This window comes from Klebsiella sp. V115_8, assembly GCF_029967715.1.
Classification (GTDB): domain Bacteria; phylum Pseudomonadota; class Gammaproteobacteria; order Enterobacterales; family Enterobacteriaceae; genus Klebsiella; species Klebsiella quasipneumoniae.
On record NZ_JASCAR010000043.1, the window covers coordinates 227,528 to 341,041 of the forward strand.

111 protein-coding genes, 1 other RNA gene and 1 pseudogene (2 of these 113 only partly in view) are annotated in these 113,514 nt (G+C 57.8%); 50 read left to right on the forward strand and 63 right to left on the reverse strand.

What is annotated here, in order from left to right; genetic code table 11:
• Positions 1-93, forward strand: partial view of a maltose O-acetyltransferase gene (gene maa / locus QLG03_RS20605; RefSeq protein ID WP_255988405.1) — the 3' portion only. The gene continues 474 nt to the left of window position 1, outside the view; 93 of the gene's 567 nt are visible here — the last part of the coding sequence; the start codon falls outside the window, past its left edge; the stop codon is at positions 91-93.
• Here maa and QLG03_RS20610 read toward each other — a convergent pair.
• The gene (locus QLG03_RS20610; RefSeq protein ID WP_032428629.1) at positions 65-196 is read right to left on the reverse strand and encodes a hypothetical protein; all 132 of its coding nucleotides are present in this window, start codon (positions 194-196) and stop codon (positions 65-67) included. The genes maa and QLG03_RS20610 overlap by 29 nt on opposite strands.
• A 33-nt stretch (positions 197-229) precedes the next feature.
• On the opposite strand from QLG03_RS20610, the gene QLG03_RS20615 reads away from it, so the two are divergent.
• Positions 230-700: a YlaC family protein gene (locus tag QLG03_RS20615; protein ID WP_023288642.1), complete on the forward strand. Its 471-nt coding sequence runs from the start codon at positions 230-232 to the stop codon at positions 698-700.
• Here QLG03_RS20615 and QLG03_RS20620 read toward each other — a convergent pair.
• Positions 669-2,126, reverse strand: coding sequence for a PLP-dependent aminotransferase family protein (locus QLG03_RS20620; RefSeq protein WP_255988407.1), 1,458 nt, complete (start codon positions 2,124-2,126; stop codon positions 669-671). The two genes, QLG03_RS20615 and QLG03_RS20620, sit on opposite strands and share 32 nt — an antisense overlap.
• A gap of 100 nt (positions 2,127-2,226) precedes the next feature.
• On the opposite strand from QLG03_RS20620, the gene QLG03_RS20625 reads away from it, so the two are divergent.
• Positions 2,227-2,925: a GNAT family protein gene (locus QLG03_RS20625; RefSeq protein WP_232711930.1), complete on the forward strand. Its 699-nt coding sequence runs from the start codon at positions 2,227-2,229 to the stop codon at positions 2,923-2,925.
• Here QLG03_RS20625 and ykgO read toward each other — a convergent pair.
• The 3 genes from ykgO to QLG03_RS20640 all read right to left on the reverse strand — a co-directional run bounded on the left by ykgO (position 2,922) and on the right by QLG03_RS20640 (position 4,512).
• Positions 2,922-3,062: a type B 50S ribosomal protein L36 gene (ykgO, locus tag QLG03_RS20630; RefSeq protein ID WP_002892018.1), complete on the reverse strand. Its 141-nt coding sequence runs from the start codon at positions 3,060-3,062 to the stop codon at positions 2,922-2,924. The two genes, QLG03_RS20625 and ykgO, sit on opposite strands and share 4 nt — an antisense overlap.
• Positions 3,062-3,325, reverse strand: coding sequence for a type B 50S ribosomal protein L31 (locus tag QLG03_RS20635; protein WP_004204754.1), 264 nt, complete (start codon positions 3,323-3,325; stop codon positions 3,062-3,064). Before QLG03_RS20635 ends, ykgO begins: the two co-directional genes overlap by 1 nt.
• Before the next feature lie 116 nt (positions 3,326-3,441).
• Positions 3,442-4,512 (reverse strand): LacI family DNA-binding transcriptional regulator, encoded by a 1,071-nt coding sequence (locus tag QLG03_RS20640; protein WP_023288639.1) that lies wholly within the window; start codon positions 4,510-4,512, stop codon positions 3,442-3,444.
• A gap of 270 nt (positions 4,513-4,782) precedes the next feature.
• Between QLG03_RS20640 and QLG03_RS20645 the strand changes: the two genes are divergently transcribed.
• Positions 4,783-6,054, forward strand: coding sequence for a maltoporin (locus tag QLG03_RS20645; RefSeq protein WP_023288638.1), 1,272 nt, complete (start codon positions 4,783-4,785; stop codon positions 6,052-6,054).
• A 136-nt stretch (positions 6,055-6,190) separates the two neighbouring features.
• Here QLG03_RS20645 and QLG03_RS20650 read toward each other — a convergent pair whose 3' ends face one another.
• From QLG03_RS20650 to QLG03_RS20675, 6 genes are all read right to left on the reverse strand, one after another.
• Positions 6,191-6,505 carry a glucose PTS transporter subunit EIIB gene (locus tag QLG03_RS20650; RefSeq protein ID WP_023288637.1) on the reverse strand — a complete coding sequence of 105 codons (315 nt, stop codon included), beginning with the start codon at positions 6,503-6,505 and terminating at the stop codon, positions 6,191-6,193.
• Positions 6,506-6,569: 64 nt separating this feature from the next.
• Entirely contained in the window at positions 6,570-8,627 is a 2,058-nt protein-coding gene (locus tag QLG03_RS20655) for a beta-galactosidase (RefSeq protein WP_255988411.1), read from the reverse strand.
• 30 nt (positions 8,628-8,657) lie between these two features.
• Positions 8,658-9,860, reverse strand: coding sequence for an arabinogalactan endo-beta-1,4-galactanase (locus QLG03_RS20660; RefSeq protein WP_048296878.1), 1,203 nt, complete (start codon positions 9,858-9,860; stop codon positions 8,658-8,660).
• Positions 9,861-9,864: 4 nt separating this feature from the next.
• A complete protein-coding gene (locus QLG03_RS20665; protein WP_255988414.1) occupies positions 9,865-10,716 on the reverse strand; it encodes a sugar ABC transporter permease in 852 nt (283 codons plus the stop codon).
• A 10-nt stretch (positions 10,717-10,726) separates the two neighbouring features.
• Positions 10,727-12,034 carry a sugar ABC transporter permease gene (locus tag QLG03_RS20670; protein ID WP_255988416.1) on the reverse strand — a complete coding sequence of 436 codons (1,308 nt, stop codon included), beginning with the start codon at positions 12,032-12,034 and terminating at the stop codon, positions 10,727-10,729.
• Positions 12,035-12,096: 62 nt separating this feature from the next.
• Positions 12,097-13,329, reverse strand: a complete 1,233-nt coding sequence (locus QLG03_RS20675; RefSeq protein WP_117128683.1) for a maltodextrin ABC transporter substrate-binding protein — start codon at positions 13,327-13,329, stop codon at positions 12,097-12,099.
• A 354-nt stretch (positions 13,330-13,683) separates the two neighbouring features.
• Between QLG03_RS20675 and ugpC the strand changes: the two genes are divergently transcribed.
• A complete protein-coding gene (ugpC, locus tag QLG03_RS20680) occupies positions 13,684-14,793 on the forward strand; it encodes a sn-glycerol-3-phosphate ABC transporter ATP-binding protein UgpC (protein WP_023288632.1) in 1,110 nt (369 codons plus the stop codon).
• A gap of 235 nt (positions 14,794-15,028) precedes the next feature.
• The gene (locus tag QLG03_RS20685) at positions 15,029-16,588 is read left to right on the forward strand and encodes an EAL domain-containing protein (protein ID WP_048334184.1); all 1,560 of its coding nucleotides are present in this window, start codon (positions 15,029-15,031) and stop codon (positions 16,586-16,588) included.
• A 62-nt stretch (positions 16,589-16,650) separates the two neighbouring features.
• Here QLG03_RS20685 and QLG03_RS20690 read toward each other — a convergent pair whose 3' ends face one another.
• Positions 16,651-16,923, reverse strand: coding sequence for a metal-sensing transcriptional repressor (locus QLG03_RS20690; RefSeq protein ID WP_004204767.1), 273 nt, complete (start codon positions 16,921-16,923; stop codon positions 16,651-16,653).
• Between the two features lie 164 nt (positions 16,924-17,087).
• Between QLG03_RS20690 and QLG03_RS20695 the strand changes: the two genes are divergently transcribed.
• Positions 17,088-17,936, forward strand: coding sequence for a nickel/cobalt efflux protein RcnA (locus QLG03_RS20695; protein WP_032453863.1), 849 nt, complete (start codon positions 17,088-17,090; stop codon positions 17,934-17,936).
• A gap of 44 nt (positions 17,937-17,980) precedes the next feature.
• Here QLG03_RS20695 and QLG03_RS20700 read toward each other — a convergent pair whose 3' ends face one another.
• On the reverse strand, positions 17,981-18,595 hold the full coding sequence (locus QLG03_RS20700; RefSeq protein ID WP_032453862.1) for a membrane protein: 615 nt from the start codon (positions 18,593-18,595) through the stop codon (positions 17,981-17,983).
• A gap of 88 nt (positions 18,596-18,683) precedes the next feature.
• On the opposite strand from QLG03_RS20700, the gene QLG03_RS20705 reads away from it, so the two are divergent.
• Positions 18,684-20,111 (forward strand): PLP-dependent aminotransferase family protein, encoded by a 1,428-nt coding sequence (locus tag QLG03_RS20705; protein WP_044521273.1) that lies wholly within the window; start codon positions 18,684-18,686, stop codon positions 20,109-20,111.
• A gap of 134 nt (positions 20,112-20,245) precedes the next feature.
• On the opposite strand, the gene QLG03_RS20710 is transcribed toward QLG03_RS20705, so the two are convergent.
• The 7 genes from QLG03_RS20710 to ffs form a co-directional block, all read right to left on the reverse strand.
• Positions 20,246-20,461 (reverse strand): hypothetical protein, encoded by a 216-nt coding sequence (locus QLG03_RS20710; RefSeq protein WP_004142688.1) that lies wholly within the window; start codon positions 20,459-20,461, stop codon positions 20,246-20,248.
• Entirely contained in the window at positions 20,458-20,715 is a 258-nt protein-coding gene (locus QLG03_RS20715) for a hypothetical protein (RefSeq protein ID WP_023288627.1), read from the reverse strand. The genes QLG03_RS20710 and QLG03_RS20715 overlap by 4 nt, the downstream gene beginning before the upstream one ends.
• A gap of 1,233 nt (positions 20,716-21,948) precedes the next feature.
• Complete coding sequence (locus QLG03_RS20720; RefSeq protein WP_255988421.1) at positions 21,949-22,710, reverse strand: OB-fold putative lipoprotein; 762 nt, start codon at positions 22,708-22,710, stop codon at positions 21,949-21,951.
• Between the two features lie 114 nt (positions 22,711-22,824).
• Positions 22,825-23,358, reverse strand: coding sequence for a hypothetical protein (locus QLG03_RS20725; RefSeq protein ID WP_142277009.1), 534 nt, complete (start codon positions 23,356-23,358; stop codon positions 22,825-22,827).
• A gap of 74 nt (positions 23,359-23,432) precedes the next feature.
• Positions 23,433-24,251: an abortive infection family protein gene (locus tag QLG03_RS20730; protein WP_086076633.1), complete on the reverse strand. Its 819-nt coding sequence runs from the start codon at positions 24,249-24,251 to the stop codon at positions 23,433-23,435.
• A 70-nt stretch (positions 24,252-24,321) separates the two neighbouring features.
• Positions 24,322-25,410, reverse strand: coding sequence for a site-specific integrase (locus QLG03_RS20735; RefSeq protein WP_255988424.1), 1,089 nt, complete (start codon positions 25,408-25,410; stop codon positions 24,322-24,324).
• A gap of 108 nt (positions 25,411-25,518) precedes the next feature.
• An RNA gene (gene ffs / locus QLG03_RS20740) (signal recognition particle sRNA small type) lies at positions 25,519-25,615 on the reverse strand.
• A 241-nt stretch (positions 25,616-25,856) separates the two neighbouring features.
• Between ffs and QLG03_RS20745 the strand changes: the two genes are divergently transcribed.
• Together QLG03_RS20745 and QLG03_RS20750 are read left to right on the forward strand one after the other, a co-directional pair.
• Positions 25,857-26,264, forward strand: coding sequence for a hypothetical protein (locus QLG03_RS20745; RefSeq protein ID WP_017898905.1), 408 nt, complete (start codon positions 25,857-25,859; stop codon positions 26,262-26,264).
• Between the two features lie 65 nt (positions 26,265-26,329).
• Complete coding sequence (locus QLG03_RS20750; protein ID WP_023288626.1) at positions 26,330-26,641, forward strand: MGMT family protein; 312 nt, start codon at positions 26,330-26,332, stop codon at positions 26,639-26,641.
• A 37-nt stretch (positions 26,642-26,678) separates the two neighbouring features.
• On the opposite strand, the gene QLG03_RS20755 is transcribed toward QLG03_RS20750, so the two are convergent.
• Positions 26,679-27,170 carry a YbaY family lipoprotein gene (locus tag QLG03_RS20755; RefSeq protein ID WP_023288625.1) on the reverse strand — a complete coding sequence of 164 codons (492 nt, stop codon included), beginning with the start codon at positions 27,168-27,170 and terminating at the stop codon, positions 26,679-26,681.
• 216 nt (positions 27,171-27,386) lie between these two features.
• Between QLG03_RS20755 and tesB the strand changes: the two genes are divergently transcribed.
• The gene (gene tesB / locus QLG03_RS20760; protein ID WP_023288624.1) at positions 27,387-28,250 is read left to right on the forward strand and encodes an acyl-CoA thioesterase II; all 864 of its coding nucleotides are present in this window, start codon (positions 27,387-27,389) and stop codon (positions 28,248-28,250) included.
• Between the two features lie 51 nt (positions 28,251-28,301).
• Here the strand turns inward: tesB and amtB are convergent, their stop codons facing one another.
• The 5 genes from amtB to QLG03_RS20785 form a co-directional block, all read right to left on the reverse strand.
• Positions 28,302-29,588, reverse strand: a complete 1,287-nt coding sequence (amtB, locus tag QLG03_RS20765) for an ammonium transporter AmtB (protein WP_004204781.1) — start codon at positions 29,586-29,588, stop codon at positions 28,302-28,304.
• 33 nt (positions 29,589-29,621) lie between these two features.
• On the reverse strand, positions 29,622-29,960 hold the full coding sequence (gene glnK / locus QLG03_RS20770) for a P-II family nitrogen regulator (protein ID WP_002891893.1): 339 nt from the start codon (positions 29,958-29,960) through the stop codon (positions 29,622-29,624).
• 243 nt (positions 29,961-30,203) lie between these two features.
• Complete coding sequence (locus QLG03_RS20775) at positions 30,204-31,982, reverse strand: SmdB family multidrug efflux ABC transporter permease/ATP-binding protein (protein ID WP_064157825.1); 1,779 nt, start codon at positions 31,980-31,982, stop codon at positions 30,204-30,206.
• Positions 31,975-33,747, reverse strand: a complete 1,773-nt coding sequence (locus tag QLG03_RS20780; protein ID WP_023288622.1) for a SmdA family multidrug ABC transporter permease/ATP-binding protein — start codon at positions 33,745-33,747, stop codon at positions 31,975-31,977. The genes QLG03_RS20775 and QLG03_RS20780 overlap by 8 nt, the downstream gene beginning before the upstream one ends.
• Before the next feature lie 43 nt (positions 33,748-33,790).
• Entirely contained in the window at positions 33,791-34,249 is a 459-nt protein-coding gene (locus QLG03_RS20785; RefSeq protein WP_004204786.1) for an Lrp/AsnC family transcriptional regulator, read from the reverse strand.
• A gap of 115 nt (positions 34,250-34,364) precedes the next feature.
• Here QLG03_RS20785 and QLG03_RS20790 point away from each other — a divergent pair, with 115 nt between their 5' ends.
• A complete protein-coding gene (locus QLG03_RS20790; protein ID WP_023288621.1) occupies positions 34,365-35,417 on the forward strand; it encodes a PLP-dependent cysteine synthase family protein in 1,053 nt (350 codons plus the stop codon).
• 44 nt (positions 35,418-35,461) lie between these two features.
• Here the strand turns inward: QLG03_RS20790 and cof are convergent, their stop codons facing one another.
• A complete protein-coding gene (gene cof / locus QLG03_RS20795; protein WP_274578573.1) occupies positions 35,462-36,280 on the reverse strand; it encodes an HMP-PP phosphatase in 819 nt (272 codons plus the stop codon).
• Positions 36,281-36,407: 127 nt separating this feature from the next.
• On the opposite strand from cof, the gene QLG03_RS20800 reads away from it, so the two are divergent.
• Together QLG03_RS20800 and queC are read left to right on the forward strand one after the other, a co-directional pair.
• The gene (locus tag QLG03_RS20800; protein WP_048296861.1) at positions 36,408-38,105 is read left to right on the forward strand and encodes an SgrR family transcriptional regulator; all 1,698 of its coding nucleotides are present in this window, start codon (positions 36,408-36,410) and stop codon (positions 38,103-38,105) included.
• 66 nt (positions 38,106-38,171) lie between these two features.
• On the forward strand, positions 38,172-38,873 hold the full coding sequence (gene queC, locus QLG03_RS20805) for a 7-cyano-7-deazaguanine synthase QueC (RefSeq protein ID WP_023288618.1): 702 nt from the start codon (positions 38,172-38,174) through the stop codon (positions 38,871-38,873).
• Positions 38,874-39,001: 128 nt separating this feature from the next.
• Here queC and QLG03_RS20810 read toward each other — a convergent pair whose 3' ends face one another.
• The 9 genes from QLG03_RS20810 to bolA all read right to left on the reverse strand — a co-directional run bounded on the left by QLG03_RS20810 (position 39,002) and on the right by bolA (position 49,559).
• Positions 39,002-39,403 carry a YbgC/FadM family acyl-CoA thioesterase gene (locus QLG03_RS20810; protein ID WP_023288617.1) on the reverse strand — a complete coding sequence of 134 codons (402 nt, stop codon included), beginning with the start codon at positions 39,401-39,403 and terminating at the stop codon, positions 39,002-39,004.
• Between the two features lie 111 nt (positions 39,404-39,514).
• Positions 39,515-39,883: a helix-hairpin-helix domain-containing protein gene (locus QLG03_RS20815; protein ID WP_048296859.1), complete on the reverse strand. Its 369-nt coding sequence runs from the start codon at positions 39,881-39,883 to the stop codon at positions 39,515-39,517.
• A 148-nt stretch (positions 39,884-40,031) separates the two neighbouring features.
• Positions 40,032-41,906 (reverse strand): peptidylprolyl isomerase, encoded by a 1,875-nt coding sequence (gene ppiD, locus QLG03_RS20820; protein ID WP_255988433.1) that lies wholly within the window; start codon positions 41,904-41,906, stop codon positions 40,032-40,034.
• 214 nt (positions 41,907-42,120) lie between these two features.
• Positions 42,121-42,393, reverse strand: coding sequence for a nucleoid-associated protein HU-beta (gene hupB / locus QLG03_RS20825; protein ID WP_002444653.1), 273 nt, complete (start codon positions 42,391-42,393; stop codon positions 42,121-42,123).
• Positions 42,394-42,602: 209 nt separating this feature from the next.
• Positions 42,603-44,957 carry an endopeptidase La gene (gene lon, locus QLG03_RS20830; protein WP_023288614.1) on the reverse strand — a complete coding sequence of 785 codons (2,355 nt, stop codon included), beginning with the start codon at positions 44,955-44,957 and terminating at the stop codon, positions 42,603-42,605.
• A gap of 183 nt (positions 44,958-45,140) precedes the next feature.
• Entirely contained in the window at positions 45,141-46,415 is a 1,275-nt protein-coding gene (gene clpX, locus QLG03_RS20835; RefSeq protein ID WP_002891807.1) for an ATP-dependent protease ATP-binding subunit ClpX, read from the reverse strand.
• A gap of 249 nt (positions 46,416-46,664) precedes the next feature.
• Complete coding sequence (clpP, locus tag QLG03_RS20840) at positions 46,665-47,288, reverse strand: ATP-dependent Clp endopeptidase proteolytic subunit ClpP (protein ID WP_002891804.1); 624 nt, start codon at positions 47,286-47,288, stop codon at positions 46,665-46,667.
• Positions 47,289-47,597: 309 nt separating this feature from the next.
• Positions 47,598-48,896 carry a trigger factor gene (gene tig / locus QLG03_RS20845; protein ID WP_023288613.1) on the reverse strand — a complete coding sequence of 433 codons (1,299 nt, stop codon included), beginning with the start codon at positions 48,894-48,896 and terminating at the stop codon, positions 47,598-47,600.
• A gap of 345 nt (positions 48,897-49,241) precedes the next feature.
• Positions 49,242-49,559, reverse strand: coding sequence for a transcriptional regulator BolA (bolA, locus tag QLG03_RS20850; RefSeq protein ID WP_002891649.1), 318 nt, complete (start codon positions 49,557-49,559; stop codon positions 49,242-49,244).
• A 302-nt stretch (positions 49,560-49,861) separates the two neighbouring features.
• Here bolA and QLG03_RS20855 point away from each other — a divergent pair, with 302 nt between their 5' ends.
• From QLG03_RS20855 to QLG03_RS20890, 8 genes are all read left to right on the forward strand, one after another.
• Positions 49,862-50,440 carry a lipoprotein gene (locus QLG03_RS20855; RefSeq protein ID WP_004204800.1) on the forward strand — a complete coding sequence of 193 codons (579 nt, stop codon included), beginning with the start codon at positions 49,862-49,864 and terminating at the stop codon, positions 50,438-50,440.
• A 43-nt stretch (positions 50,441-50,483) separates the two neighbouring features.
• Positions 50,484-51,959: a muropeptide MFS transporter AmpG gene (ampG, locus tag QLG03_RS20860; RefSeq protein WP_032453853.1), complete on the forward strand. Its 1,476-nt coding sequence runs from the start codon at positions 50,484-50,486 to the stop codon at positions 51,957-51,959.
• 479 nt (positions 51,960-52,438) lie between these two features.
• Entirely contained in the window at positions 52,439-53,383 is a 945-nt protein-coding gene (gene cyoA, locus QLG03_RS20865) for a cytochrome o ubiquinol oxidase subunit II (RefSeq protein WP_004204802.1), read from the forward strand.
• 19 nt (positions 53,384-53,402) lie between these two features.
• The gene (gene cyoB / locus QLG03_RS20870) at positions 53,403-55,394 is read left to right on the forward strand and encodes a cytochrome o ubiquinol oxidase subunit I (RefSeq protein WP_004204804.1); all 1,992 of its coding nucleotides are present in this window, start codon (positions 53,403-53,405) and stop codon (positions 55,392-55,394) included.
• A complete protein-coding gene (locus tag QLG03_RS20875; RefSeq protein WP_002891635.1) occupies positions 55,384-55,995 on the forward strand; it encodes a cytochrome o ubiquinol oxidase subunit III in 612 nt (203 codons plus the stop codon). Before cyoB ends, QLG03_RS20875 begins: the two co-directional genes overlap by 11 nt.
• Positions 55,995-56,324: a cytochrome o ubiquinol oxidase subunit IV gene (locus QLG03_RS20880; protein ID WP_002891634.1), complete on the forward strand. Its 330-nt coding sequence runs from the start codon at positions 55,995-55,997 to the stop codon at positions 56,322-56,324. The genes QLG03_RS20875 and QLG03_RS20880 overlap by 1 nt, the downstream gene beginning before the upstream one ends.
• Positions 56,325-56,335: 11 nt before the next feature.
• Positions 56,336-57,223, forward strand: a complete 888-nt coding sequence (gene cyoE, locus QLG03_RS20885; protein WP_002891629.1) for a heme o synthase — start codon at positions 56,336-56,338, stop codon at positions 57,221-57,223.
• 249 nt (positions 57,224-57,472) lie between these two features.
• Positions 57,473-57,805 (forward strand): hypothetical protein, encoded by a 333-nt coding sequence (locus QLG03_RS20890; protein ID WP_023288611.1) that lies wholly within the window; start codon positions 57,473-57,475, stop codon positions 57,803-57,805.
• A 38-nt stretch (positions 57,806-57,843) separates the two neighbouring features.
• Here QLG03_RS20890 and QLG03_RS20895 read toward each other — a convergent pair whose 3' ends face one another.
• Positions 57,844-58,602, reverse strand: coding sequence for an IclR family transcriptional regulator C-terminal domain-containing protein (locus tag QLG03_RS20895; RefSeq protein ID WP_023288610.1), 759 nt, complete (start codon positions 58,600-58,602; stop codon positions 57,844-57,846).
• Positions 58,603-58,754: 152 nt separating this feature from the next.
• Here QLG03_RS20895 and QLG03_RS20900 point away from each other — a divergent pair, with 152 nt between their 5' ends.
• The 8 genes from QLG03_RS20900 (at position 58,755) to QLG03_RS20935 (ending at position 68,570) form a co-directional block, all read left to right on the forward strand.
• On the forward strand, positions 58,755-59,576 hold the full coding sequence (locus tag QLG03_RS20900; protein WP_044521259.1) for a shikimate dehydrogenase: 822 nt from the start codon (positions 58,755-58,757) through the stop codon (positions 59,574-59,576).
• On the forward strand, positions 59,573-61,249 hold the full coding sequence (locus tag QLG03_RS20905; protein WP_110237854.1) for an FAD-dependent oxidoreductase: 1,677 nt from the start codon (positions 59,573-59,575) through the stop codon (positions 61,247-61,249). Before QLG03_RS20900 ends, QLG03_RS20905 begins: the two co-directional genes overlap by 4 nt.
• 13 nt (positions 61,250-61,262) lie before the next feature.
• Entirely contained in the window at positions 61,263-61,583 is a 321-nt protein-coding gene (locus QLG03_RS20910) for an NIPSNAP family protein (protein WP_004204812.1), read from the forward strand.
• Positions 61,584-61,593: 10 nt separating this feature from the next.
• Positions 61,594-63,285 carry an FAD-dependent oxidoreductase gene (locus tag QLG03_RS20915; protein ID WP_255988435.1) on the forward strand — a complete coding sequence of 564 codons (1,692 nt, stop codon included), beginning with the start codon at positions 61,594-61,596 and terminating at the stop codon, positions 63,283-63,285.
• 58 nt (positions 63,286-63,343) lie between these two features.
• On the forward strand, positions 63,344-64,162 hold the full coding sequence (locus QLG03_RS20920; protein WP_032453585.1) for a TIM barrel protein: 819 nt from the start codon (positions 63,344-63,346) through the stop codon (positions 64,160-64,162).
• 10 nt (positions 64,163-64,172) lie between these two features.
• The gene (locus QLG03_RS20925) at positions 64,173-65,534 is read left to right on the forward strand and encodes an aromatic acid/H+ symport family MFS transporter (RefSeq protein ID WP_017898923.1); all 1,362 of its coding nucleotides are present in this window, start codon (positions 64,173-64,175) and stop codon (positions 65,532-65,534) included.
• A 333-nt stretch (positions 65,535-65,867) separates the two neighbouring features.
• On the forward strand, positions 65,868-67,046 hold the full coding sequence (locus QLG03_RS20930) for a Gfo/Idh/MocA family oxidoreductase (protein WP_023288604.1): 1,179 nt from the start codon (positions 65,868-65,870) through the stop codon (positions 67,044-67,046).
• A gap of 159 nt (positions 67,047-67,205) precedes the next feature.
• A complete protein-coding gene (locus tag QLG03_RS20935) occupies positions 67,206-68,570 on the forward strand; it encodes an MFS transporter (RefSeq protein WP_023288603.1) in 1,365 nt (454 codons plus the stop codon).
• Positions 68,571-68,613: 43 nt separating this feature from the next.
• On the opposite strand, the gene QLG03_RS20940 is transcribed toward QLG03_RS20935, so the two are convergent.
• The gene (locus QLG03_RS20940; RefSeq protein WP_002891465.1) at positions 68,614-69,105 is read right to left on the reverse strand and encodes a YajQ family cyclic di-GMP-binding protein; all 492 of its coding nucleotides are present in this window, start codon (positions 69,103-69,105) and stop codon (positions 68,614-68,616) included.
• Between the two features lie 218 nt (positions 69,106-69,323).
• Here QLG03_RS20940 and panE point away from each other — a divergent pair, with 218 nt between their 5' ends.
• Genes panE through QLG03_RS20955 form a run of 3 tightly spaced genes read left to right on the forward strand, consistent with a single transcriptional unit; the run spans position 69,324 to position 71,319 of the window.
• A complete protein-coding gene (gene panE, locus QLG03_RS20945) occupies positions 69,324-70,235 on the forward strand; it encodes a 2-dehydropantoate 2-reductase (protein WP_023288602.1) in 912 nt (303 codons plus the stop codon).
• Positions 70,198-70,791, forward strand: coding sequence for a protein deglycase YajL (gene yajL / locus QLG03_RS20950; RefSeq protein ID WP_117135863.1), 594 nt, complete (start codon positions 70,198-70,200; stop codon positions 70,789-70,791). The genes panE and yajL overlap by 38 nt, the downstream gene beginning before the upstream one ends.
• Positions 70,792-70,842: 51 nt before the next feature.
• Entirely contained in the window at positions 70,843-71,319 is a 477-nt protein-coding gene (locus QLG03_RS20955; RefSeq protein ID WP_023288600.1) for an SRPBCC family protein, read from the forward strand.
• Between the two features lie 66 nt (positions 71,320-71,385).
• Here the strand turns inward: QLG03_RS20955 and thiI are convergent, their stop codons facing one another.
• A complete protein-coding gene (thiI, locus tag QLG03_RS20960; protein WP_004151340.1) occupies positions 71,386-72,834 on the reverse strand; it encodes a tRNA uracil 4-sulfurtransferase ThiI in 1,449 nt (482 codons plus the stop codon).
• A gap of 181 nt (positions 72,835-73,015) precedes the next feature.
• Between thiI and xseB the strand changes: the two genes are divergently transcribed.
• Genes xseB through QLG03_RS20980 form a run of 4 tightly spaced genes read left to right on the forward strand, consistent with a single transcriptional unit; the run spans position 73,016 to position 77,074 of the window.
• Positions 73,016-73,258: an exodeoxyribonuclease VII small subunit gene (gene xseB / locus QLG03_RS20965; protein ID WP_004204824.1), complete on the forward strand. Its 243-nt coding sequence runs from the start codon at positions 73,016-73,018 to the stop codon at positions 73,256-73,258.
• Positions 73,259-74,158, forward strand: a complete 900-nt coding sequence (gene ispA / locus QLG03_RS20970) for a (2E,6E)-farnesyl diphosphate synthase (RefSeq protein WP_004204826.1) — start codon at positions 73,259-73,261, stop codon at positions 74,156-74,158.
• Positions 74,159-74,176: 18 nt separating this feature from the next.
• Positions 74,177-76,039 carry a 1-deoxy-D-xylulose-5-phosphate synthase gene (dxs, locus tag QLG03_RS20975; protein ID WP_023288599.1) on the forward strand — a complete coding sequence of 621 codons (1,863 nt, stop codon included), beginning with the start codon at positions 74,177-74,179 and terminating at the stop codon, positions 76,037-76,039.
• Between the two features lie 60 nt (positions 76,040-76,099).
• Positions 76,100-77,074: an aldo/keto reductase gene (locus QLG03_RS20980; protein ID WP_117135864.1), complete on the forward strand. Its 975-nt coding sequence runs from the start codon at positions 76,100-76,102 to the stop codon at positions 77,072-77,074.
• A 45-nt stretch (positions 77,075-77,119) separates the two neighbouring features.
• Here QLG03_RS20980 and pgpA read toward each other — a convergent pair whose 3' ends face one another.
• The 6 genes from pgpA to nrdR all read right to left on the reverse strand — a co-directional run bounded on the left by pgpA (position 77,120) and on the right by nrdR (position 81,212).
• Positions 77,120-77,623: a phosphatidylglycerophosphatase A gene (gene pgpA / locus QLG03_RS20985; protein WP_004177266.1), complete on the reverse strand. Its 504-nt coding sequence runs from the start codon at positions 77,621-77,623 to the stop codon at positions 77,120-77,122.
• Positions 77,616-78,587 (reverse strand): thiamine-phosphate kinase, encoded by a 972-nt coding sequence (gene thiL / locus QLG03_RS20990; protein WP_023288597.1) that lies wholly within the window; start codon positions 78,585-78,587, stop codon positions 77,616-77,618. The genes pgpA and thiL overlap by 8 nt, the downstream gene beginning before the upstream one ends.
• Positions 78,588-78,658: 71 nt before the next feature.
• On the reverse strand, positions 78,659-79,078 hold the full coding sequence (gene nusB / locus QLG03_RS20995) for a transcription antitermination factor NusB (protein ID WP_002891356.1): 420 nt from the start codon (positions 79,076-79,078) through the stop codon (positions 78,659-78,661).
• 19 nt (positions 79,079-79,097) lie between these two features.
• Positions 79,098-79,568 (reverse strand): 6,7-dimethyl-8-ribityllumazine synthase, encoded by a 471-nt coding sequence (ribE, locus tag QLG03_RS21000; RefSeq protein ID WP_001021161.1) that lies wholly within the window; start codon positions 79,566-79,568, stop codon positions 79,098-79,100.
• 87 nt (positions 79,569-79,655) lie between these two features.
• Positions 79,656-80,759, reverse strand: a complete 1,104-nt coding sequence (gene ribD / locus QLG03_RS21005) for a bifunctional diaminohydroxyphosphoribosylaminopyrimidine deaminase/5-amino-6-(5-phosphoribosylamino)uracil reductase RibD (RefSeq protein WP_255988436.1) — start codon at positions 80,757-80,759, stop codon at positions 79,656-79,658.
• A 3-nt stretch (positions 80,760-80,762) separates the two neighbouring features.
• Positions 80,763-81,212, reverse strand: a complete 450-nt coding sequence (gene nrdR, locus QLG03_RS21010; RefSeq protein ID WP_002890417.1) for a transcriptional regulator NrdR — start codon at positions 81,210-81,212, stop codon at positions 80,763-80,765.
• Positions 81,213-81,359: 147 nt separating this feature from the next.
• On the opposite strand from nrdR, the gene QLG03_RS21015 reads away from it, so the two are divergent.
• A complete protein-coding gene (locus QLG03_RS21015; protein ID WP_112201843.1) occupies positions 81,360-81,896 on the forward strand; it encodes a DUF3251 domain-containing protein in 537 nt (178 codons plus the stop codon).
• Positions 81,897-82,196: 300 nt separating this feature from the next.
• On the forward strand, positions 82,197-83,081 hold the full coding sequence (locus tag QLG03_RS21020) for a nucleoside-specific channel-forming protein Tsx (protein WP_004204836.1): 885 nt from the start codon (positions 82,197-82,199) through the stop codon (positions 83,079-83,081).
• A gap of 42 nt (positions 83,082-83,123) precedes the next feature.
• Here QLG03_RS21020 and QLG03_RS21025 read toward each other — a convergent pair whose 3' ends face one another.
• The 8 genes and pseudogenes from QLG03_RS21025 to QLG03_RS21060 all read right to left on the reverse strand — a co-directional run bounded on the left by QLG03_RS21025 (position 83,124) and on the right by QLG03_RS21060 (position 90,036).
• The gene (locus QLG03_RS21025) at positions 83,124-83,819 is read right to left on the reverse strand and encodes a YafY family protein (protein WP_255988438.1); all 696 of its coding nucleotides are present in this window, start codon (positions 83,817-83,819) and stop codon (positions 83,124-83,126) included.
• Between the two features lie 24 nt (positions 83,820-83,843).
• Positions 83,844-84,209, reverse strand: coding sequence for a VOC family protein (locus QLG03_RS21030; RefSeq protein ID WP_016160371.1), 366 nt, complete (start codon positions 84,207-84,209; stop codon positions 83,844-83,846).
• Positions 84,210-84,344: 135 nt separating this feature from the next.
• A complete protein-coding gene (gene secF / locus QLG03_RS21035; protein WP_008805371.1) occupies positions 84,345-85,316 on the reverse strand; it encodes a protein translocase subunit SecF in 972 nt (323 codons plus the stop codon).
• A 10-nt stretch (positions 85,317-85,326) separates the two neighbouring features.
• Positions 85,327-87,174, reverse strand: coding sequence for a protein translocase subunit SecD (gene secD / locus QLG03_RS21040; protein ID WP_008805370.1), 1,848 nt, complete (start codon positions 87,172-87,174; stop codon positions 85,327-85,329).
• A gap of 26 nt (positions 87,175-87,200) precedes the next feature.
• Entirely contained in the window at positions 87,201-87,533 is a 333-nt protein-coding gene (yajC, locus tag QLG03_RS21045) for a preprotein translocase subunit YajC (protein WP_002890398.1), read from the reverse strand.
• A gap of 22 nt (positions 87,534-87,555) precedes the next feature.
• A complete protein-coding gene (tgt, locus tag QLG03_RS21050) occupies positions 87,556-88,683 on the reverse strand; it encodes a tRNA guanosine(34) transglycosylase Tgt (RefSeq protein WP_002890395.1) in 1,128 nt (375 codons plus the stop codon).
• Between the two features lie 108 nt (positions 88,684-88,791).
• Positions 88,792-89,856 (reverse strand): tRNA preQ1(34) S-adenosylmethionine ribosyltransferase-isomerase QueA, encoded by a 1,065-nt coding sequence (queA, locus tag QLG03_RS21055; RefSeq protein WP_004204841.1) that lies wholly within the window; start codon positions 89,854-89,856, stop codon positions 88,792-88,794.
• 64 nt (positions 89,857-89,920) lie between these two features.
• Positions 89,921-90,036, reverse strand: a pseudogene (locus QLG03_RS21060) (hypothetical protein).
• A gap of 88 nt (positions 90,037-90,124) precedes the next feature.
• Between QLG03_RS21060 and acpH the strand changes: the two are divergent.
• Positions 90,125-90,706: an ACP phosphodiesterase gene (gene acpH, locus QLG03_RS21065; RefSeq protein WP_023288592.1), complete on the forward strand. Its 582-nt coding sequence runs from the start codon at positions 90,125-90,127 to the stop codon at positions 90,704-90,706.
• Between the two features lie 127 nt (positions 90,707-90,833).
• Entirely contained in the window at positions 90,834-91,436 is a 603-nt protein-coding gene (locus QLG03_RS21070; RefSeq protein WP_004178733.1) for a peroxiredoxin, read from the forward strand.
• 144 nt (positions 91,437-91,580) lie between these two features.
• On the opposite strand, the gene QLG03_RS21075 is transcribed toward QLG03_RS21070, so the two are convergent.
• The gene (locus QLG03_RS21075; RefSeq protein WP_255988533.1) at positions 91,581-91,727 is read right to left on the reverse strand and encodes a hypothetical protein; all 147 of its coding nucleotides are present in this window, start codon (positions 91,725-91,727) and stop codon (positions 91,581-91,583) included.
• 55 nt (positions 91,728-91,782) lie between these two features.
• Here QLG03_RS21075 and QLG03_RS21080 point away from each other — a divergent pair, with 55 nt between their 5' ends.
• The 5 genes from QLG03_RS21080 (at position 91,783) to fba (ending at position 95,849) form a co-directional block, all read left to right on the forward strand.
• Positions 91,783-92,226 carry a PTS sugar transporter subunit IIA gene (locus QLG03_RS21080; RefSeq protein ID WP_023288591.1) on the forward strand — a complete coding sequence of 148 codons (444 nt, stop codon included), beginning with the start codon at positions 91,783-91,785 and terminating at the stop codon, positions 92,224-92,226.
• A 5-nt stretch (positions 92,227-92,231) separates the two neighbouring features.
• A complete protein-coding gene (locus tag QLG03_RS21085; RefSeq protein WP_017898931.1) occupies positions 92,232-92,519 on the forward strand; it encodes a PTS sugar transporter subunit IIB in 288 nt (95 codons plus the stop codon).
• A 20-nt stretch (positions 92,520-92,539) separates the two neighbouring features.
• Positions 92,540-93,931 (forward strand): PTS ascorbate transporter subunit IIC, encoded by a 1,392-nt coding sequence (locus tag QLG03_RS21090; RefSeq protein WP_255988441.1) that lies wholly within the window; start codon positions 92,540-92,542, stop codon positions 93,929-93,931.
• A 65-nt stretch (positions 93,932-93,996) separates the two neighbouring features.
• Positions 93,997-94,959 (forward strand): PfkB family carbohydrate kinase, encoded by a 963-nt coding sequence (locus QLG03_RS21095; protein WP_032453579.1) that lies wholly within the window; start codon positions 93,997-93,999, stop codon positions 94,957-94,959.
• Positions 94,960-94,994: 35 nt separating this feature from the next.
• Positions 94,995-95,849, forward strand: coding sequence for a class II fructose-1,6-bisphosphate aldolase (gene fba / locus QLG03_RS21100; protein WP_072199152.1), 855 nt, complete (start codon positions 94,995-94,997; stop codon positions 95,847-95,849).
• 58 nt (positions 95,850-95,907) lie between these two features.
• On the opposite strand, the gene QLG03_RS21105 is transcribed toward fba, so the two are convergent.
• From QLG03_RS21105 to QLG03_RS21115, 3 genes are all read right to left on the reverse strand, one after another.
• Positions 95,908-97,776 carry an amidohydrolase gene (locus QLG03_RS21105; protein ID WP_023288587.1) on the reverse strand — a complete coding sequence of 623 codons (1,869 nt, stop codon included), beginning with the start codon at positions 97,774-97,776 and terminating at the stop codon, positions 95,908-95,910.
• A gap of 24 nt (positions 97,777-97,800) precedes the next feature.
• Positions 97,801-98,346, reverse strand: coding sequence for an antibiotic biosynthesis monooxygenase (locus QLG03_RS21110; RefSeq protein ID WP_008805362.1), 546 nt, complete (start codon positions 98,344-98,346; stop codon positions 97,801-97,803).
• Positions 98,347-98,482: 136 nt separating this feature from the next.
• The gene (locus tag QLG03_RS21115) at positions 98,483-99,124 is read right to left on the reverse strand and encodes a hydrolase (RefSeq protein ID WP_002890357.1); all 642 of its coding nucleotides are present in this window, start codon (positions 99,122-99,124) and stop codon (positions 98,483-98,485) included.
• A 266-nt stretch (positions 99,125-99,390) separates the two neighbouring features.
• Between QLG03_RS21115 and QLG03_RS21120 the strand changes: the two genes are divergently transcribed.
• Complete coding sequence (locus QLG03_RS21120) at positions 99,391-100,293, forward strand: LysR substrate-binding domain-containing protein (RefSeq protein WP_023288585.1); 903 nt, start codon at positions 99,391-99,393, stop codon at positions 100,291-100,293.
• On the opposite strand, the gene malZ is transcribed toward QLG03_RS21120, so the two are convergent.
• The 5 genes from malZ to phoB all read right to left on the reverse strand — a co-directional run bounded on the left by malZ (position 100,290) and on the right by phoB (position 107,459).
• Positions 100,290-102,107 (reverse strand): maltodextrin glucosidase, encoded by a 1,818-nt coding sequence (gene malZ / locus QLG03_RS21125; protein WP_255988444.1) that lies wholly within the window; start codon positions 102,105-102,107, stop codon positions 100,290-100,292. The genes QLG03_RS21120 and malZ overlap by 4 nt on opposite strands.
• 151 nt (positions 102,108-102,258) lie before the next feature.
• Positions 102,259-103,632, reverse strand: a complete 1,374-nt coding sequence (gene proY, locus QLG03_RS21130; RefSeq protein ID WP_132134263.1) for a proline-specific permease ProY — start codon at positions 103,630-103,632, stop codon at positions 102,259-102,261.
• Positions 103,633-103,718: 86 nt separating this feature from the next.
• The gene (gene brnQ / locus QLG03_RS21135) at positions 103,719-105,038 is read right to left on the reverse strand and encodes a branched-chain amino acid transporter carrier protein BrnQ (RefSeq protein ID WP_023288582.1); all 1,320 of its coding nucleotides are present in this window, start codon (positions 105,036-105,038) and stop codon (positions 103,719-103,721) included.
• Between the two features lie 414 nt (positions 105,039-105,452).
• The gene (phoR, locus tag QLG03_RS21140) at positions 105,453-106,748 is read right to left on the reverse strand and encodes a phosphate regulon sensor histidine kinase PhoR (protein ID WP_023288581.1); all 1,296 of its coding nucleotides are present in this window, start codon (positions 106,746-106,748) and stop codon (positions 105,453-105,455) included.
• A gap of 21 nt (positions 106,749-106,769) precedes the next feature.
• Positions 106,770-107,459: a phosphate response regulator transcription factor PhoB gene (gene phoB, locus QLG03_RS21145; RefSeq protein ID WP_004204861.1), complete on the reverse strand. Its 690-nt coding sequence runs from the start codon at positions 107,457-107,459 to the stop codon at positions 106,770-106,772.
• A 182-nt stretch (positions 107,460-107,641) separates the two neighbouring features.
• On the opposite strand from phoB, the gene sbcD reads away from it, so the two are divergent.
• Together sbcD and sbcC are read left to right on the forward strand one after the other, a co-directional pair.
• Positions 107,642-108,847 carry an exonuclease subunit SbcD gene (gene sbcD / locus QLG03_RS21150; RefSeq protein WP_255988448.1) on the forward strand — a complete coding sequence of 402 codons (1,206 nt, stop codon included), beginning with the start codon at positions 107,642-107,644 and terminating at the stop codon, positions 108,845-108,847.
• Positions 108,844-111,981, forward strand: a complete 3,138-nt coding sequence (gene sbcC, locus QLG03_RS21155) for an exonuclease subunit SbcC (protein ID WP_255988450.1) — start codon at positions 108,844-108,846, stop codon at positions 111,979-111,981. The genes sbcD and sbcC overlap by 4 nt, the downstream gene beginning before the upstream one ends.
• Before the next feature lie 74 nt (positions 111,982-112,055).
• Here sbcC and mak read toward each other — a convergent pair whose 3' ends face one another.
• The gene (gene mak / locus QLG03_RS21160) at positions 112,056-112,970 is read right to left on the reverse strand and encodes a fructokinase (RefSeq protein ID WP_023288578.1); all 915 of its coding nucleotides are present in this window, start codon (positions 112,968-112,970) and stop codon (positions 112,056-112,058) included.
• A gap of 91 nt (positions 112,971-113,061) precedes the next feature.
• Here mak and rdgC point away from each other — a divergent pair, with 91 nt between their 5' ends.
• Positions 113,062-113,514 carry the 5' portion of a recombination-associated protein RdgC gene (gene rdgC / locus QLG03_RS21165; protein WP_002890285.1) on the forward strand. The gene runs 459 nt beyond the window's last position, so the window shows 453 of its 912 coding nt (coding positions 1-453); it begins with the start codon at positions 113,062-113,064; its stop codon lies beyond the right edge, outside the window.

The window sequence follows — 113,514 nt, forward strand, 5'->3', positions numbered from 1 at the left end:
GGAGCGGTGGTCACTAAAGACGTCCCCGCCAGTACCGTTGTCGGCGGCAACCCGGCGCAGATCATCAAGCGCCTTCCGCCGCCAAATGCGTAACTGTTATGCTTTTCTGTAACTGATCTGTTACTTTCTCCGCAGAATACTGCAACATAAAATAGCCTTCAGGCTGAGCCTGCCACGCCCGAGCCACCGGGCGCACGGGGCAGGCTTATTGCAGAATTCGGGGACCAAGATGACAGAAATACAACGCCTGCTTACTCACACCATTGACGAACTGAACGTGCAGGAAAAACGCGATAATCGCCCGCGTTTTAGCATCAGTTTTATCCGTAACCATCCGGGCCTGTTTGTTGCCATGTATGCCGCGTTTCTGGCGACGCTGGTGGTGATGCTGCGCTCTGAAACGCTGGTGGATTCGGTCTGGTTGTTGGTGGTGCTGTTCATCCTGTTCAACGCTTTTTTCTTCTTTGACGTCTATCCACGCTATCGTTACGAAGATATCGATGTCCTCGACTTTCGCGTGTGTTACAACGGCGAATGGTACAACACCCGCTTTGTCCCCCGACAGCTGATCGACCGTATTCTGCAGTCGCCGGACGTCGATAGCGAGCAGAAGGCGCAGCTTAAAAAAATGGTCGACACCAAAGGCGATCTCTCCTTTTACGATGTCTTTACGCTGACCCGAGCCGGTACTGCGCAATAAGACGATTCAGCGTCCGCAGCGCCAGCGGATAGCGGGAAGCAGAAGTATTGCCATACCCCAGCACCAGCCCGCTCCGCCCCCGCCGCGGGTCGAGATAGAAATGACTTAGCGCAGCGGGCGCCAGCTGAAACTGACGCGCCTGCTGAGCTATCGCGCGATCGTCGATCCCCTCTATGGCCAGCGTCAGATGGAGCCCCCCTTCCCCACCAAGGACTTCGCACGGCACGGTGATCTCTTGCGCCAGCGCCTCGCGCAGCTGCTGCTGACGTTTGCGGTACAGACGACGCATCGCCGCCAGATGACGCGCATAGTGCCCCTTCTCGATAAAGCTGGCCAGCGCCCGCTGTTCAGCGCGGTGCCCTCCGCGCAGCAGCGCGCCAATGGCCTCCTGAGCGGCATCCGCCAGCGCGGGCGGCATTACCATAAAACCGATACGCAGCGCCGGAAAAAGGGTTTTGCTGAAGGTGCCGAGATAGACCACCGGGGCATCCGGGACCATTCCCAGCATCGCCGGGATCGGCTCTCCGCTGTGGCGAAACTCGCTGTCGTAGTCATCCTCCACAATCCACGCGCCGTGCCGATGGGCATACTCCACCAGCGCCAGACGCCGCGCGGCGCTCATAACGCTCCCAAGGGGATACTGATGAGAGGGAGAGGTGAAAATCAGCCGGGGTGGCTCTGCCGCGCCGTTAGCCATACACATCCCTTCATGATCGACGGCCATCCCGCAGACCTGCAGCCCCGCCCGCTGGAAACCACTCCTGGCGCCCAGGTATCCCGGCTCTTCCTGCCACACGCTGTCGCCCGGGTTGGTCAACAACGAGGCGCATAAGTTGACCCCTTCCAGCGCCCCCTCGGTGATGACGATCTGCCGGATATCGCACTGAATACCCCGGGAGAGCGCCAGATGGCGAGCGATCGCCTCCCGCAGTTGGGGATCGCCCGCGGCCTCACCGTAGCCCAGCAGCGTGCTGCCCTCGTCGCGCAATGCTTTATCCATTAACCGCCGCCACAGCGGCAGCGGGAAATAGTTCACCGCCGGCATGCCAGGCGTAAACGGCAGCGCCGGCGAGTCACGGCGCATAGCGGCTGGCAGCCCCTGCAGCCGCTCAGACAGCACAACGGGTGGCGCGTTTACCTCCTGCCGGCGGCTGGCGGCGAGCGGCACAACCTGCGTCCCCTGACGGCTTCGCGTCAGGTATCCTTCCAGCGTCAGCTGCTCCAGTGCGGCATTCACCGTATTGCGCGACAGATGCAGTCGAGCGGCAATCACGCGCGATCCTGGCAAACGGCAGCTGGCCGCCAGGGTTCCCTGCAGGATGGCATGGCGCAAAGTGTGGTAAAGGGCCCGCTGCAGGGTTTCGTCCGTTCGCTGCCGCATCCCCTGCGTCACCAACCCATAAAACGCATCGTCCGGTATGTTCATGTCACCTCCTCGTGGATCCATAAAAACATACTCTGGTGGCACTTTTTATGGAACCAGCCAGCGCGTACGCTGCCTGTACATCCCCAATAAGGAAACCGCAATGTGTGAATACAATCAGTTTGGTCAGGCGCTCGGCGCCGCGCTGCCCGACTGGCAACCCCGCCCCTGGCCAACGCGGCAGGTACTTCAGGGCAGCCGCTGTCGGCTCGAACCGCTCACCCTCGCCCACGCCAGCGATCTGTTTGCTGCCCACCAGCTGGCGCCCGACGCCCGCAGCTGGACGTGGCTGCTGCGCGAACCGGAAAGCAGTCTGGCTGAATTTAGCGCCTGGGTGGCGCAGGTTGCGACGCTGACCGATCCTATCCATTTCGCCGTCGTTGACCAGCAGCGCGGGACGGCGGTCGGGTCGCTGGCGTTAATGCGCATCGATGCCAACCACGGCGTGGTCGAGGTGGGGCATGTCCATTTCTCTCCGTTGCTGAGCCGAACGGCTATGGCCACCGAAGCGCACTGGCTGTTGATGCAGTATGTTTTCGAGACGCTCGGCTACCGTCGCTATGAATGGAAATGCAATAGCCTCAATACGCCGTCAGGCCGGGCGGCAAGGCGACTGGGATTTCAGTACGAAGGACGTTTTCGTCAGGCGCTGGTGAGCAAAGGACACAACCGGGACACGGACTGGTTTTCAGTGATTGATGGCGAATGGCCGCAGCTGGATAGCGCCATGCGCCAATGGCTGGCCGCCGACAATTTTACCGCCGACGGCCAGCAGCGCCGTCCCCTGGAAAGCTTCCGTTAACGACGTTTTTTGCGCCCCTGCACCGCTTTAAAGCGGGGGTTGCTCTTACAGATCACGTACAGCCGCCCTTTGCGTTTGACCAGCTGGCAATCCGGGTGGCGCTGTTTGGCGCTGCGTAATGAGTTAACGACCTGCATCATGCCTTCCTTTTTGCATCAATAAAGCCGCCGAAGCGCTGGCGGAAACGGGCCGCGCTACCCTCGCTGGCGAACGTTTTTTGTTTGCCGGTGTAGTAAGGATGCGATTTCGATGAGACATCGATCGTCACATACGGATACGTCTCACCGTCGAGCTCAATCACGCGTTCGGTGCGGATGGTTGAGCCAACTTTAAAATATTCATTGGCGCTGGTGTCGTGAAACACCACCGTGCGATAGGGAGGATGGATATGGGCTTTCATGATGACCTCGTCATTATGTTATAACATAACAATTAAATTACGCCGTTCCACGACAAAGATCAACCATGGTTATATCAGGGGTAATAACAAAGAGGCGAGTTTCCTCGCCTTTGGCTTCAGGGCGCCAGACGGTGGGCGATAGCGCGAAGTTGCTCCGCGATGGCCTGCAGATCTTTCCCCTGCTCGACTCTGGCGCCGCTGGAATGGCGAATCACCAGGCGCGCCGGCAGGATGGATGAGGTATGCGCCGCGCCGCTGGTACTGGCGAGGATCCGCCGCACCGCCTCTTTACCCTGCAGGTCGAGGTCCAGCGATACCGTACTCAATGCCGGATAGAAAAAGGAGCTTTCGTAGGTATCGTCATAGCCAATCACCGATTTCTCTCCCGGCACCGCCACCTGATGCTGATGGAAGGCGCTGAGCACCCCCAGCGCCATCTGGTCATTGCCCACCAGCACAGCGCTGAAGTTGGGCGTTTCACGCAGCATCTGCAGCGCGCCGGCGTAGCCGCTTTGCGCATCCCAGTTGCCGTGCAGGACGGTCACCGGCTTCAGACCGTAGCCATCCAGGGTCTCCAGCCAGCTTTTCAGCCGCAGTTTGGCCGATACGGAGCTGTCCGGCCCCGCCAGCAGCGCGATCTCCCGATGCCCCATCTCGTAGAGATATTTGACACTGGCCCGGGTGCCGTCCGCCGGGTTAAACGAAACGTTAAACACGGAGCTGTAGGGATCAACATCGAGAAACAGGCAGACGATATCATCATTGTCAGCGGCGATTTTCTGCGCCTGTTCGGTCTCCAGCGGCACGTTGATAATGACCTTATCCACCCGCTGAGACTTCAGCTCATTGATGGAATCCTGGATGCTTTGGTTGACGCTCTCATCGATCATCGAAATCAGGACCTGGTAACCTTCCAGGTTGGCATAGCGTTTTACCGCCGCCGCCACCTGGGAGGGGGCATGCCAGGCCAGCGAAATCGTCACCAGCCCCACCGTCTGGCTCTCCTTCCCCACCAGCTGCTGCGCCAGCCGGTTGGGCACATAGCGTAGAGCCTCTATCGATTTCTCCACCTTGCGGCGCGTCGCTTCGGATACATTGGCAGATTTGTTGAGTACCCTGGACACGGTCTGGTAAGAGACACCCGCATGACGTGCGACGTCTTCCAGAGTAGCGCTTTTAGACTTCATGGTCCGGTTCCTTATGTTGTTATCCCATGATTGTAACAGGGGCCATTTGAAAAAACGCTCACCGCCACTTCTCACCGCAAAATTAGACCACAAAAAGTATTACGTTCACAACCAGGTTAATTGTGAATCACCTCACTCATCACAACAAAAACCAGCGTTATTATTTGCACTTAGTCACACAATAATCATATCTCGTTTGCCTGAAGTTACATTTAGGCATTTTATGACATCAGTTATGTGAACGTAATACAAAACAATAAGAGGATAGAGATGAATACGACACTGCGCGCCCTTTCCACAGCATTAGCCGCTGCGCTAATTACCCCTTCCGCCTTTGCGGCTACCGCTGCGATCCCGACCGTTGATTTTCATGGCTATTTGCGCGCCGGGGTTGGGGTCTCCGGCGACGGTAGCGAAGCGGAATGGCAAAAGAACAAGCTGGGCCGGTTGGGGAACGAATCGGATACCTATGGCGAACTGGAATTGGGCTCCGAGGTCTACAAAAAAGATGATGTCAGTTTCTATCTCGACAGCATGGTCAGCATGGTCTCCGATGGCTCTAACGATAATGAAACCACGTTGAACGATGACGCGCAGTTCGGCTTACGTCAGCTGAATCTGCAGATCAAAGGGCTGATCCCGGGCGATCCAAATGCGGTGATCTGGGGCGGCAAACGTTACTATCAGCGTCACGATCTGCACATCATCGATACCAAATACTGGAACATTTCCGGCTCCGGGGCCGGGGTGGAAAACTACACCCTTGGCCCGGGCGCCGTCTCGCTGGCGTGGATCCGCGGCGATGCCAACGACGTTGACTATCGCGTCGATGGCGACAGCAACGTCAATATCAACTATATCGATTTACGCTATGCGGGATGGAAGCCGTGGTCCGGGTCGTGGACCGAATTCGGCATCGACTACGCCATGCCGAACACCACCAAAAAACAGGACAGCTACGGCGGGCTGTACGATGCCGAAAATGGCGTGATGCTAACCGGTGAAATCAGTCAGGATATGCTGGGCGGCTATAACAAAACCGTGCTGCAGTATGCCAACAAAGGGCTGGCGCAGAATATGGTCTCCCAGGGCGGCGGCTGGTACGATATGTGGAACTACGTGAATGACGCCACCGGCTATCGCGTGATTAACACCGGTCTGATCCCCATTACCGAGAAGTTCTCCATCAACCACGTTCTGACCTGGGGCTCGGCGGATGATATTACCGACTACACCGACAAAACGCGGATGCTGTCGCTGGTCGCCCGCGGGCAGTATCAGTTCACCGACTACGTGCGCCTGATTGGCGAAGTCGGCGGTTTCTATCAGAAAGACAGCTACAACAATGGCACCAGTTACAAACAGGCCGGTGAGAAATATACCATTGCGCTGGGTCTGGCGGACGGGCCGGACTTTATGTCACGTCCGGAATTACGTATTTTCGCGTCGTATCTGAATGATTCCGAAGATGGTAAACCATTTGAAGACCAGACGGCGAATAATACCTGGAATTTCGGCGTGCAGGTTGAGGCCTGGTGGTAATATCGCTCTGGTAAGAAAAATACGTTATTGATATCTCCAACGCTAAGGTCATTAATTACCCTCCGGTAATCATTATTGCCACTGCTGTCTTTGTCTTATTTTCGGGATAACCTGTTTTCAGGTTATCCCGTTTTATTTATTTCCGCGCGGCAAAATGGTCATCCAGCAATTGACGTAGCGCATCGGACTGCTTACCGAAAATAGCATGAACCTGCTGACCAAGAATAATGACGCCCAGCGCGCCCTGCTGCTGTAATGCGTCAGAGTCCACGGCCGCCAGATGACGAACCGTTACCCGCAGACGGGTAATACAGGCGTCCACTTGGGTAATATTCGCTTCACCGCCGAAGGCCTGAATCAGCGCCTCGATTTGCTGTTTTTCCGCTTCGCTTAACGGCTGTGCCGGACGCGCAGGCGAGAAATAGTGCAGGAAAGATTTTAAACTCACCATCATAAACTCCAGGGTAATAGATAAAAAAAAGCCTGCTCGGCAGAGCAGGCGTGGAGAAAAAGGATTACGCGTGGCGACGGAGAATACGGCAATCCCATGCTGACAGGGTCAGCGGGTCCGACACCGCCGCGTCGGTCAGGCAATCCCGATACCCTGGCGGCAGGCTCAGGGTATGGCTTTGCGCGCTGTAGTTCTGCAGGAAGACAAACGTACTCTCACCGTCGGTGCGCGCGGTGGCCACCACTCCGGGCGGTAAATCCGCCGCGATCGCCCGCGGCAGCGCCAGCTCCTTGCACAGGGCGGCAAAAAAGTCGCGCTGGAAGGCCAAATCGTTGCGGGAGGCCACATGCCAGGCTTTACCTTTCCCGAAGCCGTTCACCGTCACCGCTGGCCTTCCGGCATAAAAATCATCCCGGTAGGTGGCCAGCGTCTGCGCGCTTTCGGTATGGATCAGTTCACAGAGATGGCGCACCTGATAGGGGCCCTGAAGTCCGCACTGATTCCCGGCCAGGCCCTGCACCAGATTAAACTCGCCGTCATTCAGACAGTCGATCTCCTCCGCCCAGATGCCCAGAAGATTGCGCAGCGGGCCCGGGAAGCCGCCGAGATAGCAGAGATCGGACTCGTTGACGATGCCGGTCCAGTAGGTAGTCACCAGATGGCCGCCGCTGGCGACGAACGCCTCCGCCCGCCCGGCAAAGCCGTCGCGCACCATGTATAACATCGGGGCAATCACCAGCCGGTACGGCGTTAAATCAGCGTCGGCGTCAATCACATCGACGGCGATGCCCTGCTCCCAGAACGGACGGTAGTGCTCATTGACCGTCTTCTCATACTCCATACCCAAATTGCGCGGCCCCTGGGCGTCATCAAGCGCCCAGCGGTTCTGCTGGTCGAAGATAATCGCCACTTTCGCCTCGGTGCGACACCCCCTCACCGCCGGCAGCTTGCTGAGGATCTCGCCGAGCTGGCTGACTTCACGGCCAATGCGGGTATCAATATGCCCAACGTGGTCGACCACCGCGCCGTGGAATTTCTCAACCGAACCACGGCTCTTGCGCCACTGGAAATACTGCACCGAGTCGGCGCCATGCGCCACCGCCTGCAGCGAAGAGAGAATATGCATCCCCGGTTTCTTAAGTTTGCTGGTCGGCTGCCAGTTGGTGGCGCCCGGCGTGGACTCCATCAGCACAAACGGCTGGCCGCCCTTCAGGCTGCGCATCATGTCGTGATACATCGCGGTATAACAGGCCAGCGCGGTTTCGTCTTTGTCGCGGTGCCACATCGGATAGCTGTCCCAGGAGATAAAGTCCAGCACCTCCGCCAGCTGCCAGTAGTCGTAATCGTAAAAATACTCCATAAAGTTGGTGGTCACCGGTAGGGCGGCATTCGCCGCCTTCAGCGGGGCGATTTCATGGCGGCAGAAATCGGTCACCTGGGCGGTATTAAAGCGATGCCAGTCCAGATTCAGGCCGTGGATCGACACCTCGCCCTGCGGCGCAGGCGATTCAATCTGCGACCAGTCGCTGTAGGTATGGCTCCAGAAAGTGCTCCACCAGGCCTGGTTGAGATTCTCCAGGGTCTGGTACCGCGCCTTCAGCCAGTCGCGAAAGCGAGTCTGGCAGCGCTCGCAATGACATTCGCCGCCATATTCATTGGAAATATGCCAGCCCAGCACCGCCGGGTGCGCAGAATAGCGATCCGCCAGCAGGGTATTGATTTTAAGGGTCTTCTCACGATACACCGGCGATGACATACAGTGGTTGTGACGGCCGCCGTGCAGGGCCGGCACCCGATCGCGCCCCACCCGCAGAACCTGCGGATAGCGCTGTGACATCCACGCCGGACGCGCGCCGCTCGGCGTGGCCAGAAAAACATGAATGCCGGCGGCATACAGTTTATCGAGGATAGTATCCAGCCAGGCGAAATCAAATACCCCTTCGCGCGGCTCAAGTTTCGCCCAGCTAAATATTCCCACCGACATCACATTGCATTTTGCCTGCTGCATCATGGCAATGTCTTTATCAATAATATCGGGGTCATTCTCCCATTGCTCCGGGTTATAATCTGCGCCATGCAGCAGCGTATTAACCTTTGGATGTAAAGGTGCAAATTTATTCATAATAAACTTCCTGAAAAGAACGACAAAAAATTAATTAAATACTTTTACCGACGGCAATACTTTTCCCTGGCAATCAAATAGCGCCTGATTTTCACGCGCATTGCCCTCTTTCCATTCGTCATGGATATATTTCATCCCCGCCGGGGTGGCCCAGGTATTTCCCGGAACGGCAATCCACGTGGGCTCCCAGTAAAAAATCCCTTTGCCGCGCTGGTCGGGAACATCGATGACCGCCTGCATCAGATCGTGGATATAGCGATATTGTCCCTGCACGCTGGCGGGATATCCCCCATCCTTTTCCTCTTTGGCCTGGAAACTGTTTTCCGCGTTATCGCAATTGGCCAGGGTATAGGCATAGGCCGCCTCGACGACAATAACGTCTTTGTTATAGCGTTTGCTGATGTCATCCATATTGGCCTTCAGGGCGCTGATCGGCCCGTTCCAGTAGGTGTACATCGACAAACCGATCACGTCATACGGCACATGGCGTTTCTCTATTTCGTCAAACCACCAGCGGAAGGTATCGTTTTTGGTCCCTTCAGCCAGATGCAGCATGATTTTCACCTGTTCGCCGTTGTGCAGGTTCGCCTTCAGGCCATCAATGGCCGCGTTCAGCAGACCAGCCAGCCGGTCGAACTCTCCGCCCCCCTGCCCCCAGCTTTTCCCTTCCGGCCACAGCATACCGCCATTGATCTCATTGCCGATCTGCACCATATCCGGCAGGACGCCCGCCTGCTTAAAGCGGGCGATGGTATCCCGGGTATAGTCATGAATCGCCGTTTTCAGCTGTGGGTAATCCATCTTTTCCCAGGCCTTCGGTTTGAACTGCTTGCCGGGATCGGTCCAGAAATCGCTGTAATGAAAGTCGAGCAGCAGCTTCATTCCCTGGGCTTTCGCGCGTTTCGCCAGCGCCAGGGTCGTGGCCAGATCGTTATTCCCGCCGCCATAGCCCTCGCCGCTTGCCGATTGCGGATCCACCCACAGGCGGAGGCGAACATAGTTGACGCCGTTCTCTTTCAGAATGGCGATCGGATCCTTACGCTGGTTATTCTGGTCGTAGAAGGTCGCCCCGTGCTTTTCAGCATCCAGCAGCGTGGAGATATCCGCGCCTTTAATAAAGTCCGCCGGCATGCCCTGAAAGGCGCGGGTTTCAAGCGCGTCCGCCGCCAGCGAAGGGGGGGAAAAACTGCATGCCAGACAAACCGCAAGCCATGCGGGTGTAAATCTTTTCATGTGCTTATCCTTTAGTACTGCCCGAGGTCAGGCCGGAGACGAAGTATTTTTGTAACGCCAGATAGAGGATCGCGACCGGCACGGCAATCAGCACCGCCCCCGCCGCGTAGGTGGTGTAGCTGGCCCCCATTTTTTGCGCCACCAGGTTATACAGACCGATAGGCAGGGTGTATTTATCCGGGGTACGCAGGATGGTGCTGGAGAGGATGAAATCCCCCAGCGGGCCGGTGAAGGAGAACAGCGCCACCACCGCGAGGATCGGCTTCGACAACGGCATGATGATCTCGATAAAGATGCGAAAGCTGCTGGCGCCGTCCATGCGGGCGGACTCATCCAGATCTTTGGGGATCGCGTCGAGATACCCCTTCATCAGCCAGGTGTTCATCGGGATCATTCCCCCGACGTAGATCAGCACCAGCGCCAGATGGCTGTTAATCAGGCCAAGCAGTTGCGACAGCACAAAGATGGCAATCAGCGCGGAAAACTGCGGGATCATCTGCAGCAGCAGGAACAGCATCAGCCCGTTCTGCCGCCCTTTAAAGCGGAAGCGGGAGAAGGCGTAGGCGGTAAAGCTGACGCTAATCAGGGTCAGCACCATGGTCAGGAAGCTGATTTTCATCGAGTTCCAGTACCAGGTAAGGTAATTCACATTGCCATTGAACAGATCGGCATAGTGCTGGAACGACAGATTTTCCGGAATGATCGAGGTACTCAGCAGGCTATTGCCGGCGTTCAGCGACGCCCCGACGGTCCAGACCAGCGGATAGATAATCACCACCGAGACCAGGATAACCACCAGCCAGGTGAGAGAGAGTCGGATCCACTTTTCGCGTTTAATACTGGGTGATTGAGCCATGTTGCTTCCCTTACGCCATGTCGTCATTTTTGAAGGATTTGGTGGCGCGGAACTGCCACAGCGCCAGGCCGACGACGAAGATCGACAGCAGGATAGTGATGGTCGCCGCGATGGCGTACTGCGACGAGGACATCGTCAGCTTATAGATCCACGACACCAGAATATCCGTCCCGCCGGCGTTAGATCCCGCCACCGCAGGGCCGCCGTTGTTAAACAGATAAATGATGTTGAAATTATTAAAGTTGAAGGTGTACTGGGTGATGATGATCGGCGCGATCGCGTACAGCACCAGCGGCAGGGTGATGGTGCGCAGGCGGGTAAAGGCGCTGGCGCCGTCCATCGTCGCCGCTTCATACAGATCGTCCGGGATCGCCTGCAGCACGCCGGTGGTCATGGCAAAGACAAACGGGAAGCCAAGCCAGGTCTGCATCATGATCAGCGCGGTTTTGGTCCAGAACGGGTCGGTCAGCCATGCCTTTGGACTGATGCCGAAGAATGACAGGATCGCGTTGTTAATCACCCCGAAGGAGTCATTGAACATCCCGGCAAAGACGAGGATGGTGACAAACCCCGGCACCGCCCACGGCAAAATAAAGATAGTGCGGATCAGCGGCTTAAAGCGCAGATCTTTTTGGTTCACCAGAATCGCCAACAGCACGCCCACCGTACACTGCAGGGTGGTCGCCAGCAGCGTCCACACCACGGTCCACTGCAGCACATCCAGGAAGGTGGAGCGCCAGATGGAGAGGGTGAAAATATTGACGAAGTTTTTCAGGCCCACCCAGTCCACCAGCTTCGCCGGCGGCGTGTGGTACAGGTTATAGTTGGTGAAGGCGATGGCGAAACCAAACAGAATGGGAAAGATCACCACAAAGACCAGCAGAATAAAGCCTGGCGTGATCATCAGGTACGGGAAGCCATCGCTCAGCAGCATCTGGTACTGCTTACGCACGCTGTTCAGCGCGCCCCCCTCATCGCGTTTTTTGCCGTTCAGCCACGCGTCCCGCAGCGAGAGAACATAGATCAGCACGCCAAAAGCGACGATCAGCACGCTGATAATCCCCTCCGCTAACAGGAAGATAGAGTTATCCCGGGGCACCTCTTCACCCAGGGTATAGAGCCCCCACAGCCCCTCGCGCAGGAAGTCATAAAAAATACCCAGAAAGCTGCTCAACAACACCAGGAAGACCAGACCCTTCAGCCACTGGCGATGATAAAACTGGCCGAAACCCGGCACGATTGCCAGCAGCAGGCCGCACCACGCATGGCGCCCGGGCCCGCGCGCGTCGCTAAAATTTTCGCTGGAATGGATGCTCACACTCGACTCCTTCTACAAACGGGAGGTCCCCCTCCCGCTCGGTGACTTCACGTGACGGTAAATTACTGATTGCTGGCCTGCATCGCTTCGATCTGCATCTTGATCTGTTTCACCGCGTTATCGAGCGCGGCCTGCGGCGCCTGCTTGCCGGTGAGGCTCAGTTCAAGCGCGGCATTAGCCGGCCCCCACACTTCCCCCATCTCCGGAATGCCCGGCATGGCCATCGCCCGCGCCGACTGTACGGCGACGGCGCTGGCCTTTTCGTCATTTTTAATCACCGGGTCGTCAATCATCGCCTTCAGCGGCGGGATTTCGCCGGTGGCGACATAGCGGGCTTTTACATACTGCGGCTGGTTGATGAACTCGATAAACTGTTGCGCCAGCGCCTTGTCTTTACTCCAGGTCGATACCACGTAGCCCTTAACGCCGAGGAAGGAGCTCATCGGCTTGCCGTCCGGCAGGGTCGGCAACGGCACCACGCCATAGTTGATACCGGCGGCTTCATACGGCTGGAAGGCCCAGGGGCCGTTGATCACCGCCGCCGCTTTTTTCTCGGTAAACAGCGAATCAATGGCGTTCAGCCCGTTATCGCCGAGGATCCCTGCAGGGAAAGCCTTCTCGGCATAGAATTTTTTCAGGAAGGTCACGGCTTCCACGGCGCCGGGAGTATTGAGCCCCACCTGCTGCGGGTTGAAACCGCCGCCGTCGTTCTTCGCGAAGATATAGCCGCCCATCGGGCCAATGGCTCCCCAGCTGTAGTAGATCTGATCAAACTTCGCCAGCAGGCCGTATTTGTTCTGCTCGCGCTGGGTCTTCGAGTAGTCCAGCCAGGCCTGCAGGCTGTCCAGCGGCTTGTCGATCAGGTCCTTGTTGTAGATAAGCACCAGGGTTTCCACCGCTTTCGGGATGCCGTACAGCGCGTTGTCCATGCGGAAGGCATTGATAGAGGCTGGCGTAAAGGCATCCTGTTTCACCTGCTCGACGTTGAGCGGCGAGAGAAGCCCCTGAACGACGGCGCCGCCGAGCTGGTCATTCGGGATCACCAGCACGTCCGGCCCAATGCCCGCCGGGCCGTCGAGGCGCAGCTTTTCCAGCTGCTGGGCATAAGGCATCTCCTGCAGATTGACCTTCACGTTGTACTGCTTCTCAAAATCGCTGACCGCGGTTTTGATGCCAGTGGATTTTTTAATGTCTTCCCAAACGTTGAGCTGCCCGGCGGCATGCGCCTGCAGGCTGGTAAGTTGCCCCGCCGCGAGGGTGGTAAGGATCAGTGCAGCAAGCGTGTTCTTTTTCATTATCAACCTCATGTGAAGGTATAACAATTTAATGGTTTTTATTTGAATTACATCTGACAGTTAGAAAAAAAATCATTTCAAACTGCGTTGTTACATAGAAAACAGACGCTGATTCGCTTTTGTTATACGCTACGCTTTGATTGGGGATAAAACTACCATAAGCTACCAGTTGTGTGATCATCCTTGCAGAAATGAAACGCTGCTGTATGGCGCAAAATCCGCGGAAGTTATAGTCAGGACATGATTTTAGCGCTGTTGAATATCGTCACGCTGTTTTGTTACACGTAATACAATTTCACTCAAATCAGCGACACGCCAACGGCAAACAACGGCTACTCACTTCGGGGAATGTGGATGTCCAATATACGACTGAGGAATGTCACCAAAAGGTTCGGCAGCACGGTGACGCTGCACCAGGTCAATCTCGATATTGAAGATGGCGAGTTTGCGGTCTTCGTCGGCCCTTCCGGCTGTGGAAAATCGACGCTGTTACGTATGATTGCCGGGCTGGAAGAGGTTAGCGACGGGGAAGTGCTGATCGGCGATGAGGTGATGAACGATGTGGTCCCCGCCCGCCGCGGCGTGGCGATGGTTTTTCAGTCCTATGCGCTCTACCCACACATGACGGTGGCGGAGAATATGGGCTACGGGCTGAAGGTGAATAAAGTGCCGAAAGCGGAGATCCGTCGCCAGGTGGAAATGGTGGCCAAAACGCTGCAGCTCTCTCACCTGCTGGACCGTAAACCGAAGCAGCTCTCCGGCGGCCAGCGGCAGCGCGTGGCCATTGGCCGCGCTATCGTGCGTAATCCCCGGGTGTTTATGTTCGATGAGCCGCTTTCTAACCTCGACGCGGAACTGCGCGTCGATATGCGCCTGCATATTGCCCGCCTGCACCAGGAGCTGAAGACCACCATGGTGTATGTCACGCACGATCAGGTGGAGGCGATGACTCTCGCTGATAAAATCGTGGTCATGAACTACGGAAAGGTTGAACAAATGGGTTCGCCGATGGCGCTTTACTACAATCCGGTCAACAAATTCGTCGCCGGTTTTATCGGCTCGCCAAAGATGAACTTTTTACCCGCCACCGTCAGCGACTGGCAGCCAGAGCGTTTAACGGTCACCCTCGCCCAGGACCATCAGCTCACCCTGAACGTTGCCACCCAACCGCTTAACCCCGGCGCCGCGGTAACGCTGGGGATCCGGCCAGAGCATCTCACGCCTGAAGTCTCCACCGGTACCGTGGTGGAGTTTCAATGTGAAGTGGTGGAACGTCTGGGCAACAATACCTACCTGTTCGGCCAGTGCTATGGTCACGATAACGTCAAGGTTCTGCTGCCCGGCGACGTCCATTTCCGCCCGTGGCAGAAGATTAATCTGGCCTTCGATGACCGCTTCTGCATGGTGTTTGATGAGAACGATCTGCGCATCAGCGCCGATATCACGGCGCCAGACGCGCACTAAGCCAACATATTGCTGTCATCTGCGCAGCGTATGCTGCGACTGAATGCCGGAATACATCCTGCCCGGCATTCACACCCTCATTTTTATTCTGCTGCATCGGAATCATCCTTCTCTCCCGGCATCGCAGGCTATTGTGATGCCGGTTTTTTTCCCCGCACAGCGCGATTTCTCCCACTGCGCCCGGTTTATCTTTCGCATATACTGATGACACCCGGCGAACGATAAGGACACAGGCATGAGGACCCGGCATCTGATGGCGCTGTTTACAGGGGTGCTGATACTGGCCATCATCCTGCCCATCTCGCTCAGCATCTGGCAGGCGGCGCGGCAGGCCAAAATGCAGTTCTATCGTGAACTGGATGATTATTCCAACCGCATCGTCGTCCGCACGCTGCAGGTCGCCGATCAGGCCCGGGAAGCGCTGCGGGAGGCCGATGCACATACAGCCTCGTCCTGTAGCCCTGAACATCTGCTCATGCTCCGCCGGATCGCCTATACCCACCGCTACGTTCAGGAAGTGCTCTGGCTGCAGGATTCCGTGCCGCAATGCTCCTCCCTGGAAGACCATAGCGTCGCGGTGACCTTCCCGCCACCGGACCACATTGCCTCCGACGGCTATCGCACCTGGCTGACCTCGATTAACGATCTTGGCCTCAATCACCAGATGACGGCCATGGCCAGCCAGCAGCATATGGTAATGATCGATCCCATCTCCTTCATTGATGTGGCGCCCGTCAGCGAGGAGAAGATCCATAGCATGCTGTTTGGTTTGGACCATCTGAAAATGGTGATCAGCAGCCAGCCGCTGCCGGCGAAGGCCTGGCAACGGATTAAAGACCCGCACCTGAATATGCTTACCCTGGATAATACGGTCTACCGGATCCAGCGCATTCCCGAGCTGGGATCCGGCATTGTGACCTGGTCATCCACCCTGCCGCTGCAGCAGCACATACGACAGCAGTTGATCTTCTGGCTCCCGGCCGGCATCTTCACCAGCCTGCTTGCCACCTGGCTGCTGCTGCGCCTGCTGAGACACCTGCGTTCACCGCGTAACAGTATGCTGGACGCCCTCCATTCCCAGGCGATTCAGGTTCACTATCAGCCGATTATTTCATTGCAGGACGGGAAAATCGCCGGAGCCGAAGCGCTGGCGCGCTGGCAGCAACCCGACGGTACCTATTTATCGCCGGATATCTTTATTCCCCTGGCCGAGCAGACCGGACTGATCACCCAGCTGACGGAAGATATCGTCAGGAAAATTTTCGCCGATCTGGGCCCCTGGCTGAGGCAGCGGCCGGAAGTGCATATCTCCATCAACCTGTCGGTGGATGACTTACGCTCTCCCACCCTGCCCACGCTGTTACACGATCAGCTGCAGCACTGGGGGATCGCCGCCGAACAGATCATCCTTGAGATCACTGAGCGCGGGTTTGTCGACCCGGAGACCACCATGCCGGTGATCGCTCACTACCGTCAGGCTGGCCATCGGATCTCGATTGACGATTTCGGTACCGGCTACTCCAGTCTGAGCTATCTGCAGAAACTGGACGTCGACACGCTGAAAATCGATAAATCCTTTGTCGATACCCTCGAGTACCGGCCGCTGACGCCGCACATTATTGAAATGGCCAAGGCGCTCAATCTGACCACCGTCGCCGAAGGGGTGGAAACCGAAAGCCAGCGCGACTGGCTGCGACAGCATGGCGTTCAGTACGCCCAGGGATGGCTGTACAGCAAAGCGCTGCCAAAAGAGTCATTTATTCAGTGGGCGGAAGATAATCTCCATGCGCATTAAGCGGCAGGCAGCCTGCGCAGAAGGTCAGCGGGCGCAGCCTCTTCGCCGCCCTCTGCCGGAGGCTACTTCAGATAGGATTTAATCACCTGCATCACCGTCTCCAGATCCGCTTCACGCTGCGTCTCATCTGGCTCTTTCACCACATGGTCGGTCAGATGCCCCTGGATAACCTGCAGCATCATGCCATTGACCGCGCCGCGGATCGCCGCCAACTGCTGTAGCACCTCAGCGCACTCATGCTCGCGATTAAGCATTTTCTCTAATGCGGTACTCTGCCCCTGAATTTTCTTCAGCCGGGTCAGTAACTTCTTTTTGTCTCTCACTGTGTGTGACATTGCGCGATCCACCGTTTTATTCTGCCGTCATTGCCCGACCTTCGACGCCGGCAACGCTTGCCAGCATAGCATGATCCCTTTTATCAGCCTCTTTTTCTACTGGGGGGTAGTATTTTACTACTGGGGGGGAGTAGCATAGAGCCACTTTTGGCAAGGATCCCGATATGAACGATTTCACTTCCCTTCTGCAGCAGGGCAATGCCTGGCTGTTTATTCCCAGCGCGATACTGCTCGGCGCGCTGCACGGCCTCGAACCCGGCCACTCAAAAACGATGATGGCCGCCTTTATCGTGGCGGTACGGGGAACCTTAAAGCAGGCGGTTCTGTTGGGGCTGGCGGCGACGGTCTCGCATACCGCGGTGGTCTGGCTGATCGCCATGGCCGGCCTGTGGTTTGGCCGCGGCTGGAACGCCCAGACTTCTGAGCCCTGGTTTCAGCTGATCTCGGGGATTGTCATTGTGTTGATTGCCTGCTGGATGCTCTGGCGCACCTGGCGCGAATCGCGGCCCCACGCCCACCACCATCATCCTCAGCACGGGCACGACCATGACCATGACCATGACCATGACCATCATCATCATGAACATCATGACCACCATCATTCTCACTCCCCTGGCGCGCCGCTGGTGGCGGAGGAGTGGCAGGACGCGCATCAGCGGGCCCATGCTCAGGAGATTAACCGGCGCTTCGATGGCCGCCAGGTGACGACCGGGCAGATTGTGATGTTTGGCCTGACCGGCGGGCTGATCCCCTGCCCGGCGTCCATTACCGTGCTGCTTATCTGTTTACAGCTGAAGAAATTCTCGCTGGGCGCCACGCTGGTACTCGGCTTTAGCGTCGGTCTGGCGCTGACGCTGGTGGCTTCCGGGGCTATCGCCGCCCTGAGCATAAAACATGCCACCCGCCGCTGGCCATGGCTTAACGACATCTCGCGCAAAGCGCCCTGGATCTCAGGCTTACTGATTATTGTGGTGGGGATCTACATGATGCTTCATGGCCTGAGCGGCCTGTAAACCACAATGCGCCCTCTTCTTGACGACGAGGGCGCGGGTTCCCTTCAGGAGACGCTCTCCCGGGGAGTGCTGACCGCCCGGCGGCGGACGGGCTGGCTGAACCACGGCAGGCACAGCTGGATCAGCGGCCCAATCGACAGCGCGTAAATGACGGTTCCGACGCCAAACTTGCCCCCCAGCAGACAGCCAATCAGCAGCACGGAGAGCTCGATCGCCGTACGGATACCGCGCAATGACCAGCCGGTGCGAGCGTGCAGGCCGGTCATCAGGCCATCGCGCGGACCCGGGCCAAAGCCCGCGCCAATGTACATCCCGGTGGCGATAGCGTTCATCACAATCGCCACCACCAGCAGCGCACTGCGCGCCACCAGCGACTCCAGCGGAGGCAGGACGGCCAGCGTGGCGTCCGCCGCCAGTCCCAGCACGATAACATTACTCACCGTGCCGAGCCCCGGCATCTGCCGAATCGGGATCCATAGCAGCAGCACCGCGGCGCCGGTCAGGATAATCACGGTCCCGAAACTGATCCCCAGCTGTTTAGCCACCCCAAGATGAAAAACGTCCCACGGATCGGCGCCGAGATTAGCATGCACGAAGAGCGCCGTGGACACGCCGTAGAGCACCAGACCGATATATAACTGCAGCAGGCGACGAAGCATATTTTTTCCTCAACATCATTGCGAATGCCCTCATCATCAGCAAAAATGGACTGATAATTAATGGCCAGTTTTGGAAAAGTGGATCGCTATGTCAGCCCGACGCTTTGGAACACAGTCCCTGGTACGCCTGCTTGGCAACTGGCAGGAGTCCAGTTCCCGCACACCGCTATGGCGCCAGCTGGCGGAAGCGCTCCGCCTGCTGATCCTCGATGGCCGTCTGACGCTACAGACGCGCCTGCCCGGCGAGCGCGAGCTGGCGGCAGCCCTCAACGTCAGCCGGACGACCATCGCCAGCGCCCTCGGCCAGCTGCGGGAGGAGGGGTTTCTCCATAGCCGCCAGGGGAGCGGGTCGCGCATTGTCTTGCCGGAACGCCCTGCCGATCTGCCGCCGCACTCTGCGACCCCCTCGACGATCAATCTCTCTACCGCTGCCCTCAGCGCCGGTCCGGAGGTCCATCAGGCCTTCCAGCACGCCATGACCTTGCTGCCGCCCTATCTCACCCAGACCGGCTACGATCAGCAGGGGCTCCCGGTGCTGCGGGAGGCGATTGCCCGGCGCTACAGCGAACGTGGCCTGCCGACGCGGCCCGATGAAGTGATGGTGGTCAACGGCGCGCTCAGCGCCTTCGCGCTGATCCTGCGTCTGTTCACCGGCCCCGGTGACCGGGTGGTCATTGACGCCCCGACCTATCCAATGGCCATCAGCGCCATTCAGGGCGCCTCCTGCCGGCCCGTCGGGGTCGCACTCCCCCAGCAGGGATGGGACTGTGATGGATTAGCGGCGACCATTGCGCAGACCGCGCCGCGTCTGGCATGGCTGATGCCGGATTTTCACAACCCTACCGGGCGCTGTATGGATGCCCCTACCCGCCAGCGGGTCGCGGACATCGCGGCCAGGACGCGAACAACGCTGGTGATCGATGAGACCATGGTCGACCTCTGGTATAACGCCCCGCCCCCGCCGCCGCTGGCCTGCTTTAATCCCGACGCCGCGGTGATCACTATCGGTTCGGCCGGGAAAAGTTTCTGGGGGGGACTGCGCATCGGCTGGATCCGCGCCAGCGCGCGAACGATCGCCTCGCTGATTCAGGCCCGCGACTCTCTGGACCTGGGTACGCCGCTGCTGGAGCAGTTGGCCTGCAGCTGGCTGCTGGCAAACGCCGCCACGCTGCTACCGCCGCGACGGGAGATGCTGCAGGCGCGCCGGGACATGTGCGAAGTGCTGATGAAAGAGTATTTTCCCCGCTGGCGCTTTACGCCACCGGAAGGCGGACTCTCTTTTTGGGTGGAACTCCCTGACATGCTGGCCACCCTGTTCTCTGCGCGGGCGGAAAGCCAGGGGATCCATATCGGCACCGGCACGCGGTTTGGTCTGGAGGGCGCGTTCGATCGCTATTTACGTCTGCCGTTTACCTTGCCGGACGAAGCATTACGCCAGGCCTTCTCCACGCTACAACCATTGTGGCATAGCCTTGCAGAACAGCGGGAAAATACGCGTTTGCGGAAAATAATATAAGAAAATATCGACGGGCTGGCTTCAGCCCGTCAAAAGTCCGTCATCCATGAGGTATATGAGATGTTTTTATAAAATTGCCTGAGTATCCTGCCATCTGGTTATGGCAACCCGGTGACGGAAATAAGGCAATTTCATTAATGCTGGCGCGGAATAGGAAACCCTTTCAGGGAAATAATAAAGCCATCTTCATCTTTTTTAATTTTAGCGCCGGTGTCACACCAGTCGGAGGCAATGCGAAAGAACTCATCACTACCGATATTCCAGTTCAGGCGAACGTGTTTTACGTATCCTGAGCGCAACATATCGCAGGCTTCGCTATAGTTGCTGGCTGTAGAGAATTGTTGTTTCATTTTTTCTTCTTCAGAAGTTTTCTTAATGCTTTGATTTCTTTAGGGGTTAATGGCGTCGCTTCCTCTTCGGTATGCTGGCTGTCAATGTCCTCTTCCGTCACCCCCGCCTCACCTGCTGATGCCTCCAGCTGAAAAGCCAGCTGCAGCAGCTTTTCCGTTGCCGTACCCAGGTTCTCGTTATTCACTTCCGCATAATGACGCAACTTCTCTTTTAACTCAGCGTCAATTTTTACATTCAAAACCACTGTGGTCATAGCTACGCTTCCCGTGCAATAAAATCATCATAATTAATACACGAAGTTAACATGCTGATCCAGAGATATATTTTATAGCATGGATCTGGCAACAAATTCCCAGTAATAAGATGCGCTTTATTTATGACACGAAAATGACATTAATATTGCAGTAGCATTTCAGATTTATGACAAGTCAATATTATGGAATAAAAACGGGTTGTTTTAGCAACAAAAAATAATATGTGATCTGTATCAGGTATTAAATATAGCAGGAATAAAGACCGGGCAAATATAAGGGATATATCATGAGGGCGAAATGGGTGGGGGCCCTGCCAGTTAAGGATTTCTACGTAACCCATTGTATTTAAATGGACAAAAAACGGTGAACCAAACACTTTGTAGCACCAAAAGGAGACACTGACAAGCCGTTTTCTCATGCGACAGACACAAAAAAGCCGGGCTTAACCCGGCTCTTATGTTTTCAGTTTTGTCTTTCGCTGCTGCTCATAATGAGCTAATGCCGACTCCCAGCCGTAATCATTCATCCTCTGTAAAAAAGTGCTACGAGGAACATTGAAGTATCTCGCAATGGCTGGCTGTTTATGATTGTGTGGAAATAGTACGCATCCGTGACCGCTGGGACGGGAAAATTTCGGTTGGTGATGGCGGACCTTCAGCCCGCTGTGGTAACGTCGCCGTAGTAGCCCTGTGTCTGCTGGCAAATAGAAAAATGTGCTTTTATTGCGTTTGATGCTCTGGCAGCTTAAAAGGACTGAAACCTGAAATTGTGTGGCGACCATCCAAACTCATCCCAAATGATTGAACAAGAGAACTCACCTCAAATCCTCCCGAATGCTTTCCTTCTGTTGATGAAATCGCTGTCGTGTACCCCGCTTCGCATCAACGCTCCGAAAAGCAATACCTGACTATTCCAGTCAAGTAGTTATAAGAACCATTATGTTAAATAGACCAAAAAAACGAACAGTAAAATACTTTGTTGTGGATAGTTTTCCCTGTTGTGATGGCCTATGGGATGAAGTAGTCAAGTGCATTGCTGGGAGTGTCGGCTGTAGGATATTTTGTGAACACTCTGGTTTTTTGCGGTGGGTTTGGGCTGGCGGTCTAGCAGCGGTCCAACAGAGCCAAGATATTTTTAACTATAGGATTTTGTGGAAAAAATATCATCAGAACCGCCACGGCGGGGGATGGGATGAGTTGCCGGGAATTTTACCCGGCAGACGGTGAAACCAATTAGTTAAACGTGCAGTTGCGACCCGATGGCGCACCAATGAATAACTGCATCTTTTCGCACGTAATGGTGATCTTCTGCCCCTTCTTCAATTTTGACGCTTTCGACTTCTCCGTGTCTTCCATGCTCAAGCTGACAGGCATGAACCGATTATCGCTTTCAAGTTTAAGAACGACATTGTTCGCGAAATTTTTTGTTATATCCTGAACAGTTCCGGTGATTTCGACGTTACGACCATCAATCTTATCATCCGCTGCAACTTCATTAGCGCTGTACAATTCAGCCAGAGCTTTTGCCGTTGTACGGTAAATTCCATCATCAGAAGCCGGCACTTTGGGTTTACTATCGGCAACCTGCGATTGTTCCGGATTAGTCATACTAGTAACGACCGTTTTTATAAATTCTTTTTGCATCATGGTATAGGCCGCTGCACCACCACAACTATCAATCGCGATTTTTTCTTTGGTGATAAGTTTACCTTTTTCCTTCAGTCCGTTACCGAAACCAGCCCCCAAAACGATAGCATTGTGTACAATATCGTAACTCGCCGTGTCCTTCTTCATACCCTTCGTTGCCCGTTTGATCAATACGTCATCAGAACCGCCTTTCAATGTTTGTTCACATCCAACAGTAATCAACGTTTTGATATAGGCCGCCAGATACTCAGGGTATGGTTGTACATCTGTAGACGGAACGCCTTCAGAGAAGGAGGAGGAGGAGGAGAAGGAAAAGAACATAAGAGGTAATGCAAGAATCTTTTTCAAAACAGCCTCCATAGCTGAATAGATTAAGCACACCATCGGCAGGTGTCTCAATGCCATTAATTACTTTAATAGATCGAAATTATTAAATCGATCGTTAAAATTGATCAAGTTTCCTTAAAATAAAATCCGATTCATTACTGCTGCAGACGCTGTTTTACCATAACTGACTAAATCCATAGGCCCGACGTAATTCACATTTGGAGGGAAGGTTCGGTACATGTATTTATGCGCCGTTGCTGCTGCTGCAATCGCCGTATCAAACTCAGGTGTTGAACCGTTCGAAAAATGTTCAGCGTTAAAATGCGCGATGACATTGCTTCTGAATTCAGTCATTTTCTTCCAATAAGCATGAAATTCGGTTGGCGTCGTTCGCAGTTCATCGAATAAAAACTTTCGAAACCCATCGTGATCATCGATTACACATTTCCAGTGAGTAGCCTCAGCATCAGATCCAAAAACTTTGCACCAGTGTATCGCCGCATCACCAATCAAGGCATTGCAAACTCCCCTGAACGGGAATAAATCACCAGTCCCACGATCCAGGTGTTCTAGAACGTTAGCCAGAGCGAAAAACGTGTGGATGGATCGTGAAAATATCGTTAAGCACATCATACTGTTTTCAATCGCTTGTGCCTTTTCAACATCCATGCCTTTACCCCCTATTTTTTTAGTGATTTTATTTGGTACGCATAATAACCAAGCACTGAATAATGGCATTAGTATTAATTACCAAGTTTATCAATCATATAGCTAGATATAACCCCTGCCATCTCAATGGCAGCTTTTGCCTCACTTTCTTTTATTGTTGGTAGCCAAGGCCTACCATGTCCCGTTCCCTGCTTATTTCTCAATTTATTGATACCAATGGCAGTGTTAAACATCCCCCGCTCCATTGTACGATGAGGAGCTTCAAGATTTTCGATCTTATCTTCTGGAGTGGCTAATCCAAGAGCGATGAATGCCTGTCCAAGCAAGGCAGGAAAATTAGCTTGTTGAGGATAGGTCCCAAATTTTTGGGTGATAACATGTGCTGCTGTTGCTTCCAAAAGATCCTTACTGGTTCCAGAGAGAAGTGCAGCATCTTCAGCACCGCGCCTCGCTCTATCAGCATATTTTCTCAATGCTTCAGTTAATTCACGCCCTCGAAGACCTTCAATACTTTGACGAACTAAAGAGCCCTCTTCTGTCAAAATTAGACCTTGTTCTCTAAAGGCTTCAATTGCCCCTTGGATGGCATCGCGTCCCGCATAGTTGGTCGACTCTGGTCTAAAACCTCCAGCTACTTTAACATCCTGCAAAAGCGTCAATGCCAGTTTATATCCAGCTTCAGGATCGTTATCCAATGCCCAAGAGAGGACAGCACGAACACGTTTAGTCTTGCCTACAACTTGCTGATTTTTTGGATCAACATGTGATAAGCAATGTCTTTCAAAAGCATAACTCAAATCTGAATGAGAAGGTGACCTAGGGGCATCCGCCTGTGCATCTCCAACAAGACGAGCTATTGCAACCAGGATGATCTCGGTAAGAACAAATTTCATAATTAATCCCTTATTATTCCAGCCCTATATCGATAATGACTTTATCCCCACTAAGCTACCAGCACAACCATCATAGATACTCCACCAAATCAACCAATCGCGAGACAACAACGCCCTTCCCGTATCGGTTGTACGTGATCGTTGCGTTCGAGTGTCCGAGCACCTGCGAAGCGAACTGTTCAGGGAAGCCATTCTGTTTAAATGTTGTGGCGGCATAGTGGCGCAGTGAATGATATTCAGGCAGGCTATGCTTGCCTCTGAACCTCGTAAACCAACGGCTGAAATAGTGACCATAGCTCCCAAGATGCAATGTTAGCTCAGGGAACAGATGGCCTTTTCTTTCTTTGATAAAATCAAGTAGACCAAGTGTCAGCAGTTGCGAATTGATCGGAACGAATCGGCGCGAACTGTCCGTTTTAAGCGTCTGATTCGGATTCAAGTTATCAACACGGAAGCACCAAACTCCGTCAACTTTCATCACGTCATTGTGGTAAAGCTGGCAGATCTCATTCTGCCTCATCCCCGAATAGCGACCAATCAGAATGATCCACCGTTTCCAATCCTTCACGCCATGTAAAGCAATGTGCAATCGTTTCAGATCGTTGAGCGTGTATGCTGGACGGCGATCCATTGGTGCGGTTATTTCCTTAACACCCATCCCCTCAAATGGGTTTCGAATCTCATCATCCGTGCGAGTTGCAAGCCATTTGAAAAACGCCGAGTTCTTTTTGATGTAACGGTTTCTGGTGGATGCTGAACCTTCAAGGCCATCAACAAACGCCGCCGCGCTTCGTTTGCTGAAAGGCTCTTTTGTAGAATTCAGATATGCATTTACGCACCTATTGATCGTCAGTATTTCCCGTTCACCAACCTCTCCTGTTTTAGCCTTGGTGTACTTATCAAGCTCGCTCTTCAGGCTCTTGAAAGGCTTTTTCTGTTGTGGTTGTTGGAAGGAAGCAGACGGGGTTGCAGTGTGTGCCGGGATGGACTGCGGAACACAGTGGAAAGGTTGTGAGGTGAGATATTTCTCCACACGGAGCAAAGCTTCACGCTTGGAACGTGTGCGAAGAGAAATACGAATTTCACGGCGTTTCCGAGGTGTCAGGTAGACCCTACGGTAGTACCAGATCCCGTGACGGGAAAGCATCAGATGCGACATTGATTAGCGTCCTAAGTGATACACGAAAGTTGTATCACCGCCGTTTCAATGCACGAAAACAGAGGGTTACATGATGGATATCATGCACTTAGCAGAAATGGGTGGGGGCCCTGCCAGCTACATCCCGGCACACACGTCGTCTGCTCTGGCTGCTTCCTTCCGGACCTGACCTGGTAAACAGAGTAGCGTTGCGGGAGAACCAACAGAGCCCCCATTGAGAGCGTTGTTACCCAACGCGCTGGCGCATTATCCCTGCTGACCTGGTGAATTGCAAGCGCGCCCCGACTGCCTGCTGGTTTATTGCGCAATAACGCGAATAAAACCAGTCACTCACGCTCAATCTGTGAGAGTGAGAGCGTGCGCTCAGCACACTGCCGGGATATCCACCATACTTATCCACCTTATGTTCTCTTTTATCATCAGCGCATTGTCTCTACGGTAATCGAATGACTGACTCATCACCACAGACCATCACTCTGCCTTTGCCCGCCATTGAAGGGATGACCATCGCCTTTCAGGGGGTGAATTATCTGCGCCCTGAAAAAATGCTCGACTTCGTGACTATCAGTCAGGCGCCGGTGCGGGCGGTCACGCCGCTGGCGCTGCTCTATTCCACCGTCGGCGTGCTGCGTCAGGTGGAACTGCGCAAGCTACCGGTCTACATCAGCGGTCGGGTGGTCTACCCCATCTCGTCGCTGACCATGCCGGGCCTGCGCGCGAAGCTGATCATCAACGCCACCTCGCAGCGGTTAAAATTCCTGGAGAGCCTCATCGCCAGTTCACCTTCCGACAATGTCCATGGCATGCAGATCCTCGGCCTGGCCCTGACGTTCACCGTCGAACAGCCCGCCTGATCTGCAGGCTGTACAGCCTGCAGATCAGCGCTTATGCTGGCGTTTTTCGGGTAACAGGACTGAATATGGATCCGCTCGATACATTTCCCCAACGTGTCTGGCACATTGTGGCGTCAATACCGGAAGGGTATGTCACGACCTATGGCGATGTCGCCAGGCTGGCCGGTTCTCCGCGCGCGGCGCGCCAGGTGGGCGGTGTGCTGAAGCGTCTGCCGGAAGGGTCCACTCTGCCCTGGCATCGGGTGGTCAATCGCCATGGCGATATCTCCCTCACCGGCCCCGATCTGCAGCGGCAGCGTCAGGCATTGCTGGCCGAAGGGGTACAGGTCTCCGGCAGCGGCCATATCGATCTCCAGCACTATCGCTGGGTTTACTGAAGACAAAAAAAAGCCCCCATCCGGGGGCTCATCGAGCTTACTGTGCGACAGGTACGGCGGTCTGCTGAACCGGAACCAGCGTCAGGTCGGCATGGGTGCCCCCCTGATTGATCACCGTCTGCACGGTATCGGTAATGAACATCAGCTGGCCATTAACCGTAATCGCTGCGCTCAACAGAATGCGGGCGTTCGGTTGAATATCTGCCGGGTTGTAAGGCAGGGCAAAGTTAAATGGCGCCTGCTTGCCTTCGGTACGCACCGCTTTTTGCGACAATACGCGGGCTGGCGCATCTGCCAGAGAAGCATCCGACAGGGTCACCGTCAGCACCGCATCCGGCGGTAATGCGATTCTCTGGCGGATATTAATCGTCCCCGTGACGCTCGGCTGCTGCTGCGCCACGCTCAGCGTCGCAATACCGTAAGGGTCGGGTGCGGCTGCCTGAGCGGAAGAACTGGTGGAGTGGTGATTAGCACAGGCGGTCAGCGTCGCGGCGACGGCTAAGGCACTAAACATATAGGCAAATTTCATGATGTTCTCCTTATCATCCCTTTATACCCAGGAGGATGTTCCGCCGCTTCGCCGGCAGGAACTTTCGTGTCGTCAATAAGTGTGGCACAGATCTCAGATTTCTTCCTGTTGACCGGTTGTTATTCAGATTATTACACCCATCGGACCACTTGCGATTCCAGGTTATACTTTGCCACATTACGCGCACGGCGCCGCCATTGTTAATTGAGGATAAGTATGAGTCAGGCACTCTCTAACCTGCTGGCATTATTAGATCTGGAAAAAATTGAGGAAGGGTTGTTCCGTGGACAGAGCGAAGACCTGGGATTGCGCCAGGTTTTTGGCGGCCAGGTGGTGGGCCAGGCGCTGTATGCCGCAAAAGAGACCGTGCCCGTTGAACGTCTGGTGCATTCGTTTCACAGCTACTTTCTGCGCCCCGGCGACAGTCAAAAACCGATCGTCTACGATGTGGAGGTCCTGCGCGACGGCAACAGCTTTAGCGCCCGCCGGGTCGCCGCCATCCAGAACGGGAAGCCGATCTTCTATATGACCGCCTCCTTCCAGGCGCCAGAGCACGGCTATGAGCATCAGAAAGCGATGCCGGCCGCCCCCTCCCCTGACGGACTGCCTTCGGAAACCGACATCGCCCGCAAGCTGGCGCATCTCCTGCCGCCGCAGGTGAAAGACAAATTCCTCTGCGATAAGCCGCTGGAGATCCGCCCGGTGGAATTTCATAACCCAATGAAAGGCCATATCGCCGAGCCGGCGCGCCAGGTCTGGCTGCGCGCCAACGGCGCCGTTCCCGACGATCTGCGCATTCATCAGTATCTGCTGGGCTATGCCTCGGACTTTAACTTCCTGCCGGTGGCGCTGCAGCCGCACGGCGTTGGTTTCCTTGAGCCCGGCATGCAGGTCGCCACCATCGACCACTCAATGTGGTTCCATCGGCCGTTTAATATCAATGAGTGGCTGCTGTACAGCGTTGAAAGCACCTCGGCCTCCAGCGCCCGCGGCTTCGTTCGCGGCGAGTTTTACACGCAGGATGGCACGCTGGTTGCCTCAACGGTCCAGGAAGGGGTGATGCGCAACCGCAACGCATAAAAAAAGCCTCCCTGACGGGAGGCTTTTTGCTACATGGAGAAGGGTTTTCTGTCAGGCGTTGTAGGCGTTTTCGCCATGGCTGTTGACGTCCAGCCCTTCGCGCTCCTGCTCTTCCGGTACGCGCAGCCCTACGGTCATATCCGCCACTTTGTAGCCGATGAAAGCGACGACGCCGGACCAGACCACGGTAATGCCGATACTTTCCAGCTGCACCAGCAGCTGATGGCCCATGGTGACGCCTTCCGCATAACCGACGCCGCCCAGAGACGTCGCCGCGAAGATACCGGTCAGGATGCAGCCGACGATGCCGCAGACGCCGTGGACGCCGAAGACGTCGCAAGGGTCATCCACACGCAGCCAGCGTTTCAGCGCAGTCACGCCCCAGATACCCGCCAGGCCAGAGGCGATACCGACGATCAGCGCGCCGCCGACACCGATATAACCACACGCCGGCGTAACGCCAACCAGACCGGCAATTGCCCCGGAGCAGGCGCCCAGCAGTGAAGGTTTGCCGCGCAGAGCCCATTCGCCAAAGGTCCACGCCAGGATAGCCGCGGCGGTCGCCACGACGGTGTTAACGAACGCCAGGGCCGCGATTTCATTCGCTGCGCTGGCAGAGCCGGCGTTGAAGCCGAACCAGCCCACATAGAGGATAGCGGTGCCGGTGAACACCATCGGCAGGTTATGCGGTTTGAACGCTTCTTTGCCGAAGCCCACGCGTTTGCCCATCATATAGGCGCCCACCAGCCCGGCGACCGCGGCGTTGATGTGCACAACGGTGCCGCCGGCGAAATCCAGCGCGCCATGGGTCGCCAGCAGACCGCCGCCCCAGACCATATGCGCAATCGGCACGTAGGAGAGCGTCATCCACACCACCACGAAAATCAGCACCGCGGAGAAACGGATACGTTCAGCCAGCGCGCCGACGATCAGCCCGACGGTGATGCAGGCGAACGAGCCCTGGAAGGCGACGTGGATATACTGATAGAAGGTGCCCATCAGCGCTTTCAGTTCAATATTTTTCAGCATTACCCAGTCAAAGCTGCCGAAGAAGCTGCCGCCGGTGCCGAAGGCCAGGGTATAGCCATAAATGACCCACAGTACGCAGACGAGGCCAAAGGTGACAATCACCTGCGTCAGCATGGAAAGAACGTTCTTACCGCGGATCAGCCCGCCGTAAAACAGCGCAATCCCCGGGATAGTCATAAACAGAACCAGCGCGGTGCAAATCATCATAAACGCATTATCGGCTTTGTCCGCCACCGCAGGCGCGGCCATCGCCAGCCCCGGAAGAAGGGCTAACGCCCCCAGACCCGATTTCATTGTTGCCATTTTCATTGTTTCGTTCCCCATCACTGTGTGGTCTGGAAATTACAGTGCCGCTTCGTCAGCTTCGCCGGTACGGATGCGAATGACGCGCTGCAATTCAGCGACAAAAATTTTGCCGTCGCCAATTTTTCCGGTGTAAGCCGCTTTGCTGATGACATCGATAACTTCATCCAGCTGATCGTCGGCGATCGCCACATCAATCTTCACTTTTGGCAGAAAGTTGACGCTATACTCGGCGCCGCGGTAGAGCTCCGCATGACCTTTCTGACGGCCAAATCCTTTGACTTCAGTGACCGTCAGGCCCTGAATGCCGATGGAAGACAAGGCTTCACGCACGTCTTCCAGTTTGAATGGTTTGATTACCACGGTAACCAGCTTCATAAGTCCCCTCCAGTCAGTATTCGGTAATGGCCGCAGCTAACACGATGGATATAAAGCAAGGGCTATGCCAGAAATGAAAAAAGGCCGCTGAGCGGCCCTTTGATGGCAAAAAACAGGCGAGAGGTCAGGCATTAGCCTGCGTAAAGGCGTTTAACGAGCAAAAATGCACCACGGCGGTGCATTTGATGTAACGTTTTTGCACCACGACAGGCCGACCCGCCTTCGCTGCCTACTGGTGGTGCATCAGGCGCTGAGCGACTCTTCTCTGGCGCTGGCCGCCAGCTCTTCACCAGCCAGCTGTAGCTGATACATCTGCCAGTAGCGGCCTTTCGCCGCCAGCAGTTGCTGATGGTTGCCCCGCTCGACGGCCTGACCGCGATGCAGGACCAGAATGGTATCCGCCTCAACGATGGTCGACAGGCGATGGGCAATGACCACCAGAGTGGTATGCTGGCGAACCTTCGCCAGCGCCTGCTGGATCGCCTGCTCGGTGCCGGAGTCGATGTTCGCCGTCGCCTCATCCAGAATCAGAACCTGCGGGGTCTCCACCAGCACGCGCGCCAGCGCCAGCAGCTGCTTCTGTCCGACGGAGAGATTATTGCCCTGCTCGCCCAGCTGGGTGTACAGGCCGTCGCTCATGCTGCGCGCCACCGCCGCCAGCTGCACCGCCTCCAGCGCTTCCCAGACCTGTGTTTCGCTGATGTCCCGGCCCAGCGCGACGTTGGCGTAGAAGGTATCCGCCAGCACCACCGGATCCTGTTGCACCATCGCGATGCCCCGACGCAACGCGCTGTGGCTGAGAGAAGAGAGCGGCCGGCCATCGATGCGGATCTCCCCGTGGGTTAACGGGTAATAGCCCATCATCAGACTGGCGAGGGTACTCTTCCCACTGCCGGTATGCCCGACCAGCGCCACAAAACTGCGGGACGGTATATCCAGCGTGATATCCTGGAGGACCAGACGATCCCCGCGGTAGGCAAAGGAGAGATGGTCGATTTCCACCCGACCGCTGCTCAGCGGCGCGTCATCGGCGCCCCACGCCTGGCGCGGACGGTCCATCAGTTCGAAAACGCGTTCGCCGGCGACCACCGCCTGCTGCAGCATCGACTGCTGGGTGGTCAGCTCAATGAGCGGCTCGTTGAGGCGTCCGAGATAGCTGATAAACGCGTACAGCACCCCGACCTCAATCGTGCCCGCCGCGCTAAAGCCGAACAGCATCAGCAGCCCGCACAGCACCAGCGAGGAAAAGAGGCTCAGCAGCGGACGCAGCAGAAAACCGTCCAGGCGCAGCGTCTGCATCCGCGCCAGGTAGTGGGCGTAGCTGGCCTCGCGCATCCGTTCGCCAAAGCGCGCCTGCTGGCGGAACTGCTGGATGACCCCCATGCCGTTGATCACTTCGTTAAAGCCATCGTTGATGTCGGCAAGCCAGGCGCGCACCCGGCGCACGATCGGCGTGCTATAGCGCTGATAAATGATCATCACGATCAGCACCGCCGGGAAAATCGCGATCGCCACCAGCGCCATCCGCCAGTCGAGGCTAAACATCGCCACCAGCATCGCGCCAATCAGCGCCGCGCTGCGGAGCACCGTCGCCACTACCGTCACATACAGGTCACGAATGACTTCGGTATCGTTGGTCACGCGTGAGATCAGCTGCCCGACCGGCTGAGTATCAAACTCGCTGAGCGGCTGATGCAGGGCGGCATCCATCACATCGCTGCGTAACTGCTGGACCACGCCGACCGCGGCGCGGTTAAACAGCAGCGACTGGTTATAATGCAGTAGCGCCGCCAGCAGCTGCAGACCGATATAGGCTGCCGCCAGGCCTGCCACCAGCTTCAGCGGCAGAGTCTGTTTCGCCACCATATTGTCGATGAAATAGCTGATAAGCAGCGGGCCGCTCACCTCCGCCGCCGCCGCGATCCACATCATCGCCACCGCGATGGCCAGCGGCTTACGCCACGGTGAACCATAGGCCAGCAGGCGTCTAAGCGTCGGCCAGAGTTCGGTAAAGCTACGCATCCAGGGCCTCCTCTTGCTCCTGGGGAACCTCGTCGAGCGCGGCTTCCAGCTGCTGATACCGATACATGTCGCGGTACCAGCCGGGCTGCACCGCCAGCGCCTCATGGCGGCCGCGCTGGGCGACATGCCCATGCTGCAGCACCAGGATTTCGCTGGCCTCAGTCAGCGCCGACAGGCGGTGGGCGCTGATGATAACCGTCCGCCCCTCTCCCCACTGGCGCAGGTTATGCAGGATCTGGTGTTCGGTGCGGCCATCCACCGCGGATAAAGCATCATCAAGGATCAGAATTTCGGCCTCCAGCAGCAGAGCGCGGGCAATCGAGATGCGCTGTTTCTGGCCGCCGGAGAGCATCACGCCGCGCTCGCCCACTTCGGTATCGTACCCCTGGGGCAGACGCAGAATGTCGTCATGCACGCTGGCCAGCCGCGCCACCCGCTCAATCTGTTCCGGCGTCGCGTCCGGTTTTCCCAGCGCGATATTATTGGCGACGGTATCGGAGAATAAAAACGGCGTCTGATTGACCACCGCCAGCCGTTCGCGCCAGCTGTCGAGCTGCAGACGCGGTAGCGGCAGATCGTGAAAGCGGATCTCGCCGCTGGTGACGTCAAAATGGCGCTGCAGCAGGGCCAGAATGGTGCTTTTGCCAGCGCCCGTCGGCCCGCAGATGCCCAGCATTTGCCCCGGCTGCAGGGTAAAATTAACCTGTTCCAGCGAAGGCTTGCTCGCCTGCGGATAGATGAAATCGCGGATAGCGACCTGCAGGACGCCGCGGCCAGCCGGTACCGTCTCGGTCCCGTCGTCCACCGCCGGCGCCTCTTCGAGCATGGTGCGAATACGACCATAGGCCGCGCTACCGCGCTCCACGATGTTAAACATCCACGCCAGCGCCAGCATCGGCCAGATCATCAGACCAAGGTACATCACAAAGCTGGTGAGCTGACCCAGCGTCAGGCTACCGTGGATCACCATCCAGCTGCCGCCGCCGATGGCCAGCAGATTCGCCGCCCCGATGGCGATATAGATAGTAGGGTCGAAGCGAGCGTCAATGCGCGCCACGCGCATATTTTTCGCTCCGGTATCGGCCGCATCGGCGGCAAACTGCGCCGACTGGCGATCCTCCAGCCCGAACGCCTTAATCATGCGGATGCTGGTCAGGCTCTCCTGCGTGCGATCGTTGAGGCTGGAAAAGGCCGCCTGGGCAACGCGAAAACGTTCGTGAAGGGCATCGCCGTTGCGTTTGATCGCCAGGGCCATCAGCGGCATCGGCAGCAGCGCCAGCAGGGTGAGCTGCCAGCTAATCTGCGTCGACATCACAATCAACACCGCACAGCCCATCACCAGGGAATCCACCAGGGTTAACACCCCTTCACCGGCGGCAAACACCACCCGGTCCACGTCGTTGGTAGCGCGGGCGATCAGATCCCCGGTGCGATGGCGCAAATAGAACGCCGGATGCTGGCGGCTCAGCTGCCGGTAAAAATCTTCCCGCAGTTCAACCGCCAGCTGGTAAGAGGCGCCGAACAGCAGCACGCGCCAGACATAGCGCAGCAGGTAAACCATCACCGCGATCAGCACCAGCGCGCCGATCCACATCCACACCTTCTCCGCGGTGTAATGTTGTTGCGTCACGCCGTCGACCACAATGCCCACCACCTTCGGCGGAACAAGCTGCAGGACGGCAATAATGGCCAGCAGGGCAATGGCGCCAAGATAGCGGCGCCACTCCCGGCGGAAATACCAGCTGAGTTGTGCAAATAATCGCAAGCAGTAAGATCCTGATTTTGTTATGGGTTACGGCGCAATACCGTTATTCGACAGGCAAGGCGGTGGTGTATTTTATCTGTTCCATGGCAAAACTCGAAGTGACATCCGACAGCCCCGGCACGCTGTTCACCAAACGTTTATAAAAGTCGTCATAGCGCTTCATATCGGCCACCTGCACCCGCAGCAAATAGTCATACTCCCCCGCCATCCGCCAGAAGCCGAGCACTTCAGCCATCTGCGTCACTTCGCTCACAAAATGGCAATACCAGTCGCTGCTGTGATGTTGGGTCTTGATCAGGACAAACGCCGTCAGCCCCAGCCCCACCTTTTCCGCATCCAGTAAGGCGACGCGCCCGCGGAGAATACCCTCATCCTCGAGTCGTTTCAGGCGTTTCCAGCAAGGGGTCGTGGTCAGATTAACGGCATCAGCCAGCGCCTGCAAAGAGAGGGTGCAATCTTCCTGCAGCAGCGCCAGCAGCTTACGGTCAATTTTATCTAACATAAGGCCACCAGAGAGAATAATTTACTCCCGCAATTGTAATTGAAAGGCTAAATAGCAACAATTTTTCCCGCACAATCCGCTAAGCTGGGCACAAAATGACAAACAGGAATCCGAGATGAATAGCGCCTGGGTAAAACACGCCATTAGTGAAATTAACGCCGACTATCAGCGTTCCGCCGATACACACCTGATTCGCCTGGCGCTGCCTGGTTTTCCCGGGATCCCGATTTATCTGAAGGATGAAAGTACGCATCCGACCGGTAGCCTCAAACACCGTCTGGCGCGGTCGCTGTTTCTCTATGGCCTGTGCAACGGCTGGATCAAAGAAGGCACCACGATTATCGAATCGTCTTCGGGTTCGACCGCGGTTTCTGAAGCCTATTTCGCCCGCCTGCTGGGGCTGCCGTTTATCGCCGTGATGCCCTCCTGCACCGCCAGACGCAAAATCGAACAGATCGAGTTCTACGGCGGACGCTGCCATTTTGTGCAGAACGCCTGCGAAATCTACGCGGCTTCCGAAACGCTGGCACGCGAGCTGAACGGTCACTATATGGATCAGTTTACCTTCGCCGAGCGGGCCACCGACTGGCGCGGCAATAACAATATCGCCGACAGTATTTTCCGCCAGATGAGCCATGAGCCGCACCCGCAGCCATCGTGGATCGTGATGAGCGCCGGCACCGGCGGCACCTCAGCGACCATTGGCCGCTATATTCGCAGCCAGGGCTACGAGACGCAGCTGATGGTTGTCGATCCGCAAAATTCGGTGTTCCTCGATTACTGGCAGACTCGCGACGCCAGCCTGCGCAGCCCGGTTGGCAGCAAAATTGAAGGCATCGGCCGCCCGCGGGTCGAGCCATCATTTATTCCCGACGTTGTCGATGAGATGCTGCGCGTGCCGGATGCGGCGAGCGTGGCCACTGCTTTGTGGCTGGAAACGCAGCTTGGACGAAAAGTCGGCGCCTCGACCGGGACCAATATGTGGGGGGTGCTGCAGCTGGCCGCGCGGATGCGCGAGGAAGGACGCACGGGTTCTCTCGTGACCCTGCTGTGCGACAGCGGCGAGCGTTATCTGGAAAGCTATTACAACCCACAGTGGGTGGCGGCCAACATCGGCGATATCGCCCCCTGGCAGGCGGAGCTCGCCCGGCTGGTCGGCAGAACATAAAAAAAGCCAGATAAAATGCTATCTGGCTTGCTGGAAGGGTCTCTCTATTCGGGGGAATAAGGAAGATCAGGATTATCCAGCCAATGCGTTAAAAAATGGGAGACCGCCTGATGCCGGCAGTCGCCGATAACCGGGAGATGCGGCAGCTCGGCTTTCAGCTGCGGCATCGCGTTGCCCATGATGAACCCCCGCCCGACGCTGCGAAGCATCTCGCGATCGTTCATCGCATCGCCGAAGGCCATGCACTCCTGTAGGGTGAGGCCCAGGTGCTGGCTCAGCCTCGCCAGCGCCGCGCCTTTATTGCAGCCAACCGGCAGCACTTCCAGACAGTCCATCGCCGAGAAGCAGAGAAACGCGCGCTGGCCCAGCGCCTCATTCAGTTGGATCCGCAGGCGGCGCAGATCGTCATGATCGCCGCAGAAGCAGATCTTGGTGACATGATGCGCCGACATACGTTTCGGATCGCACAGTTGATAGCGAAACCCGCTAAAGACATGCGCCTTCAGCAGCTCTGGCCTTGCCTGGCCGGTGAACCAACCGCCGTCATTAAACACGTGCATGCTGGCCCGGGTATCCCATCGACTATGCAGCACTTCTTCCGCTACCTCGGGATTGAGATCCTGACGGTACAGCTCCTGCCCTTCCAGCGAGTGGATGCGCGTCCCGTTGCCCGTGATCAGAAAGGCGTCCAGGGAAAACTCACCCATCACATGGTGCATCTCCAGCGCATGGCGGCCGGTGGCGAACGTCAGGGTGATATCGCGTTCCCGCAGCCGTTTCAGCGCGGTGAGCGTCTTTTCTCCGAGACGATGGTCCGGCATCAGCAAGGTGCCGTCCATATCAAATGCTGCCAGTTTTGCCATGGTGTTTTCCCCAATGTGTGATGGGCTTCGCTTGTGCTGCAGTATCACCTGGGATATACGGAAGTAATAGTGAATAGATAATATAAATTGTTCCGGGTTTATTACGGCCCGGTGGACGACAGCGCTTATGCGACTCTTACACCGTTTAAATCAGTACCAGCGGCTGTGGCAACCCTCAGCCGGGGCGCCGCAGCAGGTCACCGTCGGCGAACTGGCGGAACGCTGTTTTTGCAGCGAACGCCATGTCCGTACCCTGCTGCGTCAGGCGCAAGAGGCCGGATGGTTAAGCTGGCAGGCCCGCTCCGGGCGCGGCAAGCGCGGACTGCTCTCTTTTTACAAAACGCCGGAACGTTTGCGCAATGAGATGATGGAGCTGGCGCTGCATAAAGGTCAGCAGCAAAACGCGCTGGAGCTGGCGCAGCTGGCCCCGGTGGAGCTGAAAGCCCTGCTCCACCCCTTTCTGGGCGGTCAGTGGCAAAATAATACCCCGACGCTGCGTATTCCATACTATCGCCCGCTGGAGCCGCTACGCCCCGGCTTTCTGCCCGGACGCGCCGAGCAGCATCTGGCCGGGCAGATCTATGCCGGGCTGACGCGCTTCGACGAAGGCGACACTATGCCGATCGGCGATCTGGCGCACCACTGGCAGGTCTCCCCTGACGGCCTGCGCTGGCAGTTTTATATCCGCTCCACGCTGTGCTGGCACAACGGCGATGCGGTGGAAACCGCACAGCTGCGGCAGCGCTTACTGCTGCTGCTGGATCTGCCCGCCTTGCGGACCCTCTTCGCCAGCATCAGCCGCATCGATGTCACTCACGCCCAGTGCCTCACCATCACGCTGCATCGTCCTGACTACTGGCTGCCGTTCCGCCTCGCCAGCTATTGCAGCGTGCTGGCCCATCCTGACGATCCGGCCATCGGCTGCGGACCGTTCCGCCTGAAGCGGTTTAGTCCGGAACTCGTCCGCCTGGAGAACCATCCCCGCTACCATCTGCGGCATCCGCTGATCCAGGCGGTGGAGTACTGGATCACCCCCCAGCTCTTCGATCGCGATCTCGGGACCAGCTGCCGCCACCCGGTGCAGATCACGATTGGCGATCGCGAAGAGCTCCATAACCTGCGCCAGGTCAGCAACAGCATCAGTCTTGGCTTCTGCTATCTGACCCTGCGTCACAGCCCTCGGCTTAGCAAAGCGCAGGCCCAGCGGCTGGTATCGATAATTCACCGCTCATCGTTGCTGGAAACGCTGCCGCTCGACGAGGATCTGATTACGCCAAGCCATGAGGTGTTGCCGGGATGGTCCATCCCGCAGGGGCCGGAAAACAGCGCGGTGCCGCTGCCGGCCAGGCTCACGCTGCTCTACCATCTGCCGGTCGAACTCCACGCCATGGCCGAACAGCTGAGACAGCGGCTGGCTGTGCTGGGCTGCGAGCTGACGCTTCTGTTTCATGACGCCAAAAACTGGGAGGGCTGCCAGCATCTGGGGCAGGCCGACCTGATGATGGGCGACCGCCTGATCGGCGAAGCGCCAGAGTATGCCCTGGAGCAGTGGCTGCGCTGCGATATGCTGTGGCCCAATTTGCTGACCGGGGCGCAATATGCCCATCTGCAGGCGACATTAGACGCGGTACAGGCGCAGCCGGAAGCCCGCAGCCGCAACGATGCGCTGCGCAACGTATTCAACAACCTGATGGAAGACGCCATCATGACGCCGCTGTTTAAATACAACTATCGGATCAGCGCCCCGCCGGGTGTCAATGGCTTGCGCCTCAACGCCCGCGGCTGGTTCGACTTCGCCAGCGCCTGGCTGCCGGCGTCGACGTGAGAGAGCTGGTGGTGGCGGGCGTCTGGCGCTACCATATCGCCTTTACTCATTAAGTCAGGAATTGCCATGAAACGCGCCGTAGTTGTCTTCAGCGGAGGACAAGATTCAACCACCTGTCTGGTGCAGGCTCTGCAACAGTATGATGAAGTGCATTGCGTCACTTTTGATTATGGCCAACGCCACCGCGCGGAAATCGACGTTGCGCGCGAACTCGCCCTGAAACTTGGCGCCGTCGCGCATAAAGTGCTGGACGTTACCCTGCTCAATGAACTGGCGGTCAGCAGCCTGACCCGCGATAACATTCCGGTACCGGACTATCAGCCTGATGCCGAGGGCATTCCCAATACTTTTGTCCCGGGGCGCAATATTCTGTTTTTAACCCTGACGGCAATCTACGCCTATCAGGTAAAAGCCGACGCTATCATCACCGGCGTGTGCGAGACCGATTTCTCCGGCTACCCGGACTGCCGCGATGAGTTTGTCAAAGCGCTGCACCACGCCGTCAGCCTTGGGATGGCGAAAGACATTCGCTTTGAAACCCCGCTGATGTGGCTGAACAAAGCCGAGACCTGGGCGCTGGCCGACTACTGGGGTCAGCTGGATCTGGTGCGCCGGGAAACCCTCACCTGCTACAACGGCATTAAGGGCGATGGCTGCGGCCAGTGCGCCGCCTGCAACCTGCGCGCTAACGGGCTCAACCAGTATCTGGCCGATAAGGTCGGGGTAATGGCGGTGATGAAGCAAAAAACCGGCTTGACACAGGCATAGCCTCCGAAGAGGTATCTGCCCGAAGCTTCAGTTCAAATTCCCCGGTGGCGCTACGCATACCGGGGCAAGGGGTTCATCACCTTCCGGGGGGCGAGGCGCGCCACCGCCCGGCACGCACGCGACGGTTGTCAGCGCAAGTTCATCTGGTCGAGTTTCTCACGCAGTTCCCCTTCCAGCGGCAGCGCCTTCTGGGTTTTCAAATCAATACAGACGAAGGTGATCAGCGCATCGGCCACCACCTCGCCATTGGGGTTGAGGGTGACCACCTGGCTGAGCGTGCCGCTTTTGCCGTTGAGTTGCTCCAGTTTGCTGCTCACCGTCAGCACATCGCCCAGGACCGCCGGACGGCGGTAGTTGATATTAATATTCACCACCACGAAGGCGATGTTTTTCTCGGTCATCCACTGAAACGCCGGGCTATTTTCCAAGCCATCCCAGCGGGCCTCCTCAAGGAACTCCAGGTAGCGTGCGTTATTCACATGCTGGTAGACGTCCAGATGATAGCCGCGAACTTTAATTTGTGTCTGCATAGCATCAATGCCTTTCTGTTATTGTTGTTTGTGAGGTAAGAGGTCACACCACTTAATGCAACCTCTTTATCCTGGCAAAAAATCACCGCTGTGCAAGCGCTGGCATAAAATTTACAGCGTCAGATGGGCTAAATTCCGCTCCACCAGCGCACTGCCCATCCCCGGGACCTGCTTCAGGTCATCAAGGGTTTTAAACGGCCCGTACTCCTCACGGTAGCTGACAATCGCCTGGGCTTTTTTCAACCCCACGCCATTCAGAGCCTGCGCCAGCTGCTCGGCGCTGGCGTGGTTAATGCTGACTTTGGTCGCCCCGTTGTCGGCCTCGCCGGGTTCCGCTTTCGCTTTCGCCGAAGAGGACGCCGGGACATGCTCTTTGGTTACCACCGATTTGCCGCTGGCGGGGGCGGCCAGCGCACCCTGTGCGCCTACCGCGAAAACCAGAACGCCCGCGGCCATCAGTGCTTTTATTCCATATTTCATGCTGATATCTCCTTGTGTGTAGACAGCAAGGCTACGATAGCGTCAGTGCGGATGGCCGACAAAAGGCAAATCACAGAAATGGAAAGGGCCGCGAAAGCGGCCCCTGAGGATTACATGGTGTTGCATATTTTTGCGAAACGACGCGAAATTACTGCTGCTGGTCGATGCTGTCGCCCAGCTTAATTTTCGCCGCCTTGCGCAGGTTGCTCATCAGCGCTTCGAAAGCGATTTGGGCATTGTTCTGGGTAATCCCCTGAACCATAGCCTTCTTCTGCTCTTCCGGCATGCTGCCTGCTTTCACTTCATCCAGCGCCACCAGCACCACATCGCCTTGCATGTTGCTGCCAACGCCATAGACCGGTTTGCCCTGCTGCGGCAGCGGCAGAGTGAATGCCAGCTGGCTCAGCGGATCCTGGCCGGTACGGGAAAGCGTCTGCGGCGCGCCAAAGCTCAGGCCAGCCGCCTTAATCGCCTCATCGCCTTTGCCGTCTTTCAGCGCCGCCAGCAGCTTATCGGCATCCAGCTTCGCCTGCTGTTCCGCTTTATTGTGCTTAACGATATCGCTGACCTGCGCCTTCACTTCGGCCAGCGGTTTCACCGCCTCGGCTTTGTGCTCGCTGATACGCAGAACAAAAGCGCGATCGCCATCAACGGTAATGATGTCAGAGTTGCTGCCCGGCGCGCCGTTCACACCGACCAGACCGCCGTTGAAGATAGCGTCAGCGACCGGTTTAAAGTTCAGCTCTTCCGGCAGGTTATCGCGGCCAAACCAGCCGGTTTCCACCACCTGCACTCCGGCGACCTGCGCCGCGCCCGCCAGCGATTCATTATCGTTGCTGGCCGCATCGCTCACCTTCTGCTGCAGCGCATAGTAAGCATCCAGCGCTTTCTCCTGCTTCACTTTCGCCGCAATGTCATTGCGCACGTCAGCCAGCGGTTTGACCTGCGCCGGCTGGACGTCGTCCAGACGGGCCACCAGGAAGCCAACCGAGGATTTGATCACCCCGGAGAGCTGGCCTTTCTCTTTCAGGCCGGCCTCTTTCAGCTCAGGCACGGTAGAGGCATCTTCCATCCACCCCATATCGCCGCCGTTGCGGGCAGAAATAATATCGGTCGATTTTTCTTTTGCCAGCGTGGCGAAATCAGCGCCTTTTTGCAGCTCGGCCAGCACCGCTTTCGCGTCGGCTTCAGTTTTAGTCTGAATCACGCTGTAGCGATTACGCTGCGGCTGAGTGAACTGATCTTTATGCTGGTCATACCATGACTGGATTTCTTCGTCAGAGGCGTTTTCCTGCATGCTGGCGGCATCCATCTTGATGTAGCTCACGCGGAACTGCTCCGGCGCCATAAAACGGGCCTGATTCTGCTGCCAGAAAGCGTTGATTTCCTCATCGCTGGCGGTCTGTTTTGCCGCCAGGGCGTTGACGTTGATGGTCGCTTCGCGGACGACACGCTGCTGAGACACCAGCGCCGCCAGCTGATCGGACTCGCCCGGCAGCATGAAGTCGGTACCCGCAATGGCGTTAATCAGCTGCTGCGTGGTCAGCTGGTTACGCAGCGCCTGGGCGTACTGATCGGTGGTCATTCCCATCTGGGCGACAATACCGCTGAAACGCTGGTTGTCGAACTTACCGTTCGTCTGGAACGCCTGGGTCTGGAAGATCGCCTGCTTCACCTGCTCATCGCTGATGCTGAGGCCCAGCTCGCGGGCATACTGATCCAGAAGCGACTCATCGATCAGGCGGTTCAGCACCTGCTGGCGCATGGTTTTCATGTAGTTTTCGTTCGCCGCCAGCTCGGAGAACTGATCGCCAAGCTGCTGCTGCATACGGTTACGTTCGCTGGCGACGGCGTTTTCAAACTGCCCACGGCCAATCTCCTGGCCATTCACTTTTGCGGCATAGTTTTTGCCACCGCCAATCAGGTAACCACTCACCCCGGTCAAAATGAACGAGACGATAATGATACCGAAAATAATCTTGAGCACGACGCTGTTGGCGGCCGTGCGTAGGTTGTCCATCATGGTGTAACAACGCTCCGCTGTAGATGACTTTAGCTCGCGCAGCATAGCACGTGATGGCCGCCGCGCGTGAGGACGTATTTTGACAAGAAAACAGGGTGATTGTCAGCCCACAAGTGGCGATAAACACACATAAAGTGGTCTGAAAAGGCAATAAAAAAGGCACATCTCACGATGCGCCCTTGTACTTCGTCACATTCCCTGACGGGAAAGCCGATCAGTTCACCGCGTCTTTCAGCGCTTTACCAGCACGGAAGCCCGGCACTTTTGCGGCAGCGATAGTAATTTCTTTACCTGTTTGTGGGTTGCGACCAGTACGGGCGGCACGTTCTTTAACAGCAAAGGTACCGAAACCTACCAGCGCAACGTCATCCCCAGCCTGCAGAGATTCAGTAACAGAAGCGATTAAAGCATCTAACGCACGTCCAGCTGCAGCTTTAGAAATGTCCGCACCCGCAGCAATTTTGTCAATCAGTTGAGATTTATTCACTGTTCTCTTCCTCTCTTTATAATTTATATCGCACCAGAGTCCTTCATAGTGCGACCGCGCAGCAGTTATATCAGGACTGTCATGCCCTTACAACAGCAGTTGTCGATGACCCCCCTGCCAGCGATCTAAGTTAGCTACACAAAAAAAGGCTGGCAAGTCCGAAATGACTTACCAGCCCTATTTTTATTAGCGCAATTTGCGCAGAATCACTATTTCGCGGTCACAACCTGCATGCCGAACGGTTCGTTCTGCAGCGCAAGTGTCAGAACTTCCTCGATTCGTTTCACCGGATGGATATCCAAATCGGCGATAACGTTATCCGGAATTTCTTCAAGGTCGCGTTTGTTCTCATCAGGAATCAGAACAGTCTTAATACCGCCGCGATGCGCCGCGAGCAGTTTTTCCTTCAGACCGCCGATTGGCAGCACCTGACCACGCAGCGTAATCTCCCCGGTCATCGCCACATCGGCGCGAACCGGGTTGCCGGTCAGGCAGGAGACCAGCGCCGTACACATGGCGATACCCGCGCTCGGGCCATCCTTCGGCGTCGCCCCTTCCGGTACGTGGACGTGAATATCACGCTTCTCGTAGAAGTCGGCGTTAATGCCCAGCTTGTCCGCCCGCGAACGTACCACGGTCAGCGCAGCCTGAATCGACTCCTGCATCACCTCGCCCAGCGAGCCGGTGTAGGTCAGTTTGCCTTTACCCGGTACGCAGGCGGTTTCGATGGTCAGCAGATCGCCGCCCACTTCCGTCCACGCCAGACCGGTCACCTGACCGACGCGGTTCTCACTATCGGCGCGGCCATAGTCGAAGCGCTGCACGCCGAGATAATCATGCAGATTCTCACCGTTAATTTCGATGTGTTTCAGCGTCTTATCCAGCAACAGCTGCTTAACGGCCTTACGGCACAGCTTGGAGATTTCACGCTCCAGGCTACGAACGCCCGCTTCACGGGTGTAGTAACGAATAATGCCGATAATGGCGCTATCGTCGACGGTCAGTTCGCCTTTCTTCAGCGCGTTGCGTTCGATCTGCTTCGGCAGCAGGTGACGCTTGGCGATGTTCAGTTTTTCATCTTCGGTGTAACCCGAGAGGCGAATTACTTCCATACGGTCCAGCAGCGGCGCCGGAATGTTCATGGAGTTGGACGTCGCCACGAACATCACGTCGCTGAGATCGTAATCCACTTCCAGATAGTGGTCGTTAAAGGCCACGTTCTGTTCCGGATCCAGCACCTCAAGCAACGCGGAAGCCGGGTCGCCGCGCATGTCGGAAGACATTTTGTCGATCTCATCCAGCAGGAACAGCGGGTTTTTCACCCCCACTTTCGCCATTTTCTGGATCAGTTTGCCCGGCATCGAGCCAATATAGGTCCGACGATGACCGCGAATTTCCGCTTCATCGCGCACGCCGCCCAGCGCCATGCGGACGTATTTCCGGCCGGTCGCTTTGGCGATAGATTGACCCAATGAGGTTTTACCTACCCCCGGCGGTCCCACCAGGCAGAGGATCGGCCCCTTGATTTTGTTCACCCGGCTCTGCACCGCGAGATACTCAAGGATGCGGTCCTTCACGCGCTCCAGACCATAGTGATCGGTATCGAGGATCTCCTGGGCCTGACGCAGGTCTTTTTTGACCTTACTGCGCGCATTCCACGGCACCTGCACCATCCAGTCGATGTAGCCACGCACGACGGTCGCTTCCGCAGACATCGGCGACATCATCTTCAGCTTCTGCAGTTCCGCTTCGGTTTTCTCTTTCGCCTCTTTCGGCATTTTCGCCGCGTCGATCTTGCGCTTCAGCGCTTCGTTTTCGTCCGGGGCGTCGTCCATCTCGCCGAGTTCTTTCTGAATCGCTTTCATTTGCTCGTTCAGATAGTACTCGCGCTGGGATTTCTCCATCTGCTTTTTGACGCGGTTGCGAATGCGCTTCTCAACCTGCAGCAGATCGATTTCCGATTCCATCATCGCCATCAGATATTCCAGACGTTCGTTGACGTCGGACATCTCCAGCACGGACTGCTTGTCCGCCAGCTTCAGCGGCATATGCGCCGCGATGGTATCCGCCAGGCGCGCCGGATCGTCGATGCTGTTCAGCGACGTCAGCACTTCCGGTGGGATCTTTTTATTCAGCTTGATATAGCCTTCAAACTGGCTGATAGCGGTACGAACCAGCACTTCCTGCTCACGTTCGTCAATCGCCGGCGAGTCGAGATACTCCGCTTTCGCCGAGAAATGTTCGCCATTATCAGACAGCGCAGAAATGCGTGCACGCTGTAGCCCTTCGACCAGCACCTTCACGGTGCCGTCCGGCAGCTTCAGCATCTGCAAAATAGACGCCACGGTTCCAACGGTGAAAAGATCGTTTACACCCGGCTCATCCGTCGACGCTTCTTTCTGCGCAACCAGCATGATTTTTTTATCATGGTCCATGGCCGCTTCGAGGCAACGGATAGATTTTTCCCGCCCTACGAACAGGGGTATGACCATGTGCGGATAAACCACCACATCGCGCAACGGCAATACGGGGATTTCAATGCGTTCAGAACGCTCAGGATTCATAGAGCTCTCTCTTAGTTTAAAGTCCGCCAGGTAGCCGACGACGCCACACTCCACTGCATCGTCGTTAATATGTAATCCAGTATATGGGGATGTATTCCACACATTCAACGGCGGGAATGCAGGAAAAATAAAAGGGGAGATAAAATCCCCCCTTTTTGTTAACTGCTTGAGTGAAATGGCTAATTATTCGCCAGATGCCTGCTGAGCTTCCGGTTTGCCGTAGATCAGCAACGGTTTGCTCTGCCCGGCGATAACCGACTCATCAATGACCACTTTTTCGACATCTTCCATCGAAGGCAGGTCATACATGGTGTCCAGCAGCGCCGCTTCCACAATGGAACGCAGGCCACGGGCGCCGGTTTTACGCGCCATCGCTTTCTTGGCGATGGCATCCAGCGCTTCGTCGCGGAATTCAAGCTCTGCGCCTTCCAGGCTAAACAGCGCCTGATACTGCTTGGTCAGGGCGTTTTTCGGCTCTTTCAGGATCTGGATCAGCGCTTCTTCGCTCAGCTCGTTCAGGGTCGCCACTACCGGCAGACGGCCAATGAATTCCGGAATCAAACCAAACTTGATCAGATCTTCCGGCTCGACCTGGGCCAGCAGTTCGCCTTCGCTCGCTTTGTCGGACTTCGCTTTAACCGTCGCGCCAAAACCAATGCCGGAGCCGGTTTCCACACGGTGGGAAATCACTTTATCCAGACCGGCAAACGCGCCGCCGCAGATAAACAGGATCTTGGAGGTATCAACCTGCAGGAACTCCTGCTGCGGGTGTTTGCGCCCGCCCTGCGGTGGAACGGCGGCGACGGTGCCCTCGATAAGCTTCAGCAGCGCCTGTTGCACGCCTTCACCGGAGACGTCGCGGGTAATCGACGGGTTGTCGGATTTACGCGAAATTTTGTCGATTTCGTCGATATAGACGATGCCGCGCTGCGCTTTCTGCACGTCGTAGTCGCACTTCTGCAACAGTTTCTGAATGATATTTTCGACGTCCTCACCCACATAACCGGCTTCGGTCAGGGTGGTGGCGTCCGCCATGGTAAACGGCACATCCAGCAGGCGCGCCAGCGTTTCCGCCAGCAGCGTTTTACCGGAGCCGGTCGGCCCGATCAGCAGAATGTTACTTTTACCCAGCTCTACGCCATTGCTGGTATCGCCATTGCGCAGACGTTTGTAGTGGTTGTATACCGCGACCGCCAACACTTTTTTCGCCTGTTCCTGACCGATGACGTAGTCATCAAGGTGGTGGCGAATCTCGTGCGGCGTCGGCAGCGCGCTGCGCTCGCGGTGCGGCGCAACTTCTTTAATCTCTTCGCGAATGATGTCGTTACATAAATCAACGCATTCGTCGCAGATATACACGGATGGCCCGGCGATCAGCTTACGCACTTCATGCTGGCTTTTGCCGCAAAAAGAGCAATACAACAATTTGCCCGATCCATCTTTGCGTTTATCTGTCATGAGTCCAAACCTCTTTTTAAGTTCTTTGTGCCGCACACGACGACGCAAATGCCATTCTCAGGCGCAAGCCGCCATATAGCGTTGTGCCGCCCTTCATTAGTATATACACAAAATCCTTCGCGCTACATCGAGGCGGTAGCGAAGCTACCGGCCGCCTGCCTGCCCGGCAAGCCTCCGGAAAAATGCCAACCGCTTAGCAGACGTGGCGAGAAGGATGCAGCGTAAAGCGGCACCCTTGCGCCTCGGGCATCAATTACGATGGGTCAAAATAGAGTCGACCAGTCCGTACTCCACGGCTTCCGCAGCAGAGAGGAAGCGGTCACGCTCGGTGTCACGCTCAATCTGCTCAAGAGACTGGCCGGTATGATGCGCCATCAGCTCATTCATCCGTCCTTTCACCTTCAGGATTTCACGGGCGTGGATCTCAATATCCGTCGCCTGCCCCTGATAGCCGCCCAGCGGCTGGTGGATCATCACGCGGGAGTTCGGCAGGCAGAAACGCTTGCCCTTCGCCCCGGCGGTCAACAGGAACGCGCCCATGGACGCGGCCTGTCCCATACAGATGGTGCTGACGTCCGGCTTGATGAACTGCATGGTGTCATAGATCGACATCCCGGCGGTGATCACCCCGCCCGGAGAGTTAATGTACAGGTAAATGTCTTTTTCCGGGTTTTCCGCTTCCAGAAACAGCATCTGCGCCACGATCAGGTTTGCCATGTGGTCTTCGACCTGGCCGGTCAGAAAAATGACGCGTTCCTTAAGCAGACGGGAGTAGATATCAAAAGAACGTTCACCGCGTGAGGTCTGTTCAATGACCATCGGCACCAGGGCCATATGGGGTGCAAAGTTGTCTCGTTCGCCACTGTATGACATTTCCGTCTCCTGGAGTAATTTTAAAATACCTGCTGCACTGATTGTAACCTTACGGACGGATTATCAGCCACAGTTTCTATCCGCTGAACGCGTCACCGCCTCTTCAACACGCGTGCAATTGCGGATGCAGTTGCCTCCCCCGGTAATGGGGATGGCGTTGCCATATTTCAAGCATAACAAGCTTTTGCTGTAACGCTATCATGGTAAATGCGTTTTAGCACCGTGCCTGAGGCTGGCATTATCCTAAAAAAAAACCCGCCGCCTTTCGGCAACGGGTTTTTGCACGAACCTTACACCATCGCGGCGAAATTACGCCTGCTGGTTCATCAGTTCGTTGAAGGAAGTGGCTTTTTCAGACACTTTGGCTTTCGCCAGCACGGCTTCAACAGCCTGCTCTTCCAGCGCCACGTTGCGCATGTTGTCCATCAGCTCTTTGTTCTTGCTGTAGAACTCAACCACTTCTGACGGATCTTCGTAAGCAGAAGCCATCTCTTCGATCAGGCCTTTCACGCGCTCTTCGTCAGCTTTCAGCTCGTTGGTGCGAATCACTTCGCCCAGCAGCAGGCCAACCACTACGCGGCGTTTAGCCTGCTCTTCGAACAGCTCACGCGGCAGTTCCAGAGCCTGTTTCTCGTTGCCACCGAAACGCTGAGCAGCCTGGCGACGCAGCACGTCGATTTCGCTGTCGATCAGGGCCGCCGGAACGTCGATTTCGTTAGCTTTAACCAGACCTTCGATAGCCTGAGACTTCACGCGGTTACGCACAGCGCCTTTCAGCTCGCGTTCCATGTTTTTACGCACTTCAGCGCGCAGGCCAGCGACGGAACCATCTTCCACGCCGAAACGTTTGATGAATTCTTCGGTCAGCTCCGGCAGTTCACGTTCTTCAACTTTCTTCAGGTTGATAACGAACTTAGCCGCTTTACCTTTCAGGTTTTCAGCGTGGTACTCTTCCGGGAAGGTCACGTCGATGGTGAACTCGTCACCCGCTTTGTGGCCTTTGATACCGTCTTCGAAGCCCGGGATCATACGACCCTGACCCATCGCCAGTACGAAGTCAGACGCTTTGCCGCCTTCGAACTCTTCGCCGTCTACGGAACCGGTGAAGTCGATGGTTACGCGATCTTCAGCGTCAACTGCGCCTTCTTTGTCTTTCCAGGTGGCCTGCTGCTTGCGCAGGGTTTCCAGCATGGTGTCAACGTCAGCGTCGGTCACTTCAACAACCGGTTTTTCTACTTCGATCGCTTCCAGACCCTGCAGTTCAACTTCCGGGTACACTTCGAACTCTACCGCGTAGGTGAAATCTTCGCCCAGTTTGTATTCGCCCGGAACGTAGTTCGGCGCGCCGGCCGGATTGATTTTTTCTTTGATGATCGCGTCAACGAAATGACGGCTCATCAGGTCGCCCAGCACGTCCTGGCGAACGGATGCGCCATAACGCTGAGCAACAACATTCATCGGCACTTTGCCTTTACGGAAGCCGTCAATGCGAACTTTTTTCGCTACGTTGACCAGCTCGCTTTTGACAGCATTCTCGATGCTGTCAGCGGCGATAGTAATCGTTACACGGCGCCCAAGGCCCTGAGTGGTTTCAACTGAAACTTGCATCTTGTTACCTCAAAAAAATCACAGTGCTCGGTCAACTCTGGAAGCGCGTGTAGGTGGCTTCGCAGAACCGGGATGCCCTCTTCAAATCAGAAACACATTCCCTGTCGTCAGAATCATCCCGAAGACATTCATATATAAGACGCGGCATTATAGCGGCATCACTTTTGTGAGTCGAGAACGGTTGTCGCCTGGTGCTGCGGCATTTTTCACATTTCCCGCTCAATTTTGTCCGCAAAAGCGCTGACTTTGCGCATTTTCCAGGCAAAACAAAACGGCCCGTAGGCCGTTTTTGCTAAATCTGCAAGCAACATACTGGAAAAGCGCCAGCGGTTGCAAATGGGATTTCTAGGCGATGCTCCCCGCGCCGCGGCATGGCGGCGAGGCGAAAACCGTATCCTGTAGCGCTTCCCATTCTTTAATCGTGTAGGTGTGCAACGCCAGGGCGTGCACCGTATTCGACAGCTCCTCGGTTAGCGTGCCGTAGATCATACGGTGGCGATTAAGGAAACGCTCGCCAGTGAAGCGATCGCTCACTAACACCACTTTAAAATGACTTTCAGAGCCCGCAGGGACGTTGTGACGATAACTTTCATCCACGACTTCGAGATACATCGGGTCGAACGCTGCTCTAAGTTTTGCTTCGATCTGTTCACGTATCATCATGAATTTTCTCCTCCGACAACGCTGAGATGCCGCCACTCCTTTTAAATGTTAGCCGCTTTTACCGCTTCCATTAGGAGAAAACAACAAAAAATTAGCATTGTTCTGATATTTTCATTCAAAAGTATCACGTTTACTGGCTCTGGTCGCCAGATGCGCCGGGGAAAGAGCGATTAACCGTAGCGGGGCGCTCAGAAAACCGCCAGGGCGATGGATTTACACGCGTTGCCACTTCCCCTTGCCGTTGGCAATGCTATGATGGCGGTAATTTTCCTTATAACAACACCATGCGTTGAGACCTGAACATGCTTAAGAAGATCCTTTTCCCGTTGGTCGCCATGTTTATGCTGGCAGGATGCGCCACGCCGCCGACCACCATTGAAGTATCGCCGAAAATCACGCTGCCACAGCAGGATCCGAGCCTGATGGGCGTGACCGTCAGCATCAACGGCGCCGACCAGCGTCCGGACCAGGCGCTGGCGAAAGTGACGCGCGACAACCAACAGGTCACCCTCACCGCCTCCCGCGACCTGCGCTTCCTGCTGCAGGAAGTGCTGGAGAAACAAATGACCGCGCGCGGCTATATGATTGGCCCGAACGGCGCAGTCGATCTGCAGATCATCGTCAACAAACTTTACGCTGACGTCTCCCAGGGCAACGTGCGCTACAACATCGCCACCAAAGCCGATATCGCCATCATCGCCACCGCGGCAAACGGCACGAAGATGACCAAAAACTACCGCGCCAGCTACTCGGTTGAAGGCGCCTTCCAGGCCTCGAACAAAAACATCGCTGATGCCGTTAACAGCGTCCTGACCGATACCATCGCCGATATGGCGCAGGACACCAGCATTCACGATTTCATCAAGCAAAACGCGCGTTAATGCCACCACGAACCCGGCCTCCGCCGGGTTCGTGCTTTATGCTATGTCCAGTCATTACTTACGCATTTTTCAGCAGCCTAAATCAGCGATTTTGCTGATCCTCGGCTTCGCCTCCGGTCTGCCGCTGGCCCTCACCTCCGGTACCCTGCAGGCCTGGATGACGGTGGAAAATATCGATCTGAAAACGATCGGTTTTTTCTCGCTGGTCGGCCAGGCCTATGTCTTTAAATTTCTCTGGTCCCCGCTGATGGACCGCTACACGCCGCCGTTTCTCGGCCGACGTCGCGGCTGGCTGGTCACCACCCAGATCCTGCTCCTGTTGGCCATCGCGGCGATGGGCTTTCTTGAACCCGTCTCCCAGCTGCGCTGGATGGCGGCGCTGGCGGTGGTGATCGCCTTCTGTTCAGCGTCGCAGGACATTGTCTTTGACGCCTGGAAAACCGACGTTCTGCCGGCGGAAGAGCGCGGCGCCGGCGCCGCGATCAGCGTGCTGGGCTATCGCCTCGGGATGCTGGTCTCCGGCGGTCTGGCCCTGTGGCTCGCCGACCGCTATCTCGGCTGGCAGGGGATGTACTGGCTGATGGCGGCGCTGCTGGTGCCCTGCATCATCGCCACGCTGCTGGCGCCCGAGCCGAGCGACGTCATCCCGGTTCCCCGATCGCTGGAGCAGGCGGTGGTTGCGCCGCTGCGTGATTTTTTCGGCCGTAACAACGCCTGGCTTATTCTGTTGCTCATCGTTCTTTATAAGCTTGGCGATGCGTTTGCCATGAGCCTGACCACCACCTTTCTTATCCGCGGCGTCGGTTTTGACGCCGGTGAAGTGGGGATGGTGAACAAAACCTTAGGCCTCTTCGCCACCATTCTCGGCGCCCTGTACGGCGGCGTCCTGATGCAGCGGCTGACGCTGTTCCGGGCGCTGCTGATCTTCGGTCTGCTGCAGGGGGTCTCCAACGCCGGCTACTGGCTGCTGTCGATTACCGATAAGCACCTCTATTCCATGGCGACCGCGGTATTCTTTGAGAACCTGTGCGGGGGAATGGGCACGGCGGCGTTTGTGGCGCTGCTGATGACGCTGTGCAACAAGTCGTTCTCCGCCACCCAGTTCGCGCTGCTCTCGGCGCTGTCCGCGGTTGGCCGCGTGTACGTCGGGCCGATCGCCGGCTGGTTCGTCGAGGCCCACGGCTGGTCCACCTTCTATCTCTTCTCTGTGGTCGCGGCGGTGCCGGGGATCGCGCTGCTGCTGCTGTGCCGGCAAACGCTCGAGCATACCCAACGCACGGCAAGCTTTATACCGCGTAGCGAATATCCGCAGGCCTATGCGCTGGCGCTGGGGATCCTGACGCTGGGCTGCCTGCTGCTGGCGGTATGGCTGGGTCTGCTGATCCTCAACGCGCTGGATTATACGTCGTTCAGCTTCCTGTCCGGCCTGCTGGAGGTTGCCGCGCTGACGGCCGTTGGCGGTATTTTGCTCGGCGGCCTGCTCGACTACCTGGCGCTGCGTAAAACCCACCTGATTTAAGGACGCTGCATCATTATTAGCCGTTGTAATTACGAAACGTAATTATAACGGCTTATTAACGCTTTTATATTGCCCGCCGCGCTATTTGTTGTTTTGTGCGTTTTTGTTTTCTGGAAATTATTGACAGTTTTTATTCGATTCTTTAAATAATTTAACCGATTCAGCTAAGCCGATTTTATTTTACGTTTCCACAATGTCTTTTATTTGATAATTAAATGTTAAACAATTGTTCTAATTTTTGGGTGGTTATGCCCATTCGCCGCTAAGCACTCCTTTTCTTATCCCTTTCGTTATCGATCCCACGAAAATCAGGCTTTGCAAGCGATTACGTAACACTACGTAACATATGTGACAAAGCAAGCAGAAGCCGCTAACACAGAACTGACAGAGATCCAATCATGTTTACAGTAATGCAACCTTACCGTAAAATGCCCGTACACTTTAAACGCCACCAGATCCCGTGGAATTGAGGTCGTTCAATGAGACTCAGGAAATACAATAAAAGTTTGGGATGGATGTCATTAATCGCAGGTACTGTATTACTCAGTGGTTGTGATTCTGCACTCCTTGACCCAAAAGGACAGATTGGACTGGAGCAACGCTCTTTGATTCTGACGGCCTTCGGCCTGATGATGATTGTCGTTATTCCCGCCGTCTTGATGGCAGTAGGATTTGCCTGGAAGTATCGCGCGAGCAATAAAGATGCGAAGTATAGCCCGAACTGGTCACACTCCAATAAAGTGGAAGCTGTGGTCTGGACGGTACCTATTCTGATCATCCTGTTCCTGGCCGTTCTGACCTGGAAAACCACTCACGCACTGGAGCCAAGCAAACCGCTTGTCCATGACGAGAAACCAATCACCATCGAAGTCGTATCGATGGACTGGAAATGGTTCTTTATCTATCCGGAACAGGGTATTGCTACCGTTAACGAAATCGCCTTCCCGGCGAACGTACCGGTACACTTCAAAGTGACCTCTAACTCGGTGATGAACTCGTTCTTTATTCCGCGCTTAGGCAGCCAGATCTACGCAATGGCCGGGATGCAGACTCAGCTGCACCTCATTGCTGACGAAGCTGGTACTTATGACGGTATCTCCGCTAGCTACAGTGGCCCGGGCTTCTCTGGTATGAAGTTCAAAGCGATTGCTACCCCGGATCGTGCAACTTTCGATCAGTGGGTTGAAAAAGCGAAACAGTCTCCGAACGCTATGGACTCTATGGCCGCGTTCGAGAAAGTGGCTGTGCCTAGCGAATATAACAAAGTGGAATACTTCTCTAACGTGAAGCCGGATCTGTTCAAAGATGTTGTGAACAAATTCATGTCTCACGAGAGCATGAACATGTCCAAACCTGAAGGCGAGCATGCCGCTCACGACGGGATGGAAGGCATGGACATGAGCCACGCGGAAACCGCTCACTAAGGGGCCGAGGAAGAAAACGATGTTCGGAAAACTTACACTGGATGCAGTGCCCTACCACGAACCTATTATCGTGGTAACGGTGGCTGCGATTATCATTGGGGGACTGGCGCTTCTGGCGGCCATCACTTACTTCGGTAAGTGGTCCTACCTATGGAACGAGTGGCTGACCTCTGTCGACCACAAACGTCTCGGTATCATGTACGTTATCGTGGCAATCGTCATGCTGCTGCGTGGCTTTGCTGACGCCATCATGATGCGTAGCCAGCAGGTGCTGGCCTCGGCTGGGGAAGCAGGCTTCCTGCCGCCTCATCACTACGATCAGATCTTTACCGCCCACGGCGTTATCATGATCTTCTTCGTGGCGATGCCGTTCGTTATCGGTCTGATGAACCTGGTGGTTCCGCTTCAGCTCGGCGCACGCGACGTAGCCTTCCCGTTCCTCAACAACCTGAGCTTCTGGTTCACCGTTGTGGGCGTGATTCTGGTTAACCTGTCTCTGGGCGTCGGTGAGTTCGCGCAGACCGGTTGGCTGGCCTATCCGCCGCTGTCGGGAATTGAGTACAGTCCTGGCGTAGGGGTCGACTACTGGATTTGGGCGCTGCAGCTCTCCGGTATCGGTACTACCCTGACCGGTATTAACTTCTTCGTGACCATTATCAAGATGCGCGCCCCGGGCATGACCATGTTCAAGATGCCGGTATTCTCCTGGGCATCTCTGTGCGCTAACATCCTGATTATCGCCTCTTTCCCAATTCTGACCGTCACCATCGCGCTGCTGACCCTGGATCGTTACCTGGGCACCCATTTCTTTACCAACGATATGGGTGGCAACATGATGATGTACATCAACCTGATTTGGGCCTGGGGTCACCCGGAAGTGTACATCCTGGTTCTGCCGGTGTTCGGGGTCTTCTCCGAAATCGCCGCGACCTTCTCGCGTAAGCGTCTGTTCGGTTACACCTCTCTGGTGTGGGCAACCGTCTGTATTACCGTTCTGTCGTTCATCGTTTGGCTGCACCACTTCTTCACCATGGGTGCCGGCGCAAACGTAAACGCCTTCTTCGGTATTACCACCATGATTATCGCGATCCCGACCGGGGTTAAGATCTTCAACTGGCTCTTCACCATGTATCAGGGTCGCATCGTCTTCAACTCGGCGATGATGTGGACTATCGGCTTTATCGTGACCTTCTCCGTAGGTGGGATGACCGGCGTGCTGCTGGCGGTACCGGGCGCGGACTTCGTTCTGCACAACAGCCTGTTCCTGATCGCGCACTTCCATAACGTTATCATCGGCGGCGTGGTATTCGGTTGCTTCGCAGGTCTGACCTACTGGTGGCCGAAAGCCTTTGGCTTCACCCTGAACGAAACCTGGGGCAAACGCGCTTTCTGGTTCTGGATCATCGGCTTCTTCGTGGCGTTTATGCCGCTGTACGTGCTGGGCTTCATGGGGATGACCCGTCGTCTGAGCCAGCAGATCGATCCGCAGTTCCACCCGATGCTGGTTGTTGCAGCTTGCGGTGCGGCGCTGATCGCCTGCGGTATCCTGTGCCAGCTGATTCAGTTCTACGTCTCTATTCGCGACCGCGATCAGAACCGTGACCTGACCGGTGACCCGTGGGGTGGCCGTACGCTGGAGTGGGCAACCTCTTCTCCACCGCCGTTCTACAACTTCGCTATCGTTCCTCAGGTTCACGAGCGTGACGCCTTCTGGGAAATGAAAGAGAAAGGTGAAGCGTACAAACAGCCTGCTCACTATGAAGAAATTCATATGCCGAAAAACAGCGGCGCCGGCATCGTCATTGCCGCCTTCGCGACGGTATTTGGTTTCGCCATGATCTGGCATATCTGGTGGATGGCGATCGCCAGCTTCATCGGCATCGTAGCGACCTGGATTATTAAGAGCTTTGACGAGGACGTGGATTACTACGTACCGGTTGCAGAAGTCGAAAAACTGGAAAAACAGCATTTCGATGAGATTAACAAAGCAGGGCTGAAAAATGGCAACTGATACTCTTGCGCATACTGCCCACGCGCATGAACACGGGCACCATGATACAGGACCGATGAAGGTATTCGGTTTCTGGATCTACCTGATGAGCGACTGCATTATCTTCGCTACGCTGTTTGCTACCTATGCCGTTCTGGTGAACGGCACGGCCGGCGGACCGACTGGCAAAGATATTTTCGAACTGCCGTTCGTTCTGGTTGAAACCGCACTGCTGCTGTTCAGCTCCATCACCTACGGCATGGCGGCTATCGCCATGTACAAAAACAACAAGAGCCAGGTGGTTTCCTGGCTGGCGTTGACCTGGCTGTTTGGCGCCGGATTTATCGGGATGGAAATCTATGAATTCCATCACCTGATCATGGAAGGCTTTGGTCCGGATCGTAGTGGCTTCCTGTCCGCGTTCTTCGCGCTGGTCGGCACCCACGGTCTGCACGTGACCTCTGGCCTTATCTGGATGGCGGTGCTGATGTTCCAGGTTTCACGTCGTGGCCTGACCAGCACTAACCGCACGCGTATCCTGTGCCTGAGCCTGTTCTGGCACTTCCTGGACGTCGTGTGGATCTGCGTGTTCTCGGTTGTCTATCTGATGGGGGCGATGTAATGAGTCATTCTACCGATCATAGCGGCGCTTCTCACGGCAGCGTGAAGAGCTACATGACAGGATTTATCCTGTCCATCATCCTGACGGTCATTCCGTTCGCCATGGTGATGAGTGGCTCCGCCTCGCATGCGGTTATCCTTGGCACCATTCTGGTGACCGCTGTGGTGCAGATCGTGGTACACCTCGTGTACTTCCTGCATATGAACAGCAAGTCCGATGAAGGCTGGAACCTGACCGCATTTATCTTCACCGTAATCATCATTGCGATCGTGGTTGTCGGCTCCATCTGGATTATGTGGAACCTGAACTACAACATGATGATGCACTAAGAGCGGCGAGTATGTTTAAGCAATACCTGCAAGTTACGAAACCAGGCATTATTTTTGGCAACCTGATCTCCGTGATCGGCGGTTTCCTGCTGGCCTCCAAAGGCCACATCGACTATCCGCTGTTCGTCTGGACGCTCCTTGGAGTATCCCTGGTGGTCGCCTCGGGTTGTGTATTCAACAACTACATCGACCGGGACATCGATCGTAAGATGGAACGGACGAAAAACCGGGTGCTGGTCAAAGGGCTGATCTCGCCAGAAGCTTCGCTGGTGTACGCCACCTTGCTGGGTATTGCTGGCTTTATGCTGCTGTGGTTCGGCGCAAATCCGCTGGCCTGCTGGCTGGGGGTGATGGGGTTCGTGGTTTATGTCGGCGTCTACAGCCTGTACATGAAACGTCACTCTGTCTACGGCACGCTGATTGGCTCACTCTCCGGCGCCGCGCCGCCGGTGATTGGCTACTGCGCGGTCACCGGTGATTTCGACAGCGGTGCGGCGATCCTGCTGGCTATCTTTAGCCTGTGGCAGATGCCTCACTCCTACGCTATCGCGATTTTCCGCTTTAAGGATTATCAGGCGGCGAATATTCCGGTGCTGCCGGTGGTGAAAGGCATTTCGGTCGCCAAAAACCATATTACGCTGTACATCGTCGCCTTTGCCGTTGCGACCCTGATGCTCTCGCTGGGCGGTTACGCCGGGTATAAATACCTGGTCGTGGCGGCAGCGGTCAGCGTCTGGTGGCTGGGTATGGCGCTGCGTGGCTACAAAGTGGCAGATGACAAAGTCTGGGCGCGCAAGCTGTTCGTCTTTTCCATCGTCGCCATCACTGCGCTGTCCGTGATGATGTCCGTTGACTTTATGGTGCCGGATTCACATAGCCTGCTGGCTTACGTGAGATAATCTCGCTCTCCAGTACGATATAAAGCCCCGTTTTGACGGGGCTTTTTCTTTTCTGTTTCAAATTGGTTCCTTTCTCATTTCATACTTCCCCTCCCCTCCCCCGCATCGGTTTCGCTATCTCACGCCCAAAAAATGAGGAAAAAATGAGCTTGTGCTAACCGGGTATCGCTCGCGCCGCACGCGCCCGCGATGCTACTTTTCGCCTCGGGTTTACACCCGTTTGGGAAATATTCACTACAAGGAATCGCAATGAAAGAATTAACACTGAACGAAATGGAGTACATCTCCGGCGGCTTTAACCTGTTCGGCGCGGCCAACGGCTTCGCCAGCTTTGTCGCCAACTCTGCCGTCGGCTTCACCTCGTTTGTCCTCACCTCCGGTACCGCCTTCGCCTCATTCGTTGGCGACAGCGCGATGGCGTTTGGTTCCTTCCTGACCGGCCAGACAAACTGGGAAACCTTTGTGACCACCGGTAAGGAAAACTGGGGTAGCTTCGTCAATACCGCCGGCACCAGCTGGAACACCTTTGTCGATAACGCCGCCAGCGACTGGAGCAGCTTCCTCAACAAAGCGTCAGCCTAAACGACGTTTCGCCGAGGGCAGCGCATCGGCTGCCCTGTTTAACCCACCAGCATCGCCTGCGCGCTATAGAGCAGATCAAGGTGGTCGCGGCATAACGCGTCCAGCGAAGTCCGTGATTGATGACTGGTCAGACTTAACGCTCCCCACCAGGTCCCTTCCCTGTCGGTTAACGGTACCGCCAGCACCAGCATACCAATCTCAAACTCCTGCTCGATAGTGGCATACCCCTGACGCCGCACCTGGGCAATCTTCTCCATCAACGACGCGACGTCGGTCACCGTATAGGGCGTGCGTTGTTCCCGGGTAATGCGCTGTAGAACCGCTTCACACTCTGCTTCCGGCAGCGAAGCCAGCCATAACCGCCCCCCGGCGGTACAAAAGATGGGCACCCGCTCCCCAAGCCGAACCGACGTGGAGTTAAATGGCGTGTGACGGCTGCGGGCGATATAGACCAGTTCATCTTCATCCACCACCCCCACCGAGGCGTGCTCCTCGGTCCGGCTGGCGATGTATTCGACAATCGGCCGCACCATGCGGGGAAACTGCGCCGAATCGACGTAGGCCTGACCAAGCCGCAGCGTCTTCGGGGTAAGCCAGTAATAGCGCCCATCGGTTTGCAAATAGCGCTCATGCAGCAGCGTCAACAGAAAACGTCGTGCCGCGCTTTGCGTCAGGCCGCTCATTTTCGCCGCCTGAGCGACGGTGAGCTTTGGGCAGGTTTTAGAAAAAAGCTGGATGAGCGCCAACCCTTTTTGTAAACCGACGATCAGATCGCGAGGATGAATGGTGTTTTGCATATTCGCTCACATTTTTGCAACATCATTATCGATTTCCTGCGATTATCGCAGCGATGGTGCGATTAACAACCGACATGTCCGAATTCTGCGTTGTCGCTCCCAGCTTCCACTGAAATACTTTCACAACATTCATTTAACAAATGAGGTTTGCAATGGTCAGTGGAACTACCCAGGTTGTCGCCGTGATTGGTCATCCGATTGCCCAGGTGAAATCACCGGATAACTTCAACCGCTACTTTGCCGAACAGCACATGGACAGCGTCATGATCCCGGTGGATATCGCCCCGGACGCGGTGGCCGCCTACCTCAACGCCCTGCGCGGCTGGCAGAACATGAGCGGCGTGCTGGTGACGGTGCCGCATAAACAACGCGCCGCCGCGCTGGTCGACGAGCTTACGCCGCGCGCCCGCCGACTCAACGCCATCAATGTGATCCGCAAGCTGGCGGATGGCCGGTTACAGGGCGATATGCTGGACGGCGTCGGCTTTCTGCTCGCCGCCGAGGCTCAGGGTTTTCAGCCGGCAGGTAAGCAGGCGCTGCTCTCCGGTTGCGGCGGCGTCGGCAGCGCCATCGCCTGGGGATTGTGCGAGGCGGGGCTCCGTCAGCTGGCTCTGCACGATCAAAACCCCGCCACCCGGCAACGCCTGCACGATCTTCTGGCTGAAGCCTTTCCGGCGGTGCGACTGAGCGCGCTGCCGGACACCCTGCACGGCGTCGATCTGCTGGTCAACGGCTCGCCGGCCGGCATGGCCGGATTTGATGCGCTGCCCCTGCCGCAGGCGCTGCTGGAGACGCTCGACAGCGCCACCCACGTGGCTGACGTTGTCACCGCCCCGGTGATGACGCCGTTGCTCACCTTCGCCGCCGCCCGCGGCTGCCGGGTACAGACCGGGCCGGAAATGGCGCTGGCGCAGATGACGCTGATGGGCCAGTTTATCGGCGCCATCCCGCCGGCGCAGGGAGCAGCGGCATGAAGAGCTGGGACGTGATCGTCATCGGCAGCGGCGCCGCTGGCTTTGCCGCCGCGGTCACCGCCAGCTGCAAAGGGCTGTCGGTGCTGATGCTGGAGAAAGCCGGTCAGTTCGGCGGCACCTCGGCCATCTCTGGCGGCGCCGTGTGGCTGCACGATACCGACCAGGCGCGCGCCGCGGGCAAAAGCGGTAGCGCCGAAGCGATCAAAACCTATCTGCGAACCATTATCGGCGAGGCCCACTACCGCGAAGATATCGCCGAGGCGTTTGTCAGCGCCGGGCGAGAGGCCCTCGCCTTTCTGGAGCGCGAGGGGGCGGTGAAGTATAGCCTGCGCCCACTCTCACCTGATTACTATCCGGATGAGCCCGGCGCCGTCGACGTCGGGCGGGCGCTGGAGGTGGTGGAGTATGACGGCCGTGAACTGGGTGACGCGTTTCGCGACCTGCGTTCGCCGCCGCCGGGGATGCTGCTGTTTGGCGGAATGATGGTCAACCGCGTCGACATTCAACATTTTCTCGATATGCGTCGCTCGCTGCGCTCCCTGGCCCATTGCACCCGACTGCTGCTGCGCTACGCCCGCGACCGGGTGACATACCCTCGCGGCACCCGCCTGGCGATGGGCAATGCGCTGATTGCCCGCATGGCGACCACGGCGCTGCGTAAAGGCATGAGCCTGCGGCTGAATGTCAATGTTCTGGCGCTGCGCGAAGCGCAAGGCGCGGTCACCGGGGTAGAGATCGAGTGTCAGGGGCAAAGAGAGACGCTGCACGCCCGGCGCGGAGTGGTGCTGGCCGCAGGCGGTTTTGCCGCTGGCGCGCTGGCGGCGCGCTATCGGCCTGACACCCGAGAGCACTTCACCATGTCGCCGCCGGCCAATGATGGCGCCGCGCTGCGTCTCGCGGCGGCGCTTAACGCTCGCGAGGGAGCCGATCGGGCATCCAACTTTTTCTGGGCGCCGGTATCGGTGCTGACCCGGGCCGACGGCAGCGAGGAGCGCTTCCCCCACCTGGTGACCGACCGGGCCAAGCCGGGCGTGATTGCCGTCAATCAGCGGGCGGTACGCTTCGTTAATGAGTCCAGCTCCTATCACCATTTTGCCAGCGCGATGCAGCGTGCTGCGGAGAATGCCCCCTGCTTTTTACTGTGCGACGCCCAGGCGATGAAGCGTTACGGCCTCGGGCTGGCGCGCCCGGCGCCGGTGAACAATGACGCCCTGATCGCCGCCGGCTATCTGCACAAAGCCGACACCCTGGCCGCGCTGGCGCAGCAGCTTGGTCTGGATGCCCACACCCTGAGCGAGACGGTCGCCCGCTACAATCGTGACGCCGCGCAGGGCGTGGACCGTGAGTTTGCCAAAGGCGGCAACAGCTATAACCGGGCGATGGGCGATCCGGGCCATCACCCTGACGCCTGCAACGCTCCCCTGCTCAGCGCGCCGTTCTATGCCATCAAACTCTATACCGGCGATCTGGGGACTTCCCGGGGTCTGGTCACCACCGCCGATGCCCAGGTCGTCAACGCCGAAGGAAAGCCTATCGCGGGGCTGTACGCGGTGGGAAACGACATGGATTCGCTGATGGCCGGCACCTACCCGGGTCCCGGCATCACCCTTGGCCCGGGGCTGACGTTTGGCTACCTCGCCGCCTGCCACCTGGCGCAACCCGCCACCCACTAATCAGGAAAACATCATGATCTACGAAAAACGCACCTACACCATCAATCCGCTGAAAATGGCCGACTGGCTGGCGCTGTACCAAAGCGATGCCCTGGCGGTGCAAACTGACCATCTCGGCAAACTGATCGGCTTCTTTTTTACCGAGATCGGCGTGGTCAATCAGGTAGTGCACATCTGGGCTTACGAAAGCCTGGACGATCGCCTGGTACGCCGCGCGCGGATGGCCCAGGACGAGCGCTGGCAGACCTTCTCGCGGAAAAATCGCGAACTGGCCGCCGTGGAGCGCCTCGAGTCGGTGCTGATGCGCCCCACTGCTTTTTCACCATTGCAGTAAGGAGTCCATCATGAGCGGGCCTGTGAAGGTGGATATGCTGGTGGTCGGCTCCGGCGCGGCGGGACTCTCTGCCGCGGTCACCGCGGCAATGCACGGCGCCAGCGTCATGGTGGCGGAGAAGGCGTCAGTGCTCGGCGGAACCAGCGCCTGGTCCGGCGGCTGGCTGTGGATCCCCCGTAACCCGCTGGCGCGGGCGGAGGGCATCGACGAAGCGGCCGATGCCCCGCTGACCTATCTGCAGCATGAGATGGGGGGCGAAGCCGCCGACGTTCGCCTGCAGACCTTCCTGCGTCACGGGCCGGAAATGGTGGATTTTTTTCATCAGCGGACGGCGGTGAAGTTTCTGTCGGGCAGCGCTATGCCGGACTTTCACGCGTCGCCGGGCGCGGCGAACGGTGGGCGGTCGGTGACCGCTCAGCCCTACGATGGCCGCCTGCTCGGCGACTGGCTCCACCGACTGCGCCCGCCGCTGGAGACCATCAGCCTGGCCGGGATGGGCATCGCCGGCGGCGCGGACATGGCGCATTTTTTTAACGCCACCCGCTCGCCGCGCTCCGCGCTGTATGCCGCCCGCCGCCTGCTGCGCCACGGCTGGCAGCGGTTGCGCGCCGGACGGGGGCAGCATCTGGTCAATGGCAATGCGCTGGTCGCCCGTCTGCTGCGATCCGCCCTCGACGCCGAAGTGCGCTTTCAACTCAATGCGCCTGCGGTTCGGCTGCTGCAGGGGCCGCAGGGCGTGTCCGGCGCGGTGCTGCGCAGCGATGACGGGGAGATGCACGTCGAAGCGGGCGCCGTGGTGCTCGCCTGCGGCGGTTTTCCCCACGATCGGCAGCGCCTGGCGCAGGTGGTGCCTCACGCCGCGGAGGGCTACGGCCATTTCTCCGCCGCGCCGCTTGACAATCAGGGCGAGGGGATCCGCCTTGGCGAATCCGTCGGCGGCCAGTTCGATACCCGCCTGCGCCACCCGCTGGCCTGGGCGCCGGTGTCCCGCGTCACCCTCGCCAGCGGCCAGCAGCTGATGTTTCCCCATCTGGTGGAGCGAGCCAAGCCCGGGGTGATCGCCGTCCTGCCTAACGGCAAACGCTTTGTTAACGAGGCCGACTCCTATCACGACTTTATCGCCGCCCTGCTGGCGGCGACGCCCACGGGCGACACGCCGCAGGCCTGGCTGCTGGCCGATCGGCGCGCGCTGCGCCGCTATGGCCTGGGCCACGCCAGGCCCTTCCCGTTCACCCCTACCGCCTGGCTGCGAACCGGCTATCTGCTGCGAGGAAACACCCTGGCCGAGCTGGCGAAACGGTGCGCCATCGATACCGATGCGCTGGCGGAAACCGTTGAACGCTTTAATCACTTCGCCAGCACCGGTGAAGACGTCGATTTTCACCGCGGCGCATCGGCCTATAACCGCGCGCAGGGTGACCATCAGGTGACGCTCGGACCGCTGCGCGAAGGGCCGTTCTACGCGGTGCGCATTCTGCCCGGCTCGCTGGGCACCTTCAGCGGATTGCAAACCGACGAACACGCTCGGGTGCTGGACGGGCAGCAGCAGCCGATACCGGGCCTGTTCGCCATCGGCAACGACATGTCGAGCGTGATGCGCGGCTATTACCCCAGCGGAGGGATCACCCTCGGGCCGGCGATGACCTTCGGCTACCTGGTGGGCAAAAAACTGGCTGAAAACACAATAAAAACAGAGCAATAACAACCAGGGACGGCAATACCCCTGGCTAACTTCACCTGCAACTGAACCGGAGCCATTTATGAACATGCGTACCCTATCGCTCGCCGCGCTGAGCCTGCTCGATGTCTCTCCCCCCGAACAGGTGCGGATAGCGGCCAGAACCGGTTTTACCCACGTGGGTCTGCGGCTGCTGCCCGCCACCCCCGCCGACCCGGACTACGATATGCTGGGCGATACCCCCGCCGTCCGCGCGACCCTGGCCGCGCTGATGGAAACCGGCATCCGCGTCTCGGACGTGGAGATCGTCCGCCTGAGCCCGGGGTTTACCCTCGACGATCGGCTGCAGCGCTTTATGGAGACCGCCGCGCGGCTTGGCGCCGGGCAGGTGTTAGTCGCCGGGAATGACGATAACCTGCAGCGCAGCGCCGACAACCTGGCCACTCTCGCCGCGGCCGGCCGCCCGTTTGGCCTGACCATGAACCTTGAGCCAATGCCCTGGACCCAGCTGCGCACGATCGCCGATGCGCAGGCGCTGATCGCCGCCAGCGGGCGGGAGGATATTGGCATCCTGGTGGACGCCCTTCATTTCTGGCGCGCGGGAGAATCGCTCGCCGCCCTCTCCAGCCTGCCCGCGCATCATCTGAACTATATGCAGCTCTGCGATGGCGCGGCGCAGCGGCCGGAAAGCGAGCAGGAGCTCATCCGCCAGGCCCGCTCAGCGCGCAACGTGCCGGGGGAAGGCGGTTTGGATCTGCACGGTCTGATGTCGGCTCTGCCGGCGACGCTGCCGGTCTCCCTCGAGGTGCCGCTCGACGGCGAGCAGGGCGCCCTGCCGCCCCTCCAGCGGGCGCAATTACTGTTCACTGCCGCGCAGCCCTACCTGCGCTCCTGCGCATAAGGAATCCGCTATGACACAGACTCAACGCCTGGATGTCAGAGAGTTAATTAACCGTAACCCGCTGAGCCGCTTTCAAAAGCAGATTATTTTTCTCGGCTTTTGCGTTATCGCTCTCGATGGGTTTGATATCGCGATCATGGGCTTTATCGCCCCGACGCTGAAGCTGGAGTGGGGGGTAAGCAACCACCAGCTGGGCCTGGTGATCAGCGCCGCGCTGATCGGCCTCGCGCTGGGCGCTATTTTCTCTGGCCCGCTCGCCGACTGGCTGGGACGCAAAAAGATCATCATCAACAGCGTCTTCTTCTTCGGCTTCTGGACCATCGCCACCGCCTTCTCGCACAACATTGAGCAGATGATGTTCTTCCGCTTTATGACCGGCCTTGGACTGGGCGCCGCGATGCCGAACATCGGGACGCTGGTGTCGGAATACGCCCCGGAACGGCAGCGCTCATTTATTATTACCGTCATCTTCTGCGGCTTCACCTTCGGCGCGGCGGCCGGAGGATTCACCGCCTCATGGCTGATCCCGCAGTTTGGCTGGCACTCGCTGATGGCGCTCGGCGGCATTCTGCCGCTGCTGTTTGCCCCCCTGCTTATCTGGCGGCTGCCGGAATCAGTTCGTTTTCTGGTGATCAAACAAGCGCCAGCGGCGCGCATTCGCGCCATCCTTAATCGTCTTTATCCCGGACAAATCAGCGACAACGTGACGTTTATCCTGCCAGCGCAGCCGGCGGCCGGCAACGCGATGCGCATTGTGCTCTCCCGCCAGTACGGCTTTGGCTCGTTGATGCTATGGCTGGTCTACTTTATGGGGCTGTTCCTGGTCTATATTCTCGGCAGCTGGCTGCCAACGCTGGTTAAGGAGGTCGGGCTTACCGTCAGCCAGGCGGCCGTGATGACGGCGATCTACCAGGCGGGAGGCACACTCGGCTCGCTGTTTGCCGGCTGGCTGATGGACCGCATCAATCCCCATCGCGCGCTGGGAATGATCTACGCCGTCGGCGGCCTGTTTACCATGGCGATGGGCTACGCCGCGGGCAGCTTTGCCTTGCTCTGCATGCTGGCGTTTATCAGCGGCGCCTGCCTGAACGGCGCCAATACGGGCATGAACGCCCTCTCCGCCCGTTACTACCCCACGCAGGCGCGGGCGACCGGCTCCAGCTGGATGCACGGCGTCGGGCGGATCGGCGCGATCCTCAGCGCCTTTGCCGGCGCTGAGATGATGGCGCTCAACCTGCCCTTCGAAAGCGTCTTTTTGATCCTCGGCATCCCGGCTGCCCTCACCGTCGCAGGCCTGGCGGCGAAGGGCATCTTCGCCGCAGGTAATCCTCCCGCCGCTTCGCCAGCCCCCGCGTCTGTGCGCGGAGCGTAATGCGGTATCCTTCCTCCGGTGCAATCTGCGGATTGCACCGCGCGCTGCGGCTAAAAAGAACATTTATTTCATCTTGCCGTGTAACGAAAAGCGCTCCGCAACCGTCCGGCCTGCACCCATTGCCGTTGTTTCCCCTCTCCTCTCTTCAATCCAGCAGAAAATAAACTTCTGCTTATTCGATCCCCTTCGCATATATGAAAAATAAATTCCACATAACAATTGAAACAGAACAAACATTTCCTTAAGTTTAGGTCAGTTTATCCGGATGCGCGTTGCCGCAGGCGTCGGCATTGAGCGCCTCAGAGTGCGAATGATTTCAAAAAGGAGAGCACCATGTTAAACGGTCTGAAACCCTTATCCCGTTCCCTGCGTTGGGGCATGGTCGGCGGCGGGGGAACCAGCCAGATCGGCTACAGCCACCGCTGTGCGGCGCTGCGTGACAATGTTTACACCCTGCTGGCCGGCGCGCTTGACGTTGATGCCGAGCGCGGGCGCGCGTTTGGTGAGCAGCTGGGCATCGCGCCGGAGCGCTGCTACGCCGACTACCAGACCCTGTTTCGTGAAGAAGCCCGCCGTCCTGACGGGATCGAGGTCGTCTCGGTCACCACCCCGAACAATACCCATTTCGCCATCACCAAAGCGGCGCTGGAAGCGGGCCTCCACGTCATCTGTGAAAAGCCCCTCTGCTTTACCGCCGAAGAGGCGCGCGAGCTGGTGGACCTGAGCAAAAAACAGAACAAAATCGTCGGCGTCACCTACGGCTACGCCGGCTATCAGATGATCCAGCAGGCGCGGCAGATGATTGCCGATGGGCTGCTCGGCGAGATCCGCATCGTCAATATGCAGTTCGCTCACGGCTTTCATAACCAGGCCGTCGAGCTGCAGGCAGAATCCACCCGCTGGCGCGTAACGCCGAAGTTCGCCGGGCCCAGCTATGTGCTGGGGGATCTGGCCACCCATCCCCTGTTTGTCGCCGAAACCATGGCACCGCAGCTCAATATCAAACGGCTGATGTGCTCCCGCCAGAGCTTTGTCCCCTCCCGCGCGCCGCTGGAAGATAACGCCTTTGTCCTGATGGAGTATGACAACGGCGCGGTTGGCTCGATGTGGACCAGCGCGGTGAACAGCGGCGCCATGCACTCGCAAAAAGTGCGCATCGTTGGCGAAAAGGCGAGTATCGAATGGTGGGATGAGCATCCTAACCAGCTCAGCTATGAGGTGCAGGGCGAGCCGGCGCGCATTCTGGAACGCGGGATGCCCTACCTGAGCGCAAACGCGCTGGCGGACGATCGCATCGGCGGCGGCCACCCGGAAGGGCTGTTTGAAGCCTGGGCCAACCTGTATCGCCGCTATGCGCAGGCGATTGACGCCACGGACCGTGACGATCGCGCCTTCCTGCAAGACTTCTGGTATCCGGACGTCGAAGCCGGGCTACACGGCGTCTACTGGGTCGAGCAGTGCGTCAAATCGGCTGATGCCGGCAGCCAGTGGGTTGACTTTACTTTACCTTAATTTTCCCCCTCGCCAGTGGAGTCCCCCTCCACTGGTTTATTGATTTTTACCAACTTGTCGCATCACGCAACAGCCCCGTAATATCTGTTAAACAAACATTTATTTACGCTTCTTACCCCCCGCCGCTACACTAGGCGCAGTTTTTATATTGAGGTGGTAATGAACGATAACAAAATGACGCCAGGGGAACTGCGCGCGACCTGGGGTTTGGGGACGGTATTCTCCCTGCGCATGCTTGGCATGTTTATGGTCCTGCCAGTTCTGACCACGTATGGCATGGCATTGCAGGGCGCCAGTGAAGCGCTGATTGGCCTGGCGATCGGCATCTACGGTCTGGCGCAGGCGGTGTTCCAGATCCCCTTCGGACTGTTATCTGACCGTATTGGCCGCAAGCCGTTGATCGTCGGCGGCCTGCTTATCTTCGTGCTCGGCAGCGTCATCGCCGCGCTCACCGACTCCATTTGGGGCATCATTCTTGGCCGCGCCCTGCAGGGTTCCGGCGCCATCGCCGCCGCGGTCATGGCCCTGCTCTCCGATCTCACCCGCGAACAGAACCGCACCAAAGCGATGGCGTTTATTGGCGTCAGCTTCGGCGTCACTTTCGCTATCGCCATGGTGCTGGGGCCGATTATTACCCATCAGCTGGGCCTGCACGCCCTGTTCTGGATGATCGCCATCCTGGCGACCGTCGGCATCCTGCTCACCCTGTGGGTGGTTCCCAACAGCCAGAATCATGTGCTTAACCGCGAATCCGGGATGGTGAAAGGCTGCTTTAGCAAGGTGCTGGCGGAGCCGCGCCTGCTGAAGCTCAACTTTGGCATCATGTGCCTGCACATCATGCTGATGTCCACGTTTGTCGCGCTGCCCGGACAGCTGGAGGCCGCCGGCTTCCCGGCCGCCGAGCACTGGAAGATTTACCTGGTCACCATGGTTATCTCCTTCATCTCGGTGGTGCCGTTTATTATCTACGCCGAAGTGAAGCGCAAGATGAAGCGCGTCTTTTTGCTCTGCGTGGCCATCCTGCTGATTGCGGAAATTGTCCTCTGGGGCGCCGGAGGCTACTTCTGGGAGCTGGTAGCGGGCGTTCAGCTCTTTTTCCTGGCGTTTAACCTGCTGGAAGCGCTACTGCCGTCATTGATTAGCAAAGAGTCGCCGGCGGGCTATAAAGGCACCGCGATGGGCGTCTACTCCACCAGCCAGTTCCTCGGGGTGGCGATTGGCGGCGCCCTTGGCGGCTGGGTAGATGGTTTCTTTGATTCACAGACCGTGTTTCTGCTGGGCGCGCTGCTGGCGATGCTGTGGCTGCTGGTGGCCAGCACCATGAGCGAGCCGCCCTACGTCAGCAGTCTGCGGGTGGAGGTACCGGACGGCGTGGTGGTCGACAGCGCGCTGCAGGCGCGTCTGCTCAGCGCCAGCGGGGTTCATCAGGCGCTGGTGGTGCCCGAGGAGCGCTCGGTGTATATCAAAATCGACAGCAAGGTCACCAACCGCTTCGAGATAGAGCAGCTCATCAAAGGGGTATAAAAAAAGCGGGGAATTCCCCGCTTTTTGCTGTCAGTCTGCCGCCTTAGTCGCGGAAGTTTTTGAACTGGAACGGTTGTCCCAGATCGCCACCGCGCACCAGCGCCATCACCGACTGCAGATCGTCGCGGGACTTACCGGTCACGCGGATCTCTTCGCCCTGAATCTGGGCCTGCACTTTCAGCTTGCTGTCTTTGATCAGTTTAACGATCTTCTTCTGCACCGCGCTTTCAATGCCCTGTTTCAGCTTCGCTTCAACAAACCAGGTTTTACCGCTGTGTACGATATCTTCCGGCACGTCGAGGGAGGTGCCTTCAATGCCGCGCTTGAGCAGCTTGGCGCGCAGGATATCCAGCAGCTGATTCACCTGGAAGTCAGACTCGCTCAGCACTTTAATGGTCTTGTTGGCGTCGTTTAATTCAAACGTGGCTTCAACGCCACGAAAATCAAAACGCGACTCGACTTCGCGGCTCGCGTTGTCCACCGCGTTACGGGCTTCCTGAAGATCAACTTCAGAGACAATATCGAAAGATGGCATCTTTTCCTCTCCTTCCGTTTCTTTTGCGTTGCATAATACCTGCAACGCGGCATAACTCAACTTGTTATCCCGGAAGCTTAGCTGATTACGCAACGCTCGCGCTATTTTCCCCATGCTGCCCGACGACGCCGAAACCCCCTTTCCGTCCGACGATGCGAAAAGCGACGAGATATACTTTAGCCATCAGCGCCTGGGGTAGCGGCAGATGAGGAGGAACAATGAAAGTAACCGTACTGGGATGCGGTGCACTGGGACAACTATGGCTGACCGCGTTGTGCAAACAGGGACATGAAGTCCAGGGCTGGCTACGCGTACCGCAGCCATTCTGTAGCGTCAACGTCATTGAAACCGACGGCTCGGTGTTCAACGAGTCGCTGACGGCCAACGACCCCGATTTTCTTGCCAGCAGCGAGCTGCTGATTGTCACCTTAAAAGCCTGGCAGGTTTCAAACGCGGTGAAGCACCTGGCCGCGATCCTGCCGGTCACCACGCCGATTGTGCTGGTGCATAACGGCATGGGAACCGTCGAGGAGCTGCGCAGCGTGAAACAGCCGTTGCTGCTGGCCTCCACCACCCAGGCGGCGCGCCGCGACGGGAATGTCATCATCCACGTCGCCCAGGGCACCACGCATATCGGGCCGGCGAAAAGCTACGAAGAGGACTACAGCTACCTCGCTGAAGTGCTGCAGAGCGTGCTGCCGGATGTCGCCTGGCACAACAATATCTTCTCGGCCACCTGGCGCAAGCTGGCGGTTAACTGCGTGATTAACCCCCTGACCGCGCTGAAAGGATGTAAAAACGGCGATCTGCGCGACTATCCGCAGGAAGTTGCGGCCATTTGTCGCGAGGTGGCGGCAGTGATGGAGCGCGAAGGTATTCATACCTCGGCGGAAAACCTGCTATTTTATGTCGAACAGGTGATTGAAAGTACGGCAGAAAATATCTCATCCATGCTGCAGGACGTTCGCGCCCAGCGGCACACGGAGATCGACTATATCACCGGTTTTCTGCTCAACCGCGCCCGCGCCCACGGCGTTGCCGTACCGGAAAACGCCCGCTTATTTGAACTGGTCAAGCGTAAGGAGAATGAATATGAGCGCGTCGGCACTGATTTGCCTCGCCCCTGGTAGCGAAGAGACCGAAGCGGTCACCACCATCGACCTGCTGGTCCGCGGCGGAGTCAAAGTGACCACCGCCAGCGTCGCCAGCGACGGCAATCTGACCATCGTCTGCTCGCGCGGCGTCAAACTGCTGGCGGATGCCCCGCTGGTCGAGGTGGCCGATGGCGATTTCGATATCATCGTCCTCCCGGGCGGTATCAAGGGCTCAGAGTGCTTCCGCGACAGCCCGTTGCTGGTGGAAACCGTCCGACAGTTCCATCTCTCCGGGCGCATTGTGGCCGCCATCTGTGCCGCCCCGGCGACCGTGCTGGTGCCCCATCAGCTGTTCCCGATCGGCAACATGACCGGTTTTCCGGCGCTGAAGGATCATATCCCCGCCGATCAGTGGCAGGATAAACGGGTGGTCTGGGATCCACGGGTGAATCTGTTAACCAGCCAGGCGCCGGGAACATCGATTGATTTCGCCCTGAAAATGATCGATCTGCTGGTGGGGCGCGAGAAAGCGTATGAGGTCGCCTCGCAGCTGGTGATGGCCGCCGGCATCTATAATTACTACGAAGCCTGATAGCCGGTCCGCGCCGCGGACTGGCTCCCCCTTTTCCTGAGGAGTCGTAGCATGTCCCGAAGCGCAACCGATTCTCGCGATCTTGTTATCAGCCGCCTGCTCAGCGCGCCCGTCCCTGCCCTGTGGCGCGCGTGGGCCGACCCGGCATTACTCAAAACCTGGTGGTGCCCGAAGCCCTGGCAAACCGAGGTGCTGGCCTTTGATTTTCGCGCCGGCGGGGCCTTTCACACCGTGATGCACGGCCCTGACGGTGAACGCAGCGATAACCCCGGCTGTTTTCTTGAGGTTATCCCGCAACAAAAAATCGTCATGACCTCGATGCTGACGGCGGATTATCGTCCCGCCGTTTCCCCCTTCGCGATGACGGCCATCATCACCTTTGCCGATGAACAGGGCGGGTGTCGCTATACGGCCACGGTGCTACATGCCGACGATGAAACCCGCGAGCAGCATGAGCAGATGGGATTTTTCGAGGGCTGGAATATTGTCATCGATCAGCTGAATGACCTGGCGCTGACCCTGCGCTAATACACGCCCCTGCCAATAGTAAAAAGGCCTTCCATCAGGGAAGGCCTTTTGCATCCTATTAACCTGTTACGGGCGATAAACTTTTACGTTGCTGAAGCCCTGCTCGCGCAGATAAAGCGCCTGCAGACGGCTCATCACCCCGCGTTCGCACCACAGCAGCCAGGTTTTGCTCTGATCGAGATCGCCAAATTTGGTGCTCAGCTTATAGAACGGCAGGGAAACGACCTCAACCCCCTCGACCTTCAGCGGCTTGTCTTCCTGCTCGTCGATGGAGCGAATGTCGAGGATCGCATCGTTGGCGCCAAAGCCGGTCACGGTTTCCACTTCCACCACCGTCTCTTCCGTCTGCTGGGCGATTTCGCGGATATCGATATTGCTCGCCTCTTCCACCACTTTATCGAGAATGCTGAAATCGAAGTGTTCTTCTTCCGCTTCAATCTTCGCCTTCACCGCCTTCACGGTCGGGCTTTTGGAGATCACGCCGCAGTACTCCGGCATGGTGCGGGCGAAATCTTCCGTGCCGATCTCGCGGGCCAGGTCAATGATGTGCTCTTTATCGTGCGAAATCAGCGGACGCAGGATCAGGGTATCGGAGACGTTGTCGATCAGGCGCAGGTTGGTGAGGGTCTGACTGGAGACCTGGCCCAGCGCTTCGCCGGTGACCAGCGCCTGCACGCCGTAGCGTTCCGCGACCTTTGACGCGGCGCGGACCATCATGCGCTTAAGCACCACGCCCATCTGACCGTCATCCACTTTTTCGAGGATTTCGCCGACCACCGGCTCAAAGTTAATCGCCACAAAGCGAACGCGGTGTGAGCTGCCGAAGCGGTTCCACAGATAATGCGCGACCTGGCGGACCCCAATCTCATGGGCGGCGCCGCCAAGGTTAAAGAAGCAGTAGTGCACACGGCAGCCGCGGCGCATCAGCATGTAGCTGGAGACGCCGGAGTCAAAGCCGCCGGAAATCAGCGACAGCACATCTTCCTGCGTGCCGATCGGGAAGCCGCCGATACCTTCATAGCGGCCTTTCACCAGCAGCAGGCGATCGTTTTCAATCTCAAGATTGACGGTGACGTCCGGGTCGGTCAGCTTCACGCGCGCCGTTTCAATATGCTGATTCAGGCCGCCGCCGACGTAGCGCTCCACCTCAATTGAGGTGAATTCATGTTTGCCGCGACGCTTCACCCGCACGCAGAAGGTTTTGCCTTCCAGCGCCTCGCGCCACAGCGGCAGCGTCTGCTCAAAAATATCGTGCAGCGAGGTGAACGGTACGTCTTCGACTTCCAGAATATGGTGGATGCCGGGAATACGGGTCAGCGCATCGCGAATAGCCGGGCGCTGATTTTCATCTTTCGCGCGAACTTCGATATGATCCCAATGACGAACGACGGCCAGCGTCTCGTCATAGTTTTTGAGAACGTTACGAATGTTCCCGGTTAAGATTTTAATGAAGCGCAACCGCACAGATTGGCTTTTGATGGTGATTTCCGGGAACAATTTAATGATAAACTTCATGGCGACAATAGTTCGTTGGCAAGCCCGACGGGGCTTTAAGCAAAAGTTGTAAAGCAGCGCACACCGGTGCCTGCATCCTGGGCGCGGAGTATATCACCATTGCGCGTTATTTGCTTACACGCGTGACTTCGTTACCATACCCGGTATTGCCGTCGCGACATAACAAGAGTCTACATTCACTATGCCAAAGAAAAATGAGGCCCCGGCCAGCTTTGAAACTGCGCTGGGCGAACTGGAGCAGATCGTTAACCGTCTGGAAAGCGGCGATTTGCCGTTAGAAGAAGCGCTCAGCGAATTTGAGCGCGGGGTCCAGCTGGCCCGCCAGGGGCAAAGCCAGCTACAGCAGGCCGAACAGCGCGTGCAGATCCTGCTGGCGGATAGTGAAGATTCCCCGACTACGCCTTTTACGCCGGACGCTGAATAAATGGATTTCCCGCAACAATTGCAGGCCTGTGTGGAACAGGCTAACGAGGCGCTGCGCCGTTTTATCGCGCCGCAGCCCTTTCAGAACACTCCGCTGGTGGAAGCGATGCATTATGGCGCACTCTTAGGCGGTAAACGCCTGCGTCCCTTCCTTGTCTACGCTACCGGCGAGATGTTCGGCGTGAGCCGCACCACGCTGGACGCCCCTGCCGCCGCGGTCGAATGCATTCATGCTTATTCCCTGATGCATGATGATTTGCCGGCGATGGATGATGACGATCTGCGTCGCGGACTGCCGACCTGCCATATTAAATTTGGCGAAGCCAACGCAATTCTTGCGGGAGATGCCCTGCAAACGCTGGCGTTTTCTATACTCAGTGATGCGCCGATGACGGACGTCCCTGACCGGGATCGTCTGGCGATGGTTTCCGAACTGGCGCAGGCCAGCGGCGTGGCGGGCATGTGCGGCGGCCAGGCGCTGGATCTGCAGGCGGAAGGACAGCAGGTGAATCTGCAGGCGCTGGAGCGTATCCACCGCCACAAAACGGGCGCGCTGATCCGCGCCGCCGTCCGCATGGGGGCGCTGAGCGCTGGCGAACGTGGGCGCGCCGCCCTTCCCGCGCTGGATCGCTATGCGGAAAATATCGGCCTGGCCTTCCAGGTCCAGGATGACATTCTCGACGTGGTAGGGGATACTGCGACCCTTGGCAAACGTCAGGGTGCCGACCAGCAATTGGGTAAAAGCACCTATCCCGCCCTCCTGGGCCTTGAGCAAGCCCGGAAGAAAGCGCACGACCTGATCGCTGATGCCCGCCGGTCGTTAGATGAACTGGCCGCACAATCTCTGGATACTTCGGCACTGGAAGCGCTCGCGAATTACATTATTCAGCGCGATAAATAAACAATAAATGAGTCTCTGATGAGTTTTGATATTGCCAAATACCCGACCCTGGCGCTGGTAGATTCCACCCAGGAGTTGCGCCTGTTGCCAAAAGAGAGCCTGCCGAAGCTGTGTGATGAGCTGCGGCGCTACCTGCTGGACAGCGTCAGCCGCTCCAGCGGTCACTTTGCCTCTGGCCTCGGCACCGTGGAACTGACCGTGGCGCTGCACTACGTCTATAACACGCCCTTCGATCGCCTGATCTGGGACGTCGGCCACCAGGCCTACCCGCATAAAATTCTGACCGGCCGCCGCGACAAAATCGGCACCATTCGCCAGAAAGGCGGCCTGCACCCCTTCCCGTGGCGCGGTGAGAGCGAGTACGACGTACTGAGCGTCGGTCACTCCTCCACCTCCATTTCTGCTGGCATCGGGGTGGCTATCGCCGCCGCGAAAGAGGATAAGCAGCGGCGCGCGGTGTGCGTGATTGGCGACGGGGCGATCACCGCCGGCATGGCGTTTGAGGCGATGAACCACGCCGGAGATATCAAACCCGATCTGCTGGTGGTGCTGAATGACAATGAAATGTCGATCTCCGAGAACGTCGGCGCGCTGAACAATCATCTGGCGCAGCTGCTCTCCGGTAAGCTCTACTCCACCCTGCGCGAAGGCGGCAAAAAGGTCTTCTCCGGCGTACCGCCGATTAAAGAGCTGCTTAAGCGGACCGAAGAGCATATCAAAGGCATGGTGGTGCCTGGGACGCTGTTTGAAGAGCTGGGCTTTAACTACATCGGCCCGGTGGATGGCCACGATGTGCTCGGTCTGGTCAGCACTCTGAAGAACATGCGCGACCTGAAGGGCCCGCAGTTCCTGCATATTATGACCAAAAAAGGCCGCGGCTATGAGCCCGCCGAGAAAGACCCGATCACTTTCCACGCGGTGCCGAAGTTCGACCATACCAGCGGCGTGCTGCCCAAAAGCAGCGGCGGTCTCCCCTCCTACTCGAAAATCTTCGGCGACTGGCTGTGCGAAACGGCGGCCAAAGACAGCAAGCTGATGGCCATCACCCCGGCGATGCGCGAAGGTTCAGGGATGGTGGAATTTTCGAAGAAATTCCCCGATCAGTACTTTGACGTCGCCATCGCCGAGCAGCATGCGGTCACTTTCGCCGCCGGACTGGCGATTGGCGACTACAAGCCCGTCGTCGCCATCTACTCCACGTTCCTGCAGCGAGCCTACGATCAGGTGATCCACGATGTGGCTATTCAGAAGCTGCCGGTGCTGTTTGCCATCGACCGCGCCGGGATTGTCGGCGCAGACGGCCAGACGCATCAGGGGGCGTTCGATCTCTCCTTCCTGCGCTGTATTCCGGATATGGTGGTGATGACGCCGAGCGATGAAAATGAATGCCGCCAGATGCTGCACACCGGCTACCACTACAGCGACGGACCCTGCGCGGTGCGCTATCCGCGCGGCAGCGGCACCGGCGCGACGCTGGAGCCGCTGGCATCGCTGCCGATCGGCAAAGGGGTCGTGAAGCGCCAGGGCGAGAAGGTCGCGATCCTTAACTTCGGCACCCTGCTGCCGGAAGCCGCGGCGGTGGCGGACAAACTCAACGCCACCCTGGTGGATATGCGCTTTGTGAAGCCGCTGGATACCGCGCTGATCCTGCAGCTGGCAGGCGAGCACGACGTTCTGGTGACGCTGGAAGAGAACGCCATTATGGGCGGCGCCGGCAGCGGCGTGAATGAAGTGCTGATGGCCCATCGCCGGGCGGTACCGGTACTCAATATTGGCCTGCCGGATGTCTTTATTCCGCAGGGCACTCAGGAAGAGATCCGCGCCGACCTCGGCCTTGATGCCGCCGGCATTGAAGCCAAAATCCTCGACTGGCTGGCATAATCGCCCCTCCCGCTCCTGCTATGCTTAAGGGATACCCTTGATGAATAGCAGGAGCGCACTATGCACTATATCCCCCTCGGCGATACTGCCTTACGTGTTTCCCGACTCTGCCTCGGCTGCATGACCTTCGGCGAGCCGGACCGCGGCAGGCACGCCTGGACGCTTCCGGAAGAGAGCAGTCGCCCGCTCATTCAGCACGCCATTGAAGGCGGCATCAACTTCTTCGATACCGCCAACAGCTACTCCGACGGCAGCAGCGAAGAGATCGTCGGCCGAGCCCTGCGCGACTTTGCCCGCCGCGATGAGGTGATTGTCGCCACCAAGGTCTATCACCAGGTCGGCGATCTGGCGGAAGGGCTTTCCCGGGCGCAGATCCTGCGCTCCATCGACGACAGCCTGCGCCGTCTCGGGATGGACTATGTCGACCTGCTGCAGATCCACCGCTGGGACTACAGCACCCCGATTGAAGAGACGCTCGAAGCGCTGGACGAGGTGGTGAAAGCCGGCAAAGCGCGCTATATCGGCGCCTCGTCCATGCATGCCCGGCAGTTTGCCCAGGCGCTGGCGCTTCAGCAGCAGAACGGCTGGGCGCGCTTCGTCACCATGCAGGATCACTACAACCTGATTTACCGGGAAGAAGAGAATGAGATGCTGCCCCTGTGCCAGCGTAACGGCGTGGCGGTGATCCCGTGGAGCCCGCTGGCGCGCGGCAGGCTGACCCGCCCATGGGGTGAGACCACCGCCCGGCTGGTCTCGGATGAGTTCGGCAAATCGCTTTACAGCACCAGCGAAGAGAACGACGCGCAGATCGCCGGGAATCTCGCGGACGTGGCGGAAGAGCTCGACGCCAGTCGCGCACAGGTCGCCCTCGCCTGGCTGTTAAGCAAGCCCGGCGTCGCCGCGCCGATTATCGGTCCGTCGCGCCAGGAGCAGCTCGATGACCTGCTGCAGGCGGTGGATTTGACGCTATCTTCGGAACAGATCGACAAACTGGAGGCGCCCTATCAGCCGCATGCGGTGGTGGGATTTAAGTGACGGGCGTGATTTCCCCGACAGCATGGCGCTGCCGGGGAGAAGCGGTCAAAGCAGACCGATCGGCCAGTGATGGCCAATAACATACAGCACGCCGGCGGAGATCACGCCGGCGACGATATCGTCCACCATGATCCCCATTCCGCCGTGAATATTGCGGTCAAACCAGCGAATCGGCCACGGTTTCCACATATCGAAGATACGGAAAATGACGAAGCCGGCGGCCACCCACTGCCAGTCGAGGGTCGGCAGCGCCATCAGGGTGATCCACATCCCGACGAACTCGTCCCAGACGATGCTGCCGTGGTCATGGGTGCCCATATCTTTGGCCGTACGATGGCACAGATAGACTCCGATACAGATGCTCATCATCACCACCAGCGAGTAGAGCTGCCAGGGGAGAAAAGTCATCAGATACCAGAACGGGATCGCCGCCAGCGAGCCCATCGTCCCCGGCACCACCGGGCTTAAGCCGCTGCCAAAGCCGGTCGCCAGCAGATGCCACGGATTACGCATACTCAGGCGGCTAAGCGCCTCGTCTCGACTACGCAAAGTGATCGTATCCCTTTAAATCAAGCGTGACCGGCTTACCGTCACGGATAAACTGCAAACCTTCGCTCTCCGGCGCAATCTGTCCGATACAGGTAAAACGCGCGCCTAGATGGCCAAGGGCCACGTCCAACGCCCCGCGGTTCAGTTCCGGTACGGTAAAGCACAGTTCGTAATCTTCTCCACCTGCGAGCGCCCAGCGCAGCGCCTGCTCGGGCTCAACCTGGCGCAGCATGGCGTCGGAGTACGGCATGGCATCAAGATCGATGCGCGCGCCGCAGTCGCTGGCTTTGAGAATATGACCCAGATCGGAGATCAGGCCGTCGGAGAGATCGATGGCCGACGTCGCCAGGTCGCGCAGCGCCTGGCCCTGCAGCACGCGGGGCATCGGACGCAGGTGACGGGCCAGCAGGTAATCGGCATCCGTCGGCGCATCCACCGTCAGACGGTTCTGCAACAGCGCCAGGCCGGCGGCGCTGTCCCCTGGAGTGCCGGTGACATAGATCCAGTCTCCCGGCTTCGCACCTGAACGTTTCATGGCGCGCCCTGGCGGCACAAAGCCGTGGATACCCAGGGTCATGGCGAGCGGGCCGCGGGTGGTGTCGCCGCCAATCAGCTGCATATCGTAGTAGTCAAGCTGGACAAACAGGCTGTCGCTGAAGGCTTCCAGCCAGGCTTCATCCACCTCCGGCAAGGTCAGCGCCAGGGTGAGCCACGCCGGCTCCGCGCCCATCGCCGCGAGGTCGCTCAGGTTTACCGCCAGCGCTTTATAGGCGAGGTCGGCCGGGTCGATATCGGGTAAGAAGTGATTGCCCGCCACCAGAGTGTCGGTGCTGATTGCCAGCGTTTTTTTCTCGGGAATATTCAGGAGAGCGCAGTCGTCGCCGATACCGGTTTCGACATCAAGACGAGCGCTTTTAACGCGATCAAAATAACGGGCAATCAGGGAGAATTCGCCACATGCCATACGTTATGCCTCAGCAAAATAATAAATAAGGCCGGGTTGCGAGGCGACCCTCGCAAAACCCGGCCTGCAGTTTACTTCTTGTGGGGACGAATTACCGGAGCCGCTTTGTCCAGCACGCCATTGACGAACTTGTGGCTATCTTCAGCGCCGAAGGTTTTCGCCAGTTCGATAGCTTCATTGATGGCCACTTTATACGGTACGTCATCACGTTTGGATAGCTCAAACAGCGCGATACGCAGCACCGCTTTTTCCACCTGACCCAGCTCTTCCAGCTGACGGGACAGGTAGGGCTTCATCAGGCCGTCGAGGTACGCGCTGTTAGTCGCCACTCCGGACAGCAGTTCGCGGAAATACAGAACATCAACATCTTTTACGTCCTGTTCCGCCAGGAACTGGTATTCGACATCAGCGATGTCGTTGTGGGACAACTGCCAGGAGTAGAGCGCCTGAACGGCACACTCACGGGCGCGGCGACGAGCAGCAGGTTTCACGGAATTCCCCTTACAAAAATCAGGCCTTGATGGCTTTCAATACGTTAATCATTTCCAGCGCGGTCAGCGCAGCTTCTGCGCCTTTGTTACCGGCTTTGGTGCCAGCGCGCTCGATGGCTTGTTCAATACTTTCAGTGGTCAGAACACCAAAGGCTACCGGGATTTCGCTGTCCTGAGCGACGTGCGCCAGGCCATTGCTGGCACCGCCAGCCACATATTCAAAGTGGGCGGTACCGCCGCGAATCACCGTACCCAGCGCAATCACCGCGTCATATTTACCGGTTTTCGCCAGTGCGCCAGCCGCCAGCGGCAGCTCGTACGCGCCTGGAACCCAAACAACGGTGATGTTTTCATCTTTTACCTGACCAATGCGTTTCAGGGCGTCAATCGCACCTTCCAGCAGGCTGTCATTGATAAAGTTGTTGAAACGCGCAATGGTGATGGCGACGCGAGCGTCCGGGGTAGCAACGTTAGCTTCAATAATGTTCATACTCTTCCTTCGGGTTCATGTGCCCCGCAAGGGGGGCGGATTTTATCATATTATTCTGAGCGCTGCTTCCTAATAATCAGGAAAGCCTCACGCAGTGGTTAAATGCAGGCAGACATCCGGGCCAACCTGACGTATCTCATTGAATTTGAAATGGGGCGCCTGGCTCAGTTCTTCAAGCCCCGGCAGCGCGCATAATCCACGCGCCGCATTGCCTAACAGTTTAGGCGCAATATAGACGATAAGCTCGTCGACCAGGCCCGCCTGCAGCAGCGCCCCGGCAAGCGTGGCCCCCGCCTCCACCCAGACGCTGTTGATCTGCTGTTTGCCGAGCAGCATCATCAGCAGCACCAGATCGAGATGGCCGTTATGTTCCGGAACCAGCAGCGTGCGCACGCTGTCCGGCCACTGGCGCTCATCGGCGCTCAGGCGGGCAAACAGCGTTTCCCCCGCCTGCTGCACAATACGATGCTCGGGCGTGACGCGGTTCTGGCTGTCGATAACGACGCGCAGCGGCTGGCGCAAATTCGCTTCGGGATACAGCGCCTGGTTATCGGCGCTCAGCTCCTGCCAGCGCACGGTCAGCGCCGGATCGTCCGCCAGCACGGTGGCGCTGCTGGTCAGGATAGCATGGCTCTGGGCGCGTAGACGCTGCACGTCGCGTCGCGCCTGCGGGGAGGTGATCCACTGGCTTTCGCCGCTGGCCATCGCCGTGCGGCCGTCCAGCGAGGCGCCCAGCTTGAGCTGGACCCAGGGAAAACCGGTGCGCATCCGCTTCAGGAAGCCCTTATTCAGCGCTTCCGCCTCGTTCATCATCAGCCCGTGGCTGACGTCAATACCGGCCTGCTGCAGACGGTACAGGCCGCGCCCCGCCACCTGCGGGTTCGGATCCTGCATCGCGGCGACCACGCGGCTGACGCCGGCGGCAATCAGGGCGTCGCAGCACGGCGGCGTACGACCGTGGTGGCTGCAGGGCTCGAGGGTGACGTAGGCGGTGGCGCCTCGCGCCTTTTCCCCGGCCATCCGCAGAGCGTGCACTTCGGCATGCGGCTCGCCGGCGCGATAGTGGAACCCTTCGCCGACGATCTCGCCGTCTTTAACAATGACGCAGCCAACGTTAGGGTTAGGATGGGTGGTAAAGCGACCGCGGGCGGCGAGCTTGAGCGCACGCGCCATGTACATTTCGTCCTGCATGGCTTAGTCCTGTAAGCGGGCGATCTCTTCGCCGAATTCTTTGATATCTTCGAAGCTGCGATAGACCGACGCGAAGCGAATATAGGCGACTTTATCCAGTTTTTTCAGCTGCTCCATCACCAGGTTGCCGATCATTTTGCTGGCCACTTCGCGCTCGCCGGTGCCGCGCAGATGGGTTTTGATATGGTTGACCGCCATTTCGACGTCATCGGCGCTGACCGGACGTTTCTCCAGCGCTTTCAGCATCCCACTGCGCAGCTTGTCTTCGTTGAAGGGTTCACGCACATCGTTACTCTTCACCACCCGCGGCATGACCAGCTCCGCCACTTCGAAGGTGGTAAAGCGCTCATTACAGACCAGACACTGCCGACGGCGACGCACGGAAGAGCCTTCCCCTACCAGACGAGAGTCGATCACTTTGGTATCCACGGCGAAACAGAAAGGGCAATGCATAGCGCGTCCTGACAGGTAGTTAAACTGAAGGGTAGTTTACCGCGAAGTGACCTGACTACAAAGAAAGAGCTTTTGAGACAAAGGATCTATGGGAGAGTCAGGCGGTTTGGCTACCATTAAGCATCCTCTGCAAACGGAATCCTGACCATGACAAGACGTTACCTGAAACTCGCCATCGCGGGCAGCCTGTTTACCCTGACCGCCTGCGCCCAGCAAAGCGAAATCCGCCAGATGCACCAGAGCGTGAGTACGCTGAGCCAGGAGATGACCCAGCTCAATCAGCAAACGATCAAAATTACCCAGCAAAACGCGCTGAACGCGAAATCCACCCGCGGCGTCTATCTGCTGCCGGAGGCGAAAACCCCGGCGCGGCTGGAGAGCCAGATCGGCACCCTGCGCATGTCGGTGGCGAGCATTACGCCGGATGGCGACGGGTCACGCCTGACCTTACGTATTCAGGGCGAATCCAACGATCCGCTGCCGGCCTTTACCGCCACCGTCGCCTCCGGACAGATCACCGGTACTACCCACAGCTACCAGGAAGTGAATGTTCAGGATCAATTGATCAGCGCCCCGGCCAGCATTCTCGCCCCCAGCGATGTCGATATCCCCCTGCGCCTGAACGTGACGCCGGACAAAGTCGGTTTTATTCGCGTCCACGATATCCAGCCAGCCGCGCAGTAAGCCTTGCCGCCGGGCTTCCCCCTGCCCGGCGACGCCCTGTCCCGTTATTCTTATCCACTTACAACTTTTCGCAAGAGTTCATTAGAAATCGTTCTGCATCGCGATTTTCAGTAGCATTTTGTCAAGAAATGCATAGAATCGTGAACGCAATCGATTACGCATGTTCTGGTTATGTGAAACAACACGTATTTTTGTGAGCAATGATTCCTATAATAGACCCCCACAGAAACACGAAATATTTAGAAACGCTTCGGCACTTCTTTTAACGCCTTCAGGCTCAATTTAAACAGTGGCATTACTATGAAAAAAACATTACTGGCAGCGGGTGCGGTTGTGGCGCTCTCCACTTCTTTTACCGCGGGCGCGGCAGAAAACGACAAACCGCAGTATCTGTCTGACTGGTGGCACCAGAGTGTTAACGTGGTGGGCAGCTACCACACCCGTTTTGGACCGCAGATCCGTAACGATACCTACCTGGAATACGAAGCGTTCGCCAAAAAAGACTGGTTTGATTTCTACGGCTATATCGATGCCCCGGTATTCTTCGGCGGCAACAGCACGGCAAAAGGTATCTGGAACAACGGCTCCCCGCTGTTTATGGAGATCGAACCGCGCTTCTCTATCGATAAGCTGACCAACACCGACCTGAGCTTCGGGCCGTTCAAAGAGTGGTATTTCGCGAACAACTATATCTACGATATGGGCCGCAATGACTCCCAGGAGCAGAGCACCTGGTATATGGGTCTGGGTACCGATATCGACACCGGCCTGCCGATGAGCCTGTCGCTGAACGTCTACGCCAAATACCAGTGGCAGAACTACGGCGCGTCCAACGAAAACGAGTGGGACGGCTACCGCTTCAAAGTGAAATACTTTGTGCCGCTGACCGACCTGTGGGGCGGTTCGCTGAGCTACATCGGCTTCACCAACTTCGACTGGGGCTCTGACCTCGGCGATGACAACTTCTACGATCTGAACGGGAAGCACGCGCGCACCAGCAACTCCATCGCCTCCAGCCATATCCTGGCGCTGAACTATGCGCACTGGCACTACTCGGTGGTGGCCCGTTACTTCCATAACGGCGGCCAGTGGGCTGACGATGCCAAGCTGAACTTCGGCGATGGCGATTTCAGCGTCCGCTCAACCGGTTGGGGTGGTTACTTCGTGGTTGGTTACAACTTCTGATTGCTGAAACGGCAGGACAGCGCCCGGGCCTCCCGGGCGTTTTTATTTCTCCCACACGTCGCAGCGGACCTTGCGCAGAAAATCGCTTAACGAGCGGTCGGCGCACTCGCTGAATCGACGCTCGGTCGCCCTGACCGCCAGACAGCGGTCGAGGCGAAAGTTGCGATAATCATTGCGCAGCTCGCACCAGGCCACCAGCAGCCAGCGCTCCCCCCAGAAAAACAGCCCCAGCGGCAGCACGTCGCGCTCGGTCACCCGACCGGACTCATCCTGATAGCGCAGCGCCAGCACCTGCTGGCCGGAGACCGCCTGATGAATGACGTCAAAGAAGGTTTTGGCATAGCGATGGGCGCCGAGATCGGGGGCAAACAGGCGGGTCTGCTCCGCCTGGCGCCGGCGCGCCTCCGGCAGGATCGCCAGCATCTTCTCCTGGGCAGACTCCAGCGAGTGCGACAGCGCCTCGCCGCCCCAGGTTTTCAGCAGCCGGATCGCGGCGATCAGCGCTTCGGATTCTTTGGTGGTCAGCATTAGCGGCGGCAGATCATAACCCACCAGCAGGCGATAACCACTCCCCGCCTCGCCCTCCACCGGCACGCCGGAGAGGGAGAGATCGCGAATATCGCGATACACGGTGCGCTCCGACACGCCCAGCCGCTCCGCCAGCAGCGCGGCGGTGGTGAGCCGCCTGCCGCGCAGGATCTGCACAATCTGAAATAAACGGTCGGCGCGTCGGGTCATGTCTCACTTCACAAAAAGTTCAGGTTAAGCCGGTTGGTGTAGGCCGACGCGGTTGCCCTCGCTGTCAGTAAACAGCGCGATGGTGCCAATATCATTCGGCAGCGTCAGCGGCCCGAAAACACATGCCCCACCCGCCGAGGCAACGCGGTCGAGGGTGGCGGCAAGATGGTCTGTATGCAGGTAAATAATAGCGCCCTGCGCAGAGGGCGCGATACCCTCAAATTTGGCCAGCGCGCCGCCGGGGGCCGGATCCTGATGCGGGAACACCGCCAGCTCGGCGCAGTCCATGGTTTCGCGACGCAGCGTCACCTGCATCACCGGCTCATAAAACGCGACGGCGCGATCCATATCGGCGACCGGAATTTCAAACCAGTTAATCACGTTATTCATACTTCCTCCTGCTCGTTAGTGAGTTCAGAAGGAGTGTATGGGAGGGCTCCTGACAGCATACTGTCAGCAGGTTTTGTCGCGGGCAAAAAAAATCCCGGCGCCTGGCCGGGATTGCGTTATGTCAACTGAACTGTATTACGGCAGAATAGACGGCTGGTCCGCCCCTTCTTTTTCGACCTTCTGCTGCAGCAGATGCTCGCGCTTCATGCCCAGCTTCAACGCCAGCGCGGAGGCGACGTAGATAGAAGAAGCCGTACCGATGGAGACACCGATCAGCATGGTCAGCGAGAAGCCTTCCAGAATCGGGCCGCCGAACAGGAACAGCATCAGGATCACCATCAGGGTGGTCCCGGAGGTGATCAAGGTACGGTGCAGCGTCTGGGTCAACGACACGTTGAAGATCTCGTACGGCGTACCGCGGCGGATCTTACGGAAGTTTTCACGGATACGGTCCGATACCACGATACTGTCGTTCAGCGAGTAGCCGATAACCGACATCAACGAGGCCACAATGGTCAGGTCGATCTCGATATGGAATAGCGACAGCACCCCCATGGTGATCACCACGTCGTGCGCCAGGGCGATAACCACCCCCGCCGCCAGACGCCATTCGAAGCGGAAGCCGACGTAAATCAGGATACAGACCAGCGCGGCAATCAGCGCCAGGGCGCCGGTTTGCGCAAGGTCCGCGCCGACGCTCGGGCCGACAAACTCAATACGCTTCACCGCCGCGTTCTGGCTGGTCGATTCGTTAATCACCGTCACGACCTTGCTGCCCAGCTCCTGGCTGACGTTGGCGTCATGCACCGGCGGCATACGTACCATGATGTCGCGGCTGCTGCCAAAGTTCTGCACCTGCGGCTCTTCAAAGCCCGCTTTCTGCAGGGAATCGCGCATCTGGTCCAGATCGACCGGCTTCTCAAGGGTAATTTCGATCACCGTACCGCCGGTGAAATCGAGACCCCAGTTAAAGCCGCGGACGCCGATGATGGCGATCGACACAATCAGCAGAAAGCCTGAAATGCCGAAGGCCCAGTAATCCCAGCGCATAAAGTCCCAGACTTTACGGCCGTGGTTCAATTGTTCAACAGTATATTCCTGTGCCACAACGCACTCCTCAGATAGACAGCTTTTTAACGCGCTTGCCGCCGTACAGCAGGTTCACGATGGCACGGGTGCCGACGATAGCGGTAAACATTGAGGTCGCGATACCGATACCGGTGGTAATCGCAAACCCTTTAATGGCACCGGTACCGACCGCGTACAGGATGATCACTTTGATAAGCGTCGTCACGTTGGCGTCGAAGATCGAGCTGAACGCGCCGCGATAACCTTCGTCAATCGCCTGCTGAACGGTACGCCCGTTGCTCAGCTCTTCTTTGATACGCTCGTTGATCAGAACGTTAGCATCGACCGCCACCGCAAGGGTTAACACGATACCCGCGATGCCCGGCATGGTCAGCGTCGCCCCCGGGATCAGGGACATAATGCCGACAATCAGCACCAGGTTGGCAATCAGCGCCGAGGTCGCAATCAGACCGAACTTCTTATAGAAGAGGATCATGAACAGGATAGAGACCACCAGACCGGCCAGACAGGCTTCCAGACCCTGCTTGATGTTCTGCATGCCAAGGGTTGGGCCGATAGTCCGCTCTTCGACGATCTGAATCGGCGCAATCAACGCGCCGGCACGCAGCAGCAGCGACAGCTGGCGAGCTTCGTTCGGGTTGCTGATACCGGTAATACGGAAGCTGTTGCCCAAGCGCGACTGGATGTTGGCGATGTTAATCACCTCTTCCTCTTTCGCCAGGATAGCGCGACCGTTGGCGTCTTTCTTACCGCTGTCTTTATACTCCACGAACAGGGTCGCCATCGGCTTGCCGATGTTGTCCTTGGTGAAGTTGGACATGATGTTGCCGCCCGCGCTGTCCAGCGAGATGTTGACCTGCGGCTGGTTGTACTCATCCATGCTGGAGGTCGAGTCGGTGATATGGTCACCGGTCAGGATCACCCGCTTGTACAGCACCACCGGCTGGCCTTCACGCGTCTCTTTCACTTCCGAGTCGCCCGGCACGCGGCCAGAGGCGGCGGCGGACTGGTCCACGTTGGTATTGACCAGACGGAACTCGAGGGTCGCGGTCGCGCCAAGGATCTCCTTCGCCCGCGCGGTATCCTGGATACCCGGCAGCTCAACCACGATGCGGTCAGCGCCCTGACGCTGAACCAGCGGTTCGGCGACGCCCAGCTGGTTCACACGGTTACGCAGAATGTTAATGTTCTGCTGGACCGCATACTCACGAGCTTCTTTCAGGCGCTCATCGGTCATCACCGCTTTCAGGCTGTTGTCACCCTGAGAGGAGATCACCAGATCGCGATGGCGAGGGCTGAGATAAGAGATAGCCTGGTCGCGCGCCGCGCTGTCGCGGAAGACGATGCTCAGACCATAGTTGTCTTCCTTGCGCACGGTCGCGTAAGGAATGCCTTTGTCGCGCAGCTCGCTGCGCAGGCTATCGATGTTCTGTTCCTGCAGTTTGCCTAACGCGGTGTCCATGTCGACTTCCATCAGGAAGTGCACGCCGCCGCGCAGATCAAGACCCAGCTTCATCGGCTCGGCATAGAGTGCCGCCAGCCAGCGTGGGGTTGCCGGAGCAAGGTTTAGCGCCACGACGTATTTGTCACCCAACACGGTAAGCAGCGCTTCACGCGCGCGCAGCTGGGTATCAGTGGTGTCGAAGCGCGCAAGAATAGCGCCCTCTTCCAGTGCCACAGACTTCGCGGTAATTTTTTCTTCTTGTAAAGTTTTCTGGACCTGGATCAGCGTTTGCTCACTGGCGGCGACGCCGCGCGCGCCAGTGATTTGAACAGCCGGATCCTCACCATACAGGTTGGGAAGCGCATAGATCAGGCCGACGACAATGACGACGACCAGCATGACATACTTCCACAAAGGATAACGGTTTAACACGGCAGTTCCCTTTGGGAAAAGTTAGATTACAGCGCCTTCATGGTGCCTTTCGGCAGAACGGCAGCAACGAAGTCACGTTTGATAACCACTTCAGTGGTATCGTTCAGCGCGATAGCAATGTAGCCAGTTTCCGCTACTTTGGTCACGCGACCGACCAGACCGCCGTTGGTCAGCACTTCATCACCTTTGGCGATGGAGTTCATCAGGTTCTTATGTTCCTTGGTGCGCTTCTGCTGTGGACGCAGGATCATGAAGTAAAAAATCAGACCGAACACCACCAGCATCAGAATCAGAGACATCGGGCTGCCCTGCGCCGGTGCACCCGTTGCCGCTACCGCATCAGAAATAAAAAAGCTCATTGAAATTCCCTCATTATTAAAATTAATCAACGTTCAAAGGAGGCACGGTGCGCCCCTGACGTTGGTAAAAATCGGTCACGAAGCTCTCTAATTTACCCTCTTCGATAGCCTTGCGTAAACCAGCCATTAAACGCTGATAGTAGCGCAGGTTATGAATGGTATTGAGACGCGCGCCCAATATTTCGTTGCAACGGTCAAGGTGATGCAAGTAAGCGCGTGAATAATTGCGACATGTATAGCAATCACACTCGGCGTCCAGCGGCGCGGTATCGCTTTTGTGCTTCGCGTTGCGGATTTTCACCACGCCGTCGGTGACGAACAGGTGGCCGTTACGCGCGTTGCGCGTCGGCATGACGCAGTCGAACATATCGATACCGCGACGTACCCCTTCCACCAGATCTTCCGGCTTCCCGACGCCCATCAGGTATCGTGGTTTATCGGCCGGGATCTGCGGGCAGACGTGCTCCAGAATACGGTGCATGTCTTCCTTCGGCTCGCCGACCGCCAAACCGCCGACAGCGTAGCCATCAAAGCCAATCTCTACCAGACCTTTCACCGAGATATCACGTAAATCTTCGTAAACGCTGCCCTGAATGATGCCGAACAGCGCATTTTTATTGCCAAGGCTATCGAAACGGTCGCGGCTGCGCTTCGCCCAGCGCAGAGACATCTCCATCGAGCGCTTGGCGTAATCCCAGTCCGCCGGGTACGGCGTACATTCGTCGAAGATCATCACGATGTCGGAACCGAGATCGTACTGAATCTCCATGGATTTTTCCGGATCGAGGAAAATCGGATCGCCGTTGATCGGGTTACGGAAGTGGACGCCCTGCTCGGTGATCTTACGGATATCGCCAAGGCTGAACACCTGGAAGCCGCCGGAGTCGGTCAGGATCGGTCCTTTCCACTGCATAAAATCGTGCAGATCGCCGTGCAGCTTCATGATCTCCTGACCCGGGCGCAGCCACAGGTGGAAGGTATTGCCGAGAATAATCTGCGCGCCGGTGGCTTCCACCTCTTCCGGCGTCATCCCTTTGACGGTGCCGTAGGTGCCAACGGGCATAAAGGCCGGTGTTTCCACCACGCCGCGCTCAAACACCAGGCGACCGCGGCGGGCGCGACCGTCGGTGGTATCCAGTTCAAATTTCATGCTTGCTCCTGCGTCAGAAAAACAGTCCGACGTTTTGATACTCGCCACGGAATGATTCCGTGGCTAAAAATGCGTCATGGCGTGCCAAAAGCCGGCGGGCCGGCCTTTTCAGGGACGCTCAGAAATAGCCTGCGGATTGTACGTGATAAACATCGCATCCCCGTAGCTAAAAAAGCGATATTTCTGCTCCACCGCTACCTTATAGGCGTTCATGGTGTGCTGATAACCCGCAAACGCCGACACCAGCATAATCAGTGTGGATTCAGGGAGATGGAAGTTGGTCACCAGCGCATCGATCACCTGGTACTGATAACCCGGATAGATGAAAATCTGCGTATCGTCGAAGAACGGCGCGATCAGGGCGTCTTTCGCCGCCTGCGCCGCGCTCTCCAGCGAGCGTACCGAGGTGGTGCCCACCGCGATCACGCGATTGCCGCGCGCTTTCGCCGCCAGCACCGCATCAACCACCTCCTGCGGCACTTCCGCATATTCTGAGTGCATAGTGTGCTCTTCAATGCTGTCGACGCGCACCGGCTGGAAGGTACCCGCGCCCACGTGCAGGGTGACAAACGCCATCTCAACGCCTTTAGCGCGCAGTTTGTCCAGCAGCGGTTCGTCGAAGTGCAGACCCGCGGTCGGGGCGGCTACCGCGCCCGGCCGGGTGCCGTAGACGGTTTGATAGAGCTCGCGGTCAGCGTCTTCGTCCGGGCGATCAATGTAGGGCGGCAGCGGCATATGGCCGATCCCGTTAAGGATCTCCAGCACCGGGCGCTCGTCGTTAAATTCCACTTCAAACAGCGCGCCGTGACGCGCCAGCATAGTGGCCTGAATGCTCTCGTCGTCGCCCAGCAGCAGCTCGGCGCCCGGCTTCGGCGCTTTCGAGGCGCGAATATGGGCGAGGATGCGCTTATCATCCAGCATCCGCTCCACCAGCACTTCAATCTTGCCGCCGCTGGCCTTGCGGCCGAACAGACGCGCCGGGATCACCCGGGTGTTGTTAAACACCAGCAGATCGCCGGGATTGAGCTTATCGAGGATGTCGGTGAAGGTGCCATGCGTCAGCGCGCCCGTCGGCCCGTCCAGGGAGAGTAAGCGGCAGCTACTGCGCTCAGGCATCGGATAGTGGGCGATCAGGGATTCGGGTAGTTCAAAAGCAAAATCGGTAACGCGCATGACGATAACTCAGACTGAATAAAGAGGCGGGTAGTCTAGTGCCGGGGCGGTCTGCCTGCAACCTTTACCCCTCCGGATGAATGACATAATCTATATTCCAAATCATTCCGAATGCCGCCATGCGGCAGCCGAATGCATCACCGGTGGCAGAGGGCCGCGCGCGGCCAGACAGCACGCCATCCGGGCACCGGGGCTGCCGTTCAGGGCGACGCGCAGCGCTACACCGCTCACTCTGCCCGCCAGAAAGTATTTGAAGGATGTCGTCACTATGAATTTTCTCGCCCACCTGCACCTGGCCCATCTCGCCGACAGTTCGCTGCCCGGCAATCTGATGGCCGACTTTGTGCGCGGCAACCCGCAGGGCGACTATCCGGCGGAGATTGTTGACGGCATCTATATGCATCGGCGGATTGACGTGCTGACTGACAACCTGGCGGAAGTCAAAGAGGCGCGGGAGTGGTTTCGCCCGCAGACCCGCCGCGTCGCCCCGATCACCCTCGACGTCATGTGGGATCATTTCCTGTCGCAGCACTGGGCGCAGCTCTCCCCTGACCTGCCGCTGGAGGAGTTCGTGCGCTACGCCGAGCGGCAGATCGTGCCGATCCTGCCCGACTCGCCGCCCCGCTTCGTCAATCTCAACCAATATCTGTGGTCGGAGCGCTGGCTGGAGCGCTATCAGGAGATGGATTTTATTCAGCGCGTGCTTAACGGCATGGCCAGCCGCCGCCCGCGTCTCGAGGCGCTGCGCGACTCCTGGCAGGATCTGGATACCCACTACGACCGGCTGGAGGGGCAGTTCTGGCGCTTTTATCCGCAGATGATGCGTCAGGCGAAAAACAAACAGCTGTAATCGCTGCGACATTGATAGGTAAAAGCTGGCTGAACGATTGTCGGTGCCTCTTTGTGTTATTGGCGGACAGGCTCTATACTTGCCGGCGTTGCGTTTTAAATAACCTTAGTAATTACAGGAGAATCAAATGGTTCTGGTCACTCGTCAAGCGCCGGATTTTACTGCAGCCGCTGTGCTGGGTAATGGTGAGATCGTTGAGAAATTCAATTTCAAACAGCACACCAACGGTAAACCTACCGTTCTGTTCTTCTGGCCGATGGACTTCACCTTCGTTTGCCCGTCTGAGCTGATCGCGTTCGACAAACGTTACGAAGAATTCCAGAAACGCGGCGTGGAAGTGGTTGGCGTTTCCTTCGACTCCGAGTTCGTGCACAACGCATGGCGTAACACCCCGGTAGACCAGGGCGGTATCGGCCCGGTTAAATACGCGATGGTTGCTGACATCAAACGTGAAATCCAGAAAGCTTACGGTATCGAGCATCCGGACGAAGGCGTTGCCCTGCGTGGTTCCTTCCTGATCGACGCTAACGGCGTGGTTCGCCACCAGGTGGTTAACGACCTGCCGCTGGGCCGTAACATCGACGAAATGCTGCGCATGGTTGACGCGCTGCAGTTCCACGAAGAGCACGGCGAAGTTTGCCCGGCGCAGTGGGAAAAAGGAAAAGAAGGTATGGCTGCCTCTCCGGAAGGCGTTGCAAAATACCTGACCGAAAACGTCTCCAGCCTGTAATCGGCACACGTTTTTATAAAAGGCTCGCTCAGGCGGGCCTTTTTTGTTAGCGACGTCAAAATTTAGGAAAATGACCCGGCGATATTTGTGACCAGGAATACACTTCTGCCGAAAAATTTCGCTCTGCCTCTCATTTTTTCTCTGTCAAATTTCAGCACCAAATCCCAAGCACTCCGTAACCCACTGAAAATCATATAAATTATTTATATGGTTTTCTGCCAGCACTTTGCCGTCGATGTGATCGCCATCAATATTTAAAACCGCGGATGTGATCTCATCCATCATTTTTATCAATGTATTTGGTCATGATTTTACTCAGGAACAGGAATACGTTCAGGAGAAGAGAATGGATATTATTTTTGACCCGACGTTAATCGCCCTGAAGCAGAATATTTCCCATGCGGAAGAGGCCATCGAACTGGCGGGTTCATTACTCGCCAGGCATCAGATTTGCAGCGCCGAATATGTCAGCGAGATGCTGACGGTATACGAAGATTTTGGCGCCGCCATCGTGATAGATGACGGGATTGCCATGCCGCACGCCCGCCCGGAAAAAGGGGCATTGCAGACCGGATTTTCGCTTGTCACCACCGCCACGCCAGTGACCTTCGGCCACGATGAGTTCGATCCGGTTACCGTCGTCATCGCCATCGCCGGCGCCGATGCTGACAGTCATATCAAAATGATCCAACTGATAGCCTCGCTGATCGAGTCAGATATCGTGACCTTTCTTCAGCAGGAAACTGACGTGAATTCAGTCTTACATTTCATCCAAAAACAAATGGAGTAGTCATTATGTTAGTTATCAGAACGGTTTGTGGTAACGGTATTGGCAGTTCATTGATGGCTGCGAATAATGTGAAGAAGATCTGTGAAGAATTAGGTATCAAAGCGGACGTCGCCTCGGTCGATTTTGCTAACGCCGTCGGGGAAAAAGCCGACCTTTATGTCACGATCAAAGAACTGGCAAATCAATTTCCGGCCCACTGTCATGTCGCCATTATTCGCAGCTATGTCCATAAAGCAAAAATCGCCGAGGATATTACCGACGCGCTGATGAAAATTGCTGCGACTCACTCTTAATCAGCATAGAGGGAACGACCATGCAGGCTATTCTTAGTTTCTTAACGGAAATATTCAGTCAACCCGCTTTTTTAATGGGGCTTATCGCCTTCGTTGGCTTAGTGGCGCTGCGCTCCCCCGGCAACAAACTCCTTACCGGCACATTAAAGCCGATTTTAGGCTATTTGATGTTGAGCGCTGGCGCAGGCGTTATCGTTACCAATCTCAACCCGTTGGGCGGCATTATCGAAGCGGGATTTAATATCCGCGGCGTTATTCCGAACAATGAAGCCATTGTCTCCGTCGCCCAGAAGATGCTGGGCGTGGAAACCATGAGTATTTTGCTGTTGGGCTTTATTTTCAATCTGATCATTGCCCGCTGCACAAAATATAAATATATCTTTCTCACCGGTCATCACTCATTCTTTCTCGCCTGCCTGTTCTCCGCCGTCCTGCAGGCGGCGGAGTTCCAGGGCTGGATGTTGATCCTGATCGGCGGATTCCTGCTGGGCTCATGGTCGGCCATCTCCCCCGCCATTGGCCAGCGTTACACCAGGCAGGTGACCGAGGACGGCGGGATCGCCATGGGCCATTTCGGCTCACTGGGCTACTATCTCTCGGCGTGGATCGCCAGCCGGACCGGTAATCCGGCAAACTCCTTCGCCGATACCGAAATCTCAGAGAAATGGGGTTTTCTGCGCGATACCACCGTCACCACCGGTATCGTGATGTTTGTTATCTACTTTATCTGCAGCGCTGTCGCCGGGTCGGCGTACCTGAGCACCATCACCGACCAGAACATGCTGATCTTCTCCGTGCTGACCGGTCTGCAGTTCGCCGTTGGCGTAGCCATTGTCTACAACGGCGTGCGCTTGATCCTGGGCGATCTGGTGCCGGCATTCCAGGGCATCAGCCAGAAACTGATCCCGGACTCCATCCCGGCCGTTGACTGCGCGGTGTTCTTTACCTTTAGCCCCACCGCGGTGGTGGTGGGATTCATCAGCTCCTTTGTGGGCGGGCTGGTCGGGATGCTCATGCTCGGCGGACTGGGCATGGCGCTGATTATTCCCGGCATGGTGCCGCACTTCTTCTGCGGCGGTACCTCCGGGGTCTTTGCCGACAAGCTGGGCGGTAAGCGCGGTTGTATCATCGCCGCCTTTATCGGCGGGATCTTCCTGGCCTTCCTGCCGGCGATGCTGCTGCCGGCGCTCGGCAACCTCGGGTTTGAAAACAGCACCTTCGCCGATTTCGACTTCGCGGTGTGGGGCATCATTATCGGTAACGCGTTTACCCAGTTTGGCCAGGTCACTATCTACCTGATTTGTCTGGCGCTGCTCGTCGCGCTGCTGGCGCCTTTCTGCTTCCGTCAGGTACGGGTGGTGGGCAACACGCTCAGCTATGAGGAGCTTATCGCCAAGCAGAAAAATGAATAAGCGAGGTCATTTTTCCCGGCGGGACGGTCAAGCTTCCCGCCGCTGACAAATAATCAGGAGTGGTTATGGCTATTTTGTCCATTGGATTTGCTTGTTTCGATCAGTTTTTCTTTCTCAATGAATGGCCCCAGGAGAATACTAAAAACTTTTGTCATGATTTTATCGAAAGCGGCGGCGGCCCGGCGGCCAATGCGGCCTGGCTGCTGGGATTATGGGGGGAGGAGGTCTATTACATCGGCCATCTGCATCAGGATCTTTACGGTCAGCGCATTATCGATGAGTTTGCCGAAGCGGGCGTGGATACCAGCCAGGTGGTTTTCTCCGATGACATGATCACCCCGCTGGCCTCGGTGCTCGTCAATCGCTTAACGGGTTCGCGGACGATTATTACCCGCAAGATGCAAACACCGCCTTCCCTGACCTACGATCAAAAGCTCAAACTGGACGATCTCGCCGAGCGACTGATTGCCGCCGAGGAGCCAGTCACTATTTTAATTGACGGCCATGAGGCGGAAATCAGTGAATATTTAATTAAGAAACTGCCCAACGCCAGAGTCGTGATGGACGGTGGGTCACTGCGTGCCAGCAATATTAAACTGGCGGCCTGGACCGACTATTTTGTGGTGAGCGAACATTTTGCCCGCGACTATATGAGCTATCGCTCGCTGAGCACCGAAGCAGAAATTAAAGCAGCGCTGATTGAGCTGAATAAAATTTGCCGCGGCGAGGCATTTATTACCCTTGGCGAAAAAGGCTGCGCTTTTTTAAAAAGCGGTATGCTGCAGATCGTTCCTTCCTGGCTGTGCAATGCCGTGGATACCACCGGAGCCGGGGATGTATTTCACGGCGCCTTCACCTATGGCGTCCACTACTCATGGCACATAGATAATATTATTTTATTTGCCAGCCTCACCGCCGCCATTTCTATTGAGAAAAAAGGGGTACGGGAATCTATGCCGGACCTGGCGGTCGTCCACCACTCGTTAAATAGCTACGAGAGAAACTTAAAGCAATATTTTGAAGAATAACTGTATTTAATAAATATCAAGAGGTGAATATGTTAGTGTCGATGAAGGACATGCTTCAGCATGCCCTGAGGGACGGCTACGCCGTCGGTCAGTTCAACATTAATAATCTGGAGTGGGTTGGCGCCGTATTAAGCACCGCCCAGCAGTGCCGCTCACCGGTTATTTTGGGCGTGTCCGGCGGCACGGTTAAGCATATGCTCGGGTTAAAATGTATTCATGACATCGTGGTTAACGCCATGGAGTATTTACATATTGATGTTCCGGTGGCGCTGCATCTGGATCATGGCACCACCCGGGAGGCCTGCGAAGCGGCGATCGCCGCCGGCTTCAGTTCCATTATGTTTGATGGCTCACATCTGCCGTTCAGGGAAAACCTGGCCATTACCCGCCATCTGGTGACGCTGGCGCACAGCAAAGGTATCTCCGTGGAGGCTGAACTGGGGACTATCGCCGGTAGCGAAGACGGCATTGTCAATTCCGAAGTCATCTATGCCGATCCGCAGGAGTGCTACACCCTGGTGACAGAAACCCAGGTGGACTGCCTCGCCGCCGCGCTGGGCTCCACCCATGGCCTGTATAAAGGCAAAGCCAGGCTGGGATTTAGCGAGATGAAAGCCATTGCCGAGCGGGTGAAGGTTCCGCTGGTGCTGCATGGCGGCACCGGTATTGCCGATGAGGATATGCGCCGGGCGATTGCCTGCGGCACCGCCAAGATTAACGTTAATACCGAAAATATGTACGCCTGGTGCCAGCAGGTGAAGGCGATCTTCGCTGCCGATACCGGGCACGATGTGAACGATCCGCGGAAAGTGATCGCCCAGGGGCTGCAGCCGGTACGCGAGATGATTGCCCGCCGCATGGCGCTATTTGGCTCACAGCAGCGCTATTGATGCGTGAAAGGTGGCTGAGACCTCCGCCCCTTAGCTACCGGGGCGGAGGCGTCAGGCATCAGAAGGCAAAGCAGGAGCAGCCCAGCACGCCCCAGAAGGCCTGCTCGTCGGAGACCGGGATCGACGATTTCCGCGCGATATCATGCTGATGGCCGTGAACGCCGCAGCTACCGCAGCACTGGTGCATCTGTACCATGGCGCCAATTTTAGCCGCCGCCGGCGGAGCGGAACGGTAATGGCCCGGGACCTTCACCACCGGCGACCACTCCGGCAGCACCGGAATGGGCGGCGGCGCCAGCGGCGAGAAGTGACCGGCGGCATACACCACTTTGCCGTCAACCACCGTCAGCACCGACTCAATGCCTTTGATCTCCTCTTCCGCGACGCTGAAATAGTCCTTCGACAGCACCACCAGATCGGCAAGCTGACCGGCGGCCAGACGGCCCTTTTTCCCCTGCTCGCTGGAGAACCAGGCGCTGCCCGCCGTCCACAGCTCCAGCGCGACATCGCGCGGCAGCCGGTTGTTATCGTCATACATCGCCATCCCGCCGACGGTGCGCCCGGAGACCAGCCAGTACAGCGCGGTCCACGGGTTATAGCTGGCGACGCGGGTGGCATCGGTCCCCAACCCTACCGGTACGTCCAGCTCCAGCATCTTCGCCACCGGCGGCGTATGTTTCACCGCCTCTTTGCCGTAGCGATCGACAAAATATTCGCCCTGGAAGGCCATCCGGTGCTGCACCGCAATGCCGCCCCCCAGCGCCTTCACCCGCTCAATGTTGCGCTCGGTAATGGTCTCGGCATGGTCGAAGAACCAGTGCAGGCCATTAAACGGAATGTCGCGGTTCACCTTCTCAAACACGTCCAGCATCCGGCTGATGGACTCGTCGTAGGTGGCATGCAGGCGGAACGGCCAGCGATGTTCCACCAGGTGGCGCACCACCCGCTCCAGCTCATCCTCCATGCCTTGCGGCAGATCCGGCCGCGGCTGCAGGAAATCTTCAAAATCCGCCGCCGAAAACACCAGCATCTCGCCGGCGCCGTTGGCGCGATAGAAGTCGGTCCCCTGCCCCGGCTTCAGCATGTCGGTCCAGCGTTCGAAGTCCTCCAGCTCCTGCTTCGGCCGCTGGGTAAACAGGTTGTAGGCGATGCGCACGGTCATTTGCTCTTTCGCGTGCAGCTGTTCGATAATTTCGTAATCTTCCGGGTAGTTCTGGAAACCGCCCCCGGCGTCGATGGCGCTGGTCAGCCCCAGCCGGTTCAGCTCGCGCATAAACTGGCGGGTGGAGTTCACCTGCAGATCCAGCGGCAGCTTCGGCCCTTTGGCCAGGGTGGCATAGAGGATCATGGCGTTTGGTTTGGCGATCAGCATCCCGGTCGGGTTGCCGTGGCTATCGCGGACGATCTCGCCGCCCGCCGGATCCGGCGTCTCTTTGGTATATCCCACAGCTTTCAGCGCCGCGCGGTTCAGCAGCGCGCGATCGTAGAGATGCAGCACAAACACCGGCGTATCGGGCGCCGCGTCGTTTAGCTCTTCCAGGGTCGGCATCCGTCGTTCGGCGAACTGGAATTCGCTCCAGCCGCCGACCACCCGCACCCACTGCGGGGAGGGTGTGCGATCCGCCTGCTCCTTGAGCATTCGCAGCGCATCGGCCAGCGAGGGCACCCCCTCCCAGCGGAGCTCAAGGTTGTAGTTCAACCCACCGCGGATCAGGTGCAGGTGAGAATCGTTGAGGCCCGGGATCACCGTATGCCCTTTGAGATCGACGATCTGCGTCCCCTCGGCGGCAAAGCTCATGATCCGATCGTGGCTTCCGGTGGCAACAATTTTTCCGTCGGCGATGGCCACGGCTTCCGCCAGCGGATTCGCGCGATCGAGGGTATGAATCTGGCCGTGGGTCAGAATCAGTGTGGCAGTTTGCGACATAACGCACTCCTTGGGGAGGCTGACTCAGTTTTTCTTCAACCAGCCAGCAAACAGGCGGGTCACGATGGGCATCCAGAACCAGACCACCAGCGCAACCACGCAGGCATCATTGATCAGGTGCAGCAGCAGGCTCCCCTTAAGCGACGGCAACAGCATGCCGGTCACCGCCGGCACCAGGTTGGTGCTGGGGAAAATCACCAGCAGGGTGATCAGAAACTGTTTCCAGCGCCGCGGCTGGCGCACATTCGCCGTCGGCGGGGTAAACCAGAAGGCCGGTTCGGTCCGCACCTCCGTCCGATCGCCCTCCGTCAGCAGCGGGGCAATCTCCGCCACCAGCTGACGACGGGTTTCCGACTGCGTCCAGGCGTAGAGATGCTCCAGGGTGTCGAAGCGGATAATCACGCTCCACAGATTCTGCCCTGCGGCGGGCCGGATCACATTCGCCCCGAGATGGCCGGGAAATTCAGCCGCGATGGGCATGATTTTGCCGAGCCACTCTTCGTAGCGCTGGCCGTGTTGCGGATCGAGCAGATGGCTGATGACCAGGGTCACCGATTTTTGCTGCGCCATAAAGAGTTCCTTGCTTCAGGGGAATGGCAGGATTGCTCCTGCCATTAGCGATCAATGGCTCTGCACAACATCATTCATGCTGCGTCGGGGCGGACAAACGCAGCCAACAAAGAGGCAGCTTGAAGGATGAAGTGAGTTACGCTTTACGCTCTGGCGCGCCGTGCACCATGGTATAAGCGTAATCCACGCCCATCCCGTAGGCGCCGCTGTGTTCGCGCACCAGGTCCATGACCGCATCGTAAGTCGCTTTGCGCGACCAGTCGCGCTGGTACTCCAGCAACACCTGCTGCCAGGTCACCGGCACCGCACCCGCCTGCACCATCCGGTCAATAGAACGCTCATGGGCGTCGACAGAGGTACCGCCGGAGGTATCGGTGACCACATACACTTCGTAGCCCGCCTCCAGGGCCATCAGCGCCGGAAACGTCAGGCAAACTTCGGTCCACAGAGCGGAGATCACCAGCTTTTTACGGCCGGTCGCTTTCACCGCCGCGACGAAGGCATCGTCTTCCCAGGAGTTCATTGAAGTACGCTCAATCGGCTTGACGTCAGGATGCACGGCCAATAATTCCGGCCAGATATAACCGCTGAAGCTTTTAGTCTCTACGGAAGTGTAAATCACCGGTACATTAAAAATTTTGCCAGCTTTGGCCAGCGCCACGGTGTTATTTTTGAGGGTCTGGCGATCGATATTCGCCACGCCAAATGACATCTGTGGTTGATGATCAATAAAGATAAGGGCGGAATTAGTGGGATCGAGCAGTTCACGAATAGACATTAAATACCTTCTTAATCAATGAGTTAAAAAGATGACATGATGGTTAATGCGTCGTGTAGATCCTGACTGATAAAGCATGGTGAGTATAGCCAGTTATTTCTAACAAGTTATTAAAGTTTTTTTGTGATTTATATTTTGTCGGCGGTTAGTATTGACTCACGCCAGCTTTCATCAAATTTTTACGTCAAACTGTTCTGATTTATTCACTGGCATTGATTATTGCGCTTAGGTACAACAAGGGGAAAATAAATTAATGGAAACCCCTGATGCGCGTAAACTTTGATGTTCTGATGATCCTTGATGCGCTGGACCGACACGGATCCTTCGCCACCGCCGCGGAGTCGCTGTATAAAACCCCCGCCGCGCTGAGCTATATGATCCAGAAGCTGGAGAACGATCTGGACATTGTCTTATTGGATCGCTCCGGTCACCGGGCGAAGTTTACCGATACCGGGCGATTGATGCTCGAGAAAGGACGCCAGCTGTTGAGCGCCGCCAGAGATCTGGAAAAGCAGGCCCAGCAGCTAAGCGCCGGCTGGGAGCGAGAGCTGGCGATCGCCCTCGACGCCTCGTTTCCCTTTTCAGCCCTGCTGCCGCTGATCGCCGAGTTCTACGCGCAAAACCCGCAGACGCGGCTGAACTTCAGTCATCACACCCTCGCCGGTTCGTGGGAAGAGCTGACCCACCATGGCGCGGATATTATCCTCGGCGCCATCAATGAGCCGCCTACCTCCGCCGAGTGGTCATGGCAAACCCTTGGCGCGCTGGATAACATTTTCGTGGTCGCTCCGACCCACCCGCTGGCCGGCGCGGAAGCGCCGCTCAGCAATAAGCAGCTCAGCCAGCACCGGGCGGTAGTGATCCGCGACAGCGCCCGCTATTGCCATCCGCTGAACAGCAACCTGCTTGATGAACAACCGCAAATCGGCGTCGATGATTTCGCCAGCAAAGTCGAACTGCTGTGCGCCGGGCTGGGCTGCGGCTTTCTGCCGCGTCATATCGCCCGCCCGTGGCTGGAAAAAGGCTGTCTGGTGGAGAAAAGCGTCGCCTGCTGGCGGGAAAAAGATATCACCTACATGGCCTGGCGCAGCGGGAATGACGGGCTGGCTCAGCGCTGGTGGCGGGAGGCGCTCCTCCGCGACGACCTGCTGAGCCAGCTCTATCGTTAACGGCCTGACCAGACGCAGGCGGAGATAGCCGGGAGGGTCAGCACCCCGTCATGGAAGGCGCCGGCGCCTTCCTGCAGCGTCCAGGCCCCCACGTCCAGCAGCGGCGAATCCTCGATAACCACCTCGCAGGCTTCGCCGCGGTTAATCGCCACCAGCACCCGCTGCTGTTTATAAACGCGGACAAACACCACCACGTTATCCTCGGCGTAAATCACCTGGCAGCCGCCGTAGCGCAGCGCCTGCTGGGCTTTACGCAGTTTCGCCATCCGCTGATACAGTGCCAGCAGCTGGGTATCCTGCAGCGCCGGATCCCACGGGAACGGTTTACGGCAGAACGGATCGTTATTGCCATCCACGCCCACCTCGTCGCCGTAGTAGATGCACGGTACCCCCGGCCAGCTGAACAGCCACACCACCGCCAGCGGCAGGCGCGCTACGTCTTTGCCAAGGAGAGATTTAAAACGCGCCGTATCATGGCTGTCGAGCTGATTGAACATCCGTAGCTGCTGCTGATGCGACAGCCCGGCGCGATAATTATCCATCCACGCCATACAGGTCTGGGCGTCTATCTTCTGCGGATCGTAAGAGATATCGGTATTGGCAAGGAATCCCCAGATCGGGAAAGTGAAGCCGCGGTAGTTCATTGCCGAATCTTCGGCATCCGCCTGCAGCCACTGGCGCGCGTCGCCAAAATGTTCCCCAAAGACAAAGGCTTCCGGCTGCGTTTGCTTCGCCGCCTGGGTGATGCCGGCGATATGCCGCAGGTTATTTCGCGCCCCGCCGCCTTCGCCGAGCATATGCACCACGTCCAGACGCCAGCCGTCCATGCTCCACGGCGCCTTCAGCCAGTGGCGTACGATGCTGTCCTCGCCGGCATAGATCTCGTTGACCAGGCTGGTCGACCGATAGTCGAGCTTCGGCAGACTGGCATAACCCAGCCAGTTGTGCGCCTGCCCCTCCCCGGAGAAGGTAAACCAGTCGCGCCACGGGGAGTCCGGATGATGGCCGGCGCCGCCGCTGCCCTGCTGATGACGGTCGAACCAGGGATGGGAATCGCCGGTATGGTTGAACACGCCGTCGAGGATCATGCGCATTCCCGCCCGCTGGGTGTTATGGCGCAAGCGGAGCAGCGCCGCGTCGCCGCCAAACTGCGGATCGACGCGCCGATAATCCTCCGTGTCATATTTATGCACGCTGGGGGCGGCGAAGACCGGGTTCAGATACAGGGCGGTCACGCCGAGCTGCTTCAGGTACGGCAGTTTTTCGCTGATGCCGTCGAGATCGCCGCCGTAGAACGTCGAACCGCCCGCCTCGCCGGTAAGCGGTTCGTCCCACGCCTTGCGCACAATCTCCCGTCCCGCCGCGTGATGGTAATAGACCGCGTCCTGATCGCCGTCACGCGCAGCGCTGCGGGCAAAGCGATCGGGGAAAATCTGATAGAAAACCTGATCGGCCACCCACTGCGGGCCGGCGTCCGGCAGGTCGACGGCGAACTGCTCCAGCCTGGCCGGCGGAAAACGGCTGAAGCCCTGCGGCGTAAACCAGCGCTGATGGTCGGCCCACAGCAGCTTAAAGCTGTAGCGGCGGCGCGGCTGACCGCTGGCGAGATGGATTTCACCGCGCCATGCCACCACCCCCGGCCTCGGCGCCTGGCGGAGGCGCTGCATCGGCAGCGACAGCTCTTCGTTATCTTCTTCCGCGCGCAGCGTGATCCGCTGCGGCAGCGACTCACCGCTTAACCACAGGGTAATAAACAGTCGGTCCTGTTGCACCTTGATAAAGGGTGCAACCGGAAGGTGCCATGCCTTCAACATCGTGAATCCTCATTGTGCAGAATGGGCACACCTTGCCATAGCCGTCAGGCGCAGAACTCATCGTCACAGGATTTTTTGGGGGAGGATAACGGGGGAGGACGCGGGTCGGCAAGCCGCCCCGGTCGCGCGATGCTGACCGGGGCGATGTCGATTACTGAGCCTGCGCCAGGCGGCGCTCGCGACGGGTCTTAAAGACCCAGCCCAGCAGCAGCAGCGCAATCCACGCCATACCGACATACAACGAAATGCGGGTGTCCGGATGATAGCCGATCAGGGCGATAATAAACGCCAGGAACACCAGGCCGATAACCGTGGTCGCCACCCCGCCGGGGACTTTGAATTTCAGGGCCTTGACCTCCTCCGGCGACAGACGGCGGCGGAAGGCAATCTGCGACAGCAGGATCATAATCCACACCCACACGGTGGCGAAGGTGGCCAGCGAGGCGATCACCAGGAAGACGTTTTCCGGCATGATGTAATTGAGGTATACCGCAAACAGCAGCGCAATGGTCATCACCATCACCGTCACCCACGGAATACCGCGACGCGAGGTTTTGGCGAACACCTTCGGCGCGCTCCCCTGCTCGGCCATGCCGTGCAGCATACGGCCCACGCCGAACACGTCGGAGTTAATCGCCGACAGCGAGGCCGTCAGGACCACGAAGTTAAGAATGCTGGCCGCAAAGGTGATGCCCAGATGCTGGAAGGTCAGGACAAAGGGGCTGCCGTCGGTACCCACCTGATTCCACGGATAGATAGACATAATGACGAACAGCGTGCCGACATAGAACACCAGAATGCGCATCGGCACCGAGTTGATGGCGCGTGGAATGGATTTCTCCGGATCTTTCGCCTCGCCGGCGGTAATGCCGATGATTTCAATACCGCCGTAGGCGAACATCACCATCTGCAGCGACATCACCATTCCCAGCCAACCGTTGCTGAAGAAGCCGCCGTTGCTCCACAGGTTATGAATCCCCGTCGGCTGGCCGCCGTTGCCGATCCCCCAGATAATGATGCCGAACCCGGCGAGGATCATGATGATGATGGTGGCCACTTTGAAGAACGAGAACCAGAACTCCAGCTCGCCAAACACCTTGACGCTCATCAGGTTGACGGCGCAGATGATCAACACCACGCTGAGCACCCAGATCCAGTGCGGCACCGTCGGGAACCAGACGCCCATGTAGATCCCGAAGGCGGTGACGTCGGCGATGGCGACAATCAGGATTTCAAAGCAGTAGGTCCAGCCGGTGATATACCCCGCCAGTCCGCCGAGGTTTTCCTGGGCATAGCGGGAGAATGAGCTGGCGGAAGGGTTATGCACCGACATCTCACCGAGCGCGCGCATAATGATATATGCCGCGACGCCGCCGATAATGTAGGCCAACAGTACGCTGGGTCCGGCCATTTTAATCGCGTCGGCTGAACCGTAAAAAAGCCCGGTGCCGATGGCGGAACCCAGGGCCATAAAGCGAATGTGCCGGGTGCTTAGCCCGCGCTTAAGCTTGTTACTACTTTCCATCGTGGTTTTTCAATGCCGTTTAACACAAAAAATAAAAAACCACGGAACCCGAAGTCCCGTGGTTAAACGCTTGTCCTCAACGCCGGTTAGTGCGCGCTGGAGGTCACCTGACGTCCGGCGGCACGGTCCCAGATCACCGCAAGAATTGCCATCACGGCGGTCGGCATCAGCCAGGCCAGGCCCTGCTCCGCCAGCGGCAGACGCGCGGTCCAGGCCGGCAGGATAGCGGCAAACGCCGATGACTTAATCCCGTCAATGATACCAAACATCAGACTGATAAACATGGCCGGCGCGATAACACGGGAAGAATTATGCCACCAACTGCGGGTAAAGCTTAATACAACCAGTGCGATACACGGCGGGTAGATAGCGGTCAGCACCGGAATCGACACCTGAATCAGGTGGCTCAGACCGAGGTTGGAGACCGCCATCGAGAACAGGCCGAGGATAAAGACCAGCGTGCGATAGGAGAACGGCAGATACTGGGCAAAGAATTCGGCGCAGGCGCAGGTCAGGCCCACCGCCGTCACCAGGCAGGCGATGAAGATCAGCGCCGCCAGCAGGAAGCTGCCCGCCCCGCCGAAGGTATGCTGCACGTAGGCGTGGAGGATCGCCGCGCCGTTAGCGGACTGGTCCACGAGGGTGGCGCTATCAGAGCCCAGACGGAACAGCGCCAGATAGAGCAGGGTCAGACCGACGCCTGCCATCAGGCCCGCCCAGACGGTGTAGCGGGTCAACAGACGCGCTTCACTGACGCCGCGGGAGCGTGCGGCATTGACAATCACGATCCCGAACACCATCGCGCCAAGGGTGTCCATGGTCAGGTAGCCGTTGACGAAGCCATTGGAGAATGGCGCGGTACGATACGCTTCCAGCGCGTCGCTGATCGGGCCTGCCGGCCAGACAATAGCGGCGACCGCCAGCACAATCAGGGCGATAATTTTCAGCGGCGCCAGGAAATTGCCCACCGTATCCAGCAGTTTGCCCGGATAGAGCGAGACCAGGATCACCAGCGCGAAGTAGATAACGCTGTAGATCAGCAGCGGCAGCGGGCCGTCGCCGGTCAGCGGCGCAATCCCGACCTCAAAAGAGACGGTCGCGGTGCGCGGGGTCGCGAACAGCGGTCCCACCGCGAGATAACACACCACCGCCAGCAGGATACCAGCCACTTTACCAATCGGGGTGCTCAGGCTTTCAACGCCGCCGCCGACTTTCGCCAGCGCCACCACCGTCAGCACCGGCAGACCCACCGCGGTGATCAGGAAGCCGATCGCCGCCGTCCAGACGTGCTCGCCCGCCTGTAAGCCAACCATCGGCGGGAAAATAATGTTGCCTGCGCCAACGAACAACGCGAAGGTCATAAAGCCCAACGCTATGATGTCGCGAGATTTTAACTGATGGGTCATAAATTCATTACTGCCTGTGGATGTGGTGTTGTAAAAAAATGGAAAAATACCGCGCTACCCTCTCAGGGACGATACAGCGGCGATTGCCGGTAAACTCAGCGAGATATGCTCCCGAAGCGGCGTGGGAAAGAATTGTTTTTGGTATTACCACGCAAAAGCAGTCTGTCATCGACTGCGCAGGCGCAATTTAAACGCTTATAACGTTTTAAAGCAAGGCACGATCGCAAAAGCAGATGATTATGCTGGTTATCAGTTTCACACCAGAATCATTTACCATATTGATGGAAAACCCGTGGCTTATCATGCGAACAAAAAAGCAGCGCGCGTTCATTAAATAGGCAAGAGAAAAACGACTGACAGGGAAAATGACCAGCCGAAGCTGGTCATTGGCAAGATAAGCTGACAGCGCGCCGCTCAGGCGTCGTTTCTGGCAATTAATCGTTCCGGGAGCAGGAAGCTAAAACGGGTTCCCTTGCCCACCGTGCTGTCGATCTCCAGCCGGCTGTCATGATGGTTGACCGCATGTTTGACGATCGCCAGCCCCAGGCCGCTGCCCCCGGTTTGCCGGGAGCGAGCCTTATCCACCCGATAGAAGCGCTCGGTCAGACGGGGAATATGCTCCGGCGCAATGCCCGGCCCATTATCCTCGACGCTGAACAGCGCCCCCTGGGGCGTTCGCTGCCAGCTGACGCGAATTTCGGTGCCCGGCGGGGTGTGGTTCACCGCGTTATAGACCAGGTTAGAAATGGCGCTGCGCAGTTGTTCCTCGTTGCCCAGCACCTTGAGCTGCTCATCGACGGTAAAAATCAGCGTCTGCTTATCCTGGCTGAGGGTCTGCGCCTCGCGCTCCACGACCCGCAGCATCATCGGCACGTCGATGCGGTCATTCATCGCCAGCGCCGGCGCGGCTTCAATACGCGACAGCGTGAGCAACTGCTTCACCAGCCCCTCCATACGCTGGGTTTGCTCACGCATGGTGTGCAGGGCCTTTTCACGGGTCGCCCCTTCCAGCACCTGCTCCTGCATCATCTCCAGATAGCCCTGCAGCACCGTCAGCGGGGTGCGCAGCTCATGGCTGACGTTGGCGAAAAAGTTACGCCGCGCCCCTTCCAGCTGATGCATCTGCGTCACGTCGCGCGCCACCATCAGCCACTGTTTGTCGCTGTAGGGCATCACGCGAATTTCCAGATGACGGGCATTATTCAGCACCAGATTGAGCGGCTTTGAAAAATCACGCTGTTTCAGGTAGTTGGCGAATTCAGGATAGCGCAGAAGGTTAAGAATGTTTTGCCCACTGTCGTCCGGCCAGCGCAGGTTTAAAATCTGCTGCGCCAGGCCGTTGCACCAGAAAATGGCCCCCTCTTCCGTGGTCAGGACCACCGCGTCCGGCAGGGATTCCGCCCCGCTGCGAAAGCGTTTGATCAGGCTTCCCAGCTCACGTCGACGCTTTTTATTACGCATCTGCATCTGGTGCAGACCATACAGCAGCGGCTCCCAGCTGCCGCGGCCGGGCGGAGGGGTCATGCTCCGGTCCACCCACAGCCACCACGACAGGCGCATCAAATTCCAGAAATGCCAAATCAACAAACCGGTCACTGCCGCCAGTAAAAACCACGGCAAATGACCCACAAACGCCCCCAGAATCAGGGCCGGAATACACGCTAAAAAGAGCTCCAGCGCCAGCCTTTTCCATGACAGCCGTTCCAGCACGGGTCACACTCCTGTCAAAATTCAGAAACGGGCGGAGAAACGATACCCCGTGCCGCGAACCGTTTGCACCATGCGATCATGGCCACTGTGTTCCAGCGCTTTACGCAGGCGGCGAATATGGACGTCTACCGTGCGGTCTTCCACATAGACGTTGGTTCCCCAGACGTGGTTCAGCAGCTGCTCGCGGCTATACACCCGCTCCGGATGGGTCATAAAGAAGTGCAATAATTTAAATTCCGTTGGCCCCATGTCCAGCGGACTCTCGCCGGTCATCACCCGGTGCGATGAGGGATCGAGGCTCAGCCCCTGCATTTCAATCACCTCTTCCACCGCCATCGGCGAAATACGGCGCATCACCGCTTTGATTCGCGCCACCAGCTCCTTCGGTGAGAAAGGCTTGGTAATGTAGTCGTCCGCCCCTGTCTCCAGGCCGCGAACGCGATCCTCTTCTTCTCCGCGCGCAGTCAGCATCACCACCGGAATATCCCGGGTCATCGCCTCGCGCTTGAGCAGCTTAATAAACTGCAGCCCCGAACCGCCCGGCAGCATCCAGTCAAGGAGAATCAAATCAGGCCAGGGTTCATTGAGTTGATTCACCGCGCTGTCATAATCTTCCGCTTCGACAGGCTGAAAGCCATTTTGCTCCAGAACAAAGCAGACCATTTCGCGGATTGGAGCTTCATCTTCAACGACCAGAATTCTTCTCGCCATTATTTACCCTGTGTTTTTTAGCCATCAGTATAGAAGTGCGGCGTCATTATGCGTCACTTTTGTGACAGATTTATGAAAAAAATGACCGTCCGACGATCGGGTATTTTGAAGCATGACGCGGACTTACCCCTCTCCGACAAATGGTATACTGCCGCTCATGCTTTTTTCGCTAGGGAAGATTTATGCGCATCCTTCACACCTCCGACTGGCACCTGGGCCAGAATTTTTACAGCAAAAGCCGTGCGGCCGAACATGACGCCTTCCTGACCTGGCTGCTGGCCCGCGCGCAGGAGCATGAAGTCGACGCCATCATCGTGGCCGGCGATATTTTTGATACCGGATCGCCGCCGAGCTACGCTCGCGAACTGTATAACCGCTTTGTCGTCCAGCTGCAGCAGACCGGCTGTCGCCTGGTGGTGCTGGCGGGCAACCACGATTCGGTGGCGATGCTCAATGAATCCCGCGATATCCTCGCCTTTTTACACACCACCGTCGTGGCGAACGCCGGCTGCCCGCCCATTGAGCTGCCGCGGCGCGACGGCACCCCAGGCGCTATCTTCTGCCCGGTGCCGTTTTTACGCCCGCGCGAGCTGGTCACCAGCCAGGCCGGCCACTCCGGTCGGGAAAAACAGCAGCAGCTGCTGCACGCCATCAGCGACTATTATCAGGAGCAGTATCAGCAGGCCTGCGCCCTGCGCGGCGATCGGCCGCTGCCCGTGATTGCCAGCGGCCATCTGACCACCGTCGGCGCCAGCAAAAGCGATGCCGTTCGCGACATTTATATTGGCACGCTGGATGCCTTCCCGGCGCAGCACTTCCCCCCTGCCGACTACATTGCGCTGGGCCATATTCACCGGGCGCAGGTGGTTGGCGGCTGCGAGCACATCCGCTACAGCGGCTCGCCGCTGCCGCTGAGCTTTGATGAAACCGGTAAAGCGAAATCGGTGCATCTGGTGAGCTTTAGCGATGGGCGACTCAGCGCCGTGGAGACCCTTGAGGTGCCCGTCACCCAGCCGCTGGCGGTCATCAAAGGCGATCTGGCCGCCATCACCGCCCAGCTGTCGCAGTGGCGCGGCGTTGAACAGGACCCGCCGGTGTGGCTGGATATCGAAATCACCACCGAGGAGTACCTGCACGATATTCAGCGCCATATTCAGGCGCTGACGGAGGATCTGCCGGTGGAAGTCTTGCTGGTGCGCCGCAGCCGCGAGCAGCGCGAGAAAATACTGCTCAACGCCCAGCGGGAGACCCTCAGCGAACTGAAGGTGGGAGAGGTGTTCGAGCGCCGGCTGGCGCTGACCGAGATTGACGATGAGAAGCGCGCACGGCTGCACGAGCTGTTCGCTCATACGCTGCATACGCTCACCGCGGAGGACGAAAACGCATGAAAATCCTCAGTCTGCGTCTGAAAAACCTCAACTCCCTGAAAGGGGAATGGAAGATAGACTTTACCGCCGAGCCGTTCGCCAGCAACGGCCTGTTCGCCATTACCGGCGCCACCGGCGCCGGGAAAACCACCCTGCTCGACGCCATTTGCCTCGCGCTCTATCACGAGACGCCGCGCCTGAATAAAGTCTCCCAGTCGCAAAATGACCTGATGACCCGCGATACCGCCGAGTGTCTGGCGGAGGTGGAGTTTGAAGTGAAAGGCATCGCCTACCGCGCCTTCTGGAGCCAGAACCGGGCGCGTAACCAGCCAGATGGCAACCTGCAGGCGCCCCGCGTCGAGCTGGCGCGCTGCGCCGACGGCAAAATCCTCGCCGATAAGGTCTCGGATAAGCTGGAGCAAACCGCGACGCTCACCGGCCTCGACTATGGCCGCTTCACCCGCTCGATGCTGCTCTCCCAGGGGCAATTTGCCGCCTTTCTGAACGCCAAGCCGAGCGATCGCGCGGAGCTGCTGGAGGAGCTGACCGGCACGGAAATCTACGGTCAGATTTCGGCGATGGTCTATGAGCAGCACAAAGCCGCTCGCCATACCCTGGAGAAGTTCGAAGCCCAGGCGGCGGGCATCGTCCTGCTGACGGAGGCCCAGCAGCAGGCGCTGCAGGAAAGTTTGCAGGTACTTACTGACGAAGAGAAAGCCCTGCTGGCGCAGCAGCAAAACCAGCAGCAGCAGCTTCAGTGGCTAACGCGTCGCGATGAGCTGGCGCAGCAGCAGCAGCAGGCGGTCAGCGGCCAGCAGCAGGCCTGTCAGGCGCTGGCCGACGCCGCGCCGGCGCTCGCCAGGCTTGAGCTGGCCCAGCCCGCCGCCCAGTTGCGCCCCTTATGGGAGCGTCAACAGGAGCACGCGGCAGGCCTGGCGCAAACCCGCCAGCGAATCAATGAAGTGAATGCTCGCTTACTTTCCAGCACGGCGCTGCGCGCGCGCATTCGCCGTAGCGCCGTGCATGCCCAGCGGCAGCGTCAGGCTGAACTGGCCGACCTGGCGCAGTGGCTGGCGGCCCATGAGCGATTTCGCTTATGGGGCCAGGAGATCGCCGGCTGGCGGGCGCAATTTTCGCAGCTGACTCGGGATAAACAGCAGCTGACGGCCCAGACCACCCGCCTGGCCGCGCTGCGCCAGAAGCTGGCCGATCTGCCGGCCAGCCCTCTGTCGCTGACCGCCGATGACGTTGCGGCGGCGATGGCGCAGCAAACCCAGTCGCGACCGCTGCGCCAGCGGCTGCTCTCCCTTCATGAACAGCATCAGCTGCTGCGCAAGCGTCTGCGCCAGAACGCCGAAAGCGTACAGCAGGCGCAGGCGGAGCAGGCAAAACTCAACGCCACCCTGGCGCAGCGCCGGGAGCAGTACAAAGACAAAAACCAGCACTATCTCGACCTGAAGGCGCTCTGCCAGCGGGAAGAAACAATTAAAGATCTGGAAGGTTACCGCGCCCGGCTTGAGGCCGGTAAGCCGTGCCCGCTGTGCGGCTCCTGTGAACACCCGGCGATTGAACAATACGCCTCGCTGACGGTCACGGATAACCAGCGCCGCCGCGATGCGCTGGAAAAAGAGGTCGCCGCGCTGAAAGAAGAAGGTCTGCTGATCCTCGGGCAGGTCAACGCCCTGACGCAGCAGCTCCAGCGTGAAACCGAAGCGGCCGGGCGGCTCGCTGAGGAAGAGCAAGCGCTCACTAAAGCGTGGCAGGAAACCTGCGCCTCTCTTCAGGTCACGCGGGATATTGCGCAAGAGATAAACGACTGGATACAGGAGCAGGAGCGCTACGAGCAACAGCTCTACCAGCTCAGCCAGCGCCTGATGCTGCAGAGCCAGCTCAACGATCAGGAGGCGCTGGCGCGCCAGGCTCAGCAGCAGCTGACGGCCACGCGCCAGGGGCTGGAAAGCGCCCTGCAGACCCTGACGCTCAACCTGCCGGAAGAAGGGACAGAAGCCGCCTGGCTGAACGCTCGCGAAAGCGAATTTGCCCAGTGGCAGGCGCAACAGACCCGGCATGGCGCCATTCAGGAGCAGATTGCCGCCCTGCAGCCGCTGCTGGAGACGCTGCCAGCCAGCGACGAGGCAGAGGCAGAAGCTGAGCCAGTGATTCCCGACAACTGGCGCGCTATCCATGAGGAGTGCCTGGCGTTGCACAGCCAGCTTGTCGCCCAGCAGCAGCTGGAGACCGAAGAGAAGGCGCGCCTGGACCAGTCGCAGGCGCAATTTACCGCCGCCCTGGCCGCCAGCCGCTTTAGCGATCGGCAGGCGTTTCTCGCCGCGCTGCTGGATGACGAGACCGTCCAGCGGCTGACGCAGTTAAAACAGACGCTGGAGCAGCAGCTTCAGCAGGCGACGGCGCTCTGCGAGCAGGCGACCCGTCAGCAGCAGGCGCACCTGGCGCTGCGTCCGCAAGGGACGGACGCGGACATCCCCGCCCTGCAAACCCAGCTGCAGGCCCTGGCCCAGCGGCTGCGGGACAACACCACCCGCCAGGGCGAGATCCGCCAGCAGCTCAGGCAGGACACAGAGAGCCGTCAACATCAGCAGGCGCTGGGGCGACAGATTGCAGAGGCGGCGCAGCGGGCGGATGACTGGGGCTATCTCAATTCGCTGATCGGCTCCAGCACCGGCGACCGGTTCCGCAAATTCGCCCAGGGGCTGACGCTGGATAATCTGGTCTGGCTGGCAAACCAGCAGCTTAACCGCCTGCACGGGCGCTATCTGCTGCAGCGCAAAGCCAGCGAAGCGCTGGAGCTGGAGGTTGTCGATACCTGGCAGGCCGACGCCGTACGCGACACCCGCACCCTCTCCGGTGGCGAAAGTTTCCTCGTCAGCCTGGCGCTGGCCCTGGCGCTGTCAGATCTGGTGAGCCATAAGACGCGAATTGATTCCCTGTTTCTTGATGAAGGCTTCGGCACCCTCGACAGCGAAACGCTGGACACGGCGCTGGACGCGCTGGACGCGCTGAACGCCAGCGGCAAGATTATCGGGGTGATCAGCCACGTGGAGGCGATGAAAGATCGCATTCCGGTGCAGATCAAAGTGAAGAAGATCAATGGTCTGGGCTACAGTCGGCTGGACAGAGCGTTTGCGGTGGAGTGAGGTTTGAATCATTGCGATGTCCCCTCACCCTAACCCTCTTCCGGAGCGAGAGGGTCGGGGTGAGGGGGAGCGGTTCAGGTCCCCTGGAGCGGCCACAGCCATGCCGCGCCGCGTACTCCGCTGGAGTCGCCGTGCATCGCTTTGCGGATCGGCGTTGCACACTCGCCGCCGAAGACCCACTGTTTCACCAGGTCCGGCACCGTCTGATACAGCCGCTCGACGTTGCTCATCCCGCCGCCCAGCACGATAACGTCCGGGTCGAGGATATTCACCACGTGGGCCAGCGATTTCGCCAGCCGCTGCTCGTAGCGGCTCAGCGCCAGTTCGGCTTTTTCGTCACCTTCCCCCACCAGGCGCATAATCTCGCTGCCGGTTAACCCCTTGCCGCTCAGCCGCTGGTAGTCAGTGGCAAAGCCGGTGCCGGAGATAAAGGTTTCGATACATCCCTGTTTACCGCAGTAGCAAGGCACTTCCGCACGGTAGCGCAGCTCATCGTCGTTCATCCACGGCAATGGGTTATGTCCCCACTCGCCGGCGTTACCATTGCCGCCGATATGCGCCCGCCCGTTGAGCGCCACGCCCGCGCCGCAGCCGGTGCCGATAATCACCGCGAACACCGTGTGCGCCCCCGCCGCCGCGCCGTCCACCGCTTCCGACACCGCCAGACAGTTGGCGTCGTTAGCCAGCCGCACTTCACGGTCGAGGCGCAGGCTGAGGTCCTTATCAAAGGGCTGGCCGTTGAGCCAGGTCGAGTTGGCGTTTTTCACCACCCCGGTATAGGGCGAAATCGTGCCCGGGATCCCCATCCCCACGGTGCCACGCTGTCCGGTCGCCTGCTCGGCCATCGCCACCAGGGTGGCGATAGTCTCGATGGTTTGCCGGTAATCCTCCCTCGGCGTGGGTAACCGATGGCGAAACAGCTGCTCTCCCTGGTCGCTCAGGGCTATCACTTCGGTTTTTGTGCCACCTAAATCAATACCAATACGCACGCTCAGCTCCTCACCCCGATTAACAATGCAAGCATAGCGACAATTCGCTATCATGCCCGCCTGATTTAACGACAAAGCAGTGGAAATTATCATGCTGTGGTTCAAAAATTTAATGGTTTACCGTCTCAGCCGCGATATCGAATTGCGCGCCGAGGAGATGGAAAAACAGCTGGCCGAGCTGACATTTACCCCTTGTGGCAGCCAGGATATGGCGAAAACCGGTTGGGTATCGCCGATGGGATCGCACAGCGACGCGCTGACGCATACGGCGAACGGCCAGATCATTATCTGCGCGCGTAAAGAAGAAAAGATCCTGCCGTCGCCGGTGATCAAGCAGGCGCTGGAGGCGAAGATCCAGAAGCTGGAAGCCGATCAGGGGCGCAAGCTGAAGAAAACTGAGAAAGATTCCCTGAAAGATGAAGTGCTGCACTCGCTGCTGCCGCGCGCCTTCAGCCGCTTCAGCCAGACGATGATGTGGATCGACACCGTCAACGGCCTGATCATGGTGGACTGCGCCAGCGCGAAGAAAGCGGAAGATACCCTG

Bases quoted from the DNA above. Each gene is read 5' to 3' on its own strand.
- QLG03_RS20615 (WP_023288642.1), top strand. From the start codon at position 230: ATGACAGAAATACAACGCCTGCTTACTCACACCATTGACGAACTGAAC.
- QLG03_RS20620 (WP_255988407.1), bottom strand. From the start codon at position 2,126: ATGAACATACCGGACGATGCGTTTTATGGGTTGGTGACGCAGGGGATG.
- QLG03_RS20625 (WP_232711930.1), top strand. From the start codon at position 2,227: ATGTGTGAATACAATCAGTTTGGTCAGGCGCTCGGCGCCGCGCTGCCC.
- ykgO (WP_002892018.1), bottom strand. From the start codon at position 3,062: ATGCAGGTCGTTAACTCATTACGCAGCGCCAAACAGCGCCACCCGGAT.
- QLG03_RS20635 (WP_004204754.1), bottom strand. From the start codon at position 3,325: ATGAAAGCCCATATCCATCCTCCCTATCGCACGGTGGTGTTTCACGAC.
- QLG03_RS20640 (WP_023288639.1), bottom strand. From the start codon at position 4,512: ATGAAGTCTAAAAGCGCTACTCTGGAAGACGTCGCACGTCATGCGGGT.
- QLG03_RS20645 (WP_023288638.1), top strand. From the start codon at position 4,783: ATGAATACGACACTGCGCGCCCTTTCCACAGCATTAGCCGCTGCGCTA.
- QLG03_RS20650 (WP_023288637.1), bottom strand. From the start codon at position 6,505: ATGGTGAGTTTAAAATCTTTCCTGCACTATTTCTCGCCTGCGCGTCCG.
- QLG03_RS20655 (WP_255988411.1), bottom strand. From the start codon at position 8,627: ATGAATAAATTTGCACCTTTACATCCAAAGGTTAATACGCTGCTGCAT.
- QLG03_RS20660 (WP_048296878.1), bottom strand. From the start codon at position 9,860: ATGAAAAGATTTACACCCGCATGGCTTGCGGTTTGTCTGGCATGCAGT.
- QLG03_RS20665 (WP_255988414.1), bottom strand. From the start codon at position 10,716: ATGGCTCAATCACCCAGTATTAAACGCGAAAAGTGGATCCGACTCTCT.
- QLG03_RS20675 (WP_117128683.1), bottom strand. From the start codon at position 13,329: ATGAAAAAGAACACGCTTGCTGCACTGATCCTTACCACCCTCGCGGCG.
- ugpC (WP_023288632.1), top strand. From the start codon at position 13,684: ATGTCCAATATACGACTGAGGAATGTCACCAAAAGGTTCGGCAGCACG.
- QLG03_RS20685 (WP_048334184.1), top strand. From the start codon at position 15,029: ATGAGGACCCGGCATCTGATGGCGCTGTTTACAGGGGTGCTGATACTG.
- QLG03_RS20690 (WP_004204767.1), bottom strand. From the start codon at position 16,923: ATGTCACACACAGTGAGAGACAAAAAGAAGTTACTGACCCGGCTGAAG.
- QLG03_RS20695 (WP_032453863.1), top strand. From the start codon at position 17,088: ATGAACGATTTCACTTCCCTTCTGCAGCAGGGCAATGCCTGGCTGTTT.
- QLG03_RS20700 (WP_032453862.1), bottom strand. From the start codon at position 18,595: ATGCTTCGTCGCCTGCTGCAGTTATATATCGGTCTGGTGCTCTACGGC.
- QLG03_RS20705 (WP_044521273.1), top strand. From the start codon at position 18,684: ATGTCAGCCCGACGCTTTGGAACACAGTCCCTGGTACGCCTGCTTGGC.
- QLG03_RS20710 (WP_004142688.1), bottom strand. From the start codon at position 20,461: ATGAAACAACAATTCTCTACAGCCAGCAACTATAGCGAAGCCTGCGAT.
- QLG03_RS20715 (WP_023288627.1), bottom strand. From the start codon at position 20,715: ATGACCACAGTGGTTTTGAATGTAAAAATTGACGCTGAGTTAAAAGAG.
- QLG03_RS20725 (WP_142277009.1), bottom strand. From the start codon at position 23,358: ATGGATGTTGAAAAGGCACAAGCGATTGAAAACAGTATGATGTGCTTA.
- QLG03_RS20730 (WP_086076633.1), bottom strand. From the start codon at position 24,251: ATGAAATTTGTTCTTACCGAGATCATCCTGGTTGCAATAGCTCGTCTT.
- QLG03_RS20735 (WP_255988424.1), bottom strand. From the start codon at position 25,410: ATGTCGCATCTGATGCTTTCCCGTCACGGGATCTGGTACTACCGTAGG.
- QLG03_RS20745 (WP_017898905.1), top strand. From the start codon at position 25,857: ATGACTGACTCATCACCACAGACCATCACTCTGCCTTTGCCCGCCATT.
- QLG03_RS20750 (WP_023288626.1), top strand. From the start codon at position 26,330: ATGGATCCGCTCGATACATTTCCCCAACGTGTCTGGCACATTGTGGCG.
- QLG03_RS20755 (WP_023288625.1), bottom strand. From the start codon at position 27,170: ATGAAATTTGCCTATATGTTTAGTGCCTTAGCCGTCGCCGCGACGCTG.
- tesB (WP_023288624.1), top strand. From the start codon at position 27,387: ATGAGTCAGGCACTCTCTAACCTGCTGGCATTATTAGATCTGGAAAAA.
- amtB (WP_004204781.1), bottom strand. From the start codon at position 29,588: ATGAAAATGGCAACAATGAAATCGGGTCTGGGGGCGTTAGCCCTTCTT.
- glnK (WP_002891893.1), bottom strand. From the start codon at position 29,960: ATGAAGCTGGTTACCGTGGTAATCAAACCATTCAAACTGGAAGACGTG.
- QLG03_RS20775 (WP_064157825.1), bottom strand. From the start codon at position 31,982: ATGCGTAGCTTTACCGAACTCTGGCCGACGCTTAGACGCCTGCTGGCC.
- QLG03_RS20785 (WP_004204786.1), bottom strand. From the start codon at position 34,249: ATGTTAGATAAAATTGACCGTAAGCTGCTGGCGCTGCTGCAGGAAGAT.
- QLG03_RS20790 (WP_023288621.1), top strand. From the start codon at position 34,365: ATGAATAGCGCCTGGGTAAAACACGCCATTAGTGAAATTAACGCCGAC.
- cof (WP_274578573.1), bottom strand. From the start codon at position 36,280: ATGGCAAAACTGGCAGCATTTGATATGGACGGCACCTTGCTGATGCCG.
- QLG03_RS20800 (WP_048296861.1), top strand. From the start codon at position 36,408: ATGCGACTCTTACACCGTTTAAATCAGTACCAGCGGCTGTGGCAACCC.
- queC (WP_023288618.1), top strand. From the start codon at position 38,172: ATGAAACGCGCCGTAGTTGTCTTCAGCGGAGGACAAGATTCAACCACC.
- QLG03_RS20810 (WP_023288617.1), bottom strand. From the start codon at position 39,403: ATGCAGACACAAATTAAAGTTCGCGGCTATCATCTGGACGTCTACCAG.
- QLG03_RS20815 (WP_048296859.1), bottom strand. From the start codon at position 39,883: ATGAAATATGGAATAAAAGCACTGATGGCCGCGGGCGTTCTGGTTTTC.
- ppiD (WP_255988433.1), bottom strand. From the start codon at position 41,906: ATGATGGACAACCTACGCACGGCCGCCAACAGCGTCGTGCTCAAGATT.
- lon (WP_023288614.1), bottom strand. From the start codon at position 44,957: ATGAATCCTGAGCGTTCTGAACGCATTGAAATCCCCGTATTGCCGTTG.
- clpX (WP_002891807.1), bottom strand. From the start codon at position 46,415: ATGACAGATAAACGCAAAGATGGATCGGGCAAATTGTTGTATTGCTCT.
- clpP (WP_002891804.1), bottom strand. From the start codon at position 47,288: ATGTCATACAGTGGCGAACGAGACAACTTTGCACCCCATATGGCCCTG.
- tig (WP_023288613.1), bottom strand. From the start codon at position 48,896: ATGCAAGTTTCAGTTGAAACCACTCAGGGCCTTGGGCGCCGTGTAACG.
- bolA (WP_002891649.1), bottom strand. From the start codon at position 49,559: ATGATGATACGTGAACAGATCGAAGCAAAACTTAGAGCAGCGTTCGAC.
- QLG03_RS20855 (WP_004204800.1), top strand. From the start codon at position 49,862: ATGCTTAAGAAGATCCTTTTCCCGTTGGTCGCCATGTTTATGCTGGCA.
- ampG (WP_032453853.1), top strand. From the start codon at position 50,484: ATGTCCAGTCATTACTTACGCATTTTTCAGCAGCCTAAATCAGCGATT.
- cyoA (WP_004204802.1), top strand. From the start codon at position 52,439: ATGAGACTCAGGAAATACAATAAAAGTTTGGGATGGATGTCATTAATC.
- cyoB (WP_004204804.1), top strand. From the start codon at position 53,403: ATGTTCGGAAAACTTACACTGGATGCAGTGCCCTACCACGAACCTATT.
- QLG03_RS20875 (WP_002891635.1), top strand. From the start codon at position 55,384: ATGGCAACTGATACTCTTGCGCATACTGCCCACGCGCATGAACACGGG.
- QLG03_RS20880 (WP_002891634.1), top strand. From the start codon at position 55,995: ATGAGTCATTCTACCGATCATAGCGGCGCTTCTCACGGCAGCGTGAAG.
- cyoE (WP_002891629.1), top strand. From the start codon at position 56,336: ATGTTTAAGCAATACCTGCAAGTTACGAAACCAGGCATTATTTTTGGC.
- QLG03_RS20890 (WP_023288611.1), top strand. From the start codon at position 57,473: ATGAAAGAATTAACACTGAACGAAATGGAGTACATCTCCGGCGGCTTT.
- QLG03_RS20895 (WP_023288610.1), bottom strand. From the start codon at position 58,602: ATGCAAAACACCATTCATCCTCGCGATCTGATCGTCGGTTTACAAAAA.
- QLG03_RS20900 (WP_044521259.1), top strand. From the start codon at position 58,755: ATGGTCAGTGGAACTACCCAGGTTGTCGCCGTGATTGGTCATCCGATT.
- QLG03_RS20905 (WP_110237854.1), top strand. From the start codon at position 59,573: ATGAAGAGCTGGGACGTGATCGTCATCGGCAGCGGCGCCGCTGGCTTT.
- QLG03_RS20910 (WP_004204812.1), top strand. From the start codon at position 61,263: ATGATCTACGAAAAACGCACCTACACCATCAATCCGCTGAAAATGGCC.
- QLG03_RS20915 (WP_255988435.1), top strand. From the start codon at position 61,594: ATGAGCGGGCCTGTGAAGGTGGATATGCTGGTGGTCGGCTCCGGCGCG.
- QLG03_RS20920 (WP_032453585.1), top strand. From the start codon at position 63,344: ATGAACATGCGTACCCTATCGCTCGCCGCGCTGAGCCTGCTCGATGTC.
- QLG03_RS20925 (WP_017898923.1), top strand. From the start codon at position 64,173: ATGACACAGACTCAACGCCTGGATGTCAGAGAGTTAATTAACCGTAAC.
- QLG03_RS20930 (WP_023288604.1), top strand. From the start codon at position 65,868: ATGTTAAACGGTCTGAAACCCTTATCCCGTTCCCTGCGTTGGGGCATG.
- QLG03_RS20935 (WP_023288603.1), top strand. From the start codon at position 67,206: ATGAACGATAACAAAATGACGCCAGGGGAACTGCGCGCGACCTGGGGT.
- QLG03_RS20940 (WP_002891465.1), bottom strand. From the start codon at position 69,105: ATGCCATCTTTCGATATTGTCTCTGAAGTTGATCTTCAGGAAGCCCGT.
- panE (WP_023288602.1), top strand. From the start codon at position 69,324: ATGAAAGTAACCGTACTGGGATGCGGTGCACTGGGACAACTATGGCTG.
- yajL (WP_117135863.1), top strand. From the start codon at position 70,198: ATGAGCGCGTCGGCACTGATTTGCCTCGCCCCTGGTAGCGAAGAGACC.
- QLG03_RS20955 (WP_023288600.1), top strand. From the start codon at position 70,843: ATGTCCCGAAGCGCAACCGATTCTCGCGATCTTGTTATCAGCCGCCTG.
- thiI (WP_004151340.1), bottom strand. From the start codon at position 72,834: ATGAAGTTTATCATTAAATTGTTCCCGGAAATCACCATCAAAAGCCAA.
- xseB (WP_004204824.1), top strand. From the start codon at position 73,016: ATGCCAAAGAAAAATGAGGCCCCGGCCAGCTTTGAAACTGCGCTGGGC.
- ispA (WP_004204826.1), top strand. From the start codon at position 73,259: ATGGATTTCCCGCAACAATTGCAGGCCTGTGTGGAACAGGCTAACGAG.
- dxs (WP_023288599.1), top strand. From the start codon at position 74,177: ATGAGTTTTGATATTGCCAAATACCCGACCCTGGCGCTGGTAGATTCC.
- QLG03_RS20980 (WP_117135864.1), top strand. From the start codon at position 76,100: ATGCACTATATCCCCCTCGGCGATACTGCCTTACGTGTTTCCCGACTC.
- thiL (WP_023288597.1), bottom strand. From the start codon at position 78,587: ATGGCATGTGGCGAATTCTCCCTGATTGCCCGTTATTTTGATCGCGTT.
- ribE (WP_001021161.1), bottom strand. From the start codon at position 79,568: ATGAACATTATTGAAGCTAACGTTGCTACCCCGGACGCTCGCGTCGCC.
- ribD (WP_255988436.1), bottom strand. From the start codon at position 80,759: ATGCAGGACGAAATGTACATGGCGCGTGCGCTCAAGCTCGCCGCCCGC.
- nrdR (WP_002890417.1), bottom strand. From the start codon at position 81,212: ATGCATTGCCCTTTCTGTTTCGCCGTGGATACCAAAGTGATCGACTCT.
- QLG03_RS21015 (WP_112201843.1), top strand. From the start codon at position 81,360: ATGACAAGACGTTACCTGAAACTCGCCATCGCGGGCAGCCTGTTTACC.
- QLG03_RS21020 (WP_004204836.1), top strand. From the start codon at position 82,197: ATGAAAAAAACATTACTGGCAGCGGGTGCGGTTGTGGCGCTCTCCACT.
- QLG03_RS21025 (WP_255988438.1), bottom strand. From the start codon at position 83,819: ATGACCCGACGCGCCGACCGTTTATTTCAGATTGTGCAGATCCTGCGC.
- QLG03_RS21030 (WP_016160371.1), bottom strand. From the start codon at position 84,209: ATGAATAACGTGATTAACTGGTTTGAAATTCCGGTCGCCGATATGGAT.
- yajC (WP_002890398.1), bottom strand. From the start codon at position 87,533: ATGAGCTTTTTTATTTCTGATGCGGTAGCGGCAACGGGTGCACCGGCG.
- tgt (WP_002890395.1), bottom strand. From the start codon at position 88,683: ATGAAATTTGAACTGGATACCACCGACGGTCGCGCCCGCCGCGGTCGC.
- queA (WP_004204841.1), bottom strand. From the start codon at position 89,856: ATGCGCGTTACCGATTTTGCTTTTGAACTACCCGAATCCCTGATCGCC.
- acpH (WP_023288592.1), top strand. From the start codon at position 90,125: ATGAATTTTCTCGCCCACCTGCACCTGGCCCATCTCGCCGACAGTTCG.
- QLG03_RS21070 (WP_004178733.1), top strand. From the start codon at position 90,834: ATGGTTCTGGTCACTCGTCAAGCGCCGGATTTTACTGCAGCCGCTGTG.
- QLG03_RS21080 (WP_023288591.1), top strand. From the start codon at position 91,783: ATGGATATTATTTTTGACCCGACGTTAATCGCCCTGAAGCAGAATATT.
- QLG03_RS21085 (WP_017898931.1), top strand. From the start codon at position 92,232: ATGTTAGTTATCAGAACGGTTTGTGGTAACGGTATTGGCAGTTCATTG.
- QLG03_RS21090 (WP_255988441.1), top strand. From the start codon at position 92,540: ATGCAGGCTATTCTTAGTTTCTTAACGGAAATATTCAGTCAACCCGCT.
- QLG03_RS21095 (WP_032453579.1), top strand. From the start codon at position 93,997: ATGGCTATTTTGTCCATTGGATTTGCTTGTTTCGATCAGTTTTTCTTT.
- QLG03_RS21105 (WP_023288587.1), bottom strand. From the start codon at position 97,776: ATGTCGCAAACTGCCACACTGATTCTGACCCACGGCCAGATTCATACC.
- QLG03_RS21110 (WP_008805362.1), bottom strand. From the start codon at position 98,346: ATGGCGCAGCAAAAATCGGTGACCCTGGTCATCAGCCATCTGCTCGAT.
- QLG03_RS21115 (WP_002890357.1), bottom strand. From the start codon at position 99,124: ATGTCTATTCGTGAACTGCTCGATCCCACTAATTCCGCCCTTATCTTT.
- QLG03_RS21120 (WP_023288585.1), top strand. From the start codon at position 99,391: ATGCGCGTAAACTTTGATGTTCTGATGATCCTTGATGCGCTGGACCGA.
- malZ (WP_255988444.1), bottom strand. From the start codon at position 102,107: ATGTTGAAGGCATGGCACCTTCCGGTTGCACCCTTTATCAAGGTGCAA.
- proY (WP_132134263.1), bottom strand. From the start codon at position 103,632: ATGGAAAGTAGTAACAAGCTTAAGCGCGGGCTAAGCACCCGGCACATT.
- brnQ (WP_023288582.1), bottom strand. From the start codon at position 105,038: ATGACCCATCAGTTAAAATCTCGCGACATCATAGCGTTGGGCTTTATG.
- phoB (WP_004204861.1), bottom strand. From the start codon at position 107,459: ATGGCGAGAAGAATTCTGGTCGTTGAAGATGAAGCTCCAATCCGCGAA.
- sbcD (WP_255988448.1), top strand. From the start codon at position 107,642: ATGCGCATCCTTCACACCTCCGACTGGCACCTGGGCCAGAATTTTTAC.
- sbcC (WP_255988450.1), top strand. From the start codon at position 108,844: ATGAAAATCCTCAGTCTGCGTCTGAAAAACCTCAACTCCCTGAAAGGG.